The sequence below is a fragment of the Acinetobacter kookii genome (genome assembly GCF_900096895.1).
In the GTDB taxonomy this organism is placed as follows: Bacteria; Pseudomonadota; Gammaproteobacteria; order Pseudomonadales; family Moraxellaceae; genus Acinetobacter; species Acinetobacter kookii.
The window spans coordinates 1-115,343 of the sequence record NZ_FMYO01000004.1 but is presented as its reverse complement, the minus strand read 5'-3'; the positions used below and the strand labels follow the sequence as shown (position 1 = coordinate 115,343).

Sequence of the window (115,343 nt, the reverse complement as noted above, 5' to 3'; positions counted from 1 at the left end):
CTTCTGACTGCGACCATAGGCAGATTCAGACTTGCCCATTACAAACGGCGCACGGCTCATTGACTCAACACCACCGGCAATAATCAGTTCAGCTTCGCCCGCTTTAATGGTACGTGCTGCCATGGCAATCGCATCCAGTGATGAACCACAAAGACGGTTAATTGTCGTTGCCGGTACTTGGTACGGTAAACCCGCTAAAAGAGCCGACATGCGACCGACGTTACGGTTATCTTCACCGGCCTGGTTGGCACAGCCGTAAATCACGTCATCGACCTGTTCCCAGTTCACCGATGGATTGCGTTCCATCAAGGCCTTGATTGGAAGTGCACCCAGGTCATCAGTACGGACAGGAGCGAGGCCACCGGCATAACGGCCGAATGGGGTACGGATGGCATCAATGATATATGCGTTTTTCATGGAGTATTCTCTTCTTTATAAAGTTCCCTCTCCTTTGAAGGAGAGGGTTAGGGAGAGGATGTTTGGAAAATTCCCCTCATCCTAGCCTTCTCCCAGAGGGAGAAGGAACGTTCAATCTCTATTCAATGCGTCGTTTAAAAATAGCGATGTCTGTCTATTTATACTCATTGAGTTGCATCAATCAGTTTGGCACCGGTCATTGACTGCAATTCTTCAAATGACAGGCCTTCAACTTTCTCAATCACTTTCATGCCTTCAGGGGTGACATCAATCACGCAGAGGTCAGTGTAGATACGGTCGACACATTTCAGGCCAGTCGCAGGGTAAGACAGCTCAGCCACGATTTTTGGCTCGCCTTTTTTGGTCACGTGATCGGTGGTGATAAAGACTTTTTTGGCACCAACAGCCAAGTCCATTGCACCGCCTACTGCAGGAATCGCATCCGGTGCACCGGTATGCCAGTTGGCCAGGTCACCATTTTCAGCGACCTGGAAAGCACCGAGTACGGCGATGTCCAGGTGACCGCCACGCATCATGGCGAATGAATCACCGTGATGGAAGAAAGAACCACCGGTCAGCATCGTGACAAATTCTTTCCCGGCATTGATCAGTTCTGGATCACGGTCTTCTTCAGCAGGAGGAGGGCCGAAAGCCAGCAGGCCATTTTCAGAATGTAGAAACACGTCTTTATCGGCAGGCAGGTAGCTGGAAATTTTGGTCGGTAAGCCAATGCCCAGGTTGACATAGGCACCATCAGGAATGTCTTGTGCCACACGTTCAGCGATCTGGTCACGGGTCAGTTTGCTATAGCTCATCTTTTTATCCTCGCGTGATTAAGCAGATTGCTCAAGTTGTTTAGTGCCCACAGCAACAACATGCTGTACAAAAATTCCCGGGGTAATGATGTGTTCAGGATCAAGCGCACCCAGTTCAACCACTTCAGACACCTGGGCAATGGTCACGTCAGCAGCCATCGCCATGATCGGACCGAAGTTACGCGCAGATTTACGGTACACCAGGTTGCCCCAACGGTCGCCTTGATGTGCTTTAATCAAAGCAAAATCCGCCTTGATCGGGTTTTCCAGCACATAGTCTTTGCCTTCATAGTTCAGGGTCGGTTTACCTTCAGCCAGCAATGTTCCGAAACCTGTAGGCGTGTAGATTGGACCCAAGCCCATACCCGCAGCCTGAATACGGCACGCCAGGTTGCCTTGAGGGACCAGTTCCAGTTCGATTTTTCCGGCACGGTAAAGTTCGTCAAACACCCAGGAATCCGACTGACGCGGGAAAGAGCAGATGATTTTACGGACTGCACCAGCTTTAAGCAGTTTGGCTAGACCATAGTCGCCATTCCCAGCGTTATTGTTGACAATCACCAGATCCTTGATGCCCAGCTCAATCAGGCCATCAATCAGCTCTGCCGGCTGACCCGCTGTACCAAAACCGCCAATCATGATGGTCGAGCCATCTTTAATTTGAGAGAGGACTTCCATTAATGAAGCCACGCTTTTATCGATCATAATCGTTCCTAACGCTAAAATTATTTAGTTTCAGTTTGGGAGAGGGAAACAGTGTTTGACACTGTCGGACCTGTTTGGGGTTTGCTTAATAAAAGATGGGCGACGAGACCGATACAAATGCCCCAAAACACCGAACTCAATCCAAGGAAATGCATACCAGATGCCGTGGCTAAAAAAGTGATTAAGGCTGCATCACGTTCGCTTTCATCTTTCATGGACACTGAAACATTAGTAGCAATGGCACCCAACAGGGCAAGGCCTGCAAGCGCTGCAACCAGTTCTTTCGGAAGCAGGCTGAACAGCATCACGATGCTGCCGGCAAATAATCCGCCTAAAATGTAAAACACACCATTGGCAATGCCTGCAATATAGCGCTTATCTTTCAGTTCATGTGCATCCTTACCCATGCATAAGGCAGCGGTAATGGATGCCAAAACAATGGTGATGCCACCTACGCAAGCCACAGCAAGCGATGCAATACTGGTGGTGGTGATAATCGGTTTTGCAGGTGTGTCATAACCGCTGAGTTTCATAATGGCCATGCCGGGCAAAAACTGCCCGGTAAGACTGACCAGGATTAGTGGAATCGCCAGATTCAGCATGCCATTAATTGACCATTCAGGGCTAATCCACTGTGGAATGGCAAGGCTGAAATCAACAGTGACAGGGTTCATTTTGCCGAGGACTAAGCTGAGTAAAACCCCTGCAAGCAGTACCCAAACCATGCTGTAGCGTGGATTTATGCGCTTGGATACTAAAAAAACCAGCACCATGCCAAACACGATCAGGGGCATGCTGTTTGTAGCGGTAAACAGTCCCAGGCCAAATTGAAATAGAATCCCGGCCATCATGCCCGCCGCAATGGATTGGGGAATCCATTTCAAAAGCTTGTCGAAATAGCCTGTCAAACCAATAACAAGAATTACCAAAGCGGCCGTAATATAGGCAGCGACCGCTTCATTTAAAGAAATATTGGGAAATAACGTGACCAACAGTGCCGTGCCGGGCGCTGACCAGGCAGTGATAACCGGGACTTTGTACTTGATTGATAAAAAAATCCCTGCAACTGCTGCACCAATGGAGATTCCCCAGATCCATGAAATCATCATGCTGGGGTCAACATTGGCTTTTTGTGCCGCTTGGAAAAAGATGATCAACGGCCCGGAATAGGAAATCAGCACGGCTAAAAATCCTGCAACCGTTGCTGACACAGACCAGTCATCTTTTAAGCTTTTAAACAGGGTCGTCATTGCTACTGCCTCCATGCTGATAAATCAATGATCCTGTACCACGTTTATGATCGGGGGGTTAGCCCTGATCACCACCACCAACAGGAACCACTGTCCCTGTCATATAAGACGAGTCGTCAGATGCCAGGAAAGTGATGGCATTCACTTGCTCCTGAATCGTGCCATAGCGTCCCAGGAAAGTACGGTCAATGGTTTGATCGACTACCTGCTGCATCCACTCTTTTTCAGATTCAGAAAGTGGATTGGCATTGCGTGGCACTTTACGTGGTGGAGCTTCTGTTCCACCGGTTGCCACTGCATTGACACGAATCCCGTCTTTGGCATGTTCAAAGGCGAGGGAAGCGGTTAAACCGTTCACGCCACCTTTTGAAGCCGAATAAGGCACACGGTTAATGCCGCGTGTTGCAATTGAAGATACGTTAACAATGGTACCTTTCTGATTCTTGATCATTTCAGGCAACACGGCACGGCAGCACCACATGGTCGGGAACAATGAACGGTTCACTTCCTTGATGATTTCCTCTTCAGAAAATTCCTGGAAAGGTTTCATCCAGATCGCGCCACCGACGTTGTTGATCAGCACATCGACACGGCCATAGGTTTCAATCGCTTTGGCAACCACAGATTCTGCACCTGCAAAAGTTTCCAGATTGGCTTTCACCGTAATCGCATCACCGCCTGTGGCTTCAATTTCAGCCAGAACTTCTTCCACATAAGGAGAAAGGTCAGCCATCACCACTTGAGCACCTTCACTGGCGACTTGCAGCGCGACACCGCGACCGATGCCTTGAGCGGCACCAGTTACGATCACAACTTTATTTTCAAATCTTTGACGATTAGACATTGAAAAATCTCCTTGAATTAATTTGCAGAGAATTTTTCAAACAGGAAGCTTGCAGGTTTAACACCCTCTGCTTCTAACCAGCCGCGCACCGCTTCCACCATAAGTACTGGACCACATAAGTAGATGTCGACATCACCACTATTCAGCCATTCATTTTCGATGTGACCTGTCACATAACCTTTACGCTCATGTGCAGATTCCGGGTTAGCCACAACAGTGCGATACTCGAACCACGGGAATTTTTCTTGCAATTCGTTCAGCTTTTCAATAGCCACCAGGTCAAAGTCATTGGTCACACCAAATACCAGACGTACAGGCTGCTCTGAACCTTTTTCTTCCAGTACTTGCAGCATAGACATAAACGGTGCGATACCAGTACCGCCTGCCAGCATCAAGACAGGGCGAGCCACAGGACGCAGGTAGAAGCTGCCAAATGGACCGGTAAAGGTCATTTTGTCGCCAGCTTTGGCATTGGCACTCAAGAACTCACTCATTTTACCGTTTGGCACGTTACGTACCACAAAGCTGGTTAAACGATTACCCGGTTTAGAGCTGAATGAATAAGAACGGGTTTCTGTTGTACCTGGAATGCCGACATTGACATATTGACCTGCCAGGAAGTGAATGTCCGGTTGACCTTCATCGAGCTGAATGTCAAAAGTAATGGTCGAGTCAGACAGGTTTTCGACGCGAGCCAAAGTACCCTGGAATTCATGAATTTCAGTTTTACATACTTCAGAAGAAGCTTGAATCTGGAATACGGCGTCAGAAGTCGGTTTACATTGACATGCAAGAATGTAGCCTTCAGCTGCTTCTTCAGGAGTCAGTGCATCTTCAATATAAGTTTCTTCAGGCATGTCATACGAACCTGATTCACAAAACGCACGGCACGTTCCACATGCACCGTCACGGCAGTCCAAAGGAATATTGATCTTTTGACGGTAAGCTGCATCTGACAGGGTTTCACCTTGTGCAACAGAAATAAAACGTGTAACGCCATCTTCAAATTGAAGTGCAACATTGTGGTTTGACATGGCTGAATATCCTATATAAATCTTTAAAACTAGACCTTTCAGCCAAATTTCCATATGGCTGAAAGGTTTTACCTTGCTGTAGAACAGTCTTAGAGGTGATAAATATCAATGACTTGGTTGATATAATCGTTTTTCAGCACCACGTACTTGCTTAAAATTTGTGGTTTGTCGCCAGAAAAATCGATCACATAACGTGACATACCGAAGTAGCTGTAGTTGGTTTTGTAACGGAAACTCAAGGTGTTCCAGTTAAAACGAACCGTTACTTTGTCACCATCACGTTCAACAATTTCAATGTTGTTGATGTTGTGGCTGGTACGGGTATCTGGCATGGTTGCAGACGAGCGTTCAGTCTTGATACGGAACACGCGGTCCTCCAAACCTTGACGGTCCGGGTAATAAATCAAAGAGATTTCAGACTGCGGATCTGTGGTCAGTTTGTCATCATCATCCCAAGCCGGCATCCAGAAAGAAGCGGTAGGGGCATAGCACTGTAACCAGTCATCCCATTGCTCATCATCTAGAAAGCGGGCTTCCTGATAAAGGAATTGAGCAATATTTTCTAAAGTGATGTCGCTCATGCGTTTTCTCCTTCAGTAGATGCCGCAATTTCTTTCTCAGTCGCAATGCCTTTCTTGATCAGTTCTAACCAGTACTGGTGCTGAGCCAGGTACAAACCTTCATCTTCCGTTTTAACACCAGAAAGTTTTGGTTTTAAACCGATTTCGTTGGCAGCATCATCCGGACCTTGGATCCAGTGTTTAGAACCACGGCACATGTCGTTCCATTCAAGCGCGATACCTGCGTAACCCGCCTGACAGGCACGGAATTCTTCCAGGTCGTCTGGAGTAGCCATACCTGAAGCATTAAAGAAGTCTTCGTACTGGCGGATACGGCGTGCGCGAGCTTCTGGCTCTTCACCTTTAGGCGCGATACAGTAAATGGTCACTTCAGTCTTATCGACAGAAAGTGGACGTAATACGCGAATTTGTGAACCGAACTGGTCCATGAAATATACGTTTGGATAGAGGCACAGGTTACGTGAACGTTCGATCATCCATTTCGCCATAGCATCACCGTATTGCTCGGTGTATTCATCTTTTTTGGCAAAGTTAGGACGGTCTTCCGGGTTGGCCCATTGTGTCCATAGCAGCATGTGACCGTGTTCAAAGCCGTAAGAACCACCGCCTTGTTTGCCCCATGAACCTGCACTCATGGCACGGATGTTGTCACCGGCTTCTTTCTCTTTACGTTGCTGAGTTGTTGCAGCGTAGTTCCAGTGTACGGCAGACACGTGGTAACCATCGGCACCGTTTTCGGCAGTCAACTTCCAGTTACCTTCATAGGTATAAGTCGAAGAACCACGTAAAACTTCCAGGCCTTGCTCTGACTGGCCTACAATCATGTCAATGATTTTGGTCGCTTCGCCCAGGTATTCTTCCAGTGAAGGAACGTCCGGATTCAAGCTACCGAACAGGAAGCCTTTATAGCTTTCAAAACGTGCAACTTTTTTCAGGTCGTGTGAACCGTCTTTGTTGAAGCAGTCTGAATAACCTGCTTCGCTTGGGTCTTTCACTTTTAACAACTTGCCAGAGTTGTTGAATGTCCAGCCGTGGAATGGGCAGGTATAAGTCGCTTTGTTGCCTTTCTTGTTACGGCACAATTGTGCGCCACGGTGAGAACAGGCATTAATCATGGCATTCAGTTCGCCATTACGGTTACGCGCAATGATGATTGGCTGACGGCCAATATAAGTGGTATAGAAATCGTTGTTGTTTGGAATCTGGCTTTCATGGGCCAGATAAACCCAGTTGCCTTCAAAGATGTATTTCATCTCCAGGTCAAACAGGGCTTGATCTGTAAATACAGAACGGTGAAGCTTAAATTCGCCACTTTCAAAATCGTCAACTAAAAGTTCATCAATACGATCAAGATGGCTGGTGTTAATTACTGGGATACGAGGCATGTCCGTTCTCCGACTGTCCAACTTTGGGCAAGTCACCGAGATGTCATGAAACTGACATCTCGATTTCCTATCATAAGGTCATTAAGCGCTTGCGCGACGACGTTCAACTTCAGTAGAAGGAGCACCAGCTTTGTCTTTCTGAAGTACTACATCGAACTGGATGTGTTTGAAAGGACCTTTCAGGCCACGACGTGCGATTTCAGCTTCATCAGTTACGTCCACAGCAGTTGCAACCAGACCTTCACGTGTACCGAATGCGAAGTCATCCCAAAGGTACTTGTCGCCTTCGATGTTGAACTGGGTGGTTAGCTTACGGTAGCCCGGTGCAGAGATGAAATAGTGCACGTGAGCAGGGCGCTGACCATGACGGGAGATCATGTTAAGAACACCTTGAAGCGGACCTTCAGGGTTCAGGCCATAACCTACCGGCATGGTAGTAAGGGCAGTGTATTGGCCTTTTTCATCTGCAAAGATTGAGCGACGCAGGTTAAAGTGGCTTTGTGATTTGTCAAAGAATGAATAGTTACCGTGACTGTTGGCATGCCAAACTTCAACTTTAGCACCAGGAATGATGTTGCCTTCTGTATCAGTTACAGTACCGTCGATGATTAATGTCGGGATTTTGCCTTCTTCAGAACCATCATCCATACGGGCAAAACCTGTAGACTCAGGTGCACCAGCAACATACAAAGGACCTTCAATTGTACGTGGCGTACCACCCGTTAAGCCTGCTTTCGCATCAGCTTCATCAGCACGCAGGTCAAGGAAGTGTTCCAGACCGACTGCAGATCCCATCAATGCAAACTCATCAGCTTTTGCGATATCAATAATGGTTTCAATACCTTTCCAAACTTCAGACTGGCTGAGATCCAGGTCTTCAATCGCTTGGAACAAATCTGTAACCAAACGCACCAGTACCTGTTGTACACGTGCATTTACTGGACCTTCAGAAGTGTCTACGTTACAAGCTTTAACTACATTTTCAATGGTTTGACGATCCATTTTGTTACTCCTTGGAAGTATGTTTTTGGGTGGCTCATTTCTCAATATTTGTTGTGAGAGTACTGGCTGCCCCATTCCTTGTTTGAATTACGTTTTGCTTTACAGAAAAGGAATAAATTTACCTTCCTTTTCCAGTTTATTGATCAGCTGTCATCGTCACGAACTGAAGAAGGGTGACGATTTAAAGCCATCACTTCGATATTCATGTATGGATAAAGTGGAAGACCCTGCAAAATGTTGTGCAGTTCTTCATTACTCTCCACATCAAAAATACTGATGTTGGAATACTGACCAGTGATGCGCCAGATATGTCGCCATTTACCCTGGCGCTGTAAATCTTGTGAATAAGCCTTTTCAACTGCTTTAATTTCATTGGCTTTTTCCGCTGGCATATCCAGTGGAATGTTCACGTCCATACGTACCTGAAAAAGCATGTGAAACTCCTTTCTCTTCAATTAGTGACGACGTAAGTTATCAATCTTGTCTTCATCCAGCTCGATACCCAAACCAGCACCTTTAGGAAGGGCAAGCTGAAAATTCTGATATTGAAGCGGGGTCTTTAAAATTTGTTCAGTAAGTAGCAGAGGGCCAAACAGCTCTGTGCCATACGCCAGGTTTTCAAAAGTCGAGAACACGTGTGCAGATGCAATCGTGCCCACAGGACCTTCCAGCATGGTGCCGCCATACAGGTCAATTCCAGCCAATTGGGCAATTTTGCCCACCACGCAGCCTTCCATCAGTCCACCAGACTGCGCAACTTTGACGGCAAATACCGATGCCGCGTTGCACTTGGCAAGCTGGTATGCACTTTGTGGTCCCATCAGCGATTCATCGGCCATAATGGCAATGTCAAATTTACGGGTCAGACGCTGCATGGCATCAATGTTGTCAATTGCACAAGGTTGCTCAATCAGGTCAACACCGCCATCCTGCAACAGCTGAATGCCTTTAACGGCTTGTAGCTCTGACCAGGCACGGTTCACGTCTACGCGAATAGAAATGTCTTTGCCTAGCGCCTTCTTAATGGCCAGTACATGCTCAACATCGGCTTCGACTGCACGTGAACCGATTTTTAACTTGAAAATGTTATGGCGTTTGGCCTCAATCATTTTCTTCGCTTCAGCAATATCTTTATCGGTATCGCCAGAAGCCAATACCCAAAGTACCGGCACGCTGTCACGTAAACGACCGCCAAGCAGTTCACTTACAGGAATATTGAGACGCTGTGCCTGAATATCCAGTAAAGCTGTTTGAATGGCACATTTGGCAAAACGGTTGCCATTGATATGCTTTTTTAAAGTCTGTACAGTTTGCGCAACATTTAGCCCTGTTAAACTTTTTAATAGAGGCGCAAAATAAGTATCGATATTGGTTTTGATGCTCTCCGGGCTTTCGTCACCGTAGCCTAGTCCACCAATGGTTGTTGCTTCGCCCCAACCCACAAAACCATCTTCTGTGCTGATTTTGACCAGTACCAGTGTTTGGGTCTGCATCGTCGCCACCGCCATCTTGTGTGGGCGAATGGTAGGAATTTCGACAAGCAACGTTTCTATGGATTTATACATCTTTGAGCTTCTCAATCTTGCTTTGTGTATCTCTTGTGATATACCTTAAAAGAATAGATACTCACTGTCTAAGATCAATTTTGCATTTTAGTATGCTTTAAAGGTATGAAATATCATGGAACTGAGACATTTACGCTACTTTGTAGCCGTCGTAGAAGAACAGAGCTTCACCAAGGCGGCGGAAAAACTGTTTATTGCTCAACCACCTTTAAGCCGGCAGATACAAAACCTTGAAGCAGAGCTGGGAATCCAGCTTTTTGAGCGGGGTAGCCGACCATTATTAACCACTGAAGCCGGGCAATTCTTTTATCAGCATGCGGTTAAACTTTTGTCTAATGCAGAAGAAATTAAAGCCATGACCCAGCGGGTGGGCATGGCAGAAAAAACCATTACCATGGGTTTTGTCGGTTCTTTGCTCTATGGCTTATTACCCAAAATTGTCTATCTATTCCGCCAGCAGCAGCCGCATTTAAAAATCGAACTGATTGAAATGAGCACCAAAGACCAGATTCAGGCCTTGAAAGAAGGGCGGATTGATGTCGGTTTTGGTCGTCTCAGAATTTCCGATCCGGCGGTTCGGCGCATCCTGTTGCGTGAAGAGCCGCTGATGGTCGCCATGCATTCCAGCCATCCACTTGTACAACATAAAAAGGGAATTTTCCTGACAGATATTGTTGACGAAAACCTGTTTCTGTATCCGAGCCATCCCAAACCGAATTTTTCTACTCAGGTCAGATCGCTGTTTTCAGAATATAGCCTGGACCCGAAAAACTTGAAGGAAGTGCGTGAAATCCAGCTGGCTCTGGGGCTGGTGGCTGCCGGGGAAGGGATTTGTATTGTCCCGGAAAGCGCCAAAACCATTCAGTTACCGCATTTGCATTATATTCCCTTACTAGATGATGCCGCGGTCAGTCCCATCTTTCTGGCGATTCGCAGCATGGATGAAAGCGAACATATCCGTTCGCTGTTTGACTGTATTTATCAGGTTTATGACCTGGAAGCGATTGCTTATGACCGCAGTGTAATCTGAACCTCGGCTGTCATTCATCGTAAATTCGGGCTGGATTAACTCAAAATTTTCAGCGGTATCCAATTATGCAGACGCATCCTCAAGGGGGTGAGGGTTCTGTATTTTTTTAAAAAAAAGAATGACTAAAGCAGCACTCAGGCTGAATTAGACCTTGTGAAGATATCTTTAAAGTATTGCACCCACTCCAAACAATGGGCATTCAACTTTTAAGGTATGAATATATATGCAATCGGTTTTGGACATTTTTTCGCATCTTCTGCATTGTGATGGCACAAACAGGACTTCACAGAAAGGAGGTGAAGCATGTCCAATAAAATAAATATCAATACACTCATTGATGAAGCGAAATTTACACCATTTCATTGGGGCGTCTTATTCTGGTGCCTCATGATCATTATCTTTGACGGTTATGACCTGGTGATTTATGGCGTGGCGCTACCCTTGCTCATGCAGGAATGGGCGCTCAATACCGTACAGGCGGGTTTACTGGCCAGTACCGCATTATTTGGCATGATGTTCGGTGCCATGAGTTTCGGAACCCTGTCCGATAAAATTGGCCGTAAAAAAACCATTATGATCTGTGTAACACTGTTCAGTGGCTTTACCTTTTTAGGTGCTTTTGCCAGCAACCCGACTGAGTTTGGTATTCTGCGCTTCCTGGCCGGTTTGGGAATTGGTGGCGTGATGCCAAACGTGGTCGCCCTGATGACCGAATATGCACCAAAACGTATCCGCAGCACGCTGGTTGCCTTGATGTTTAGTGGTTATGCGATTGGTGGAATGTCCTCTGCATTATTGGGTGCATGGCTGGTACCGCAGTTTGGCTGGAAAATCATGTTCCTTCTTGCCGGTGCGCCATTATTACTTTTGCCGGTGATCTGGATGTTCCTGCCTGAATCGTTGATGTATTTAACTGCGAAAAATGAGACCGAGAAATCGCGTGGCATTATCCAGAAAATCGCACCTCAACTCAGCATTCAACAGGGTACGCAATTTGTTCTGAATGACGTGTTAAAAGGCGACGAAGCTCCACTTAAAGCGTTATTCCAACAAGGCCGTAGTTTCAGTACCTTCATGTTCTGGATTGCATTCTTCATGTGCCTGTTGATGGTCTATGCCCTAGGCAGCTGGTTACCAAAACTCATGATTCAGGCTGGTTATTCACTTGGTGCCAGTATGATCTTCCTGTTTGCCCTCAATATTGGCGGCATGATTGGCGCGATTGGTGGCGGTGCCTTGGCAGATCGCTTCCACATTAAAAAAGTACTGACCATTATGTTTTTATGTGGTGCAGCAGCGTTAATTTTACTCGGATTTAACAGCCCGCAGTTTGTACTCTACAGCTTGATTGCTGTGGCAGGTGCAGCGACCATTGGTTCCCAGATTTTACTGTATACCTTTGTAGCACAGTATTATCCAACCACAGTACGTTCAACCGGTATGGGATGGGCTTCAGGAATTGGCCGTATTGGCGCCATTGTCGGACCCGTGTTAACAGGTGCATTGCTAACCATGAATTTACCGCATCAAATGAACTTCTTTGCTATTGCGATTCCCGGTGTAATTGCGGCGTTAGCAATCTTCATGGTGAACCTGAAAGCTTCTGTAGATGCGAAAGCGCTTACAGCGTCTAATGCGAACAACAATTCAGTTGCACAAAAATCAATTCAATAATTTATTTACCTTTTCATTAACTTACTGTCATCAATGATATAGATTGCCATCGTAAGCGATGGTGATCTGTTGCTAGAATTTGATTGCAAAATAACAAGCGAGTTTAGGATGAACGCGAAAACTTTAACCCCAACAACTGATTCACAAACAACAACGGTTCGACCAAATATGCAGCGTACGCTCATGATGAGCATGATTGCATTAAGCATGGGCGGGATGAGCGTTGCAGCGCAAGCACAAACCCAGCAGCAAAATGAAATTGAACAACTTAGACAGGAAGTTCAGGCTTTGCGCAGTTTGGTTGAGCAGCAAAAAGTACAAAATGCACAAACAGCGACTGCAATTGCTAACGTACAACGTACTGCAGCAACTGTGCCAGCAAACCCTGTATTGAAAACTGCCAAAGGCGCCGAGTTTAATTTATACGGTAATGTGCGTTTAGATGCCTCTTATCAGGTAGAAGGCGGTGCTAGAGATATGCCTTATAACCAGATTAACAGCGTACCGCTTGAAGGCAATGCAGAACAAAGTGATCGTTTAAGATCAACGCTTTCTGCAACACGTTTAGGTTTAGATTTCAAAAGCCCTGTGGGTGACCAAGACGTAAAAGGTAAAATCGAAGTGGATTTCCTGGGTGGAGCTAACCTCGATAATTTACGTATTCGTCATGCCTACTTAAATTATGGCAACTGGTTAATGGGTCAAACCTGGTCAAACTTTGCCATTCCAGATTATATGCCAGAAACGATTGATGCTTTAGCGTTTGTCGGTGGTGCTGTAAAACGTACACCGCAAGTTCGTTATACCGCCAAATTTAATCCAAAAACCAATTTAGTCGTTGCCGCTGAAGACCCTAAAGACAGCACAGTGAGCCAGCGTTTACCTGCACTCACTGCACGTTTAAATCACCAGTTTGCAGATAACTTTAATGTCAGTGTACGTGCCATGGGCCATGAAAAGCGGATCAATTCTGAAGAAGAAATGGCATGGGGCGTAGGTGCGGGTGCCAAGTATGATGTGGTGCCGGGAACAACCCTAAAAGCCGATTACTATCATGTGAAAGGGGACAGCAGCTTTGTATCATTTACCAATACTGGTGTAATTGCTCGGACAGATGGTAGTCTCGTTCAAAATGAATTTGACTCCATTATGCTTGGTGTGACTCAAAAATTTGGTGACAAACTCCACGGTACACTAGGCTATGGCTATATGAGTTTTGATGAAGACCAAAACTATATTAATGCGCTTGCAGATAAAACCAAAGCCAACAAAGAGCTTTGGCAAGCATGGGCAAATATTTTCTATAGCCCAACCAAGCCTTTAAGTTTTGGTCTTGAATATGTTTATGGCGAACGTGAGGCGTTTGGGGCTGCACCAAATGGCAGTAAAACAGGTGAAGATAATCGTTTAAATGCAGTTGCAATCTATAATTTCTAACAGTCGGTAAATCAAAAGGCCTTACTATATAATAACTTATAGTAAGGCCTTTATTTTTGTATTTAATTTTCCCTGAATAAGCATCTATGCCATAACTGGTATGATAAGAAAATCCCATCAATGGTAATAACGGTTTATTTTGAATAGTTCTCCCGGTTCGGGTTGATGCAGCTAGGCCAAGCCTTAATAAAATGGCCAACACCCGCAATCTTTAAAACCCAGCCCATCCTCTTCATCTTAAATTGCCGACCGTATTCAAGATAAGCAGATGCTTGACCCTGACTGGCTCGCAAGGCAGCTTGAAAGCAATAATTTCACTATAGGACATCCTACGGTTTTTTTTAGATGTTTTCTCTTTGCAAAATAAAAGTATGGACGAAATTTGTCCAGTCTGGAATTTTGATGGTTATTCGGCTTATGATAAATTATTTTATCAATTTAAAAAAAGAAGCCAAGAATGCGAATGTAGGTATAAACGGAGCAATTTTTTCATTTATTTTATACGACTCATTCGGATAATCATTCGAATTAGACAATTTACCATGAACAGACCACGACCAAAGTTTAATAGTTTAAATTCATCAGGCTTTTCAAAAAAAACTTATTGTTAATAACAGGTTGAAGCATACAATTCTACAGAGCAACAGTATTTACTGTTAGATGTACCAAGCTCTTAAGCTGAACTGGAGAGATTCATTGCGCGTTGTTCGCTATAAATTTGTGATTATCATCCTGCTGCTCATACTTGCAGTAGCTTATGCTCTGTTTCGCTGGTGGCAGGGACCGCTATTGCCAGCCTATACCTTGACATACAAGCCTCTGGTGCAGAATGTGGTCGCGACCGGCCGAGTAGCGACTGTATCACGTGCCCAGGTGGGTAGTGAAATTACCGGTATTGTTCTCGAGCGGCTTGTGCAGGAAGGGGATCAGGTTGTTCCGGGGGATTTACTATTGGTTCTCAAGTCGGATGAACTGCTTGCACAGGTACGACAAGCCGAAGTGGCACTGACCGAACTCGCAACCAGTCGGCGCCCACAGGCAATGGCAGAACTGGCTACAGCCAAAGCCCAGCTCGAACAGGCCAGTCGGGAAGCAGCACGCAGGCGTAATCTAGAAGCAGGCATACTCTCAGCAGAAGAAATAGAACAGGCCGTGGAAGCGGAAAGGGTCGCCCGCAATAATTTTGAAACAGTCCGACTAAAAACAGCAGCATTGGCACCGGGTCAAGTCGAGGAAGCCAAGCTTCGTGAGCAACTTGCTGTAGCCCAAGCCCAACTGGCCAAAACTAAAATTCGCTCTACAGTCACAGGTACGGTACTCACACTGGATGTGGAACCGGGTGACCTGATCCAGCCGGGTCAGACCTTATTTACTATTGCATTGAAGGGCAATACAGAAATCCGGGTGCCTCTGGATGAGCGAAATTTGCCACAACTTGCTTTACAGCAAAAGGCAACAGTAATTTCTGATGCCTTTCCGGATCAACCTTTTCCGGCCCGGATCAATTTCATTGCACCCAGCATAGACCCGCAGCGTGGTACGGTAGAGGTTCGCTTAGCCGTCGATCCGGTGCCTGATTTTCTGCGTCAGGATATGACGGTGTCGGTGAATGTCGAGACCAACAGACGGGAACGGGCATTGGCTATACCAAACGATGCTTTAAGCGGTATTAAAGGCAATAAGGCCATTGTGCTCTTGGTACGTGATGGAAAGATACAGCGTCGTCAAGTCACCTTAGGCTTACGTGGCCTGGCGATGTCGGAAGTGGTTTCGGGTTTGCAGGATGGAGATCAGGTGCTGGCCGATGCTGAATCCTCCTTAACAGAGGGTGCGCGGGTACGCTTAAAACAGCAAAACACGCCTTTGAATCATCAGGCTGATGATACAGATAGCAAAAATGAATTACCGGTGAAATTCGATTGAAAAACTTTTTCGGGCGGCTCTGGACAGAGTGGACAATCGCAATCAGTTTTTTGCGTGAAGGTCGTGCACAGTCCATCATGATTACTGTGGGTGTCGCAGTGGGTGTGGCTGTCATCATTTTTATCAGTGCTTTAATTCAAGGATTGCAGTCGAATATTGTCGAACGTACTTTGGGTACTCAGGCCCATATCCGTTTGCTGTCACCGGATGAGGTCAACCAGATTGTGCAGCCTGCTGCAGGAACGGTGCAATTATTGCAGGAAGACAAGCGGGCACAGCGGCTGCGCTCGATCAACAACTGGCAGCAGATTACCGAAACCCTGGATCAGTTGCCGGTACTGACCGCCGTATCTCCGGTGGTATCCGGGCCAGCCTTTGTGCAACGCGGCGATGCCATTCAATCGGTTGCCTTGGTAGGCATTAATCTGGAGCGTTATCAACAGATCATCCCGCTGAAAGAATATCTAGTGAGTGGCCAGCTGCGCATCGGTGCAGACGATGTAATGATTGGCAGCCAGCTCGCCAAAGATCTGGGGGTGCAGGTGGGAAGCAAGTTACGGCTGGATACGGGGCGGGAGAACAATGCACTGGTCAATGTGGCCGGGATCTTTGAACTTGGGGTACGTGAGCTGGATGCGCGCTATGTGTACCTGGACTTGAAACAGGCGCAGTCCTTACTCAGTTTACCTGGCGGCGTTACCGTGATTGACCTGACCATCGCAGATATTTTTGAGGCAGACAATATTGCCGCACAGATAGGACGCCTGACCTCACTTAAAGCCGAAAGCTGGATTAAAACCAATGCCCAGCTGATGAATGCGATTACCGCTCAGAGCCTGTCGACCAATATGATTATTATCTTTGTGGCAATTTCGGTGGCATTTGGGATTGCCAGCGTCATGTCGGTCAGCGTGGTGCAGCGTACCCGGGAAATCGGTATTTTGCGTGCGACGGGCGCGACCCAGTTGCAAATTTTACGAATTTTCCTGTTTCAAGGCGCAATATTTGGCCTGCTGGGTTCGGTTTTAGGCAGTGCGGTCAGTTATGGACTGGTGTGGATATTCAATACCTTTGGTCCCGGTCTTTTTTATATTCCGCTTTCAATCAATCTGGTGATACTGGCCTTGTTGCTGGCGACGCTGACTGGCGTGCTGGCTGCTGCGATACCCTCGCGCCGGGCAGCAGCATTGGACCCTGTGGAGGCAATTCGTCATGTCTGATCAGTCTCAGGAAGTACTGCGCCTGGAAGCGCTGCGTAAATCCTATAATATTGGGCAGCCCAATGAAGTTGAAGTATTGCATGGAATTGATTTGCGCATTGAACGCAATGATTTTGCTGCGCTGATTGGTCCATCCGGTTCCGGCAAAAGTACCTTATTGAATATTTTAGGTTTGCTGGATAAACCCAGCAGCGGTGAGCTGTATTTGCTGGGTCAGCCGACCAGTGGCATGGATGATGCGGGACGCACGGCGCTACGCGGCAACAGTATCGGTTTCGTATTTCAGTTTCACCATCTTATACAGGCCTTTACGGCCTTAAACAATGTACTCATGCCATTGATGCTGACACATGGCAAGCCGGACAAACAGGCACTGGAGCGGGCGCGTGAACTGCTTGCTGCGGTCGGTTTGGAACAGTTTGCTGACCGTAAACCCAATGAGCTTTCGGGCGGTCAGCAACAGCGGGTGGCGATTGCCCGGGCACTGATTACGGAACCGGCACTATTATTGGCCGATGAACCGACAGGGAATCTGGATACCCAGACGGCTGCAGACATGTTTCAATTATTCCGTAAAGTACATCGTGAACGGGATTGTGCGGTACTGCTGGTGACGCATGATCCACGTCTGTCTGCCACCTGTGATCGCACCATCAATCTGGTCGATGGCCGTATTCAAAGTGATTCTAAAGCGCAGGTGATAGAGACAGTATCTGACAAATAGCTATCTACAAGAAGAGGAAGCTTTCATTTGTTCTTCAGATGAATCAACTCATTTAAAACTATAGATTCTGATCTTCTTCATCCTGATGCTCCTGACGGATTTGGTCTCGTTTTATCTGTGGGTCTTTGTCTACGCCTAACTGACCACGCTGAATTTCACGATCCTGCTTTTCTTGCGGGTCTAATTCCTCTTCTGGAAATTCTTCATTTACTTCTTCATCTGTTTCTTTATCTGGATTAATCATAAGCATTTACCTTTTTAAATGTTGATAGCCCATGTTTTGAGTTGAGCCTCTGCCTCAATATTCTTGTTATTGTATTGCAGGACTGTGATTACACTGTTGTATTTATAACCTGCTTGATTCTATAAATTGTGGCTTGTGTTAAATGCATGTGCTGGATCTTCTTCATAACCTTTTGATATAGCCATTTTTGATAACCATGTTTATTCGACATATAGGGTTTGGGTTTCCTTATATCCAGCTGTTTGGATGCAATTATACAGGCTGAATATGTTGATACTTTCTCATCTTAAAATGAGTTAAATTCAATATGGTTGCTTTTATGGACGTGATGCAATAAGTGTTGTCACTTATTTAAATAACACCATATAAATGCCTTATAGAGAAATTTTTCTGTCCTCCTACAGAATTCAATTGATGGGCTTTCAAGTCAAATTTTTAAACGCACCTGCACGATTTTTTGATAGATATATTTTATTAAGATATTGTAATTTATAATTTTTTAATTATTTAAACAGACGAATTTTAAATCCTTATTTTCCAGCATTTTATGTAGATTGAATTGACTTAAGCTATCCGAGATGGAGCAGTCATTTTGCTTCGATTGTTTCTCTTGCCAATACCATAAGATTTTTAAAGTGAATTTTACTCACTTTGTGATTAGATTAAATCATTTTTATTCATGTTTTAATTCCAGTATAAATGACTGCATACAGAAATTTTAATTTTATTGAAAAGATTAGGGCAGTGAATCTCCATGAGTAATAAATTTGCATGTTCAATTAAGCGCATCCGTTTTGATGAGAACTATCAGCCGGCAGACAATACACGTTTAACAACAAACTTTGCCAATTTGGCACGTGGCGGAAGCCGTCAAGAGAATCTTCGCAGAACTTTAGCGATGATCAATAACCGTTTCAATAGTCTGGCCAGCTGTGATAATCCGAAAGGTGACCGATATTCACTTGAAATTGATATCATCTCTGCTGAACTAGACGTTGAAGGCAAGGGTCAAACTTTTCCATTCATTGAAATGCTGAAAAGCACCATTACCGACCATAAAACCAATGAACGTATTGAAGGCATGATTGGGAACAGCTTCTCATCTTATGTACGTGATTATGATTTCAGTGTGGTATTACCGTCACTCGGCTGTAAAACAGATGAAAAACCTGAAAATTTTGGTGATTTGCACGGTAAATTGTATCAGCATCTCATCCATTCAGCAGCCTTTAAAGCCGAGTTTAAAAAGCAGCCTGTGATTTGTCTCAGTGTTTCGACCACCAAAACCTATTACCGCACAGCCCATGTGCATCCAGTGTTAGGCGTGGAATACAAAAATGACGAATATTCACGTACCGATGACTATTTTAAAAAAATGGGCTTAACCGTTCGTTACTTCAAACCTGAACATGGCAATGCACCTTTGGCATTTTATTTTGCAGGTGACTTGCTCCGTGACTACACCGATTTTGAGCTCATCAGTGCCATCAGCACCATGGAAAGTTTTCAAAAAATCTATCGTCCTGAAATCTACAACACCAATTCACCGGCAGGTTTGGTGTATCAGCCAAGCTTAAACTATCAGGATTTTTCATTGACGCAAATTGTCTACGACCGTGTTGAGCGTGGTCAATTGGCCGTCAAACAGGGTAAATGGACGGAAGAAAACTTCATCAAGCCTTATAAAGACATTCTGGATGCGTGGGCGGCGAACTTTAAGGTTGCAAACGCAGATCAAGCGCAGGCTGCCTGATTCACAGCATCAATTTACGAATTTAGAGAAAGAAGATTACACATGGCGCTTTTACAACCAAAAACTCTACTCCCGACCTCAACCGCTGGCAGCTTACCGAAACCTTCCTGGCTGGCTGAACCTGAGAAACTTTGGTCACCCTGGAAACTAGAAGGTGAGGAGTTGCTACAAGCAAAACGGGATGCCTTAAGTCTGTCATTGCATGAGCAACTGCAAGCCGGTATTGATATTGTCAGCGATGGTGAACAAACCCGTCAGCACTTCGTCACGACCTTTATTGAACACCTTGAAGGTGTGGACTTTGAAAAGCGGGAAACAGTTCAAATACGTAAGCGTTACGATGCCAGCGTGCCATCTGTGGTAGGTGCGGTATCTCGCAAACAACCTGTGTTTGTAGAAGATGCAAAATTTTTACGCAGTCAAACCAATCAACCCATTAAATGGGCGCTACCCGGTCCAATGACAATGATTGATACCCTATACGATGGTCACTATAAGAGCCGTGAAAAACTGGCTTGGGAATTTGCCAAAATTTTGAACCAGGAAGCCCTTGAGCTTGAAGCAGCAGGGGTGGACATCATCCAGTTTGATGAACCTGCTTTTAATGTGTTCTTTGATGAAGTGAATGATTGGGGCATTGCAACTTTGGAGCGTGCACTTGAAGGTCTGAAATGTGAAACTGCGGTACACATTTGCTACGGTTACGGCATTAAAGCCAATACCGACTGGAAAAAGACTTTAGGTTCAGAATGGCGTCAGTACGAAGAAATTTTTCCTAAATTACAACAATCTAAAATTGATATCGTATCGCTTGAATGTCAAAACTCACGTGTACCGATGGATTTGATTGAACTGATTCGTGGCAAGAAAGTGATGGTGGGTGCAATTGATGTGGCGACCAATCAGATCGAAACGCCTAAAGAAGTGGCAGATACCTTACGTAAAGCGCTGCAGTTTGTCGATACCGACAAACTTTACCCCTCAACCAACTGCGGTATGGCACCACTCTCTCGTCGAGTTGCACAAGGCAAGCTGAATGCATTAAGTGCAGGCGCTGCTATTGTGCGTCAAGAACTGACAGCTTAATTCCGGGCTGTCTCAAAATAAGGAAAGGGCGCGTTATTTTTCAGTTAAATCATTCAGATCAATCGAATAATCAAGCGCCTTGCCTCCGGCTAGAGATAAGCAAAATTCAAATTTGAGATTTACGAGATGATTGAAGCAATCGATTTTCGAAATGCAATGTCTTTGCTAACCACTGCAGTGAATGTAATCACGACAGAGGGCGCAGCAGGCATGCATGGATTTACTGCATCGGCGGTATGCAGTGTAACCGATACCCCACCGACCTTGCTGGTCTGCATGAATCAATCATCTCGCTCACATGCACATTTTATTCAGAATAAAATTCTGTCTGTGAATGTTTTAGGCGCACAGCATGAAATCCTTTCCAATGCATTTGCCTCGAGCAAATTCAGCTCTGAAGAACGATTTAAACTGGGGGCTTGGACAACGCTGGAAACGGGTTCTCCTGTACTGAAAGATGCATTAGCGAGTTTTGATTGCGAAATTGAGCAGATTCAACAGATGGGAACGCATAGTATTTTTATCTGCAAAGTGGTGGCGATTCAACAAAGCCAGCAAGAAGAAAGTTTGGTGTACTTTAATCGCGCTTATCACCATGTAGGGCAAGTGGAAATTGTTTAAATTTAAATTTTTATTGAATATCAAAATCTTAACTAAGTAATTATATCGTGGAATTAATCATTTTTTTAGTCATCGGCGCCGTGGCTGGATTTGCTGCCGGGCTCTTTGGTGTGGGTGGCGGTACTATCATTGTGCCATTGCTGTATATTGTCTTTAGCCAAATGGACTATAGCCCTGATGTGATTATGCACTTGGCCTTAGGCACTTCATTGGCCACTATTATCGTGACCTCTATCAGCTCTTTAATGGCACATCATAAAAATGATGCCGTGATTTGGCCTGTCTTTAAAAATCTGGCACTGCCAATGGCAATCGGCTGTTTTGCAGGCGCAGGCATTGCAGGCTGGCTCTCAGGTCTACATTTGCAGATTATTGTTGGCATATTTTTACTTTGGGTTGCTTACAGCATGTTTAAGGGTGCAAAGAAAGCAGTTGATCCCAGTAAAACATTACCATCTACAGGCAAGCAAATCGCTGCGGGTTCAGGCATCGGTGTGGCATCAGCCATCTTTGGGATTGGCGGCGGAAGCATTACCGTGCCGTATTTAACGGCAAATGGCGTAGTGATGCAAAAAGCTGTCGGAACATCTGCGGCATGCGGTTTACCAATTGCGATTGCCGGTGCATTAGGCTTTATGTTCTTTGGCATGCAGCAGCATGTTGAGATTCCAAACACCATTGGCTTTATTCATGTTTATGCTTTTCTGGGTATTAGCATAATGAGTTTCTTTACCGCAAGTTTAGGTGCCAAAGCTGCACATGCATTATCACCCAGCATGCTCAAAAAATGTTTTGCAGGATTGTTATTGATTGTAGGATGTTTTTTTGTCGTTAAGGGATTATTTTGAGATCTGGTGGATGTCTGAGGATCAGACATCCTTTAAGTCTGCGACACGCCACTGTGCGTATTCTCGCCTGTTGTTTTGGCAGAAATTTGCCATGTGAAGCGAATACTTTTTAGTAAGAATGAAAGGCTGGTCATCTCTGTTTAGCTTGATCTTGGAATTAATGGGAACACGAGAAGACAGGAAGCGCCTTTCTGGAGAGGGTAAGGCATTTTCTAAGCATTTTATTTACATATTCAGGGAGAAATTTTACTAAACAGCAACAAGAATTATGGGGGGTGTCATTTAAAAGGATGTCATATTTTTTTTCATCCTTCACCTTGGCGTTTACCCATCAAAGATGTCGTCACCTTCTACGTAATTTAGAGTAATTTAAGCTCCGATTGTTGGTTTACAGATGCCTGATTTTTTACTTAATAAATCAGGAAGAACAAAACGTTAAGTGATAAAAATAGGATCATTGAGATTTAAATTACCCGTTTAAAAATAAAAGATAAGCGCTGATTTCGCGAGGCATAATCCACTTTAATTTCACCCTTATTCATTTTCTTTAGCTCAACTTATTAAGCCTGAAATTGCTTAAAAATACGCCTTCGATAGTGTTAAGTGTTTTTTAAGTTTACAGGCCTAATGTGATCACCAAGCTGTTTATGTGTGGTGAAAAGAGAATGAGGAAATTCAATTTGGATGATCGTTCATTTAGTAAAACCTACTATCTGGATCGCAATATCCATCAATTAAAATTTAAAAAAAACATCAATAATCAAAAACTTTTAGAACAAAAAAATCATCCAGCTTTTCCTGTTGTGGTCTTAAAAAATTCATCACTTCGCCTCATGGTGAAAACCGTGCAACGAAGCGAAATCCCTGAACGGAACATATTGGAAAACTTTATTCGTGAGAAATACCGCCAAGTCCATCAGGCCTCGGTCTGTGAGTTTTCTTCGACCCTGTTTGCTGGTTATGTCGGGGTAGAGATGCAGGTCGTGATCGGCATGGAGCATTTAAGCGCGGTCGATGCTTTTCTTGAACGGTATCTGGATGCGCCGATTGAGCAGATACTCACGCAATTAAGTAATGTACCGGTGCAAAGATCACAGATTGTTGAAATTGGCAATTTGGCAGCTTTGGATATGGAAAAAGCCAAACTGATGGTGGCTTTTCTGGTGTTTCATCTATCGAAAAAAAATATTGATTGGGCTGTGTGTACCGGAACTGCAGCAGTTCGTTATGTATTGCAAAAAATGGGGTTGCAGTTTCATGTCATTGAAAAAGCTGACCCGGAAGTGTTGGGCAAAGCGAAACTTCAATGGGGCAGTTATTACCAGCAGAAACCTTATGTGCTTGCCATTGATGTAGCTGCAGCATTGCAGGTTACTCAGCAGTTTTACATTTTTTCTGAATCAATTGATCAGTAGTTCGTCTTTGTAGATATACGGAATTTTAAAATGATGAGTCATTTGTTTAAGGCTATTTCAGCCTATGCCAAGCAGGATCCGGGACGTGAAGCGATTGTTACTGATAGGGATAGGCTTAACTATGTCGAGCTGAAAAATCAGCTTGAACAGCTTCATGCCGAGTTAATGCAGCTAAAGATTCAACGCCTGGCACTCTGGGGTGTGAATAGTGTGGATTGGATTATCATTGATCTCGCTGCCCAGTTAGCTGGTGTAACTGTAATTCCTATTCCCTTGTTTTTTACTCCAGAACAGGTTCGTCATCTGCTACAAGACAGTCAGGCAGATCTGCTTTGCTTGGCAAGTGAAAAGACAGGGGATACGCCGCAGTGGCTAATGGAGTTAGTTGATGCAATAGGCAAGCATGAGGTTTCTGTATCTGTCGATATGCATGCTCAGTTTTTTCGTTTAGCTCAGTCTCAAACACCGCACCATAGCTTACTTCCTTGCCAATCCCGGCAGCTGGCAAAAATTACCTATACCTCGGGCAGTACTGGAACGCCGAAAGGGGTATGTCTGGCAGAAGACACTATTGAGTCGATTACTCATTCACTGAGTCAGGCACTGGTCAGCAGCCAGCTTGGACGGCATCTGTGCCTGATTCCATTTGCCACTTTACTGGAAAATATTGCCGGCATTTATGTTGCACTAAGCATGGGACGCGCCGTAGTGGTAGGTGAGGTGAGCCAGTTTGGTCTGGTCTCTAATCATATTTTTGATGTACAGCATTTTGTGAATGCTGTACAGACTTATCAAATTGAAAGTGTGATTTTACTGCCGCAAATGTTGAAAGCTGTTGCGGAATATAGCGCTAAATACGGCAGTACAGGTTTCAGTACGCTGAAATTTATTGCAGTCGGTGGCGGGAAAGTATCTGCTAATTTGCTTCAACAGTGCCAGCAGCTAAAACTCCCGGTCTATGAGGGGTATGGCCTGTCCGAGTGTGCCTCGGTGGTTAGTCTGAATCTGCCGGGTGCACGGCGGATTGGTAGTGTGGGTCGTGTTCTGCCGCATGTCGAGGTTGAGATTGCGGCTAACAGCGAAGTGGTGGTCAAAGGCAATGCCATGCTGGGTTATGTCAATGATTTGGTAGCCACTCCCTATATTCATACCGGCGATGCCGGCTATTTTGATGAAGATGGCTATTTATACATTACCGGGCGCATCAAGCAGATCATTGTCAGCAGTTTTGGACGCAATATTTCCCCGGAATGGGTGGAGTCCAACAGTCTCACCGAACCGGAAATCCAGCAGATTGCCATTTTCGGGGAGGCACAGCCATATCTGTCGGCCGTGATTTATGCCGCCGATTCTACACCCGACCAGCAGCTGGCAGCAGCAATTCAGCGGGCCAACACCCGCATGCCGGATTATGCCCAGATCAAACACTGGTGTCGTGCTCCCGAGCCATTTTCCCTGAGTAACCAAATGCTGACCGATAACGGCAAGCTGCGCAGGCAGCAGATCCAGCTGCATTTTCAGGCTGAATTGATAACGCATTAACCCAGATATTTTCTGTACATGCCAACCATAACTACAGAAGCATATACAGCATCAGAGAGTAAACCCATGAATATTGCACAACAGGTTTTAAATACAAGCCATGCACAGATCAAACAGCGTCTGATAGAACAGGGTTGGGTCTTGTTGAGACATGAACACTATGACGTGACATCTTTTAGTGAACTCATGAATAGTCTATGCCAGCGGCTGACCTATGATCCAGCTCGGGAAAACATCACTCGCCAGTCCCAGAAAGTCGATGCCGGTACCCAGGCCATGGGGCTGCATATTGAAAATGGCAGCACCCCGCTACCACCTGACATCATCGCCTTTTTCAGTGAAAAAAGTGCTTCACGCGGTTCGCAGACCACCTTATGTGATGGGCATGAAGTCTGGAAAAATCTGCCAGACTTCCTCAAGCAGAAATTTTCCGAGTCGATGACCATCAGCCGTTATTTACCCAAGCCGATCTGGCAGAAGTACGTGGCTACAGTCTTGAATATTGAAAATGCAGAGCAGGTCGGACAGCAGGAACTGGAAAGCTTTATCCAGATGGTTCCCGGACAGCGCATTAGCCCCGCACATGATGAAGGCGTGCAATACCATTTAAGCATGAATATGGTTCGTCATGACAATCTCAAGGGGATTACGGCCTTTGCCAACACATTGCTGGGACCTTCTTATAATTACGAAAAACCCCGTTTTTATTTTGCTGATGGTTCAGAAATCAGTCAGGACTTGCTGGCTGAACTGGCCGAACGCTGTGAGGCCCAGACCTCGGAAATTGACTGGCAGGATGGTGATCTGGTGATTATCGACAACAAACGTTTTATGCACGGCCGACGTGAAATAACGGTGCCACTTGAGGAGCGTAAACTGTATATCTGTATGGGGCTGGGTCTCAATCCTGCTTTTTAAAACCAATATGAACTCACATTAAAAACTTAATAGAAAGAGAAATGATCTATGGCTAATTTAACAGCAGTTATTCTAGGCGCAACTGGTGGCATCGGTCAGGCCATTGCCAATATTCTTGGACAAAACGGGCTGAATCTGGTTCTGGTCGGACGCAATGAGCAGGCTTTGCACAAGTTGCGCGATAATCTGGCACAGTGCTATCCGCAGTTACAACTGCAGTTAATACGCTGTGACCTGACCGAGCAGTACAGCCGCGACGAGCTGATTCATGCGCTGGCCGCGCTGAATACCCCGATTCACTACTATATCAACAATGCCGGCATTAACGATTTCAGCCTGTTCTCTCAGCAGTCACAAGACACCATGGAACAGATGATGCTGATCAATGTGGTCTATCCGTTACAATTGCTCCAAGGCATCATTCCGTTGATGTCAAAAACTCAGCCGAGCCAGATCATTCATATCGGCTCTACTTTAGGTAGCATTGGCTATCCGGGCTATGTCAGCTATTGTGCCAGTAAGTTTGCCCTGCGCGGTGCGACTGAAGCACTGGCACGGGAATACAGCAAGACCCCGATCAAATTCCGCTATTTCTCGCCGCGGGCCACCAATACCGAAATGAACAATCCTGATGTAGTTGAAATGAATATCCGGCTGGGTACGAATATTGATACGCCAGAATTTGTAGCCCAGGAATTTTATCAATTCCTGCAGAAAGACTGTCAGTTCTATCAGGTCGGCTATCCTGAAAAAATCTTCGTCAAGGTCAATCAGGTCTTGCCAAATATCGTGGCCAATTCTCTTCAGAAAGATCTGGATACTATTTACCAATATGCAGACAAACAAAAAAGGGGATGAGGTTTTAATGCCGTTGGATATGAAGTCTTTATTTGGGCTCTCTTGGTGTACGGTCACAGGCTTGATTTAAAGCCTGCTTAAATTTTGGTTTGGGATTAGACGACTTAATATTCAACTTTGACAAGCTGTGCTGACTGAGTGAGGGCAAAGCAGGGACCAAAAGTATGATGCAGTAGGTGTTGGAATATATCAGCTAGACTGACTGCAAAACGCTCTGGACAAAAGTAGACAGGTTATGCTCATTGACAGCAGATACGCTGACAGGGGGCAAGCATTCAATCCGTGGTTTTTGTGTGCTGGTCTAGAGCGGTTTAAAAATGCGAACAGGATGTTCTCGGGATTCACATAAAATTCACTTTAAAATCACTATGATCAAATCTGGAATATAATATTTCGAAGATACGAAAATACTGAACCCGTCTTAATTTAATAGATATGACCAATCTTTTATTTTTTGATGAACAGTGTTTTTACTGGCTCTTAAAATTTAATTGGATGAATCAGTGGTGATACAATTTGTTTCTAAATCTAAATTACCAACTGCTTTTGGTAATTTTGAGATTATAGCATTTCAAGATCCGACCACGGGTGAAGAACATATTGCTCTTGCTCAAGGATTAGAAACGGCTCCTGTAAAACCCGTATTAGTCAGAATGCATTCAGAGTGTCTCACAGGGGACGCTTTTGGTTCATTAAAATGTGATTGTGGACCACAATTACATGCAACCATGAAAATGATTAACGACGCAGGGCAAGGGGTGATCTTGTACCTACGTCAGGAAGGTCGTGGAATAGGATTGACCAATAAAATCCGGGCATATGCACTGCAAGATCAAGGTCATGATACGCTGGATGCCAATCTGTTGTTAAACTTACCAGCAGATGCACGGCAGTATGACATGTGTAGTATTATGCTGGATTACCTACAAATTAAAGATGTCCGGTTGATTACAAATAATCCACTTAAAATCAGGGCATTGACCGATTTAGGCATTAATGTGGTTAACCGCGTTCCCTTGACGGTAGGCTTAAATCATTTTAATCAGGCGTATTTAGAAACAAAACAGAAGCGTATGGCGCATCTGTATGAAAACAGTGATTTTTAGCCTAACTTAAGCCTCTCAATTCTTCTTGTCGTCTTGTGCAAATTCGATGAGGATTACATAAATTCTGATTTTGACTGTATTCGAGGAAGCTTTGCCTAGACAAAGCTTTCAGCAACCACAGCTTAGCACTTATATGAATGATTCATCCGTTTATCCCCTTTTGGGTACAAGGTATAGATATAAACAGGGATATCTAGATCTGCTAAGTGTGTATAGATGAGTGGGCGTCCATCTTCCCCATCTAAACTGCCAGCTTCTGTGGCAAGGCGAGGTAATGCCAGACTTTCAATTTTCTCTTGTTCAATTAAATCTTTTAAGTTTTTTAGGCTACGGTTTACATATTCGATAGACGCCTTGCCTGGTTTTAAACCGTTGTCATAAGCTGCTTCTTGTGTCATCAAGTTTACGATACGTTGACCTTCAGCATTCACCCATGTCCATTGCTCTCCAATCTTAGGATGATAAATATGGCAGTAATTACGGAAGTCTTTATACAAGGCTGGCCAGTGCTCACGCAGACTTAAAGCGAGACCTGTAGCGAAGTTATCATTGGGGGCAACACCGTGAGCAATCGCTTGGGCATCACTGAGTAAAATATCTCCAGATACTTCATAAATCATAGATGTGACTCCTGTTTTAATGGACTGGACTGCTCCTAGTATCCTAGACAAAGCAGAATCTAATCCTCCAGGCGTGATTTGGGTAGTCTAGCATTTAGCTAGAACATGCTTATGCAATTGCTCAACCATTAAATAAAACGTTGACCATGAGATGCTCGTAATCGCTTAAGCTGTGTTTCAGAAAGCTGTTTTGAGTCGATGTATTTCATCTAAAAATTATGCATGAATGTTAAAAATTCTACGGTACAAATAATCAACAACAAGTAGCTTAATTTTTGATTTATGAAAGAGATCTTTTATATATCACCTCTTCTAAAATTTTATTTTATGGAAATAAGGCGGTTACGAAACCTTGCTGATTGGTTTAAATTCTGAAATCTATATTTATAAGGTATTATCTTTAACCCGAATCTCGGATAAGAAATTGACTTGAAAAAAAGATGACTAGAGCCATCAGTTGAGTTACCACACCAAACTCACAACTCTAGTCACCATGTTTGATTTTATTACTTTATTCTGAGCAATTGATGATTTCTTTCAAAAATTTGAATCAACTTATTGGAATTTTCTAAAACAAGGAAAAAAAACGCTTAAGAGTGCGCTCATCCGTATTGAGCCTTTCTGAAATCGTCTTTATTGCCATTTGGTATAAATGTTCACATTTCAACAACTTTAAAGCATTCTTTGCATCTTTAAGACAAGATAATAGTCATTTATTTAAAAGCCTACCTTGTTACCAACGCATGATTCATCTGATTCAATCACATCAATTAGCATTACATGCTTTGCATTTTGCTTTGATGAAAGATCAGCAAAACGCTTATTTATGGGTTGATTCAACCACACTTCCAGTATGTAAAAATCAACGCATTCAGCGACATAAATCTTTAGCTAAAATTGCATCTAGAGGCAAGAGCTCTATGGGCTGGTTCTATGGCTGTAAGCTGCATTTAATCATGAATCAACCAGGAGAGATTGTCCGTACAGCTTTATCCAATGGGCATACAGCAGATATTAAAATGGTTGAACAGTTGGTAGACGGATTAAAAGCAAAACTCTATGCGGATCGTGGATACATCAGTCACGAATTGAAATCCAAGTTGAAGAACAAAGGTATTGATTTAATTACATATCATCGTAAAAACATGCAAGCTGTTGGTTTATCCAAAGCAGATGAATACAATTTAAAGCAGCGGAATAAAATAGAAACTTTATTTAGTTTACTGAAAGGTCAATATCATTTAGTGACGACTAAAGCGAGAAGCCTTGAAGGCTATTTGGCAGGTATTTATGCAACTTTGTGTGCTTATCAGCTCTGCCATAAAAATAAGCCAATGATCAAAGTTAGTGAAGCATTGGCTTAAACAGGATTCGGGTTATCTTTAGTTTAAAAGTTTAAAAGTTTAAAATTAAAAAGATAGCCTCTTCATCTGAACGCTAGCTTAAAATCTCATACATTGACAAGACAATGGATAATATAAAAATAATGGATCATGGATTTTTAATTTAGTAAATAAAATTAATGTATAAGATGTGAAATGCTAAAAGCTTGCTATAGTGTGCTGAATTTAGCTTTTTATATAGACTAATGTTAAATAATACTTATATTTTGTTTGGGGCAGTTTTAGGTTTAACGATTGCAAATGCAGCAGGAGCTGCAACTATAAGCATGAAGAATGATCGGTTGGGCTATTTAATACAACAGGTAGATTATCAGCATATAAATGACTCTCTTGAAAAATCTGAAAATCGGTTATTGGGACGTGCAAGCTGGGATATTCAATGCTGGGTAAAGAGTAGTGAAAATACTAAAATTTGCACAATGCGTAAAAACCATATTACGGTAATGCGTATGAACGATTCTTACAGCTTAAGTGTTGGCATAAACCATGCAAAAAATTCTATTACACTACTTAAAGTAGACAATAATAGTGTTTTGCAGGCGCGTGAGGGTTTATACCGTGACGCTCAAGCCATTATAGATCAGTTCAAGCGTGGCTTTGAGGTAAAAACCGAGTTTAATGTATCTCATAATGCTAAACCGGTTGTGAATGAAGTTTCATTAATTGGTTTTTCTGACGCATTTAATGATATGCAGCAGCAGTATAGTAAGCTGAATCATTTAGATTTACAGCGCAGGCTTTAATAAAACGCATAGCCTGTTGTCTTTGAATAAAAGGCACAGGCTAAGCAATACCGTCCTTGTGATTTAATGCCAGGTCCAATCAAAACACAATCAATAGAAAAAAAGGCCAAAATCAAACTTGGCCCGAGGCGATTCAGTGTTCTCAAATCAGGTCTTAGGTATATGCAGGTATGGCGGTATTCAATCAGCTAAAATGAGGTAGACCTTTCACCCAAGTCGCGGTTTAAATTTGAATACTGGCCCGATAAACCCAACCCAGAAATCCTGATATAAAAAGCCGTATCGGAACCATAATAAAAAAATCTCGGATATGTGGTAGAAATGCTTGTTCAATCTGAGAAAATTGTGAATACTCATGCCCGAAAAATGCATGCTGTAAGATTATCTTTTGGGGTTGGACAACTACTGTGAAAACGTATTCATTTTCTCATTTACATAAAGCATTACTCACTGCGGGTTCATTTTCATGTCTAGGCTTAAGCCCGGTGTGGGTGCATGCTGCAAATGGGAATGAGATCCCGCAACTGGCAACGCTCACAGTGACGGCTGAAACGGCCTATGACCAACCCCAGGTGAATTTATACAGTTTTAGCCAGCAAAACCTGGCTGAAATTCCTGCATCAATCAGCACAATCACAGCCGAACGTATCGCGGATCAGCATGCAAAAACCCTGACAGATGTGGTTAAAAATGACGCTGCAGTCGGGGATGGTTATGCCCCGATTGGCTATTATCCGAACTTTATCATGCGCGGTTTTGCCTTAAATCTGGGTTCAAGCTATTTAGTCAATGGTCACTTGCTGCGCGGTGAGCAAAATGTGGCGCTTGAAAACAAAGAACAGGTCGAAATTTTAAAAGGCATTAGTGCACTTCAAAGTGGCATGGCAACGCCGGGCGGTGTGGTGAACTATGTGACCAAACGCCCCCAAGACATTCACTCACTTACTGTTGAAGCCGACAGTCATGGCGGCAACCGCGTGGCAACGGACTTGGGCGGTTTCCTTGGAATAGATCAACAGTTTGGTTATCGAGTCAATTTGGCGCATGAAGAGATTCATCCTTATGTTGAACATGCCGATGGCAAGCGTGTGTTTGGTGCTTTGGCTTTAGACTGGAAAATCTCGGATCGTTCAAAACTGGAATTTGATATTGAATCCCAGCGCCAACGTCAACGCTCCGTACCCGGCTATCAGTTGCTGGATGGTAAAACGGTACCCACGGGTGTTGAATGGGACCGTTTGCTGGGCTATCAAAGCTGGAGCCAACCGGTGACCAATCAAAGCTTGAATACCGGGTTAAAATATATTCACCAGATCAATGACAACTGGACAGCTAATCTGGCTGCTTCGCAAAGCCGTGTGGTGGTGGATGATTATTCAGCATTCCCGTGGGGTTGCTCTTATAGTAGCATTTGCCAATACTCAGGTTTAGGCAATAGCTTTGACCAAAATGGCACCTATGATATTTATGATTTCCGCAGTCCGAATGACAGCTATCTGACCAATCAGTTTAAAGCAGGATTAAATGGTCAGTTCAACACTGGTACATGGCAACATACTCTCAGCCTGGAACTGTCACAGACCTATAAACGGCATGCACAATATGATGCCATCAACTTGCCTGTAACAGATGATTTTGAATCGACAGGAAATATTTATACTGACCCGATTACCTACACACCAAGTGATAAAACTTTAGGCAATCATTACAAATCATTGGACAGCCAGCATAAGGCCTTGAACTTACTCGACCAGATTGATTTCAATGAGGCGTGGACCGTTTTGGTCGGTGGCAAACTCTTGCATGTCAATGAAAGTGCTTATAATGCCAATGGCAACAACATCCGGGATACCGATTTGAACCGCTTCCTGCCGCAGCTGGCCTTAATGTATCAGCCGGGGGAACATACCCATCTGTATGCGTCATATGCCAAAGGTTTGAGTGACGGTGGGCAGGCTCCGTGGTATGCCAACAATGCTTTTGCAACTTTAGCCCCCCTACATTCCACCCAGTATGAATTGGGGATTAAGCAGCAGTGGCAGAAGCTACTCTTTACCGCGGCAGTGTTTGATTTAACCCAAGACAACCAATATACCAATACTGCAAGTGACTATGTCTCGGATGGTGAACAGCATAACCTGGGTCTGGAACTGGGTTTACAAGGGCGCGTTGATCAGCATCTAGATGTGATGTCCAGTTTGGCGCTCACACGTTCACGTCTCACAGGAATACAAACAGCTGAGTATCAGGGTCATCAAACTCAAAATGTACCCACTGTCCGTTTCGCCAGTCATCTGTCTTATCAGGTGCCACAAGTGGAAGGATGGCGTTTATTGGCCGGCATGCAGTACAGCAGCAGCAAATATGCCAACAAAACAGGCACCGTGAAAGTACCTGGTTATACCGTATTTGATGCAGGTACAAGTTATAACTTCCGGGCTTATGGCTATGACAATATGCTGCGCTTTAACATTGATAACCTGTTCAATAAGAAATACTGGCGAGATGCGGGCAGTTTCTTCGGCGATGACTATTTGTTCCTGGGGGCACCACGTACAGCACAGCTGTCATGGACTGTAAATTTCTAATTTGACTTTAGATTTTGCTATAGAAAACTGTCTAAGCGTTTCGCTCAGGCAGTTTTTTATTTTGGCTATCTTTTTACTACTCGTCAGAAGTTCGTTAACTGTATGTATCTGGTAAAACCTGTTTGAGTCAAACCTGCTGCCACTTATGAGGTACAGCTGACTATGACCTGATCCACTATTTAGCCATGAGATGGCTACACTGGGAAGTGGTATCAAATGATTGTGGGCTTAGGTTATCAGGTGAAAGCTACAAACTCATATATTTCATATTGCGAATATCCGTATATTCATATATAAAGCTAGGATTCATTTATAGGGGAAAGTTCATGAATCAAATGCCTAAAGTCCAGATTTATCATAACCCGGCCTGTGGCACGTCAAGGAATACACTGGCGTTAATTCGCAATGCGGGCATTGAGCCAGAAGTGATTGAATATCTGGTGAACCCACCTTCGAAAGAGCAGCTGGTCAACATGATTCAGGACGCCGGTTTAACGGTTCGTGAAGTCTTGCGTAAAAATGTCGATCCTTATACCGAGCTGAACCTGGATGATGCCAGCTGGAGCGATGAGAAACTGCTTGATGCCATGTTAGAGCATCCGATTCTGATCAACCGCCCGTTGGTGGTGACGGAGCTTGGAACCCGCTTATGCCGTCCCTCAGAAGTGGTGCTGGATATTCTGCCTTTACCGCAATTAAAAGCCTTTGCCAAAGAAGATGGTGAAGTGATTATTGATGAGCAGGGCAACCGGCTGAAATAATGCCCCATCAATACCAAAAAGCTCCAACCAGGTTGGAGCCTTTTTATGTGAAAAACACATTGACGATGATCAATATAATTTACATACTGAATGCAATAGGTCCTTGATGCATAAGATAATTAGATCATCAGCAGGCAGTTTCCCCGTATCCGGTTTTAACGGATATCAGCTGTCTTCATCTCTTGCAGATGCGACAGTGTGGGGAATGTTGTGCGGGGTGAAAAATCTGTGCATGAGTCCATCGACCTGACTTCATCCCAGGCGCTATTTTCCCGCCCAAACCAGGAGCTTTAAATGGAAAGCATAATTGCAATTTTTGCCTGGCTCAATGATGCGCTGCTTAAAATGACCTGGCTCTCGGATGGGGTACGCTGGCTGGTCGAAAATATCTTCGGTTTATCGGTCGCGACCCGGCTCGGCGGCAGTATTCACTTCTTTATCTATGATGTCATCAAGATCTTTATTCTGCTTTCGGTTCTGATCTATTCATTGTCTTATATTCAGAGTTATTTCCCGCCTGAACGTACCCGGCAGATTTTAGGCCGGATGACCGGAATCAAAGCCAATATCATGGGGGCCTTACTCGGCACCATTACGCCATTTTGCTCCTGTTCTTCCATTCCGCTGTTTATCGGTTTTACCCGTGCCGGACTGCCTGTGGGGGTGACCTTTTCATTTCTGATTTCATCTCCATTAGTCGATCTGGCTTCGATTATTTTATTGGCCAGTATTTTTAACTGGAAAATCGCCATGATCTATGTACTGCTTGGTTTGGTGCTGGCAGTATTGGGTGGCTCCTTGATTAGCTACCTGAAAATGGAAAAGTATGTGGCGGAGTTTGTAACCCATCATCAGGCGACTCAGGGAGAAGATGAAGATTTCAGTATGACCGTGAAAGAACGGCGTGCATTTGCCTGGGAACAGGTAGTGGAAATTTTTAGCAAGGTCTGGATGTATGTATTGATTGGCGTAGGGATTGGCGCGGCGATTCATAACTGGATTCCTGAACAGTGGATTAGTACCTTGCTTGGTCAGGAACACTGGTATTCTGTATTGATTGCTACCATCGTAGGCATACCGATGTACGCAGATATCTTTGGAACCCTGCCGATAGCGGAAGCTTTGGTGGCGAAAGGCGTGGGGCTGGGTACGGTATTGGCGTTTATGATGGCCGTCACCGCACTTTCCCTGCCATCCCTGATTTTGTTAAAGCAAGTGGTCAAAACCCGCTTATTGAGCCTGTTTGTTGCGATCATTTTTGTGGGTATCTTGATTATTGGCTATAGCCTGAACACTTTGGGTAACTGGTTTTTATAAAACGTGTGGAGAATAAAATATGCAAATTAAAGTTTTAGGTACAGGTTGCCGTAAATGTAAAGCACTGTTGGCTGCAACTGAAGAAGCGGTGAAAAGCAGCGGTGTGCAAGCAGACATTGAGTATGTTACGGATATGATGCAGATTGCTGAGACAGGACTATTAAGCACTCCGGGGCTAATAATTGACAATAAAATCGTTTCGAGTGGTAAGGTTCTGGAAGCGCAAGCCATAGCAGAACTGATCGAGAAAAATAAATAGTTTCAAAATTGCAGCTGTAGGAAGAAAACCGGTGGTTTAAGTCACAGGTTTTCTTCTAGCCTGGAAAAAGTGGGCATTTTTTTAAATTTAATGTTTTCTGGTCGCTCGATGCCGATTTGGCGACAATTTTTGACAGGTCGTCTTTACTATATATATGGATATGTGTATATTCGAATAATAGAATGGGAGCAACTATGGACCACGTTCAGTTTTTTAAATGTTTATCGGATGAAACGCGTCTCAGTATTGTCCTGCTGATTGCAGAAAACAAAGAGCAGTGCGTCTGCGAACTGACCGATAAACTCCAGTTAAGCCAACCGAAAATTTCACGGCACCTGGCCTTGTTACGGTCTTGCGGTTTGCTCAACGATCGCCGGCAAAGCCAGTGGGTGTATTACAGCATCAATCCGCAATTACCGGCCTGGTGTTTTGAAATTCTGGACGTGCTGAAACGTAGTGAAGTTCCGGTTTTATTTAATTCTACCACGCTAACGATTCAGAGCCATTGCGAGTAAATTTTCATGAAATTTTTGTTTTTATGCACGGGGAACAGTTGCCGCAGCATTCTGTCTGAAGTTTTGTTCAATAGTCGTGCACCTGAAGGCTGGGTTGCTTACAGTGCCGGCAGCAAACCTTCCGGCCAGGTACATCCGTTGACGCTGGAAACCTTACACAACCTGGGCTTATCGACTGATGGCCTGTCCAGCAAAACCATTGATGCCTGTGAACAGTACCAGCCAGACGTCGTGATTACCGTGTGTGATGCAGCGGCACAGGAAGCGTGTCCATTGTATCTGGGTGGAGCGATCAAGGCACACTGGGGCTTGTCTGATCCTTCACATCTGGATTTACCCAAAGAAGAAAAATTACAGGCCTTCCTGACCACGGTGGATCACATCAATAAACGCCTGGATGCCTTATTTGCCTTGGATACCGAAAAAATGAGTCGTCCGGAGCTCATTGCCAGCATCAATCAAATTTCCCATCTTTAATCGAGCCGATCATGTCTAAATCCGGATTGTCCTTTTTAGATCGTAACCTGACTCTGTGGATCTTTGTAGCCATGGCTTTGGGGGTTGCGATTGGGGTGGTGTTTCCACAAGCATCAACGGCGCTGGATGCCATGAGCGTCAATTCGGTCAATTTGCCGATTGCAATTGGCCTGATCCTGATGATGTATCCGCCGTTGGCGAAAGTGGACTACGCAACATTGCCGCAAGTGTTTCAGGATAAAAAAACCCTGGCCTTGTCCTTGATCCAGAACTGGCTGATTGCCCCGGTCCTGATGTTTGTGCTGGCAATTGTATTCCTGAGCGATTATCCGGAATATATGACCGGCCTGATCCTGATCGGTTTGGCGCGCTGTATTGCCATGGTGCTGATCTGGAACGGTCTGGCATGTGGTGATAACCAGTATGCTGCGGCACTGGTGGCGTTTAACAGTATTTTCCAGATTCTGTTCTTTAGTAGTTATGCATGGTTCTTCCTGACTTATTTGCCGCCATTTTTTGGGGTAGAAGGTCATGTGATTAATGTAGATTTCTGGACCATTGCCAATGCCGTCCTCATCTATCTGGGCATTCCTTTCCTGATGGGCTTCCTGACCCGTCTGTCTTTGGTCAAAGCCAAAGGGCTGGACTGGTATCAAACCCGGTTTTTACCGAAAATTGGCCCGCTCAGCTTACTGGCCTTACTGTTCACCATTGTAGCCATGTTTAGCTTGAAAGGCGGCGATGTGCTGAGTTTGCCGATGGATGTGTTGCGCATCGCGATTCCATTGACGGTCTATTTTGTGCTGATGTTCTTTGTCAGCTTCTTTATGAGCAAATGGATGGGCAATGATTATCCGAAAACCACCGCAATTTCTTTTACCGCGGCGGGCAATAACTTTGAGTTGGCGCTGGCGGTTGCGATTGCCACCTTTGGTCTGGCTTCACCCATCGCTTTTACCACCATTATTGGGCCTTTGGTGGAAGTGCCGGTGCTGATTGCGCTGGTCAGCGTATCCTTGTGGCTGAAGAAAAAATATTACCCTAATTCTTAAGAGGCAGAGATGACCCTCCCAAATCTTGAATCTGATCTTTTACCGACGCCGACCTTTGCCGAGGTACAGGCCAAAGAACTCGACCATCCACCACGGATGTTATTGCTGTATGGCTCGAACCGCGAGCGCTCGTACAGCCGTCTGGCGGTGATGGAAGCCGGCCGTATTCTGGAACGCTTTGGCTGTGAGGTCAAAATCTTTCATCCCAAAGGTTTACCTTTGCCTGAAGATGGCGATTTTCAACATCCTAAAGTCAAGGAACTGCATGAACTGCTGGCCTGGTCCGAAGGCATGGTGTGGTGTTCACCGGAGCGGCACGGTTCGATGAGTTCGATCTTCAAGGCTCAGATTGACTGGATTCCACTGGCGGCGGGAGCCATTCGTGCCACGCAGGGCAAAACCCTGGCACTGATGCAGGTCAGCGGCGGCTCGCAATCTTTTAATAGCGTGAACCAGATGCGGATTCTGGGGCGCTGGATGCGTATGATCACGATTCCGAACCAGTCTTCCATTCCCAAGGCCTTTTTGGAATTTGATGAAGAGGGGCGCATGAAACCGTCATCTTTATATGACCGGATTGTCGATGTCATGGAAGAGCTGTATAAGTTTACCTTGCTGACCCGTGGGCAAAGTGCTTATCTGACCAACCGTTATTCGGAACGCAAGGAATCGGCTGAAGAGCTCTCCAAACGGGTCAATCAGCGCAGTTTGTAAAACAGGGTTTATTTTTGACTCATGCTGTCCTATCAATAAGATAAATAGGCTGGAACCTGCTGCAAAAGCGGGATTCGGCCTGAAGAACACCAGAAAAATGCAAGGGGAAAAGGTTTTGGACGCAACACAGACTGTAACGGAAGTGATCATCATTGGTGCTGGACAGGCAGGTTTGTCCATGGCCTATTTTTTAAAGCGCAAGAACATTCCGTTTATCCTGCTGGATGATCAGTCTCAGCCTGGAGGTGCCTGGCGGCATGCCTGGGAGTCCTTGCGTCTTTTCTCCCCGAACAGCTGGAGTTCGCTGTCAGGCTGGATGATGCCGGCGACCGAACAGACCTATCCGACCCGTAACGAAGTAATCGACTATTTGACGGCTTATGAACAGCGCTATCACTTTCCCGTGGTCCGTCCCGTGCATGTGGATCGTGTAGAAAACAAGGGCCAGTATTTAGAGGTCTATGCCGGAGAACGATGCTGGAAAGCCAAAGCAGTGGTGAGCGCCACGGGAACATGGAGTCAACCCTTTATTCCCGAATATGCCGGTCGTGAACATTTTCAGGGTATGCAACTGCATTCGGCAGATTATCTGAATGCCGAACCCTTCAAGGGCAAAAAAGTCATGGTGGTGGGCGGCGGAAATTCTGGTGCACAAATTCTGGCAGAAGTATCTCTGTTTGCCGAAACGCTGTGGATTACCCAGACACCACCGCAGTTTCTGGCGGATGATGTCGACGGCCGTGTCCTGTTCTTAAGGGCAACCGAGCGCCTGAAAGCCCAGCAGGAAGGGAGAAGCATCGAGCAGCCGATTGGTGGGCTGGGCGATATTGTCATGATTGATTCAGTCAAAGCGGCACGTGAGCGGGGCGTTTTACAGAGCAAGCGTCCATTTTCGGCGTTTACAGAACATGGCGTGATCTGGGAGGATGGATCTGCTCAACAGGTGGATGCGGTGATCTGGTGTACCGGATTTAAGGCGGCACTGAATCATCTGAACAGCCTTGGAATTATCCAGCCGGACCAGACCATTGCGGTTCATAACTGCCGTTCGGTTCAGGTGCCGAATTTATGGCTGCTGGGCTATGGGGAGTGGACCGGTGCTGCTTCGGCAACGCTGGTCGGAGTTTCCCGTACAGCGAGGGCCGTAGCGGAAGATATTGCTGTATTTCTAGCCTAAGATATTTAATCCTGTCCCAAAGTAGAGCAGATTGGGTACATATAAAATCTGCCTACTATCAGCCCTAAACAATTAATCAGCCTGGTATAAGGATCTGTCCCAAAAAAACCAGCTTGCCGTAAATTTTTCAGCACCAAAATCACCGCTTAAACAAGCTCGTTGATTTACCTTCCTTTAGAGAGTCTAGCAGTCTTGCCTTTAGGCCTTTTGGGATAATCCCCAACTCTTTGCAGAGAGCAGAAATTCATAGTTTAAAGCCATGAGAATGCTCTGCATATTAAAGCTGTTGCGGTCTTCAGGTAACTGTATCAAAAGCGGTAAACGCGTTACGCCATTTTCACCATTGGCAAAGGCATAATGTCGTACTTTAGAGTCAATCACCGGAATTAAATTCTTCGCTTCCAGATAAACACTCTCTTGAGCGGCCAGTTTTTGAATAGCAATAATCTTAAGATAGCAATGATCTCGAACTTCAATCAGATTCTGTTTTAATTGATTGATCTTCAATTCATGATGTTCAGATTTTTTAAACAGCCGTTTAAGAAAACTGCTGTTTTCGGCATTTTGCATTTCGCGCTCTAACTGGCGTATGTGCTGCTGGATCTGGCGGGTTTGTTCCATCGCGCTATTGAGCAGTTCCCTGATTTCCTGAGTGGGGGCGGAAACTGCTTGTAGCTGTTGCTGATAGAGAAATTCATCGTGAAAGATCACAAAGATTTGGGCACGACGTTGTTCCAGTAATTTTAAATAGGCAATTAAGCGATATTTAAACAAACGCGCATGCTGATTAAACTGCAGCATCGGTTGCTGCGACAAAATTTCCAGTTGATGCAGAAACTCATTGATTAACCTTAAAATATTTAAATAGCAATATTCCAGTTCGTCGGTATGTTGCACACTGTTTTTTAAACCTTTTAGGAAAGGTTCGAGAATATTCAAGGATAAATCTTTTTCCAAGATTTCCAGATGCTCTTTCACCAGGTGGTCGACGGAAAAACTTTGAATATTTAAAACTTCTTTTAAACTTGGAATGAGATTTTGCTGATTATATTCATGTAGGGATTCAACCAGTTCTACAATATGCGGATTCATTTTGCGCTGAATACCAATGATCCGGTTCATCAGCTGTTTAAAATTTGCAAAATAATCTGCTTGATCCAGCTGTTGCGGGTCAAGAACCAGACCACTGATATAGAATCGATTTTCTTTACCAAAGTTTTCTTCGGTTAAAAAACGGCGAATTGAATAGGCAGAAACAGAACTGTCGTAAGTGCTGCTCAGGACAAAATAATATTGAAAGGTTTGGATAATTTCAAAGTCGCGAACATGTTGTTGCTGAATAAAATAATCCTGAAAAATGGCCAGTTCCTGCTCGGCATATTCACTCGGCAAAATATGAGCAAACCAGCTTCCTAGAATTTCACTTTTCATGAAGATTTCAAAGATAAAAGTTCGAACCTGCTCAATATCCAAATGCCGGTGATTTTCAGAAACAGTAAAATCCAAGTCACGAATAATCAGGGCGGCGTCATACAGAAAAGCTTTTTTGATCAGTTGCTGTGCCTGAATATCTGCTGGATGTTCCAGATCAATCTGGTTAATTTCACGCACAATACTTTCCAGGTAATCTGCAATCTGAAAGTCGGTCTGATAGCCTTGCAGATAGCTGAATGTGCTCTTTATTCTGTGCGCAAGTTGCAGCAATTCGGAGTTTTGCGTTTCAAGCTGAAGATTTTTCAGGCCAGAATGACCTTTAAACTCAAAGGCCTGGGTCAGGTAATTCCACGCGATATTCTTGGCTTTCAGGTATTGGTCTTCTATTTTCTGATGCAATGCCTGCGGTGTCGTCGAGAGGATGGACTGTAGTTGTTGTTGCCAATGCTTATCCAGAACTGGATCAATTTGTTTTAATTTTACCCGCAGCTGATAAGGAATATATGTTTGCATGGAAATCCAAAAACCTTGTAATAAGTTCAAACTTTTAGGGAAAATAAGTCGTGTGATTTATATCACAAAACTAAGGGTTAATTGGCAATATGACATAAAAAAATTCGATATCAGCGCTGTTCATTGCTGATTAAATGATCTAAGCCTGTGCTGAGATTAAAAATGCAGGAACCCCGAGATTTCCCTTAATCTGGTACACGGTATGTTCAGGCACATTTTCCCGGAATCATCAGCTCAGGCAGAAACAGCAATGAATACTCAGAACATACTTCGGCACGCATTGACATTCCTTCAGGACCATATTCAAGGCGCATTGGTTCAACGCTCGGTAAAACAAATAGGGTCGGGAAAATTGACGGCCATTTCAGGGTGATTTGATTCATATAGATGTTGTTGAAATAAACCGTGTTTTTTCATTATTTTGTGATATAAGTATCATAAATAATAACTTGGAATTACCCTATTGAGACAGGTTTTACTGGCGCCTCGTTTAAATCTGCGCAGCTTAATCTTACTTTTAACGGTTTTAAGCGTAACCTGTCTGTTTGTCTTTGCCTTATTTTTTGTTAACTATACCGTGAAAGAGCGACTGATCGACAACTCTCTGGCCTTGAATGCCGAATATTCTTCCAGGATTGCTAAGCATACCAACTATCAGTTTGAAGAAATTTTAAAAAATTTAAGATTTAGCGCCAATGTATTGGGAAAAAACTTTTTTAATGAAAACTTGAGGAGCAATGAAGTATTAAGACTAAAAAGCCAGTCAGGAAATTTTAACAGTGTTTTTCTGGCTGATGGGGAAGGGCATATCATTTCATTTTTCCCGACCACCTTAAAGATTGATTCTAAACAGATTTATAAAACTTATGGCATCACCGAGTCAATCAAACGCAAGCAAACTTATATTTCTTCTCCATACTGGTCTTCAACCAAAAGACTGATAGTCATTGTTTCTGAACCGATCTTTAATGCCCAAGGGCAATACTTGGGCTTTATCGCCGGTACGATTTATCTACAGAGCAAGAATCTGGTCAGTGAAATGCTGGCATCCAAATATGGTTACAAGAAAAATTATACCTATGTGATGGATGACCAGAAACGCATCATTTTCCATGCCGATGCTCGAAAAATTGGCCAGAAAGTCCAGGTCAGCGATGGCTTAACCTCGATGCTTCAGCAACAGGATGGGGCTTTCCGTCTGATGAACAGCCAAGGCATAGATAGTCTGGTCGGTTTCTCACATATTCCCAGTGTGAACTGGATTGTGGTATCGCAGCAGCCGATAGACGAGCTGTTTGCTCAAGCCAACATTATTATTATCAACGTCTCCATCGGAATTACCCTGTTCTATTTTTTCATTTTCTTTGTGGTCTGGCGTTTATCGGGTTTGATTGCACTGCCTCTAAACCATTTGGCGAAAATGGCCAGTATGCTCAGTCGGCCGGAGGTTCAGGAAAAAATTAACAAAATTGCCCCCGTATATTTTGAGGTTGATCAGTTCAAAAATTCCCTGATGCTCAGCTCTCAAAATTTTAATGAAAAAATTGATGAGCTGAATCAGTCGGTGAATACCGATCCGCTGACCGGTTTATACAATCGCCGTGGGATGAAGCTGTTTCTTGAAGAATTTGTGCATATGCGTACCGAATTTGCGGTGCTGGCAGTGGATATCGATTTTTTTAAAAAGGTAAATGACAGCTATGGCCATGACAAAGGCGATATTGTTTTACAAAGACTGGCCAGACTGATGAAATATCATTTTCGTGATAATGACATCTGCTGCCGTTCAGGGGGAGAGGAATTTATTATTTTAGTGGCTGCTTCAGACCCGGTCACCGTTTTTCAGGCGGCAGAACGGTTACGAAAGGCGGTTGAAATCACCGAAATGGATAACATGGGAAGGGTGACCATTTCAATTGGTATCGCTTACTGGCCGCATAGTTCTGAGGATGTGGAGGAGGTACTGAAACTGGCAGATCAGAAACTGTACCAGGCCAAGCGTGAGGGACGAAACCGTATTTGCTAGATTGCAATAACCTGCTGAGGAAAACCTCAGCGTGAAACTTGCATGCAGTTGATTTATCTGCTTGTTAATTAACCCATTCCATGCCTGGATTTACCGATATTTGACATGGACTTAATGCTATTATGATCGTGAAATTTTTCAGTCAATACAAAACTTTAAAGTACTTTATTTGATAAGACTACTTATGAATTTCAGCGGGGAATTTTATGCCTAAATCATCTCGTGACTTATTTTCACCAGATGTATTCGACCTCAAGTCGTTTATTTCTCCTTATATGATGATCATTCCTCCGACAATTTTTGCCTTGCTGATCTGGTGGACCAATCAAAGTTTTGGTTTTGTCTTTACCCATACTGTGGCAGAACTGATTTCCATCATTATTGCGCTTACAGCGCTGATAGTGACTGTGGTATCGCGACATTTTACTAAAAATTATTTTGTGGTTTTCATTGCGATTGCCATTGGTTGGTGTGGATTTATTGATCTGTTCCATACCTTGCTTTACAAAGGCATGCAGATTCTCCCGGTGGACAGTGCCAACCAGGCCACACAATTATGGATTGGCGCCCGCCTGTTACAGGCCTTTGCCATGCTCGCCGCACCGTTCATGTTGACACGGGCCATCAAGCCAGTCCCGCTCAACCTGTTTTTTGGTCTGCTCAGTGCCGGGATTGTAACTGCGGTCATGCTGGGTTTCTTCCCCACGGCCTTTGTTGATGGGCAGGGCCTGACCCCTTTTAAAATATACAGTGAATATCTGATTATTGTGGTGCTGGCACTGGCACTGATACTGGTCTGGCACCGCCGCGAATATTTATCGGCCCAACTGACGTTTGGGGTCAGCCTTTCGATGCTGACCATGATGGCCTCTGAATTTACCCTTACCCAATATGTGTCCGTATATGCCGATGCCAATCTGCTGGGGCATATCCTGAAAGTCTATTCCTACTGGTTCATTTATATGGCACTGGTCGAGTCGACCATCAAAGAGCCTTTTAGCATGCTGTCCAAGGCGGCCAGTACTTATGACACCATTCCGGATCCGACCTATATTGTCAGTTCCAGCCAGACCATTCAGCAGGTCAATCTGGCGGCAGCCCGGCTGCACGGTACTGCTGCGGCACAATTGACCGGACGCTCGGTGCACGAACTGGTGCATGATCCTCGCGTAAAGGCCGAGGATTGTCCGGTCTGTTCCAGACTGCAGCAGGCACCGCAAGAGTTTTTAACCCAGCTGAGCTTGCCGGACCGCAAAACGGTCGAGTGTCATGTCGCACCTTTTGCGGAACGCCTGGGCCAAAAACCGGTCTGGGTTATGGTAGTGCACGATATTACCGACCGCCAGCTTTTGCTGCAGGATGTACAAAAACGGGTTAAAGAAGTACGTTGTCTGAACCAGATTAACCAGCTCTGCAATAACACGCATACAGGCATGACCGAGCTGTTGCAGAAAGCCATGGAAATCATTCCTTCCGGATTTTCCTCTTCGGAAAGGATTCATCTGAGAATTGACAGTGACTGGGGCATTTTTGGCACCGAGCTTTCGGCCCAGACGCCCTGTCTGCAGTCGGTATTTGGCAATGATGCACAGAAATTTGGAAATTTAACAATCTGGTATGCTGAGGCACCGCATATGCCCGCTTTTCTGGATGAAGAGCAGAGTTTAATCGATCATATTACCAGTCAGATTACCGATGCTTATATCCGCTTACAGTCACAGGCACGGATCGTCCGTTTAACCTATCTGTACCAGCTGCTCAGTGAAACCAACCGGGTGATTGCGCATAGCCAGAACCAGAAGCAGTTGCTCACCGAGTTGCAGCAGGTACTGCTGAAGCTGGGTGGTTTTGCCAAAATTCTGATTGCGCTGAAAGCTGATGATCAGGCGGACAGTCCACTGGTGCTCCAGTTCCATCATAATATTAGCGCCAATATCTTGCCAGCCTTGCAGATCGTTTTACAGCAGGATCAGAATCCTCCGTTGAAGCATGTGAAAAATACCTGTCCGGATGTGAATGTCTATAGTTATACGCTGGAGAATTATGACGATGAGCATGTTTCTCCAGAATATCGGAGCTGGAGACAGTATTTAAAACAGGAACAGGTTCGTCAAATAGCATTGACTCCGTTGCTGTTTCAAGGCCATTTCTGGGGGCTGGTCGGACTCTACACTACAGGCCAAGTGGAATTTGACCAGGAGCAAATTCAGCTGCTGCAAAATCTCTCCAGAGATATTTCATCTGCGCTGGAGCGTTTTTCGGCTGAGCAGCAACGTCAAACAGCCGAAACCTATTCGCAGCAGATGGAACAACGTTTCCAGCAGGTGTTTTTACAGTCGCCGGCACCGATGCATATTATTTCTATACAGGATGAGCGCATTCTTGCAGTCAATCTGGCCTATGAAAAATGGCTGGGATACAGTCTGGATGATTTTCAGAATCGGGAAGCCTGGCTGAAAAAAGTGGCACCGGATGCAGAGCAAAGACAGTTGATGCAACAAAACTGGCAAGCGGCCTTGCAGCTGGCGAAACAGGGCAAACAGGTGCAGTTTCCTGAAATTACCCTGCTGGCAAAAGATGGTAGTCAGCGGATTGCGCAGCGCACGCTGGCGATTGTCGGCAATGATGCGATTCTGGCCTGGACGGATCTGACCGCTATCCGGCAAACCGAGCAGGCATTAAGAGACAGCGAGCAGCGTTTCCGTGGCATGGTGGAACACACCGTGGTTGGGATGTATGTGATCAGAGGTCATCACTACTTATATGTCAATCCAAGTTATTCTAAAATGCTGGGCTGGTCTGCCGAAGAGTTAATTGGCCATAGCCTGCAGGAGTTTCATGACATCAGCGCAGAAGAAATTCAACTGGAAGAAGGAAAATTACTGGGAACAGACCATCCGACGCTTTCCTATACGGTTCCTGCGCGGCACAAAAATGGCCAGATACGAGAATTTGCTTTGCATGCCCGTAGCATTATTTGGGATGATGGCTTGCCTGCAGCGATTGTCATGGCACAGGATATCACCGAGCAAAAGCAGGCACAGGAACAGATTGCCAAACATGTTAAACAGCTGGAAGCCACCATGTACGGGACCTTGCAGGCGGTCGCCACTATGGTGGAAATGCGTGATCCGTATACAGGCGGACATGAACGCCGTGTCGGCTTGATTGCCAGTGCCATTGCCAAAGAAATGGGTTGGGATGAAAAGCGCTGCATACAAATGGAAGAAATTGGACTGGTACATGACATTGGAAAAATCTCTATTCCTTCCGAGATTCTGACCAAACCTACTCGTCTGACCTATCTAGAAATGGAAATGATGAAAGGCCATGCACAGGCCGGTTATGAAATTCTCAAAGATGTTCCCTTCAGCATTCCGATTGCTGAAATCATTGGTCAGCATCATGAACGGATGGATGGCACGGGCTATCCTAAAGGATTAAAAGGGGATGAGATCCATCCTGAGGCACGGATTCTGACCGTGGCAGACGTGATTGAGTCAATGGCTTCGCATCGTCCTTATCGTGCGGCTTTGGGGGTTGAGGTGGCGCTGGCAGAAATCTTACGTGGACGCGGGACGATTTATGATGCGGAAGTTTGTGATGCAGCAGTACGTTTAATTAATGAAAAGGGATATGTCCTGCCCAGTTAAACAGGCTGGATAATCATTAGGTGAATAGCAGCTAAAACGCTATTCACTCTTTGAGCTTAATGGAAATTGGGAAGACTGATATTTTCAAATGCTTTAAATTGAAGTGCTAGTAAGCGTATGTTATTTATAACTCAATAGAAGATTAATATTTGGAGTTTCACCGATGTCATACCAGAATATTTTAGTACCCGTCGATGGTTCAAAAATTTCTTTCTCAGCGGTAAAACATGCGGTCGAAATTGCTCAGGTCTTCAATAGCAGGTTGACCTTAATTAGTCTAGTTTCAGAAGATCCATTTACAGATGCAGATTTCTATTACTATTATGTATCTGCTCCAATGAAAGAACACTTTATCCAAGCCTATGCAAATGCAGAAGCGGTATTAAAACAGGCAAGTGAAATTGCATATGCGGCGGGCGTTCAGGTAGAAACAAAAGTCCTAAAAAGCGTAATGCCGGAAGAAAGTATTGTTGAAACGACCAAACAGCTTAAAACTGATCTCATTGTGATGGGATCGCATGGTCGTAAAGGTTTTAAAAAATGGCTACTCGGAAGTGTCGCCACAGCTGTACTTTGCTCCACGGAATTGCCAGTAATGATCATAAAATCTTAATGTCTATATAACATATATAATTAAAATGTAAGGAGTCTCAAAAATGGCGAGTTCTAAAAAAGAATCTAAAGCGGTGAAAATTGATATTGGTATCTCTCATAGTGATCGTGCCAAAATCGTTGAAGGCTTATCCAAACTGCTAGCGGATAGCTACACCTTGTATTTGATGACCCATAACTTTCATTGGAACGTGACTGGGCCACAATTCAATAGCTTACATAACATGTTTATGACTCAATACACGGAGCAATGGAACGCCCTGGATATTATTGCCGAGCGAATTCGGGCATTGGGATTTCCCGCTCCAGGAACCTATAAACAATTTGTAAAATTAACTGCAATTAAAGAAGTAGAAGGTGTTCCTAAAGCCGAGGAAATGGTCAGCTTGTTGGTGAATGCACATGAAACTGTTGCGCGAACAGCTCGAAGCCTTTTTCCCATTGTGGATGAAGTTAATGACCAGCCTACAGCGGATCTGATCACACAAAGACTTGAAGTTCATGAAAAAACAGCCTGGATGTTAAGAAGCCTGTTAGAAGAGTAACAATCTAGAATTAGTCTGCCAATTTTTATACAAATTGGCAGATAGACCATTGTTCATTTAAGAAAGTAATTTTGCTTTGCTGATTAAATTTATTTCAATAAAGATTAACAAAGCGTATCCATTTGGGCTTGAGCCTGATGCAGAACAGGCGGTGGTTTTAAATAAGCTCGTTGACTCTACACGTCTGTTTGGAATCAGATTTTAGCGATGTCATTTGAGATGTTTACGAAGAACAAGTTTCTTAAAGCAACCAGCTTAGTGAATCAATTTACTGATCTAAAAAGAATCCTGAATACACTGCTGTCCCATAGTCGAATTCCAGGTGTTAGATTAGTGAGTGTGGCAAGGATGCCACACATTCCCCATCACGATAGGATGTCGTGTATGGGGAATAAAGACTTTTGCCTACTTTTGGTCTGTCAAAAGTAGGGTTTAGCCTGCACAAAGTTATTTAAACTTTTAAAGAAAAGACAAGGCTGTGGAAAAAATAAATATAAATAAATATCAAATATTTAAATATAAAATATCATCATATTAATTTGGTGCTGAAATAAAATTCAAATTAAGGGACAGCAATGTACTGAATATGTTTTTTAGCCACCAGTTCAAATACTGTGTCGCTACAACAACAGGTTTGTCATCTTGCTGAATGATCTAAACATTTTAATGGCGGGACACGCCAAATGGTCTGTGGAAGGAGCTGCTTTAAAGGTCGCCCTGTGAAACAGAAAGCAAGTGAAATCCATGAGCAAATCAGCTAAAGGCTTTTGCCTTTAGAATCCCTGAGACACATGTTCCGCCAGAAGTGAGCTGAAAGTGGGGAAGTCATGTCAATCACAATCCTGGCTGCAGTACACTTCATATAGGGTCTGCATGATTTTTAGCACCCGTGTATCGCTGAATTGATAAAAAATCTGTTTGCCTTCCCGTCGTGTCGATACGATCTGGCTGTTTCTTAATACGGTCAGCTGTTGTGACAAGGTAGGTTGATGGATACCCGTACGTTGTTCTATGTGCTGTACATTCAGCTCGCCATCGACCAAGACACAGAGAATTTTAAGACGGTCAGGGTTGGATAAAACTTTCAGACAATCACTGACCAAATCGACTTGTGAAAAGTCCATTTGTGCTTTTAACGGTGCAGCGTTCATGTAGGTGTCCTGATAAGCAATGATCGGATACAAAAAAAATCAGCATTTCCGCTTGAATATTTTTATTTATTATATAATATAAAATTATATATTGTAAATGAGCAGATTTACTATGCATGATTTTCTCATCGCATTTATCGGTGGACTATTACTGGGCGTAGCGGTAGTCGGTTATCTCTATGTGCATGGCCGTATTGCAGGGATCAGCGGATTGATTGGACAGGTACTGAATCCACAGACTGTGTTTAAAACCCCTGCAATCTGGTTTATGTCAGGGTTGATTGTCACGCCCTTTATTTATGGATTATTTGTCCAGCCTGAGATCGAATTGAATGCCAGTCCGCTGATGATGATCATCGCGGGTCTGCTGGTTGGCTTTGGTACGCGTCTGGGTTCAGGGTGTACCAGTGGTCATGGAATTTGCGGGATGAGCCGTTTATCGAAGCGTTCTATCCTGGCCACCATGAGCTTTATGTTTGCCGGTTTTGTCACGGTTTATATCATTCGCCATATCACAGGAGCTTTCTAAATGAAGAATTTTCTGGCTTTCATTTTCGGCGGTTTGTTCTCTGTGGGGCTGATGGTCTCCGGGATGTCGAATCCGGAAAAAGTGCTCGACTTTCTGGATCTGTTTGGGGACTGGGATGCCAGTCTGGCTTTTGTGATGATGGGTGCAATTGCTGTGGCATTTATTCCCTTTCAAAAAGCGCTACGCAGCCAGGCACCGAAAACGATCTTTAATGAACCGATCGATTTGCCAAAGAATAACAAGATTGATCCTAAACTGATTTCGGGCAGCCTGCTCTTTGGTATCGGTTGGGGGATTGCCGGAATCTGTCCTGCACCAAGTTTTACATTGATTGGTCTCGGGCACTATCAGGTCCTGTATTTTATTGTCGCGATGCTTGCAGGCGTGTTGATTCACCGTAAGTGGGCAGGAGCTTAATCATGTCAAATTCCCCAGTTGTAAAAGACTTTTTCCATGAAGATACCAATACTTTCAGTTATGTGGTGAGTGATCCTTCAACGAAAGCCTGTGCAATTATTGACAGTGTGCTGGATTATGATGCTGCATCTGCCAGCACCTCGACCACACATGCTGATCAGATCATTGCCTATGTCAAAGCGCAGGGCTTAACAGTTGAGTGGATTCTGGAAACCCATGTCCATGCCGATCACTTGACTGCAGCGCAGTATCTCAAAGCTACGCTCGGGGGCAAGATTGCCATGAGCCAGAAAATTGCGATGGTTCAGGAGACCTTTGCTGCGATCTATCATCTGGATATCAAGCAATGGAATGTCCAGCAGCTGTTTGATTACCTGTTTGAGGATGATGAGAAATTCCAGATTGGTTCCATCGAGGCATATAACATTCCCACCCCTGGACATACGCCGGCCTGCCTGAGTTATGTCATCGGTGATGCCGTGTTTGTGGGCGATACCTTGTTTATGCCGGATTATGGCACGGCACGCTGTGACTTTCCGCGCGGCAGTGCAGCCATGCTGTTTGATTCGGTACAGCGCCTGTTCGAATTGCCGCAGACTACCCGGGTGTTTCTATGCCATGACTATTTGCCAGAAACACGTAATAGTTATGTGTGTGAGACGGATATCCAGACGCAAAAAAACCGCAATATTCATATTCATCACGGCACGACCAAAGCTGAATTTGTCGAGATGCGTAACAAGCGCGATGCAGGTTTGAGTATGCCCAAACTGATTCTGCCTTCGATTCAGATCAACATGAAAGCAGGACAGTTTCCTGAACCGGAAGAGAATGGGGTTTCTTATTTAAAGCTTCCGCTGAATTACTTCAAATAGGCAAGTTTCAGGATTAAACCGGCAGGTTCTTTTGTTGAACCACTGGAGTCAAGAGAGGTATAGGGGTGATGTGGTTGATACTGGAAGGGCTGGCCATCGGTGGCTTGCTGGGTTTAACCGGTGCAGGTGGCGGTATTCTGGCCGTACCGGCACTGATGGCAAGTCAGGGCTGGACGGTAGCACAGGCTGCACCTGTAGGCTTGCTGGCAGTAACCCTATCAGCACTGGTTGGAACATTTGAAGGTTTGTCCAAGCGCATCGTGCGTTATCGTGCCGCACTTTGGATTGCGCTGATCAGTATTCCTTCAGCGCGTTATGGCGTGCATCTGGCCGGAATTATCTCTCCCGTATGGCTCACGCTGGCTTTCAGTCTGGTGATGCTGATCATCGCTTACCGGATCTTCTTTAATAAAGTCCATGATCATGCAAATGCGCTGTGCAAGGTGAATCAAACGACTGGTCGCCTGATCTGGAATATGAAAACTGCATTGTCTCTCGGCGCTATTGGTGTCGTGGCAGGTCTGCTGACCGGTTTGCTTGGAGTGGGCGGGGGGTTCGTGATTGTCCCGGCACTGCGTAAAGTAACTGACTTGGATATGCGCAGCATCGTTGCAACTTCGCTGATGATTATTTTCCTGATTGGCGGTGTCAGTATTTCTGTACATGTGCTGGATGGCTTTCAATACCCTGTTTCGGTCACGCTGACTTTCGTTCTGGCCTGTATTGTGGGCATGTTAATAGGACGTCGTGCGATGCACCGGATAGACAGTCATCAGGTGCAGAAAATTTTTGCCACGACCGTGATTGGGGTAGCGATGTATTTAATCTATTCAGCGCTCATGGGCTAAAACAGCGGGTTGGGAATTTAAACTAAACCGCTTTTAATCTACCTGATCATAGTTTATAAAATATGAATATGATTTTAATGGCTGAGGAAGAATGAAAATGATGAAAACTGCAGAACAATTGATCCAGAATGTAAAAAGCCGGATTCAGGAAGTGAGCGTAGATGAACTGTTTGAGGCGATGAAAAACCATAAAACCATTCTGATTGATGTTCGGGAACCGGATGAATTTCAGGTGGCAGCGATAGACCGCGCGGTGAATTATCCTCGTGGTGTTCTAGAAATGAGAATTCACCAGCATCCTGTGGGGAGCCATCATTGCGATACTCTGCAGGCACTGGAACATCTTAAAGATCAGCCGATCTATCTGATCTGTGGCACGGGGGGACGCTCAGCATTGGCAACCGATACCTTACAGAATATGGGTTTTACCCAGGTCAAGTCTGTGCAGGGTGGTTATCAGGCCTGGCTGCAACAGGGCTATCCGGTAGAAAAATAAGCCGTTAAATAGATGGAAAACCTTATAGTTGATTGTTGAATGGGAGAGGCAGTGATGAAATACAAAGAATTAACCCAGAACATTTCAGGCAGTTTAAGAACCCTAACTCAGGATTCACCTGATTTAATGAAAAGTTTTAATCAGTTGTCCCAGACGGCTATGCGCGACGGCGTGATTGATCCCAAAACCAAGGAAATGATTGCTCTGGGGATTGGTGTTGCATCGCGTTGTGATGGCTGTATCGGTTTTCATGTCAGAACCCTGGTCAAAATGGGGATGACCCTGCAGGAGCTGGAAGAGCTTTTAGGGGTTGCTGTATATATGGGCGGCGGACCGTCATTGATGTATGCCGCAAATGCACTGGATGCCTTTAAAGAGTTTTCCAGCTGATTGGATACGGGTCCAATGGAAGGCTGGCGATCCTGCCGAGCATAGAATGAAGCTCATGCAATAACAGCTGGACAAATCACAAAAAGCTGATGACTGGGGCTTCCTGGTATTGATCTGGATACGATTTCCTCATGCTAAAAGTGCGCTTCATCAAGCGCACTGTTTTTTGGCGGTATCTTAAGATTCAACTCAGCTTGAGTTGCTATGCTGTACTTAAAATAAAATCAGCACAGGTTTTTTATGCTTCAGCGTACAACCACTTCTTCAACGGATTTACTGATCCGCTTTCTGCATATTGTCATCATGTTGAGTTTTACTGGGGCTTATCTGACCGGGGATGCAGAAGAATGGCATCAAATCCATATGGCCTTTGGCTATACCCTCGGAATCAGTCTGATATTAAGAATTTTATGGCAGTTTTGCGCTCCTCGACTGGCCCATACTCAGCCTTCAGGGCCAAGCCGACGATTGCAGGTGATCAAGCCCTTTGTGCAGCGCTATTGGGCACAGCCGCAGCAATGGCTTTCGCCAACATTTTTAAAAGCAGCCAGTTCCAGCCTGTTTCAGCTTAGCATACTGGGTATTTTTCTCCTGCTGCCTTTAACGGTGCTGGCCGGCTTTTTGACCGACTATACCTATAGCCACACTTTAAAAGAGGTTCATGAACTCTTTGCTAACCTGTTTTTAGCCAGTGTGTTGCTGCATTTGGCAGCGCTGACACTGAATAGTGTTCTGCTTAAAAAATGGCTGGCAAAACGGATGTTCTGGGGAACCGAATCACATTCATGGTTCACCCTGTTTGCTGCAATCTTTTCACTGGGCGTGTTGATAGCTTTCTGGTTTTTCTATTTGAGCTAAGCTGATATGAACGCAGAACAGAGAAGAAGATGATATTTAAACATTTCCTTTGACACATTGAGATGGTTCATAACATCAAATGACAAAGTATTGATGAACTGCATCATTTCAATCGGATGAATTTTGGTGGGGTGCTGGAGTAATGAAAGTAATTAAGTTTTTAGCTTATTGGATAATCACCATTATTCAGTTTTTTGGAGTTTATACCTATTTCAATCAGGTACTTGATTGGCATGGTATAGTGGGAATAATTGTGGCGATTATTACAGCAGGGATTCCTGTTGTTGGCACGATTGTGGGTGTGCTTGGGGTACATTATGGATGGGACTGGACTTGGCCTGCGGCTTTGGCATTGTACTTATGTCCGTACATTTTGATGGGCCTGATTATTCTGTTATATACCCTGTTTGACCAGTGATCGCTCGTAACTCGTAGTATGACGGGTCTGAAGGCCGAGTCCATCTGCGCTGTCTGCTGCTATGGATTGGTGAAGCCACAGCAGCAATACCGCATGTACGCTGCTGTGACAGAATCAACCTGTGATTCTCTGCCTTCGACCTGCTCATAGATCGACCACATAGCATTGATTGATCTTTTGTGGCGAGAGATATTCAGTCTTTTGAATACATTAAACCAGCTAGTTCCCTAACAAATGCGTATTCTGATGAATCTGAACAGATCCTCTGCATCTCCCATCAAAACGACATATTGATTAGAGCTTTTTTCTACACCTGACTTGCCTCTATTGGAGTAATTTTAGCAGTGCTTCTGCTGTCGCAGCAGAAGAAGCCGGGTTTTGTCCGGTAATCAGCAAGCCGTCTTGCTGTACATGCACCTGCCAATCCTCAGCTTTAGAATAATGCCCGCCATTTTCCCGGAGCATGTCTTCGACCAGAAAGGGAACAATTTCGGTCAGGCCAACCGCTGCTTCTTCAGTATTGCTAAAACCTGTCACTGATTTGCCTTTTACAATAGGCTGGTCATCAGTGCTTTTTACATGACGGAGTACACCGGGTGCATGACACACCAAGGCCACCGGTTTATTCGCTTGCAGGGTTTGCTCAATCAGGGAAATCGAGGTCTGGTCTTCGGCCAGATCCCATAGTGGACCATGACCACCCGGATAAAATACCGCATCAAAATCGGCAATAGAGATTTCACTTAGTTTCCGGGTATTCGCCAAGGCTTGCATGGCCGATGAATCTGCTTCAAAACGCCGGGTAGTTTCGGTTTGGGCATCTTTTTCATTACTTTTCGGATCTAACGGGGGCTGGCCGCCTTTTGGAGAGGCCAAGGTGACTTCTGCACCGGCATCCACAAAGGTGTAGTAAGGCGCAGCGAGTTCTTCCAGCCAGAAGCCGGTTTTCTTACCGGTCGTGCCCAACGTGTCATGTGAAGTCAAAACCATCAGAATGTTCATATTATTTTCCTGTCTTTTTTAACGTTTATATGCATCATCGCAAGTTAATTTAACAATTCGCGGGCATGTAGATTGTTGTGATCCGTTCATTTGCTGTATCGGGATGTTGTTATTGAAATTGATGCAAGCTGTGATTTATCTGCCCATTAACAGTCCTTGCTGAACATCGGCCTGTTTACGCAAAAAATCCCATACCAACTTAATTCTCGGCTCATGTTGTAAATCAACCAGGGTGAGCATCCAGAAAGTATGGGTAAAGCTCAGCTGATCGCCCAGAACTTCTTCCAGTTCGCTTTTATCATGCACCAGAAATCGCGGCAAAATGGCCAGTCCGGCACCGGCCCGAACTGCAATTTCCTGCGCCAGAATACTGTTACTGCGAAAACAGGCGCTGACTTGCAGGGGCAGACGTTCCAGCGAATACAGCGCCGCGCTATAAACCAGATCATCAATATAATCGACAAAACGGTGCTGTTTCAGATCCTCCAGTTTTTGAATGGGCGGATTTTGTTGTAAATAATGTTTACTGCCATACAGCTTTAGACAGTAATTGGACAGCCGGGTAATGATATACGGTCCGGATTTGGGCCGGTCGATGGAAATGACGATATCCGCTTCACGATGCGAGAGCTTGATGGTTTTCGGCACCGGAATCAGGTCAATGGTCAGCAACGGATAATGCTGGGAAAATTCTGCCAGCAGACCTGCCAGAAATGCCGTGCCGAAGCCTTCCGGCGCGCCGATACGCACCCGACCTTGCAAGGGGTCATGGCGCTTGTCAATCTGGATAAAAGACTGTTCCATCTGTTCCACACGCGGTACCAGTGCCAGACCTTCCGAAGTCAGCTCATAACCTGTTGCTTCACGCTTAAACAGCTGCGTACCAAGGGTGTTTTCCAGTGCCTGAATGCGCCGTGCCACGGTGCTGTGTTCGACCCCGATCAGGCGGGCTGCGTTGGTGAGCGTTTTAGCACGCGCCAAAACCAAAAAAAAGCGTAAATGATCCCAATCTACTTTCATCTTCTATTTAACATCCTGTTAAATCCTGTGCATATTTGCACAACCATCGTGCATCAATTTCTATTGGTGGTCAAAGTGTTCTTTGTTAGTCTGCTGAAACAGCGTAAAAAAATACGTTAAAAAAAGCCAGTAAAGGCAGAGACAACGACAATAACAAACCAGCACGGAGCGACCATGAACGCTATTCATCATCCACAGCAAAGTACCGGATTCACCACGGCCAAATTATTGATTAATGGTGAATTTGTCGAATCCAAAACCAGCCATTGGCAAGATATTGTCAATCCTGCGACTCAGGAAGTTTTGGGTCAGGTCCCATTCGCAACCCCTGAAGAAGTCAATGCTGCGATTGCGGCTGCGCAAAATGCCTTGGCCAGCTGGCGCCAGACCCCAATTCAGGCTCGTATGCGCATTATGCTGAAACTGCAGGACCTGATCCGCAGTAATTTAAAAAGCATTGCCCAGGTATTAACAGCGGAACAGGGCAAAACCCTGGCCGATGCCGAAGGTGATATCCAGCGTGGTCTGGAAGTGGTGGAACATGCCTGTTCTATCGGTACGCTGCAAATGGGCGAGTATATTGAAGGCGTGGCACGTGGGGTCGATACCTATACCTTGCAGCAGCCGCTGGGGGTCTGTGCGGGGATTACCCCGTTTAACTTCCCGGCGATGATTCCCCTGTGGATGTTCCCGATGGCCATTGTCTGCGGCAATACCTTTGTCTTAAAGCCTTCGGAACAAGACCCGCTGTCGACCATGATGCTGGTGGAGCTGGCGATTCAGGCCGGTGTGCCGGCGGGTGTACTCAATGTGGTCCATGGCGGTAAAGAGGTGGTCGATCTGCTGTGTACCCATCGTGACATCAAGGCGATTTCTTTTGTCGGTTCGACTGCAGTTGGTACGCATGTGTATAACCTGGCAGGCCAGCATGGCAAACGTGTGCAGTCGATGATGGGTGCCAAAAACCATGTGGTGGTGATGCCGGATGCCAATAAAGAACAGACCTTGAATGCCTTGGTCGGTGCAGCCTTTGGTGCAGCGGGACAGCGTTGCATGGCACTTTCCGTGGCGGTGATGGTCGGTAAAACCAAGCACTGGGTCGATGAACTGGTCAACAAAACCAGAACTTTGAAAGTCAATGCCGGACATGAACCCAATACCGATGTTGGACCGGTGATTTCAACCCGTGCCAAGGCACGCGTACTGGACCTGATTAACAGCGGGGTTGAACAAGGCGCCGAACTGCTGCTGGATGGCCGGGAGGTACAGGTTCCAGGATATGAACAAGGTAATTTTGTCGGTCCCACGATTTTTAACCAGGTCACGACTGAGATGCGCATTTACAAGGAAGAAGTGTTTGGTCCGGTACTGGCGATCATGCATGTCGATACTTTGGAACAGGCGATTGCACTGATTAATGCCAATCCATTCGGTAATGGCGTGGGACTGTTTACCCAAAATGGCAATACGGCGCGCACCTTCCAGAACCAGATTGATATCGGTCAGGTCGGTATTAATATCCCAATTCCAGTACCGGTGCCATTCTTCAGTTTTACCGGTTCACGCGGTTCCAAACTCGGCGATTTGGGCCCGTATGGCAAACAGGCAGTGCAGTTCTATACCCAGACCAAAACCATTACCAGCCGCTGGTTTGAAGATGACCAGGAAACCACTGGTGTGAATACCACCATCAGTCTGCGTTAAGGAGCATCAGCATGAAAATTGCATTTATTGGTCTAGGTAATATGGGCGGCTCTATGGCACAAAACCTGCTCAAGTCGGGACATCAGGTTTTGGGTTATGACCTGAGTGAAACAGCGCTACAGCAGTTTGCAGCAGCCGGTGGCATTGTCTGTGACAGTCCGCAAGCTGCCGCTAAGCAAGCCGATGTGGTCGTGAGCATGTTGCCCGCAGCCAAGCATGTCCGTGAGGTCTATTTAGGTGAACATGGCATTCTGGAAGTACTTCAAGCCGGTAGCCTATGTATTGACAGCAGTACCATTGACCCGCAAACCATTCAGGACATTGCCGCAGCAGCGCAGGTCAAACAGGTTCGCGTCTGTGATGCACCGGTATCCGGCGGCACATTAGGGGCCAAAGATGGCACTTTGACCTTTATGGTCGGTGCCGATGATGACACTTTTGAAGCCGTTAAACCGGTCCTGAGCTGTATGGGTAAAAATCTGGTGCATTGTGGTGCCGTAGGAACAGGACAGGTCGCCAAAATCTGTAATAACCTGATTCTGGGCATTTCCATGACTGCTGTTGCAGAAGGGATGGCGCTCGGGGCCAAGCTGGGCATTAATCCGCAGGCGCTGGCTGGCGTGATCAACAGCTCTACCGGACGTTGCTGGAGTTCTGAAATCTATAATCCCTGGCCGGATATCTGTGCCAATGCACCATCATCACGGGGGTATACCGACGGTTTTGCCGCACAACTGATGCTGAAAGATCTGGGTCTGGCGGTCGATGCCGCAGAGCAGGCCGAGCAGCCGGTGGTTTTGGGCAGCATGGTACAAAAACTCTATCAACAGCTGTGTCAGGACGGTCATGCCCATCTGGATTTCTCCAGCATCATGCATCAATACACCACACCAGCTTAAAAACTTAATCATCCAATGGAGCAAGGATTCGCTTCATCAACAATACCTTGTCAGTAATAACGATAAATTCAGGCTGAGGTTGAACATGTTAAATTATCAAAAAACGGTTGAAAATTTTGATTTAGATGCGGTGGCAAAGCAGTATTTGTCCGGTTCAATGCAGGCGGTGAATGCCTGTTATGAATGCTGTGACCGGCATGCCGATTCCGATGCGATTGCCTTGTACTGGTATGGCAAAGATGGCCGCAAAGAACAATACAGTTTTCGCGAGCTGAAGAAATATTCCAGTCAGTTTGCCAACTTTTTAAAGTCACAGGGCATTGGCAAAGGCGACCGCGTTTCCGGCTTGTTGCCGCGCACCCCGGAGCTGATCATCACCATTCTGGCGACCTGGCGCATTGGCGCAGTCTATCAACCTTTATTTACCGCCTTTGGTCCCAAAGCCATTGAACATCGCATCCAGCTGGCGCAAAGCAAGCTGGTGGTCACAGACCTGGCCAATCGTGAAAAATTATCCGAGATCAGCCACTGCCCCCCGATTGTGACGGTACAGGCTGAACTACAGGCCGAAGCCTATCCGCAGGATCTCAGCTTCTGGAGGGTGCTGAACCGGCAAGCGGAACACTGTGAACTGGAAATGCTGGGTATGGATGAGCCATTTTTACTGATGTTTACCTCCGGCACCACCGGCCCGGCCAAACCATTAAAAGTTCCGCTGAAAGCGCTGATTGCTTTTGCCGGCTATATGCACAATGCCATCGGCTTAACAGAGGATGATACCTTCTGGAATATTGCCGATCCGGGCTGGGCTTACGGTTTGTACTACGCGATTACCGGGCCTTTACTGCTCGGACACTCGACCCTGTTTTATGAAGGCGGTTTTAATGCCGAAAGTGTCTGCGACATCGTCAAGGAATATGGCATTACCAATCTGGCCGGTGCACCGACTGCTTACCGCATGATGATGGCAGCGGACCCTGCCCAGATGGCACAGCTGCGCGGCAAGTTGCGCGTGGTCAGTAGTGCCGGAGAACCGTTAAATCCGGAAGTGATCCGCTGGTTTAAAGAGGTGCTGGATGTGCCGATTTATGACCATTATGGCCAGACTGAAGTCGGCATGGTGGTGTGTAACCATCATGCGCTGGAACATCCGGTGCGTTTAGGTTCGGCAGGCTTTGCCAGCCCGGGTTATAAAATTGCAGTGGTTGATGATCAAGGTCAGAAATTGGCTTTTGACACGCCGGGCATTCTGGCGGTGGATATCAGCCAGTCACCAATGATGTGGTTCTCGGGCTATGAAGAAAGCCGTAAATCGCCTTTTGTCGGACACTACTATTTAACTGGTGATACTGCGGAAATTCATGCCGATGGCAGTATGAGCTTTGTCGGGCGTAGTGATGATGTCATTACAACGTCAGGCTATCGGGTCGGACCCTTTGATGTCGAAAGTGCCTTGCTGGAGCATGATGCCGTGATTGAAGCGGCGGTAATTGGCGTACCCGATCCAGAGCGGACCGAAATCATTAAAGCTTTTGTGGTTCTGGCCAGCCATTCTCCTGCAACTGCCGAGCTGCAACAGGAACTGGGACAGTTTGTGAAAAAGCGTCTGTCTGCGCATGCCTATCCACGCCTGATCGAGTTCGTCACTGAATTGCCAAAAACTCCGAGTGGCAAGATCCAGCGCTTTTTACTGCGCAATCAGGAAATCAACAAGCAGCAGGCCAAAACTGCATAAATCAGTCAAAGCCAGCAGATTGAATAAAAGACCGAATTAAAGAGATTGAAGGAAGAATCGATGCAATTTACGGAAGAACAACAACTGATTCAGGATATGGCAAAAAGCTTTGCCCAGGAACAGATTAAACCGCATGCCGGTGAATGGGATCAAAAAGGCATTTTTCCTAAAGATGCCTTGGCCCAGATGGGCGAGTTAGGTTTCCTAGGCATGCTGATTCCAGAAGAATGGGGCGGTTCAGGTACAGGTACACTGGCCTATGTACTGGCCTTGGAAGAAATTGCCGCAGCTGATGGTGCAACCTCTGCCATTATGAGCGTGCACAACTCGGTCGGTTGCGTGCCGATTCTCAAGTTCGGGACAGAGCAGCAAAAGCAGCAATTTTTAAAACCTTTGGCCCAAGGGGAAATGATTGGTGCCTTTGCCCTGACCGAACCGCATACCGGCTCGGATGCTGCTGCTATTAAAACCCGTGCGGTCAAGGACGGCGATCACTACATCATCAATGGTGCCAAACAGTTTATTACCTCCGGGAATAACGCGGGGATGATTATTGTCTTTGCCGTGACCGATCCGACTGCGGGCAAAAAAGGCATGAGCGCCTTTTTGGTTCCGCGTGATACCCCAGGTTATGAAGTGATTCGGGTGGAAGAGAAACTGGGCCTACACGCTTCTGATACCTGTCAGATTGCCTTAACCGATGTGCGTATTCATGAAAGCCTAAGACTCGGTGCAGAAGGTGAAGGCTTAAAAATCGCTCTGGCCAATCTAGAAGGTGGCCGGATCGGTATTGCGGCACAGGCGGTGGGACTGGCTCGCGCTGCTTTAGAAGAAGCCAGCAAATATGCACATGATCGTGTGGCCTTTGGCAAGCCAATCTTTGAACAACAGGCGATTTCTTTCCGGCTGGCCAGCATGGCCACCGAAATTGAAGCTGCGCGACAACTGGTCCATTTTGCGGCCCGTAAAAAAGAAGCCGGTGAAAACTGTTTGACTGAAGCCTCCATGGCCAAGCTCTTTGCTTCGGAAATGGCAGAACGTGTCTGCTCCAAAGCCTTACAGATTTTTGGTGGCTATGGCTATCTGAAAGATTTTCCAATCGAACGCATCTATCGCGATGCACGGATTTGTCAGATCTATGAAGGCACCAGCGATATTCAGCGTCTGGTGATTGCACGCAGTTTATAAGGAATTACAAAGGATTTTTATCATGCAATGGCAAACCATTTTACTCGAACAACGTAACGGTGTAGGACTGATTACCTTAAACCGTCCTCAGGCGTTGAATGCACTGAATAACCAGCTGATTGTCGAGGTCAATCAGGCCCTGGATCAGCTGGAAAAAGACCCGGCCATCGGCTGTATCGTGATTACCGGTTCGGAAAAAGCTTTTGCTGCTGGTGCCGATATTAAGGAAATGGCAGATTTAACTTTTCCGCAAATTTATCTGGATGATTTTTTCAGTCTGGCCGACCGGATTGCCCAGCGCCGTAAGCCTTTGATTGCCGCGGTGAGTGGCTATGCCTTGGGCGGTGGTTGCGAGTTGGCCTTAATGTGCGACTTTATTTATTGCGCCGACAATGCAAAATTTGGTCTGCCTGAAGTTACCTTGGGTGTTTTGCCCGGCATTGGCGGGACCCAGCGGTTAACCCTGGCCATCGGTAAGGCCAAAGCCATGGAAATGTGCCTGACTGCACGGCAAATGGGTGCACAGGAAGCCGAGCAAAGCGGTCTGGTGGCACGGGTATTTGCCAAGGAAGAACTGCTAGAGCAAACCCTGCAAGCCGCGGAAAAGATTGCCGAGAAATCCTTGCCGGCAGTGATGATGATTAAAGAGTCGATTAACCGCGCCTTTGAAGTCAGCCTGGCCGAAGGTCTGCGCTTTGAACGTCGGGTTTTCCATTCCATTTTTGCCGGTGCTGACCAGAAAGAAGGCATGCAGGCCTTTGTGGAAAAACGTCCAGCCCAATTTACCCACCAATAAAAATCATAATAGGAAAAAATAATGAGCGATGAAAATAACTTAGCGATTCGGGTCACAGGAGGTCTGGGCATTATTAGCCTGGACCGCACCAGCCATTTAAATGCCTTAACCCTGCCGATGATTCAGGGCATTCAGGCCCAACTCGATCAATGGCGACATGACCCGCAGGTGCAAGCCGTGCTGATCAATTCCAACAGTCCGAAAGCGTTCTGTGCCGGAGGCGATATCCGTTATCTGTATGACAGCTATCAGGCCGGAAATACCCGCTACCAGGATTTTTTCGCCACCGAATATGCCATGCTGAGCACATTACGTCAGTTCCCCAAACCCGTGATTGTGATGATGGATGGCTATGTACTGGGTGGCGGCTTTGGACTGGCGCAAGCCTGTCATATTAATGTCAGCAGTGAAAAATCCCGTTTTGCCATGCCAGAAACCGCGATTGGCTTTTTCCCTGATGTCGGTGCGACCCATTTCCTATCCCGACTGGATGAAGTAGGGGTTTATATGGCACTGACCGGTGAACAGATCAGCAGCAGTGATGCACTTTATCTGGATCTGGTCGACTATCATGTCCCGGGTGAACGTTTTGCTGAGTTAGAAGCGGCATTGAGCGCTGCGCCTATTTTAAACCCGGTGGAAATCCGCAAAATCATCAGTACGTTTATCACCCATCCGCAAGAAAGCGAATTACAAAAACGTATCGACCTGATTAACCAGCATTTTTCCTATCCGCATCTGGATGAAATTGAACACAGTCTGGCCCATGCCAGCGATGCCCTCAATCAGGACTGGGCCAAGAAAATGCTGGCCATCTTGCAGCAACGTCCGCTGATGGCAAAACAGGTCAGTCTGAAATTGCAGCAGACCGGTCAGAACCTGTCGCTGGAAAAATGCATGCAGTTAGAACGGGATTTGCAGGATATCTGGTTAGATCAGGGCGATTTTATCGAGGGTGTACGGGCACTGATCATTGATAAAGACAAAAATCCGCAGTGGCAAACAAACAATGCAGAATTTGAAAAAACGCTGGAAAAATGCTGGCCCGCCTGGACCAGGCAACATATAGATTCGCTTTGTTATAAATAATCGGAGTTTATTTTAAATAACAAAGCGGTTCACGGATGACACAGCTCAAAAATCTTAAAACTTTGCTAAATGTATAAAAAGCATGTAACTAATTTACAATCCCCTCCCTAGGGTTAATTTGTTGGTTACTGACATAGATTAAAATCTAATTAATTCTTTTAAATATCAAAAAAACTAAAATTTTATATGATGCGTATCATACGCATCATATAAAAAACGTTTAAATTTGCTGTAATTAAAATCAGCAGTATCATTTGAGGTTTGGTTTAAATTTATGCGTCTTACGGAAGCTAAGGTTAAGGTACGCCAGTCTAAACCCAAGGAGAAAGTTTATTTTCTGGCAGATGATGATAGTTTAAATTTGAAGGTGGAACCGAATGGACATAAATCTTGGAGTTATCGTTATTATTCAATAGAAGGTAGGAATAAGCGTCCGCGGGTGAAGCTGGGCGAATATCTTTTAATGTCATTAAAAGAGAAGCAAGAGCAGCTCGGGATGAATATAAGTTTAGCAATAATCACAATGAACGACTAAATAGGCTTTTTCCATAAACTATTTTACTTAACTGCAGGTTATAGATTGCGGCAGTTAACTTAAATTTCAAAGCTGGTTTTTTATTCGGTTACGATAATATTCAGCAAGTATTTTAAATTACCAAATAGATGATCAATTCTTATTCTTTTATTTATTCCTTGATTATAGATTTTCAGTTTAGGGTCTAATTTTAGGACGTAAAAGTCACATTAATGTTTGAAATATCAAATAAATTCACAGTTTATTCACACTCCAAAGTCTAAGCTCACTTCCCAACATATGACGAATTTTTAAATTTCGGCTTATGGCAACTTTAAATCATTATTGCTTGGTTCCAGCGACAGTCCAAACGAATGATTTAAATATGCAGCTCAATTCTGGCTGCTTTAAGTAAAAAACCGCCAAACAGACTTTATATAAATCTATTAAACCTTGATAAAACGAGTATCTATATGATTTTACAGCAATACAAGATTGTTTTTGGCGGGAGTATGGGCGCTGGAAAATCGGCCGCCATTAAAGCGCTCTCTGACATTCCGGTCATAGAAACCGAAGCCATGAATACTGACATAAATAGGCATAGCAAATATTCCACCACGGTAGGAATCGACTATGGTGAAATCGTGCTTGAGGATGACACCAAAATCGGACTGTATGGCACTCCCGGTCAGGATCGCTTTGATTTTATGTGGTCTATTGTCTGTAAAGGCGCCATTGGTATCGGTATTTTAATTGATCATTCACGTGCAGAGCGCTTGCAAGATTTGCAAACCTATCTCAACGCTTTTCAAGGCTATAGTGAAAATATCGTGATTGGTATTACTCATCTTGATCAACAACAAGATCAGATTCTCAAGATTTATCGGGATTGGATGAGTTTACACCACTACAGTTATCCAATATTTGCGGTCGATGCCAGACAAAAAGATGATGTGCTGCTGATGGTGGAAGTCTTAATTGCTGCTATTGAAACTCGCAGCATGGTTATGCTTTAAAGGATGAAATCAAGGTGAATATCAATCCTCTTTCGCGCCAGATTCCTCAATCATTGATTGAAACTGGTCGTATGCAAATTCATGAACTGTTAAATAACGTGAGCAGCCTTGATTTTGTCATGCTGTGTTCTTCTGACGGTTTTCAATTGGCTTTGGCCAGTAAAAAAAAGCTGGAAAATACTGGAAAAATTGCGGCTGTTAGTAGCTCAATTTTAGCGATGGTGTCAGCCTTCATTTCAGAAATCAACTTGATAGGCTGTAAGACGCTTTCACTCGATGCAGAAAATGGTCATGTCGTGTTAACGGGGGTAGAACATGCCCACTATCCAATGCTGATTGTAGCAGTAGGCTCATCTGATGTTCTGATAGGGCAAATGCGATATGAAGTCAAGAAAACCTCAGAATTTTTAGCCAAAATAAATGCATAGATTATTAGCTCCATGAAAATACGTGATTGATTAATTTTCATGTAATGTACTGTATTTAAATGAATTTAAATTATCTATTGTAGTAACATCTGGCTTAATACGGTTAGAAAATGAAAACATTTTTAAATATTGCTGTGTTCGGGGTGAGTCTGAATGTGCTTGACCAGCTTAAAAGCCAAATATTGTTATCTGTTCCTCGTGAAGTACAGGTACGCTGGGTCAATATCGCTGAAAAAAATATTGACCTGCTGATGGTGAATGATGCCTTTTTTGCATCATCCAGCATTCAAAAAATTCTCTCACAGATTCATGTACAGTACCTGCGTCTGATCAAAATGCCTGAACAACAGGGCATGATTGTCAATGACACCTTATCTTATCCTGTAACCCAATTAGATCATTTACGTGAATGGTTACAAGAAAAATTCTTTGATTACGAACCGGATGATCATCTTCATCTGCCCTATACAGCTGTAGAACAATCTGTTGATATCTCAACCGTATTTGATCAATGCCTATTGGCCCGAAACGGTTTTATCCAGTTATTCGATCATCAGGGGTTCTTGGCTCTAGCCGATACCATGACCGAGCGCGTCTGGGTCAATTCTGATCATCCAATGACTGGTTTTGACAAAAGTCTGAATCAAACCTATGCCACGAATCAGTTTGTGCAAGAGATGCTGAAGAATACACAAGCTCAGGATTTACGTAGTTGGTTGTGGCAGATGGCCTATTGTTCTACCAACATCGAACTTCCAGAGGTTCATGCCAATCAATATTTTAAATTGCAGATCTGGCCAAAATTTGAGCCCGGGTATGAATGTCGGAATCTATTAAAAATTGCGACATGTTTTGCTCAGGGCGCTCAGATTCAAACTGCAATCAATCAATTAAACATTCCCAAACAACAAATCATTCGTTTTGTTGCAATCACCGATATGCTCAAAATGGGTTCATGGATTGACGCTCATGAAGCGAAATTCATGAGAAGCGATGAATCAACTGATCAAGGTCAGATGATTAAAGTGCGCAGTTTTTTTATGAAACTGCGTAAAAAATTAGGTCTTTAAATCAATATTTTTTCCGGGGAAACCCTTAATTTAAGGTAGAAATGAATATGGCTCGTATCGTTTTAGACAGTTTAACTGCGATGGATGGCTTTATTGCAGCAGCATTAGTAGATAGTGAAAGTGGTTTAGCTTTAGCCGTTCAAGGAACCGGCATAGATTTAGAACTTGCTGCAGCAGGCAATACCGAAGTCATACGCGCGAAACGTAAAATAGCCAGAGCACTTCAATTAAATGATGATATTGAAGATATTTTAATTACTTTGGGCAAGCAATATCACCTGATTCGCCCGCTGGAAAGTAATGAAAACTTATTTCTTTATCTTGTTTTAGATCGTTCTAAATCAAATTTAGCCATGGCTCGTTTTGAACTTAAAGCATTTGAAAAAGAACTGGACTTTTCTTAATACTAGATTCGAATCAAATTTATCTAAGCATCTCTACTTGAGATGCTTATTATCATATGACAGCTTTCATTTAATTTAAAAAAAGACTTTGCTTAGAACGCATGAGATAAAAATAACCGTGTTCAACTTTTGCTGTGCCGATTATCATTCCTAGTTTTTATAGGTAATGAAGTTCTAATTAAAACTACTTTTTTTACAGACTTTTATTCAACTGATTTGTTATGCTGTCAAAGGATTGATGGGCATCGTAAAAAACCTGAAAAACATGGATAGCAATCATAAAAAACCTAAACATTCAATTGTATGGCGGGATCAGCTAGAAGCGCAGGATTATCCTGCCGCGAGTTCTGATTTATGTTTATTGTTGCATTCTCCTTCACCGATTGAAAAACTGCTGAACCGGTTACAAGCCGAAACCATCCTTCCGTTTAAAGCCAAAGATATTTTTCATGTGGCACGTGATTTAGGACGGCATCAATTAATTATCGCCGATGGTGATCACCACTTTATGCGTTGTATCTGCAGGATGAAGATGCCCTCATTCCTTGCCAGATGCTTTCACTGACTGTACAAGATTTGGCTAGTGTATGACGGCTGCTAAAAAACTCCCGATTTTTGATGTGATTGCAGGTTTATCTATTGCAGGATTACTGCTGCCTGAAGCGGTCGCCTATTCCAATATGGTCGGGTTGCCACCGCAAAGTGGTCTGGTGGCACTGGTGTTGGGTTTAGTGCTGTATGGTCTGATCGGGAATAGCCGTTTTGCGATTGTTTCTGCGACCTCGTCATCTGCCGCAGTCATGAGTTCAGGTCTGGCAACCATGGTCATGTTTTCTTCACCGGAACGGACAGGTCTGGCCTATGCACTGGTATTTCTGTCGGGCATTTTACTGGTCATCGCGGGGTTGTTTAAGCTTGGAGATGTGACGCATTTTATTGCCAAGCCTGTGCTGAAGGGTTTTTCCTTTGGCCTGGCACTCAGCATTGTGGTGAAACAGCTTCCTTCAGTATTACAGGTACATCCCGTACACAGTGATTTTTTCCGCCAGTTGTGGGAAATGTTGCAAGCCTATTCAAGCTGGAACTGGCATGCCTTAAGCATGGGACTCGGTGTCTTTTTCACCTTACACTTCACCCAGCGCTATAAAACCATTCCAGTGGCTTTATTGCTGATTATTTTAGGTATCAGTTTCAATGTGATGGGATATACCCAGGCATGGGGAGTCCGTTCTGTTGGACATTTTGAGCTGGTTTTACCGAGTATTCACTTGCCGCAGTTGAGTATGAATAGCTGGTTGCAACTGGTAGAACTTTCAATGGCCGTTGCACTGATTATTTATGCCGAATCTTATGCTTCCATTCGTACCTCGGCACTAAAACACCATGATGCAATCCAGCCAAACCGTGACCTGATTGCATTGGGCGTGAGCAATATCTGCTCAGGACTGTTTAAGGGAATGGCGGTTGGCGCAGGCTATTCCGCAACTTCAGCCAATGAGTCTGCAGGGGCAAAGAGCAAAAAATCAGCCTGGGTCGCAGCGCTGGCCGTGGTGATTTTTTTGCTGTTTTTTCGCCAGTATATCGCCAATATTCCGGAACCTGTTTTGGCGGGTATTGTGATATATGCAGTCAGTGGACATATTCGTTTTGCCCCATTTAAACAATATTTTATCTGGCATAAAGATCGCTTGCTGTCGATTGTTGCAATTTGGGCCGTGATTATTTTTGGTGTGCTTAATGGGTTGCTGATTGCGGTGCTGGTGAGCGTTTTAATGTTATTGAAAAGCTACGCTGTCCCTCGCATTGCCTGGCTTGGACGTCTCAATGGCGGGCATGATTTTGTTGACATCAACCGTTTTCCTGAAGCTATAGCACCGGAGGCTATTTTAATTGCACGACCTGATCATCCCCTGTTTTTTGCCAATGCAGAAAAAATCTGTCATGCGATTCTAAAGAAGGTTTCTGAGCAAAATTATCAGTATGTGATTTTAAATCTTGAAGAATGTCCAAGCCTGGATAGTACCAGTATTGAAGCCTTGTTATTGCTGGCTGAACATTTGCAAGAGGAGGGGATTGAGCTGAAATTGGCGCGCGTACGCCGTTCAGTCGCAGAAACTTTATTGTATGTGAATAGTCCTTTATTTCCCCGTTCTAGTTATGATGCACAAAGTGTCGATGATGCCGTCAGCCAGTTAGAAAATCGTACTTCAGCTTCAACTTGAGCGCAGGGAGTACATCAGGCTTACGGTACGACTCTGGATAAAATCGACCGAGAGCATACCTAGACCTGCTTTTCCAGCTAAAATCAGCAAAATGCAAATCTTGCCGGATGGAAAACAATACGCTGATGGTTATGAGCTGATTGAGTGGGAAGAACATTTTATCGTTAGCACACCTGCGGTATTTAAAGCATGTGCTCGCTCAAAGCTGATCCTGACAGTGTGCTATTTTTATTATATCTGTCAGGTTATATCGGGCAATTGATCAAGAGCAATTACACAACATTATTTACAGCCTCATTAAATATTTTGCACTTCTTACTTTACTTTAAAATGATGTTTCTCAGGAATAAGTTTGATTTTTATTTTTTTATAAAGTCGTTCTTCGGCATTTTCTGCTGATTTGGTGACTTTATCTGCAAATTTCTGATCAGACATAAGCATGGCATACGTTTTATAGCCTATTTCAAGCGCTTGTGTTTTATTGCCTGCCTGTTCAAACTGTTCAATTAATTTGTTGATTTTTTTAACACTGATATCGTTCATGTAACTGACTCATTCCCTCTTGATTTTTACTTTAGGATTTGATTGTTACAATTTGGTTAAAATGAATTTAAATCATTGCATGTGATTGTCTTTTATACAATAACTCGCAAATTTCCATTAAAAAATCTGATTCATTAATTGTTGCTGGGCAATGTAGACTGCCTGTCCATTACTCGGCTGGCATTGTATCCAGGTTCCATCGGCTTGTAATTCCCATGCACGCCGATTATCTTTGAGATAATTATTCAATCCATCTTCAAGAATTTGTTTGCGAATTTTTTTATTCTCGATCGGAAAACAGGTTTCGATGCGAGAAAATAAATTACGTCCCATCCAATCCGCACTGGCGCAATACAGTTTGCTGTCACCATCATTATAAAAATAATACACTCTGGTATGTTCTAGATAACGTCCAACGATTGAACGTACACGAATATTGTCGGAAAGCCCTGCAACTTGTGGTCGTAAGCAACAAATTGAACGAACAATTAAATCGATCTGTACACCCGCTTGTGAGGCTTTATAAAGTTCATGAATCAGTTGCGGTTCAGTTAATGCATTGACCTTAATAATGATCTGCGCTTTTTTTCCTGCCTTACTGTTTTTAATTTCCTGCTGTATGAGTTCAAGCAATTGTGAATGCAGGGTAAATGGCGCGTGAAACAGTTTTTCCAGTTTTATGGTTTTTCCCATACCAGTTAATTCTTGAAAGATTTTATGCACATCTTCACAAATATCAGCATCACTGGTGAGTAAGCCATAATCGGTATAGATTTTGGCATTGGTCGCATGATAGTTCCCTGTGCCTAAATGAACATAACGTTTAATTTTGTCTATTTCACGACGCACAATCAGAATCATTTTGGCATGAGTTTTATAGCCGACAATCCCATATACAACAACCGCCCCAGCTTCTTGTAACAGATTGGCAACTTCGATATTTGACTCTTCATCAAAGCGAGCACGTAATTCAATCACGGCAGTGACTTCCTTGCCATTTCGTGCCGCTTCAGCAAGGACTTGCACAATTTCAGAATCTACACCGCTTCGATAAAGGGTTTGTTTTATGGCCAACACATGTGGATCACGGGCTGCCTCTTTCAGTAATTTAATGACCGGAGCGAAAGAGTGAAAAGGGTGGTGTAATAAAATATCTCCGGTTTTTAATACCTCAAATATGGATTTGTTGCCATACAACGCTTTTGGCAATTTTTGTACATAGGGAGGGAAACGTAACTCTGGCAAATTAAAGTTCGATATAAAGCGGGCCAGGTTAACAGGGCCATTCACCAGATAGAGCTGGTCTTGATCAAGATCAAATTGTTCAAGTAAATAATCGGTAATCATTTCTGGACAATCTTTATTCACTTCAAGTCTGACAGCACGACCAAAACGCCGGGATGAGAGTTCTCCTTTTAAAGCTATTGCTAAATCTTCTACATCCTCTGATACGGTGAGGTCAGCATTTCGCGTCACCCGGAATTGATAACACCCCGTGGTGGTCACCCCGGGAAATAATTCATGAATATGTTGCTGAATGATCGCGGAAAGTAAAATGTAGTGCTCAGCCTCACCAGAAACATGGGTAGGCAATTTAACTAATCTTGGCAATGACCGGGGTGCAGGAACAATCGCTAAATCAATTTTTCGTCCAAAGGCATCGTTGCCTTCCAAAGTGACAATAAAGTTTAGGCTTTTATTGGCTAAACGGGGAAAAGGATGTGCGGGGTCCAGACTGATGGGAGTGACAACAGGTTGAACTTCATGATGAAAATAATCTTTAATCCATGCTTTATGTTTTTGAAGGATATCGCCATGCTGAATAAAATTAACCCCATTTGCTTGAAGTTGTGGCAGGATATTATAGTTCAGTATTTTATACTGTTGCTCGACTGCCTCATGGGCAAGCTTAGAAATTGTCGCCAGTATTTCTGAGATGAATAAATTATCCGGACGGGTCTTGTTATTGCTGGACAGTTCAAATTGCTGTATCAAACTCGCGACACGTATTTCAAAAAATTCATCGAGATTTCGTGAAAAAATAATTAAAAAATTGAGCCGTTCAAGTAAAGGGTATTCCGTATCTTTCGCCTGTGCCAATACTCGCTTATGAAATTCAAGTAAGGAAAGATCCCGATTAATATAAGTTTTTAATGTATGTAGGGGAGAAGTTGAAGGCACATTCAAAGCAGTCATTTATGGCTCTTATATCATTAGATAACAAGGTTCAAATCAATTGAATAAACATTGCTAAAACCCTTAGATGAGACAAATTGATTTTCAGTAGGTTTAAAGAAAATTATTGTATTAATAAAAGGTTAGAATGGAATTCTATGCAATTTAGTATTTTGCGGATATTAAATTACAGATTTGTGAAATTGCCTGTTATTTATTATTTAAGTGTATGTTATTTATACTTTTAGGGATTCTATTGCACTATTTACCTAGTTTTTTTTTAGAGTTACTTAAACCTAGAGCCATTTACATTTGTTCATAAAAAAAATCGGTCGCCTGTAATCGAGCCTTAACATAGAAAGGGTTAATTTAAGTCCAGATTCCAAAGAATCTTTGTGAATTCACTCAACCATTTTTTCGATTTGCTAAAGGTAAAGATATGTCCGAAAGAAAAGTCGCATTTGTGACAGGGGCACTCGGTGGTATTGGTAGTGAGATTTGTCGTCAGCTGGTGAAGGCAAATTATAAAGTGATTGCAACGGTTGTGCCTCGAGAGGAAGACCGTGAAAAGCAGTGGTTAAAAAGTGAGGGATTCCAACAGGAAGATGTCCGTTTTGTCTTAACCGATCTGACCCATCATGCTGATGCGACGAGCGCAATCGAGGATGCGATACAGGCTGAAGGTCGCGTAGATGTGTTGGTGAATAATGCCGGCATCACACGCGATGCAACATTTAAGAAAATGTCCTTCGAACAGTGGTCACAGGTAATCGATACCAATTTAAAGACACTATTTACCGTGACCCATCCAGTCTTTAATCAAATGCTGGAGCAAAAGCAGGGACGCATTGTCAATATTAGTTCGGTCAATGGTCTGAAAGGACAGTTTGGTCAAGCGAATTATTCAGCCGCAAAAGCGGGCATGATCGGTTTTACCAAGGCTCTGGCTCAGGAAGGTGCACGTTCCAATGTTTGCGTGAATGTTGTAGCCCCGGGTTATACGGCAACACCGATGGTGACTGCCATGCGGGAAGAGGTCGTAAAAAGTATTGAAGACCAGATTCCTTTGCAGCGTCTTGCCCAGCCTGAAGAAATTGCAGCGGCAGTCATGTATCTGGTCGGTGAGTATGGCACCTATATTACGGGTGAAACCTTATCGATCAATGGCGGTTTATACATGCAATAAGTCCTGTGCTCACTGAGCCAGTTTTTTCATTTATTTTTTAACAATAACTAAATTTTAAGTACTATAAATCAATGGAGTAATACACATGCTATATGGCGATATCTTTTCAAACATGAATGCTCAGTACAAAAATATGTTTGAACCTTATGCAAAATTTAACAGTCTGGTGGCAAAAAATTTTGCGGATCTGACCAATTTACAACTCAATGCTGCACGTCATTATGCCGATATTACCTTGTCGCAAGTCTTTGCCAACAGTGAAGTCAAAGACATGCAAAGTATGATCAATTGTGGTATGAAGCAAGTGGAAACCATGAGCAAACTCAGCCAGCAAATGATTGATGATGGCCAAAAACTGGCAAGCTTGGCCACTGAATTTAAAGCCGAGTTTGACAAGTTAGTTAGCGAATCGATGCCGAACAATAAATAACGGTTAACAGTCCTAATGAAGATTGAAGACTAGCGAGCGGGGAAGTGGAGATCACTTCCCCGTTTTTCGATTCCATTCCTGATAGGAAAGTGAGGAATGACCCAGTATGCGGAGTGGTGCAAATGCAGCAGAATCTTTTTCAGTTTAATCAGAACGTCCAGCGTTTTTTCGATGTCCATGAAGAAATCTGGAAGAAAGTGCAAGAATTTTACTATGGTGATAATCCGCTCAATGATGCATTGAGCAAAGTCAACAGTGAAGATATGAACCTGTTCTTTCAGGCATTAACCAAAAATCCGGCACGCTTGATCGAGATGCAGAGCAAATGGTGGATCGGTCAGATGCAGATTTACCAAAATATCATGCTGCGCAGTGTGAACAAGGATATTCAGCCTCTCGTGAAACCTGAGCCGGGTGATCGCCGTTTCAAGGATACACTTTGGCAAGAACCCAATTACGATCTCTTGACCCAGTCTTATCTGCATTTCAGTCAATTGGTACAAGAAATGCTGGATGAGGTCGAAGGCATCCCAGATAAAGTCCGCCAGCGTATCCACTTTTTCACCCGCCAAATGGTGAATGCCTTTTCTCCCGGCAATTTCTTGTGGACCAATCCGGAAGTGATTCATCAGACGGTACAGGAACACGGGCAAAATCTGGTGCGTGGCATGGAAATTTTCCATGACGATATCATGAACAGCAGTAAATATCTGTCCGTACGCATGGTCAATAATGACTCGTTCCGTTTAGGAAAAGATCTGGCCTATACGCCGGGTGCGGTGGTCTTTGAAAATCCGGTTTTTCAATTGTTACAGTATGAAGCGACCACTGAAACTGTATATCAGACGCCTATTTTGCTCATCCCGCCTTTTATTAATAAATACTATATTCTGGATTTGCGTGAGCAGAATTCTTTTGTGAACTGGTTACGTCAGCAAGGGCACACGGTATTTTTAATGTCCTGGCGTAATCCGGGAGCTGAACAAAAGGACATGCGCTTTGAGGACCTGATTACCTCCGGTACGGTTGAGGCGATGCGTGTCATTGAGGAAATGACCGGAGAAAAAGAGGTCAATGCCATTGGTTACTGTATCGGCGGAGCAGTGCTTGCTGCGACGCAGGCGTACTATGTAGCGAAACGCTTGAAGAATCCCGTCAAGAGTGCAACCTACCTGGCAACAATGTTGGACTTTAACAACCCAGGCAGTTTGGGTGCCTTTATTAATGAGCCGGTCATTCAAGGTATTGAAACTTTGAATCAACAGGTGGGCTATTTTGATGGCCGTATGTTGGCGGTGACATTTAGTCTGTTACGTGAAAATACCCTGTACTGGAACTATTACATTGAAAACTACCTGAAGGGCAATCATCCATCTGACTTTGATATTTTGTACTGGAATAGTGATGGCACCAACATTGCCGCACATGTGCACAATTTCTTAGTGCGCAATCTGTACTTGAATAATGAACTGATTCAGCCGAATAAGGTCAAGGTCAATGGTGTGGGTTTAAACTTGTCGAAAGTAAAAACACCAAACTTTTTTATTTCGACCCAGGAAGATCATATTGCACTGTGGGATATGTGCTTTAAAAGTTCTACCTATCTGGGTGGGGAAAGCACACTGGTACTCGGCGAATCTGGACATGTAGCAGGCATTGTCAATCCGCCAAACAGCAACAAATATGGGTGTTATACTAATAGTGTACCCTATGAAAACCCGAAACAGTGGCTGGCAGATGCCCAGTTCCATCCAGAATCCTGGTGGTTACGCTGGCAGGAATGGATAGCACCTTATACTGGAGATCAGGTTCCAGCACGTACATTAGGTAGTGCAACTTATCCTGTCAAGGAAGCAGCACCAGGCAGCTATGTTCAGGTCAGTCTATTTTAGCATTTAGGGATTCTCACTGCCGGTCTATAGTATCGAGGCGGGAGTATCAAGCAAGATGTAAGTTAAAAAATAGGAAATAAAAATGAAAGAAGTAGTGATTGTTGCCGCAAAACGTACTGCGATTGGAAGTTTTTTGGGTAGTCTCGCCAGTGTTAGTGCACCGCAGTTAGGAAAGGTGGTGATTGGTGCGGTATTAGATGCTGCCGGAGTAAAGCCAGAACAGGTAGATCAGGTCATTATGGGGGATGTGTTGACAGCAGGTGTGGGACAAAATCCGGCACGTCAGGCAGCAATTGCTGCGGGTATTCCTGTTTCAGTACCAGCTTCAACCTTGAATGTGGTGTGTGGGTCGGGACTGCGCGCTGTTCATTTGGCAGCACAGGCCATTGCGACTGGTGAAGCCGATATTATCGTGGCAGGTGGTCAGGAGTCGATGTCACAAAGTGCACATATTATCCAGATGCGTAACGGGCAGAAGATGGGCAATGCGCAATTGGTGGACAGCATGGTCTATGACGGTCTGACCGATGTGTATAACCAGTATCACATGGGAATGACCGCCGAAAATATTGTGGAAAAACTGTCAATTAGCCGTGAAGATCAGGATGCTTTGGCACTATCATCTCAGCAGCGTGCAGTCAAAGCACAAGCGGAAGGTAAATTTGACGCGGAAATTGTGCCGGTTCAAGTATCACAACGTAAAGGTGATCCGTTAGTTTTTGACCGTGATGAATATATCAAAGCCGAGACTACTGAACAGAGCCTAGCCATGCTGCGCCCAGCCTTTAAAAAGGATGGGACGGTGACTGCAGGTAATGCATCGGGGATTAATGATGGTGCAGCAGCCGTATTGATGATGAGTGCCGATAAAGCAGCAGAGCTCGGTTTACAGCCACTCGCAAAAATTAAAGCTTATAGCATGTCGGGTATTGAACCGGAATTGATGGGACTTGGTCCAGTAAATGCTGTGAGAAAGACCCTGGAAAAAGCAAGCTGGTCTTTGGAAGAGATTGATCTGATAGAAGCCAATGAAGCCTTTGCCGCACAAGCTTTAGGGGTTGCGAAAGAACTGGGCCTGAATATGGACAAGGTCAATGTCAACGGCGGTGCCATTGCCTTAGGCCATCCGATTGGAGCCTCAGGCTGCCGAATTCTAGTCACGCTGTTACATGAAATGCAACGCAGTGAAAAGAAAAAAGGACTGGCGACCTTATGTATTGGTGGTGGAATGGGCGTTGCATTAGCAGTTGAGCGGCCTTAAACATTATTTCTGATTGCGAGAAACTTTGTTGCATAAAGATTTTCAAACCTACATATAAAAGCAGAGGGCGGCTTTCGATGTTAACGTTCGGCCAGCACCTTGGATAATCTTTTGGTATGGGCGATTAATCGGTCGAGCCAGCGTTTTGCAGCCAGTAGTTTTAAACTTCTGGCTGCACTCAACCGGTTCAATGTGGCATATTGCATCACTTCCTCACGTAAGGCAGCACGATGCTCATCGCTCCACTGTTTAAGATTGGCGACTTCCTGCTTGAAATTTTCAATCTTTTCAGCATTTTCTAAAAAATCCGGACGGATAACATAATGCTCGAGAAGATTTAAAAAATCTAAAGCCACTTGATAAATCTGGGGTTGGGTGCGAATAGCCAGTGCATAGGGAACACCTTCCAGATCACTACGCAGAACCCGAATATAAACCATCATGCGTAATAAAGAGGTCAAGCGCTGTTTATCTTGTTGATACTCTGGCACCACAATTTTCTCTAAATAAAATTCAAGATGCTCGATTTCATCATCTAATTGCGGTAATTCTTTTGGGCTCAAATTGACCCCATCCTGAAAAGCACGACGTAATATCTCAAACATCTGCATCAGGATTTGATAGGCAACTTTTTCTGCAGCAATGATGGCCACGCTTGGCATCTCCAGATTGGATTCATCCAGAATTTCGAGCACACCGGACTTTTTCTGAGGCAAAAACTTGCATATGAGCTGATTAAAGGGATGGATCAAGGGCATAAAAATACATGCGCCCAGCAGGCTAAACAGGGTATGGAATGCCGCCACAATCACGACCTCATCCCATGCCGCAATATATTGAACATGACGGTAGGCCCAGTTCAATAAGGGAATCAGCAAAAAGAAAGCAAATACGGCACTGATGAGGTTAAAAATCACATGCACCGCTGCAGTCCGTTTGGCATTCACTGAGCCGCCAATCACGGCCAGTACTGCAGTGGCAACTGTCCCGATATTTTGCCCGATCACCAGGAACAAGGCCTGCTGCAGGTCAATTGCAGTACTGGCTAAAGCAGCCAAAGTCGCGGTAATGGCAGCACTGGAAGACTGCAGCAACACCGTCATGATCAGTCCGATCCAGACCAGAAACAGCTTCTGCCCAAATGAATCATAGTGAAAAATGGACAAATCAACTTGTTGGGCCAGACCTGACATCGCAAACTGTAATTGCTCAATTCCAAAGAAAATCAGGCCAAAACCTGCAAGCACAAAACCGGATAATGCCAAACGGCCATGCGTTAACAATTTGAGCAACGCACCTACAGCAATCATGGGTAAGGCAAAAGTGGCGATAGAAAACTTCACCCCCAGCAAAGCCACCATCCAACCGGTACTGGTTGTTCCGATATTGGCGCCAATAATCACCCCAATCGCCTGGGTAAAACTCAATACTCCAGCTCCGACAAAACCGATCGTCGCAAGTGTGGTGGCTGTAGAGGACTGGACAATCAAGGTCAGACCAATACCGGAACACAGTGATTTCAACGGCGTTCCGGTAAATTTGGTCAACCACACCCTTAAAGTTTCACCGGCCATCTCTTTTAGGCTGTCGGTCATTAAAATCATGCCAATCAAGAATAAACCAATCCCGCCACAGAGCTGAGCAATAATTTCGAGCACAATTTCCCCAAGGTGTTTTTAGCATCAGCATACCGTCTGCTACAGGGGATGTCATTAACATCGACCTGGGGTATAGGCTTTGGTAGTAGGTGCTTGGAGCACATCTTGACCTCACCAGCCGTATAGGACTGAAAATAAATAGAATCGCCTGAAAAATCACAAAATATTCATCTTCAGTTTTTTAAGATCAATTTGGTCAATTTCATCTGACCAAAATACACAGAGAGATCAATTTAAATCTTGTCTCTCAAATTTTATTTAAAGAATGAAAACAGTCAGGGGTATGTGGTGCGTCGAGTAATTGAATATATGGGAGCAGACCTGTCACGGATTATTGAAATGGCCTGGGAGGATCGAACCCCATTTGAAGCTATTCAACGTGAGTTTGGTTTGAATGAAGCGGCGGTGATCCGCTTGATGCGGCAAAATATGAAAGCATCAAGTTTTAAAATGTGGCGTGAACGCGTCACCGGCCGAAAAACCAAGCATCTGCAGCTGCGTTCACCCGATGTGATACGGGCCTATTGTTCACGGCAATACAAACGGTTTTAAGCATTTGATTTTGAAATCCATTTGGACTCACGTTTACATCGTTCAGAACAGTATCGTACTTCCTCCCAGCAGCGTTGCCATTTTTTGCGCCAAGTAAAAGGACGCAAGCAGTGGATACAAATTTTTTCAGGGAGATGCTGTTTTTTCATCGTTTATAACTCATTGATCCGGCTAAGAAGCTGCTGGGCATGGCTGATGATCTGCTGCCGATATTTCAGTTTGTCCAGCTGCCGATAGATCATGCCCATACGTGGATGAGTACGGAATTTCATCTCGTGCCGGATCATGAAATACCAGTACAGGCTATTGAACGGACAGCTGTCCAGCTCGGTACGGGTTTTGACCTTGTAGCTACAGTGTTTGCAGTAATCCGACATCTTATGGATGTAATTACCCGAAGCCGCATAGGGTTTGCTGGCCATCAAGCCGCCATCGGCATGCATTACCATGCCCAGCGTATTCGGCAGTTCTACCCATGCATAGGCATCGGCATAGACCGCCAGATACCACTCGCTGATCTGCTGCGGGTCTATACCAGTCAATAAGGCAAAATTGCCAGTCACCATCAAACGCTGGATATGATGTGCATAGGCATGCTGAAAGGTATTGCGGAAACACTCCGCCATACAGTTCATCCGGGTACGGCCAGTCCAGTAAAATTGTGGCAGCGGTGCTGAGTGCTGCAGCGCATTGCGGTTGGCATATTCCGGCATGTACAGCCAGTAAATTCCGCGGACATATTCGCGCCAGCCGAGAACCTGCCGGATAAAACCTTCCACGGCATTCAGTGGTGCATGACCGGCATGGTAGGCTGCTTCTGCCGCATCACAGACTTCTCTGGGCAGCAGCAGGCCACAGTTCAGATAGGGCGAGAGCAGGCTGTGAAACAGCATGTCTGCACCCTGAACCATGGCATCCTGATAATCGCCAAAATGCGGCAAACTGTGGGCAATGAAATGCTCCAATGCAAGCAGGGCATTGCTGCGTGTGGTGGCCCAGCGGAAATCGCTAAGGCTTCCGGGGTGACGGGAAAACTCGCGTTCAACCAGTTCCAGTACATCCAGATCAATCTGATCGCGTTCAAAATGGAGTGCTGGAGGCAATCGCGGACTGCCTGACCAGGTCTTGCGATTGGCACTGTCATAGTTCCACTGTTGTCCAAGCGGCTGTTGTCCCTGCATCAAGTAGCCGGTCTGCTTGCGCATTTCCCGATAAAAATATTCCATGCGCAGCGTCTGGTAACGGCTGGCCCAGTGCCGGAACTGCTCCGGACTGCAGAAAAAACGCTCATCATTCAGGCACTGTACCGGCAGTTGAAGATGCTGGCTCCAGTACTGTTCAATCTGCTGCTGCAGGCGGTATTCTCCGCATTGGGTCATGACCAGTTCTGTGACGGGGAACAGCTGTTGCTGTACCTGCACAAAATCCAGCAGGCTACGAATCGGACTGCCGGATTGAAAAGCATGGTAACGTACACGCCAGCCCTCGGCCTTGAGCTCTTTGGCAAAATGACGCATGGCGCTAAAAATCAGGGCAATTTTCTGCGGATGATGGGCGACATAGGTGGCTTCCTCAACCACTTCGGCCATCAGGATCACATCCCGGGTACGGTCCAGCGCTTTGAGCGTAGCAAGCTGATGATGAAGCTGGTCACCCAGAATTAAACCGAAACGCATAGCCATTCCAGACCCGATGAAAGAGCGCCCAGTGTAAAGCCAGACAGTTCAATTTTTTGTGAAAATAAAGATCAATCCGCATGTTGAATCAATTCAACTCCGCCAGATGACCCGCTGGCATTGCACGGAAATCATGAGTACTGCAATAACAGACTGTTCATCCCTATAACGCCAAAGCCCGTTGATGAAACTCACATCGCATGATTCCTTAATGCATAGGTGGTGTGAAAATTATGTGATTTTAATCAAAAAGATACAAATTATTATGGTTGTAATTCAGGCAGCTTACGCCTAGTATCTGGCTAGAAGTTACTCCATGTAAACTTCCTTAGTTTTGTCCCATACACCCCTCTGTATGGGATTTTTTTTAATCAGGGAATTGTCATGAGCATGCATTCAAAAGCGTATATTTTTAGACAGCAGCAATTACTGGTGGATGAGCATTTTCAGTTGCCGCAGGTAGCCAGACTGCAGCACGACCTGAACCTGACGGAAAATGGCGAGGTCATTGCCCGTGACCTGAAAGAAGACGAACCGGTGCCGCAAGGTTATCAGCTGGTTCCGATCCGGCAACTGGTGCAAGTCTGGAGCAGAACGCAGTTTGAACAGGCCAGCCGTGCGGTACAGTTACTGGAATGGCGCCGTAATCACCGCTTTTGCAGTAAATGCGGTCACGCCACCCAGCAGCACGCCAGCCAGTATGCCATGGTCTGTCCATCCTGTGGCTATAACCAGTATCCGCGGGTGAACCCCTGTGTGATTACCATCATTACCCGGGGCGCAGATGAAATTCTGCTGGCAAAAAATGCCCGCAACAAAACCCAGATGTACAGCCTGATTGCCGGCTTTGTTGAAGTCGGGGAAACCCTGGAAGAGGCAGTCCGCCGTGAAACGCTGGAAGAAGTGGGGCTGCAAATCAAAAATATTCAATATCTGGCCAGTCAGCCATGGCCGTTTCCCAGCAACCTGATGATGGCTTTCAAGGCGGAATATCATGCAGGGGACATCCAGATTCAGGAAAATGAACTCAGCGATGCGCAGTTTTTCAAATTTGATCAGTTACCCGAAATTCCGTTCAAGGGCAGTATCGCCTATGCCATGATTCAGCATGTGATGCATGGAACGCCTGTTGCAGATGACAGCAAAGAGTGGCTTTGAAACAGCAATCCTGTTTGGGGCTCTCAAATAAACTGCGCTAACGCCCTAGGTCCTGAATATTCAGATGGCATTTCCTGACCAATAGACCCTGAATCGCAGCATTTGATCTTCACACTTTGTTCACATCCAGCTGGGTTATCTTAAGGCTGTAATCAAACAAGGCTAAAAAATGAACATGCGATTTAAGTCTGTTTTTGCAGTGACGGCACTGGCCATCATCAGCTTAAGTACCACGATCCGAGCAGAAACTGCTGCGCCTCAGGCAGTCGATCAGGTGGATATCCAGCAGTATGCAGGCAAGTGGTATGAAATTGCGCATTTGCCGATGTATTTTCAACGTAAATGCGTCTCAAATATCACAGCGCAATATAGCCTCAATGCCGATCAGACCATGCGTGTCTTGAATAGTTGCCGGATTGCCAATGGCGAATTGATCAGCTCTGAAGGGGTTGCCTATTCGCAAAATGCGGGCAACAGCAAACTGAAGGTCAGTTTTTTGCCGCAAGGTTTAAGATGGATTCCGTTTACCAAAGGTCATTACTGGGTATTACGAGTGGATCCGGAATATAAAGTGGCACTGGTGGGTGGACCAAGCAATAAATATCTGTGGATTTTATCGCGTGAACCGCAACTGGATGAAGCCACCTATCAGTCCTATCTGGAAACCGCAAAACATTATGGTTATGACGTGACAAAACTGATCAAATTGCCGCATTAATCTGTTACCCTTTTGCCGAACTGCCTAGTCTCTCTACAGTTCGGCTTTTTTTATTTACTTCACATAAAATTCATATCTGACTGATTACACTCATCAAATAGAATAAAGACAATCGCTTGAAAATAGGATGAGTCCATGTTGAACAGTCTGATGCGATGGATAGACAGCTGGTCTACACCCACAGCGCCCGAAACACTGACGGCTGAAAACAGCAAGATTCAGTGGCTGCGGATTTTACCCTTTATTCTGTTGCATCTGGCCTGTTTCGCCGTGTTCTGGGTGGGAGTGTCGTGGTTTGCGCTGGGCTTTATGCTGCTGTTCTACCTGATCCGCATGTTTTCCATTACGGCTTTTTTCCATCGTTATCTATCGCATAAAACTTTTCAGACTTCGCGTCCGGTACAGTTCCTGTTTGTATTACTGGGCACCATGAGCGCGCAGCGTGGTCCGCTCTGGTGGGCGGCGCATCACCGCTATCACCATCGCTATACCGATACCTTGCAAGACCCGCATTCCTCGACGCATGGTTTTTGGTACAGCCACATCGGCTGGTTCTTAAATGAATACAACTTTGCTACGCGTAAAGAAGTCATTAAAGACTGGCTGAAATATCCGGAACTGATCTGGCTGGACCGTTTCAGCTTAATTGTGGTGCTGCTGACCGCGGGCGGGATTTATGCGCTAGGGGAATGGCTGGCCATCACCTGGCCGCAACTCGGCACTTCCGGCCTGCAATTGCTGGTCTGGGGCTTTGTGGTCTCCACCGTGTTACTCATCCATGCCACCTTATGTATCAATTCATTGGCGCATCATTACGGCAGCCGGGATTTTGACACTGAAGATCACAGCCGCAACAATTTATTTCTGTCCATTATTACCTTGGGTGAAGGCTGGCATAACAATCATCACTATTATGCAGGCAGCACCCGGCAAGGCTTTTACTGGTGGCAGATTGATGTCACCTATTATCTGCTGAAACTCATGTCTTGGCTCGGGCTGGTCTGGGGACTCAAGCCGATTCCGGCACGGGTCTATGAAGCCAGTAAAATTGCCCAGGCTCGGAAACAGAAAAAAGCCGCTACGGCAGGCACTCACACGATTCAATCGAAGGAATCACCATGAAAATTGCGATTATTGGTTCAGGTATTTCCGGTCTGTATGCCGCCTGGAAACTCAGCAAAGTGCATGAAGTCACGGTCTTTGAAAAGAATAATTACTTTGGAGGCCATACCGATACCCATCAGCTGAATATAGACGGCGAACAGGTCGCAGTAGACAGTGGCTTTATTGTATTTAATGAGCATAACTATCCACTGTTCTGTGCCATGCTGAAAGAACTCGGGATTCAATCACAAAGCAGTGACATGGGCTTTTCGGTGAATAATCAGGTCACGGGCTTGCAGTACAATCCATCGAAAAAATTCTCGCTGCTGTTTAGACCGCAAAACTTTTTAAAGGCTGATTTTCGCGCGATGTTGTCGGATCTGTTCCGCTTCTATGCGGCGAATAAAGATCTGGATGTGGAGCAGCTTGATGCACAGCTCAGTATTGATGAGTATCTGAATCAGCATGGCTATTCCGAAGCCTTTCGTCAGGAACATCTCTATCCGATGTGCGGGGCACTGTGGTCCTGTCCGGTGGAGCAAGCCGGACAGATTCCCTATAAATTTGTAGTAAGCTTTTTCCAGCATCATCGCATGTTGCAGCTAAAAAACCGTCCTTTGTGGCTGACGGTCAAGGGTGGATCGGCTCGCTACGTTCGTGCCATTCAGGCCCAGGCCAATATTAGCTTCCGCAAGATGAGCGTTTTGCATGTCTCGCGGAGTGCCAATGATGTGCTGATTGAAACGCAACAAGGCAGTGAACGTTTTGACTGGGTGATTTTTGCCAGCCATGCCGATGACAGCCTAAAACTGTTGAAAGACCCGTCAGCGCAGGAACTGGATGTACTGGGCAAGTTCCGCTATCAGGATAACCGTATGGTGGTACATTCCGATACACGCATCATGCCCAAATCCAGACGCCAGTGGGCCAGCTGGCATGTGCATGTGACCCCGAGTCAGGCCACTGAACAGACCCCGTTCCAGCACAGCGGCATTCATTATGGTTTCAGTTACTGGATGAACCAGCTGCAGAACCTGAAATGCAAAACCCAGGTCTTTGCCACCCTGAATCCTAATTTTGCCCTAGAGCCGAAAAAAGTCTGGGTAGAGCGGTATTACCGTCATCCGGTGTTTGATGCCCCGGCGATTGAAGCACAACAACGCTGGGCCGAGGTCAATGCCCAGAACCGCACCTCATACTGTGGCGCCTACTGGGGCTGGGGCTTTCACGAAGATGGGGCGCGCAGCGCAGCCTGGGTGGTCGATCAGCTATTGCAGCAGACTGAGCAGGTAGCCTAGGAGCACATGATGCAGATCTATCCACTGGCGATCGCCGCTGCCGAAATTCGGCATCGCCGTTATTTGCCCAAAGCCCATGCTTTTGAGACCCAGCTGACCTATTTATGGTTTGATCCGGATCAACTCTCGACCTTTACCCGAAAATCCTGGCTGTGGTCCTCTAGCCGCTGGAATTTCCTGACCCTGGATGAGCGTGACTTTCTGACCATGGAATGTGGTTCGATTCGGCAGAAGGTCGCACGCCTGCTGATCAAGCGAGAAAACTATCTGTTATCGCATGCCGCTTCCATCCGGGTGCTGGCTTTGCCGCGCACACTCGGCTTTCGCTTTAATTCCGTGGTGTTTTATCTGGTCTTTGGTGCCACCGATCAACTGCTCTTTGTGCTGAGCGAAATTACCAATACGCCGTGGAATGAACGTCAGGTCTATATCCACGACTGCCGGAACAATGCAGCTGAACATGTGCCGTACCAGAGTCACCAGTTTGATTTTAAAAAGGCTTTTCATGTATCGCCGTTCATGCCGATGGCACTGGATTACCGCTGGCGCTTCAGCTTCTCCGATCAGCAGAACGTGATTCATATGCAACTGTTTGAGCAGGACGTGCTGCAATTTGACGCCACCCTGAAATTTTCCCTGCAGGCCATCACGGTTCCTTCACAGCAGCATCGCTATGCTGTGCTGAAAGTTCTTGAACCCTTCAGGATGGTCAGCGGAATTTATCTGCATGCCTTTCGTTTATGGAAAAAGAAAATTCCGTTTTACCGGCATCCTAAAAAAGAAAAAGGAAACACATTGCGATGAAAACACTATTCATGGGAGAACAAAGCACACTGCCGGTGGTATTACGGCATTTGCTGAAATTACGGCATGGTCAGCTGATTTTTAAAGGCGTCTGGAACGGGCCGGTCGGGGAAAACAGCGATCTGCAGGCCGTGATTCAGGTGCATGATGCCCGTCTGATGGAACTGTTGTTCCGTAATGGTGTGCTTGGTGCAGCAGAGGGTTTTATCCGCGGTTACTGGAGCAGTGAAGATCTGGTGGATGTGATCCGCATTCTGGCACGCAACCGCGATGTACTGGACCGGATGAACCAGAATGCCGTGGCCAAGGCCAGCCAGTTGCTGTTAAAGCTCTGGTACCAATCGCGCAAGAACTCGATTGATGGCAGCCGCAAAAATATTGCCGAACATTATGACCTGAGCAATGACTTTTTCAAGCTGTTCCTGGATAGCAGCATGATGTATTCCAGTGCGGTGTTTAAAGAGCCGGGCATGAGCCTGGAACAGGCTTCGGATTATAAAAAAGAGCTGATCTGCCAGAAACTCAAGCTGAAACCGATGGATCATTTGGTCGAAATTGGCAGTGGCTGGGGCGGTTTTGCCATTTATGCCGCACAGCAGTATGGCTGTAAAGTCACCACCATCACCATTTCCAAGGCACAGTACGATGAAGCCGTAGCTCGGGTCGCTGCTGCCGGACTGTCACATCGCGTCACTGTCCAGCTGAAAGATTACCGTCTACTGGAAGGCAAATACGACAAGCTGGTGTCGATTGAAATGATCGAGGCCGTGGGTGAGCAGTATTTGCCGACCTATTTCCGCAAATGCCGTGAACTGCTGAAACCGAATGGTTTAGCGCTGATTCAGGCCATCACCATTGAAGATGCCCGCTATGCCAAGGCCCTGAATACCGTGGACTATATCAAGCGCTATATCTTCCCGGGCAGTTTTATTCCCTGCATCAGTGTCATGACCCAATCCGCTTCCGAGCAAAAACTGCGTCTCAAGCATCTGGAAGATATCGGTCTGAGCTATGCCCAGACCCTGAACTGCTGGCGTCAGCGTTTTCTGGAGCAGCGTGATCAGGTACGGGCGCTTGGCTTTGATGAGCGCTTTATCCGTATGTGGGATTTTTATCTGTGTTATTGCGAAGGTGGCTTCCGCGAAGGCGTGATCAGTGATGTGCATCTGCTGTTCGAAGCCAGTGCTTGCTAAGCCGTGATAAAACAGGAGGACTGAGATGCTGCTGAATTTACTGGTGCTGAATGTCTTTATCATGTTCTGCAGCTGGCTGCTGGTGACCTATAACCAGCGTGCCGGACTGGTCGATGTGGCGTGGAGTTTTAGTATTGCACTCAACGTCATTATCGCAGCCTGGGTGATGGAAACTGCACCGCTGCTGGTTCGGGTATTTCTGGGCGTGTTTAGCGGCATCTGGTTTTTACGCCTGACCTGGCATCTGCTGCGCCGTTATGCCAATGAAACCAAGGAAGACACCCGTTATGCCAATATGCGCCGGGCCATGGGCAGTTATCAGCATCTCGGTTTTCTGGCCTTTTTTATGTTTCAGGCCGGGCTGGTGGTGCTGTTTTCCTATCCGATGCTGGAGCTGCTCAGCATTCCGGTCCAGCAATGGAATGACTGGACTCCCTATGCCGTACTGATAGCAGGCCTGATTATGCTGCTGGCACTGATCGGGGAAAGCACGGCCGACCAGCAGCTCTACCGTTTCAAGCTCGATCCGCAAAACCGGGGCAGAACCCTGGATCGGGGACTGTGGAAATATTCACGCCATCCAAACTATTTTTTTGAATGGCTGCACTGGTTTGCCTATCCGGTTCTCGGTCTGGCGGCAGGTGTGTATGGATTATGGCTGTATCCGCTGCTGATGTGGCTGTTTCTGTACTACATCACCGGTATTCCCTTTAGTGAACAACAGGCGCTGGCTCATCGCGGCGACAACTATAAAGACTATCAACGACGAACTTCAATGTTCATTCCGTGGCCACCCAAAGAGTAGGTAAATACATGGACTTTATGATTCAACAATCTTTAAAACTGGTCGAAAGTGGCAAACTGCCCGATCCGGTGATTCGGGCCGGCATTCGCAGCTTAAGCAAAAAACGTCTGGCACAGGAAGGACGCTTCGACCCTGCACTGGCTGCCGAGCGTTATATGGATGTGCTGCATATGCTGAAAAACAGCGAGATTGCCATCGAGACCGACAAAGCTAATGAACAGCATTATGAACTGCCCACCGCATTTTTCCAGGCGGTGCTGGGCAAGCGTCTGAAATACAGCGCCAGCCTGTTTGAACACGCGCATACCACGCTGGATCAGGCGGAAGAAGCCGCGCTGGCCAGCTATTGCCAGCGTGCACAGCTGCAGGATGGACAGGATATTCTGGAAATAGGCTGTGGCTGGGGTTCTTTCAGTCTGTACATGGCCGAGCACTATCCCAAGGCCCGCATTACCGTGGTGTCGAACTCCTCGACCCAGCGCCAGTATATTCAGGAACAGGCGCGTCTGAAAAAACTGGATAACCTGACGGTGATTACTTGCGACGTCAATGTACTGCAACTGGAAGCTGCTGCTTTCGACCGTGTGGTTTCGGTGGAAATGTTTGAACATGTACGTAATTACCAGAAACTGTTTGAAAATATCAGCAGCTGGCTGAAAGCGGATGGCTTGCTGTGGTGCCATATTTTCTGTCACCGTTTCCTGCATTATCCGTTTGAAGTGAAAAACGAATTTGACTGGATGTCAAAATATTTCTTTAGTGGCGGTCTGATGCCTGCAGCATCCACTTTTCTGCATTTTCAAGAACATTTGCAGCTGGAACAGCACTGGCAATGGGCTGGTACCCAATATGAACGCACTGCAAATGCCTGGCTGGAGAATATGGACCAGAAGCAGGCCGAACTGCAGCCCTTGTTTGAACAGACCTATGGCGCAGATGCGGCAATCTGGTGGCAGCGCTGGCGGATTTTCTTTATGGCCTGTGCCGAGCTGTTCGGTTATGACCATGGACGAGAGTGGGTGATTGGTCACTTTCTGTTTAAGAAAAAAGCCATATAATTGCACGATGAATCGGATGGGCCAGCGGGGAATATAGCAATGTTAAGGCTGTTTAGGGACAAACGCGATCATCCACTGGGTGAGGTGTTTAACCGCTACTACTGGCTGCAAATCGGATTCATTGCCCTGTCTGTGGTGATCGGGATTGGCTGTAGTGCCTGGGTAATCAAGGGTTCCTTGCTCAGAACTGCGCTGGAACAGGAAATGTCACACTACTGGCAGCGGCTGGAACGCAATCCCGCTGCTGAACTGCCCGACACCAAAAACCTGTATGGTTATCGCTGGAACGATGTACCGCCAGTCCAATTTCGCCACATGCAGCTTGAGCAAGGGGTGAACCGGCATTTTGTCGATGGCAAGGAGCGCATGACCGTTTATGGTGAAAAAGACGGACAGCATGTGCTGCTGGTGTTTGGCGAAAGCAACGTCAACAAGCTGGTCTGGCTGTTTGGTCTAGCACCGCTGATGGTCAGCCTGTTTGTGCTGTATAGTGTGCTGTGGTGGTGGAACCGCCGTGCGCGGCGCTATTTTTCCCCCATTACCCGCCTGGCCAATGCACTGGAGCATATTGACTGGGAACACCAAAAAAATCAGGCTTCGCCGTTTCAGGACATCCGTACCGACTCCAATCTGGAAGCGGAATATCTGAAACAGGCGCTGGAAAAATACCATCAGGTGCTTAGTGAGTTTATTCATCGTGAACGCGAATTTACCGGTGATGTCAGCCATGAACTGCGCACGCCACTGACCATTTTAAAGGGCAATGTGCAGCTGTGTCAGGCACGCTATGGCGACAACAAGTCCTTTACCCGCCTGCATAATACCATTGAGGACATGCAGCTATTGGTCGATACTTTGCTGGCGATTGCCCGCAATACTACTAATACCTTAACCGCTGAACCGACCATGCTTTCAGAATGTCTGGACAATCTGGTGCAGGATCTGGACAGTGTCAGTCATAACAAAGGCATACAGATTGAGCTGCAAAAAGATCTCGATGAACAGCCGCGTAAACTTTATCCGTCGATGACCAAAATGGTGTTTGGCAATATTCTGCGCAATGCGCTGAACTATTCACAAGGCACAGAAATTGATGTGATTCTGCAAAAAAATAAAGTGCTGATTGCTGACAATGGGGTCGGCATTCCTTTACCAAATAACGCCAAAGTCCAGGAGCTTTCCGGGCAGCAGCTGCAACTGGAAATCAAGGGACATGGCATTGGCCTGCAACTGGTACAGAAGCTGTGCAAGCAGTTGGGCTGGCGGGTGGAGCTGTTTGACCGGCAGTATTATCTCGGCACCCATCAGGATGTCGATCTGGCGATGACCACCGGACTGATTGTGGTGGTGTATTTAAACGAGGTTTCCGCCTGAACAGTTTAAGGCTCTAAAGCAATCTTTAAACCGACACCGGATATGGTATGAATCAGCTTCTGCTCAAAAGGCTTGTCGACCATCTTACGCAGATTATAGATATGACTGCGTAAAGCATCACTTTCCGGCTCTTCATCGCCCCAAAGCTCCATCATGATTTCCTGTTTGGTCAGCACTTTAGGTGAATGGCGCATCAGCAATTTTAGCAGTTTAAACTGAATTGGAGGCAGTTCAATGGTCTGACCAGCACGAGTCAACTGCTGTCTGGCCGGGTCCAGAACCAGATCGTGAATCTGCAGACGGCTACTGGATACTTCACCCAGCGAACGCTTGATCAGGGCTTTGACCCGCACTACCAGCTCGTTAAAGTCAAAGGGCTTGACCAGGTAATCATCCGTGCCGGAATTGAAGCCTTTGAGCTTGTCATCCAGGGTATCCCGAGCGGTCAGCATCAACACCGGCAGGTCTAGACCTTCTTCATGACGCAGCCATTCACACAGTTCATAACCGGAACCGTCCGGCAGGTTAATATCCAGCAGCAAGATGTGATAACGCTGCTGTTTCAGTAACTGGCGCGCAGCATTCAGATTCCGTGCATGATCCACCACAAAATCATGTTCTTCCAGAAACTCGCATAAGGTAGAGGCTAGTTCATAATGGTCTTCAACCATCAGGATAAAATGTTTGGACATAGTCGCGGATACTAATTTAATAATTGCTGTTTTAATTTAGCACTAAATGGCTGGGGACCAAGCCATATATTAAAATATTGCTGGGCCAGCGGATGCTGCAGCTGTCCTAAATTTTTCCGGTTCAGGGATAAACTCAAGGTTTGCGTGGCATGTGTATATTTCAAGCGGTACAGGTCACCCGATCTGACCGGACGATACAAATCGCTGATCGGCTTGAAAATGGCTTGGATGTTAGGATCCTTGACGTTACGCTTGAGCAGATGCGTGGCGGCACGCTTGAATGCCCATTCCGGAATATTCTGGGTATAGGCAAAGTCCATCTGGATGGTCTGCTCTTGCCAGGACTGGCTACAGTTTTGGGCAAAATAACTGGCCATACCGACCTGTTTTTGACCCACCATCAGCGGGCCATTGCCACATTGATTCAAGCTTTGGGCCTGCGCCCATGGACTGAAGCTACATCCCATCAGTAACGCCGTGCTAACCGCTAATTTTTGAAAGGCAGTAGCCATGAATAGACCCCTCCGACATAAGGTAGGGAACGGTACAGGCCATTGGCAGGGTCCCAGAAATCCTGCTGGAAAATAATCTTGTTGTCCGCGTTGACCTTAATTTCACTGATGCCAAAAGAATCCATGCTGCGGGTTGTGCCGAACATTTTAAAATCATAGGCCATATGCCAGTGCACATAGGCAGAATCCTGATGATAAGAGGTGTTTAACAGCTTGACACTGACATTGCTGACCCGTTTGTTCATACCCTGAAAATGCTGGACCAGATTTTGCTTGGATGAAAACTGCGACAGGGTATCGTTAATGAACAGCGGATCGGCATACAGCGAGCCGGCTCGTTCCACAAAGGCCGGTGTGCCCAAAGTATTAAATGCTGAGGTAAACCGGGTGCCAATATCCAGCGCTTTTTCCTCATCCAGGGCTACCCCCTGAACAGCGCTTCTGGATTTTGCATAATCGGCTGAATAACTGGGAATACTTTGACATCCGGCCAAAGATAGTAGCGGTAAGGACAAGGCTGCTGCCATTATTTTCTTAACATGTTTCATCATCACTGTCCGTCTTAAATTCATGTATTCACTCTAGATAAAGAGTCGTGAACAGAATGTGAAGAGGAAAGTTGTTTAGAATAGGGAGGTTTCAGTTCCTGCGTTTAACAAAGATGGGCTTAAAAATAATGCATCATTGCGCATGATGAAAGAGAACCCAAAATGGCGCTGTACGTTCTGCTATCGGTGGATTGAGTCCATTTATTCATGTTCGGATTTGCACTTTTTCACATCGATCTTATCTTAAATTAAGCTTAATAAAAGACCACAAATCAAGTAAAATAAAAGTTAGATCAATACTTTATGGGATACTTGCCGACAAGAAATTTTAAATGCTGTAAATGACCTGTTGTTCAACCTATTCCATACACATATTTGAGATACGCTTTTCTATGGATCAATTACATCCCACTAAAAATTCTCAAAATGCAGCACTGATCGAAATAGACGAGGGCATTCGGCTACATATCGCCTGGGCGCAAAAAGTATTTCAATATCTCGTTTTAAAAACACCTGCCGAGCCACAATTTTCCGCGAAAGAAAGCCATTTATTGTGTCATTTTGGCAAATGGTTTCAATCCAATCGCGCCAAGTTTGAAAAAATCAATCCTGATAAAACCCAGGAACTGGAGCAGGCGCATTATTTTGTGCATCATCATTTGCATCATATATTTTCCAGGCTCAGTGACAATCAATCCGTAGAGGCAGTCTTAGTCAGTCAATATCAGAAAAGCCAGAGTGATCTACTGGAACTGCTGATTTATTTTAGAACCCAGTTTATTACCCAGTCATTGCAGTATGATCCTTTAACCGGTTTAGCTTTAAGATATGGAATGGAGAATCAATTCAGTGCCTTGCGTCAGAGTGCTGAAAAAAACTAGAAAATATTGGCAGTCGGTTTACTGGATTTAGATCATTTTAAAGTGGTCAATGATCAATATGGACATCAGGCAGGTGATGAGGTTCTTGCCCATACGGCGCAGATCCTGCGTGATTCCCTTCGAGATACGGACAACATTTTTCGCTTTGGCGGCGAGGAATTTTTAATCTTTCTGGAAGTGGACAATGCCGATTCCCTGCATGAGATTATCGACAGAATTTTTCAGTCACTGCATAGCAATCCGACCCGACTAAAAAGTGGTGAAATGATCTATATTACCGCCACGGTCGGTATTATCCACGTCGAGGCTGATGAAAGCATGGAAAAAGCCATTGCAAGAGCAGACCAGGCGATGTATTCAGGAAAACAGCAGGGACGAGACCGGGCGGTCTTTGCCTGACCAGATATTTTGCAGGTTGCTTGTTGCTGAGTGTCGCATCCATAGATATAGCGAAGTTACGCTAAGCAGGCTTGCCGGTGATAAAATTTTTCCCATTTATAACAAAAGGGTTACGATTAATTAGAATTAAATCAAAATAGGGTGGTAAACCTGATTGATCCATTACGTTTTTGGGGAATTATGACGGGCTTTTGTAATCATGTTTTCTATTTTTTATTTAGCTGATTACTTAGGAATAATAAAGTTGGTTGATTACTTGAGAGATAAATGATTGATAAGAAGCAAAGAGCTGTTTTTATTTGGCAAGGAATGCTTGTTGGTTTCTTATTGGGTTCGGGTTTAGTTATGGCAGTATTAAATAAATTTACGGAATTAGTCCGACCTCATACCTAAATTGTCACTTAAACCTGAGTAGACTCGGGTAGCTATAATCTTTAAATCTTTGTGCAACAAAGCCTTGATAAATTATAAAATATTACGCAGTTCTCGAGCTGTTTCTTGGAGTAGAGGTAGAATATTTTGAACCAAATATTCCTTGGTTGTTCGCATGGTGGGGGAGACAATATTTAAGGCTGCGATCACTTTAGACCTATGGTCATAAATAGGAACAGCAAGCGCATGCACACCTAGCTCATGTTCTTCACATGAATAACACCAGTCAAATTCCTTGATCTCATGTAAAAGTTCTAGAAACTCCTCATTTTCAGTATGCGTATATTTGGTTAATCGTTGTAAAGGATACTTCTCTAGCCATTCAAGCTGTTCATTTAATTCTAAATGTGCCAATAGAATTTTTCCTGCAGAAGTTGCATGTGCGGGCAAACGATTACCAAGATGCAGGCCGTAAGGATTAACTCGGTCGGTTTGTTGATGGGCTGCACTGCGAGCAATTGTAATAGCCTCATATCCATCCAGTACCATAACCGAAAAAATTAAAGAGGTTTGGTTGGTCAGTAGATTAAGTAAGGGTTGAGAAATTTTAGGAAGCTGAGCGCCCCCAAGATAAGAACCTGAAAATTTTAAAATTTTAGGGGTTAGGTAGAAATAATGACCATCAGATTCTAAATAACCTAAATATTCAAGGGTAAGCAAGTGACGCCGTGCAGCAGCTCGTGTCATGCCTGTTCGTTCTGCTGCCATAGAAATATTTAAACGATGTCGGTCAGTACCAAAGCTGTCCAGAATCGCCATACCTTTACTGATACCGGCCACAAAATCTTCATGTCGAATGGTTTTTTTATTGTCTTTATTTAGAAGTAGCTTTTCAGTTTTTCTCAATTTCTCATTCATACTTAATATCCTGCATATTTTTTGTTTCTCTCTTAGTTTTTACTATAGCGTGAAATCAGACTAAAAAAATCAGGTTTTGTACGATAAGCAATAAAGTTGTTCGATAATCGAACGAAAACTAAACTTACCAACTAGCCTAAAACATAGAAATTATAAAAAATGAACATATAAGGAAATCGAACTAAAAAACTAGGGAATGTCGTTTTAGCTGAATCGTCCTCCAGTACAAGTTAGTTTTCCGCGCCTTTTCAAATTTGCATGATGCACAATGGAGTTATCTAATGATAGATAAAAGTGCGGCATCCCTCGAGGAAGTGCTCTCCCAAATCACCGACGGCTCAACCATCATGATTGGTGGTTTTGGTACAGCAGGACAACCTGCTGAACTAATTGATGGCTTAATTCAACTCGGTATTAAAGACCTCACCATCGTTAGCAACAATGCAGGCAATGGTGACTATGGTCTGGCAAAGCTGCTGAAAGCTGGTGCAGTAAAAAAAGTCATCTGTTCGTTCCCGCGTCAGTCCGATTCTTGGGTTTTCGACGAACTCTATCGTGCAGGAAAAATCGAATTGGAATTGGTGCCACAAGGCAATCTGGCCTGTCGTATTCAAGCAGCTGGTATGGGACTTGGTGCAGTTTTCACCCCAACAGGCTACGGCACCTTATTGGCCGAAGGCAAAGAAACCCGTCATATCGACGGTAAAGATTATGTGTTGGAATATCCAATCAAAGCCGACTTTGCTCTGATTAAAGCACAGCAAGGCGACCGTTGGGGCAATCTGGTTTACCGCAAATCGGCACGTAACTTCGGCCCGATTATGGCGATGGCCGCAGGCGTGACCATTGCACAAGTCTCTGAAGTGGTGGACTTAGGAGCTTTAGACCCTGAGCACATCATCACCGCAGGTATTTTTGTTCAACACGTGGTGCAGGTTCAACCTGAACCTGTTGCTGTGTAATCGGGAGAACATCATGAGCTATCAAAAACTCAGCCGTAACCAAATTGCAGAACGTGTGGCACAAGATATCCCCGATGGTGCGTATGTCAATCTCGGTATTGGCTTACCGACCAAGATTGCCAGCTACCTGCCTTCAGACAAAGACGTGTTCCTGCATTCTGAAAATGGTTTATTGGCTTTTGGTCCACCACCAGAAAAAGGCCAAGAAGACCCTGAACTGATCAACGCAGGCAAAGAATATGTAACCATGCTGCAAGGCGGCAGCTTTTTCCATCATGGTGATTCTTTTGCCATGATGCGTGGTGGGCATTTGGATATTGCAGTACTCGGTGCCTTTCAAGTGGCGGCGAATGGTGATTTGGCGAATTGGCATACCGGTGCACCAGATGCGATTCCTGCGGTGGGCGGTGCGATGGATTTAGCTGTAGGTGCCAAAAAAGTATTCATCACCACCGATCATGTCACCAAACAAGGTGAGCCAAAGATTGTGGCAGAGCTGACTTATCCAGCAACAGGGCTGAAATGTGTCGACCGTATTTACACAGATCTGTGTGTGATTGATGTTACGCCCGAAGGTTTAAAAGTGATTGAGAAAGTCGACGGTCTAAGCTTTGCAGAATTGCAGGCCATGACGGGTGCTCCACTGATGGATGCGACACAGGGATAATTAATCCCTCCCGACCTCCCTTTTTAAAGGGAGGAGTTTCCCCCTTTATTAAAGGGGGATTTAGGGGGGATTCAAAGGGAAAATGAAATATGAAAGACGCTTATATCATCGATGCTATCCGTACCCCATTCGGCCGTTATGCAGGTGGTTTAGCTCCAGTCCGTGCTGATGACTTGGGTGCAGTGCCGATTCAAGCACTGATGCAACGTAATCCCAGCGTGGATTGGAAACAAGTCGATGATGTGATCTACGGCTGTGCCAACCAGGCGGGTGAAGACAACCGCAATGTGGGGCGTATGTCAGCATTACTGGCGGGTTTACCGGTTGAAGTCCCAGCAACTACCATCAACCGTTTATGTGGTTCATCGTTGGATGCGATTGCCATGGCAGCGCGTGCGATTAAAGCCGGTGAAGCCAATATGATTATTGCAGGTGGTGTGGAAAGCATGTCACGTGCTCCCTTTGTGATGGGTAAATCAGAAACCGCCTATGGACGTAGCCAGAAGATTGAAGACACCACCATGGGCTGGCGTTTTATCAATCCGAAGCTGAAGGCGATGTATGGTGTAGAGACCATGCCGCAGACCGCAGAGAATGTGGCGCAACAATTTAATATTAACCGTGCTGATCAAGACCAGTTTGCCTTGACAAGTCAACAGCGTACAGCATCCGCGCAAGCTCAAGGCTTTTTTAAACATGAGATCATCCCAGTGAGCATTCCTCAGCGTAAGGGTGATCCGATTGTGGTGGATACCGATGAACATCCTCGTGCATCGACCACCTTGGAAGGTTTGGCGAAACTGAAGCCAGTCGTCACAGCAGAAGGCACCGTCACAGCGGGAAACGCGTCAGGCATCAATGACGGTGCGGCTGCTGTACTGATTGCTTCGGAACAAGCCGTCGAGCAGTACCAACTTAAACCACGTGCCAAGATTATTGCATCTACAGCAGTGGGGGTTGAACCTCGCATTATGGGCTTTGCTCCAGCACCAGCAATTAAGAAATTGCTGAAACAAGCTAATCTCACAATCGAGCAGATGGATGTGATTGAGTTGAATGAAGCCTTTGCGGCACAGGCACTGGCGGTTACCCGTGATTTAGGTCTGGCCGATGACACGACACAAGTGAATCCCAATGGTGGTGCGATTGCGATTGGTCATCCACTGGGTGCTTCAGGTGCACGCTTAGTGACGACTGCACTGAATCAATTGGAACAAACGGGTGGGACTTATGCCTTATGTTCAATGTGTATTGGTGTGGGGCAAGGCATTGCGCTGATTATTCAGCGCGTTTAATTGGATGAGCAAAGCGGATTAGGGAAAGACAAACATGAGCCAGTTATATGCCAGCTTATTTTACCAAAATGAAGTGACTGAAATTTTCAGTGATCGCGCTTTGGTCTCTTACATGATTCAAGCTGAAGTCGCGTTAGCGCAAGCTCAGGCTCAAGTGGGTGTCATTCCAGAATCTGCTGCAACCGCAATTTCAAACATTGCAGCAACTGCACTCGATCAGATTGATTTTGATGCTTTGGCTATGGCAACAGGCTTGGCGGGCAATATCGCGATTCCTTTTGTGAAGCAATTAACTGCAATTGTGAAACAAAACGATGAAGATGCTGCACGTTATGTACATTGGGGTGCAACCAGTCAAGACATTTTAGATACAGCCTGCATTTTGCAGTGCCGTGCGGCAATGACGCATGTTGAAACCTTAATTCAACAATGTTATCGCACAGCTTTGGCTCAAGCAGAACAGTATCGCTCACAAGTGATGATTGGGCGCACGTGGTTGCAGCAAGGTTTGCCCATTACCTTAGGTCATAAATTAGCACGTTGGGCTTCGGCCTTTCATCGTGATTTGGCCCGTATTGAAGCCATGAAAACGCGTGTGTTTACTGCTCAATTGGGTGGTGCAGTCGGTTCATTGGCTTCTTTGCAGAATCAAGGCACAGCAGTTGTACAAGCATTTGCAGCACAGTTACAACTTTCAGTTCCAAGCTGTACTTGGCATGGCGAGCGTGACCGTATTGTTGAAATCGCGAGCGTCTTAGCAATGGTGACAGGTAGCTTGGGCAAGATGGCACGTGACTGGTCTTTGATGATGCAAACTGAAATTGCTGAAGTGTTTGAGCCAACCGCAAAAGGTCGTGGTGGCTCATCCACTATGCCACATAAGCGCAATCCTGTCGCGGCGGCATCTGTATTGGCCGCAGCCAATCGTGTCCCTGTGTTGATGTCAAGTTTGTATCAAAGCATGGTGCAAGAACATGAGCGCAGTCTAGGGGGGTGGCATGCGGAATGGCTAGCATTGCCTGAAATTTTCCAACTCTGTGCTGGTGCTTTAGAGCGAACTTTGGATGTTTTACAAGGGATGCAAGTTAATGCAGAGAACATGCAGCGCAATTTGGAATGTACTCAAGGCTTGATTATGGCAGAAGCGGTGATGATGGCATTGGCGCCACACATCGGACGTTTACAGGCTCATCATTTGGTAGAGGACGCGTGTAAAACAGCTGTTGCAAAAGGCGTGCACTTAAGAGATGTGATTGCTGAATTGGATCAAGTTAAAGACTTATTTAGCGTAGCTCAGATTAACGACATTTTTAAACCCGAATCTTATCTTGGCAATATTCAAGACCAGATTGATGCGGTGTTGCAAGAAGCAAAAGGAGAGGCAAAGTGAATATCACGATGATCAATCGTCAAGGCAAGACTTTATCCGTTGCGATCAGTGGGCAAGAGAATGCGCCTGTGATTGTATTTTCAAACTCATTGGGTACAGATAAAGGTATGTGGCAGCCACAAGTTGCTGCTTTCGAACAACAGTTCAAAGTGGTGACTTATGACACGCGTGGTCATGGGCAAAGTGATGTGATTGAGCAGACCACTGTACAAAACCTTGCAGAAGATGTGATTGATATTCTGAACGGTTTAAACATTGAAAAAGCGCATTTTTGCGGGATTTCAATGGGCGGTATGACGGCTTTGTGGCTCGGTATTCACCATGCAGATCGTTTTCATAGCATTACCGTGGCAAACTCAGCAGCCAAAATTTGGACTGAAGAAGGTTGGAATGCACGTGCAGATGCTGTGACAGCCAATGGCTTAGCAGATTTGGTCGCGACTACGCATACGCGTTGGTTTAGTGAGCAGTTTGATTATCAACACGATGCTTTGGCGCAGCGCACCATTCAATCTTTAGCGACTACGCCAGCATGGGGCTATGCAGAATCTTGCCGAGCGCTCGCGCAAGCAGATTTATCTACTCAAATTGAACAGATTCAGATTCCAACTTTAGTAATTGCAGGGGCTTTGGATCCCGTAACGACAGTTGATGATGGCATTTTCATGCAACAACAGATTCAAAAGAGTGAACTCGCGGTGATTGACGCATCGCATCTTTCCAATATTGAACAACCTGAGCTGTTTAACCAAACCCTGACTCAGTTTATTGGAACGATTCAATAGTTTAAGGATTTTTAAAAGGACTTTCAGCCCAAGGAGGCAGGTATGGCGTCTCAGGAATACGCTACTCAAAAAACGAGTATAGATGCACAAGCACTGATTAATGATGCACCGATTAGCAAATATCAGTGGTTGATCGCAATTGTATGTTTTCTCATTGTTTTTGTTGACGGTATTGATACTGCGGCAATGGGTTTTATTGCTCCCGCTTTAGCACAAGACTGGGGGATAGACCGTTCGCAACTGGGTCCAGTCATGAGCGCAGCTTTAGGCGGTATGATTATTGGTGCGTTGGTGTCTGGTCCAACAGCTGACCGCTTTGGGCGCAAGATTGTTTTAAGTGTTTCGATGCTGATTTTTGGTGGTTTTACTCTGGCATCGGCATATGCAACTGACTTAAACACTTTAGTAGTACTGCGCTTTTTAACGGGTATTGGTTTGGGTGCTGCAATGCCGAATGCGACCACGCTATTTTCTGAATATTGCCCGCAGCGTTCACGTTCGTTACTCGTGACCTGCATGTTCTGTGGTTACAACTTGGGTATGGCGACGGGTGGTTTCATCAGCAGTTGGTTAATCCCAACCTTTGGTTGGCACAGTTTGTTTTTACTCGGCGGTTGGTCGCCACTGATTTTGATGATCTTGGTGATTTTCTTCCTGCCAGAATCCTATCGTTTCTTGATTGTGAAAGGTCGTGATAATGCCAAAGTTCATCAAATTTTGACGCGTATTGCACCGACGCAAGTACAGGGTGTCACTGAGTTTCATGTGCCAGAGGAAAAAACCGAAGGTACCGAGAAGAAAGGCGTATTTGGCATGCTGTTCTCTCAAAAATATGTCAAAGGGACGGTTTTGCTGTGGCTGACCTATTTCATGGGATTGGTGATGATTTACCTACTCACCAGTTGGTTGCCAACCTTAATGCGTGAAACAGGCACCACTATGGAACGCGCTGCATTTATCGGTGGTTTATTCCAGTTTGGCGGTGTACTCAGTGCTTTATTTATTGGCTGGGCAATGGATCGCTTCAATCCGAACCGTATTATTGCAGGTTTCTATTTTGTCGCTGGAATCTTCGCCTTCGCTGTGGGGCAGAGCTTAGCAAACCCGACATTACTTGCCATTTTAGTACTTTGCGCAGGTGTTGCGATTAATGGTGCGCAGTCGGCAATGCCAGCACTCAGCGCTCGGTTTTACCCGACGCAATGTCGTGCAACAGGTGTAGCTTGGATGTCTGGGATTGGGCGTTTCGGTGCGGTATTTGGCGCTTGGATTGGCGCAGTTTTACTGGGCAATGACTGGTCGTTTACTGCCATTTTAAGCCTGCTGTTAATTCCAGCAACAGCAGCGGCTGTCGCAATTTTTGTTAAATCACTGGTCGCACATACGGATGCAACTTAATTGAGGACTCTCCCATGAATGATGAACAACGCTATGAACAAGGGATCAAAGTCCGAACTGAAGTGCTGGGTGAAAAGCATGTGAATCGTTCGATCGAGAACCTGAATGATTTCAATGCTGATTTTCAAAACTTTATTAGCCGTTTTGCATGGGGTGAAGTGTGGTCTAGACCAGGTTTGCCGCGCCACACCCGAAGTCTAGTGACGATTGCAATTTTATTGTCTCTAGGTCGAGAAGACGAATTACGTATGCATTTACGTGCTTGTTTTAACAATGGTGTGACTAAGAATGACTTAAAAGAATTGATTCTGCACTGCTCACTGTATGCAGGTCTACCGGCAGCCAATGCAGCCATGCATATGGCAGAAGAGGTATTTGCAGATTTAGGCATTGCGCCACAAAAACTCAGTGAACTGCAATCTAATTCAGAACAAACCAACCAAGAGTAATGGAACAAAGTTAAGAGGGACGTCACATGTCGCAACTTATTTTAGGTGCTTATGCACAACGTAATACCGATGATCATCCGCCAGCATATGCACCCGGCTATAAAACCAGTGTGTTACGCTCGCCAAAAAATGCATTGATCTCAATTGCAGAAACCTTAACTGAAGTGACTGCACCGCATTTTAGTGCGGATCAGTTTGGTTCTAAAGATAACGATTTGATTTTGAACTATGCCAAAGACGGTTTACCAATTGGTGAGCGTATTGTAGTTCATGGTTTTGTCCGCGATCAGTTTGGTCGTCCAGTCAAAAATGCTTTGCTAGAAGTGTGGCAAGCCAATGCTTCAGGTCGTTATCGCCATCCAAATGACCAGTTTATTGGTGCAATGGACCCGAACTTTGGTGGTTGTGGCCGCATGATGACGGATGCCAACGGCTATTTTGTATTCCGTACCATTAAACCAGGTCCGTACCCTTGGCGTAACCGTATCAATGAATGGCGTCCAGCGCATATCCATTTCTCTTTAATTGCCGATGGTTGGGCGCAACGCCTTATTTCTCAGTTCTATTTTGAAGGTGATCCATTAATTGACAGCTGTCCGATTATTAAAACCATTCCTTCGGAAGAACAACGTCGTGCGCTGATTGCCCTTGAAGATAAGAGCAACTTTATTGAAGCAGACAGTCGTTGTTATCGTTTTGACATCACTTTACGTGGTCGTCGTGCGACATATTTCGAAAATGATTTGACTTAATTCAGGGAGAACAACATGAACAATTGGAACTTTCAAGAATTGCATGAAACTCCATCTCAAACAGGTGGACCATATGTACACATTGGTTTGTTGCCACAACAAGCCAACATCGAAGTGTTTGAAAATAACTTCAACAATCAGTTAGTCCAAGAAAAGACTTTAGGTGAACGTATTCGCTTGGAAGGTCAGGTGTTTGATGGCTTAGGTTTACCATTACGTGATGTATTGATTGAAATTTGGCAAGCTGATGCCAATGGCGTGTATCCAAGTGCGGCTGACATTCAAGGCAAAGCAGTCGACCCTAATTTCCTTGGTTGGGGACGTACAGGCGCAGACTTCGAAACAGGTTTCTGGAGTTTTAATACCATTAAGCCGGGTGCTGTTCCAGGCCGTAAAGGCACAACTCAAGCTCCGCATATTGCACTGATCATTTTTGCACGTGGCATCAATATTGGCTTAAACACGCGTGTTTACTTTGATGATGAAGCGGAAGCAAATGCACAAGATCCTGTGCTCAAAGGCATTGAATGGGCACCACGTCGTCAGACTTTAATTGCTAAGCGCGAAGAGCGTGATGGTGAAGTGGTTTATCGCTTTGACATTCGCATTCAAGGCGAAGATGAAACGGTGTTTTTAGATATCTAAGTTGATTCAGTTCAATGCAGAACACTTTGCACAGGCTCGATAGATAAAAGTTTATACGTGGTGATGGTATGCCCCATTTCATTCATCTCACGTATGTTTACCATTGATGACAGAAGTCAGGCAATAGTTTGAAAATACAAGGAAATGTAATGATGACAATCAAAAAATTAGCAATGCAACTCTACTTAAGCAGTGCTGTTATCGCAGCAATGCCAGCATTTGGAGCTGAAGTGGCTCAATCAAACGCACAGCACTATATGGTGAAAAACGTCAATATTGGCGACTTACCTGTTAAAACCATCGTACCCATTACCGCAAAAACGGCTGAACAAGCGATTGCACAAGCCAAAGTGATTGCCAGCAATCCAGATGTGGACCTGGCTGAGTTCCGTATCGATTTACTCGAATTTTCTGCCGACACTAAAAAAGTCATCGCATTGGGTCAGCAGCTGAATCAAATTTTAAAAGACAAACCGTTGATCGCGACCATTCGTACCCATAATGAAGGCGGAAAAATGACAGTGTCTGACCAAGACTATGAAAAAATTTATCGTGAATACCTGAAAAAGCCATTTATGCAATTGCTGGATATTGAAATGTTCCGTGATGCAGGTAGTGTGGCGAAATTAATCAAATTGGCGCATGACAAGAAGGTGTTGGTGATCATGTCGAATCATGATTTTGCAAAAACACCTGAGCAAGAAGACATTGAAAACCGTCTGCTAAAACAAGATCAGATGGGTGCCGACATTTTGAAAATTGCGGTAATGCCAAAGTCAAAACAAGATGTCTTTACCCTCATGAATGCCACCTTTGCCGTCAGCCAAAAAAGTCAAAAACCACTACTGACCATGTCGATGGGGCAGTTGGGCACCATTTCACGTGTGGCGACTGCCAACATGGGCGGTAGCCTAAGTTTTGGCATGATTGGTGAAGCCTCTGCACCGGGTCAAATTGATGTGACTCAACTCAAACAGTTGCTGAAAACTGTACAACCAACCCCTTAACGCACTGCGTTATTCATGTTCAAGGATAGAAAAGGATTTAAAATATGAAACCATCAACTTTACGTTTGACCACATTGGTTTTGAGTTTAGCGGCATCAGGTTTGGCCAGTGCAGAAACTTATATTGTGGATCGTTATCAGGACGATAGTGCAAAAGGTTCACTGCGTTGGGCGATTGAACAATCGAATGCCAATGCGACGCAAGAAAATGAAATTCACATCCAAGCTGTGGGGCAAGCCCCCTATGCAATTAAACTAAATCAGCCTTTGCCGCCAATTAAGTCTTCAGTGAAGATCATCGGGATGCAATGGGACAAAACAGGCGAGTTTATTGCGATTGATGGTTCAAATTATATTAAAGGTGAGGGTGCGAAAGCGTGTCCGGGGGCAAACCCTGAACAGTTTGGCACCAACGTCCGTACCATGAGTTTGCCGGGTCTGGTGCTGCAAGATGTCAATGGCGTGACTTTAAAAGGTCTCGATATCCACCGTTTCTGTATCGGTGTCCTGATTAACCGTTCGAGCAACAACTTAATTCAGCATAACCGTATCAGTAATAACTACGGTGGTTCAGGCGTGATGTTGACGGGTGATGATGGTAAGGGCAATCCAACCTCAACCACCACCAATAACAACAAAGTTTTGAACAACTTGTTTGTAGATAATGGCGATGGTTTAGAACTCACCCGTGGCGCGGCATTTAACCTTGTGGCCAACAACTTATTTACTTCAACCAAAGCCAACCCAGAGCCATCTCAAGGCATTGAAATCCTGTGGGGTAATGACAATGCGGTGGTCGGCAACAAATTTGAAAACTACTCCGATGGTTTGCAAATTAACTGGGGCAAGCGCAATTACATTGCCTATAACGAACTGACCAATAACTCAATTGGTTTTAACCTTACGGGTGATGGCAACATTTTTGACAGCAATAAAGTCCATGCTAACCGTCTTGGCATTGCAATACGTTCAGAAAAAGATGCCAATGCCCGCACAACCTTGACCAAAAACTTAATTTGGGACAATGGTAAAGATATTAAGCGTTGTGAAGCAGGTGGTTCTTGTGTACTCAATCAGCGCTTAGGGGCAATTGTGTTTGCTGTACCTGCGCTAGAACATGCAGGCTTTGTCGGTTCTCGTGGTGGCGGTGTAGTGATTGAAGCAGCGAAACTGCAAAAAACCTGTACCCAGCCAAACGAGCAAGGCTGTAATGCCATGCCAAACCAAAACATTCAAGCGCCACGTTTAAGCTATAGCAAAGGTCAAGTCACTGCTACAGTTCAAGCACAGCCAAATCAACGCTACCACGTTGAATTCTTTGCCAACCGTCAAGCGAATGCTCAAGAAGCTGAACAGTATTTAGGAATGCAAGTTTTAACAACCAATGCACAAGGTCAGGGTCAAGCAACATGGAAAGTGGCAAGTGGTATGGCGAATGTCACCGCGAATGTCACAGACCACTTGGGCGCAACTTCTGAACTAAGTCCAGCCGTTCGCATTAAATAATAAAAACCGCATGGAAAGCTCACCTGAGTTGAGCTTTCCTCACAGAAAAGGATGTTTGGTATGCAACAACTATTAAAACTAGGCACATTATCTTTGGCACTTTTAACTTGCCAATTGGCTTCAGCCAATGAGTTTTATTCGGCAGACCGCCAATGGTTATTGGGTGATTGGAACGGTGAACGGAAGCAACTGGAAGATCAAGGTTATAAATTTACCGCTGCAATTATGAGTCAGGCGGCAACCAATTTGGCAGGTGGTTATAACGATGACAATACTCTGGAAAATGCGGGACAACTGACTTTAGGCGCTAATTTCGATTTGAGTAAAATTGCAGGTTGGGAAAATACTACAGCAGGCTTAATGATTACCAAACGTGATGGTAACTCATTAACTTTAGAACGGATTAAAGACCCGCGTGCCAGCACATTGGGAAATACCCAAGAAATTTACGGGCGTGGCAAGATCTGGCGCTTAACTCAGGCTTGGATCAAAACAGGATTTGATGATAACCGTGTTCAATTCAAGATTGGACGTATGGGCATGTCGGATGACTTTAACAGCTCACAATGTGAATTCCAGAACTTACTGCTTTGTGGCGGTCAGTTAGGTAAATCAATTGGTTCAATCTGGTACAACTGGCCTGTAGGACTCTGGGGTACCAATATTAAATACCAATTTGCACCTGCATGGTCACTTGGTTTGGGCGTATATGAAGTCAATCCAGACAATGTGAAAACACAATCGAATAGTGATGGTTTTAACCTTGATATGGACAATGTTGAGGGTGCCACCATTCCTGTAGAGTTGGCTTGGAAACCAAAGTTAGCCGCGTTTAATAGCTTGCCTGGTGAATATAAAGTAGGTGCACTGTATTCCACTGCCGAAGCAAAAGATATACGCAGTGGCGAAATGCAAGATGGTAAATACAGTTTTTGGTTGAATGCGCAACAGCAACTCACACAGCATGGGGCAGATCCGAAGCGTGGTTTATACATTAGCTTTAATGGCGTCGTGAATGATAAGGCCACAACATTTGTAGAAAGTACACAACAACTCGCGCTTTGGTACAAAGGACCTTTCGATAGTCGCCCGAATGATTCCATCGGTTTTGGCTTAGCCAATTATGTCGTGAATGATCGTGCGACGGACAAGCAAATCGCCACCAATGAAGGTCGTGGTTATTACAGTTACGATGCCATTGCCAGCGACTACGTCCCGATACAACGTGACGAGCTGAATGTCGAACTGAACTATACCTACCAATGGTCCCCAGCGGTCATGCTCAGACCAAACTTGCAATACATCTACCAACCAACAGGGGTTAAAGAAGTAGAGGACGCGTGGGTCGCAGGTTTAAGTATGAAAGTTAATTTTTAACAGCACTTAGATTGTGAAAATGATTAAAATATAAACAGTAGTGCTGTTTTGTTTAAACACTTAAGTCATGGCTTTCGTAACCCAGTTGCGAAAGCACAAGAATTTATTCGTGAAGATAAATGATACTCAAAGGAGAGAGGGAGTGGTCATTTAAACGCACGGCACTTGGAGTAAGATGTATGTCTGAAGCTCAATCTAAGCTAGGAGCCATATTTAAAATATGGTGCTTTATCCTAGGCTTGGCCTTATTGTTAACAGGCCTATTTTATTTAATTGGTGGCGGAAAGCTCATCAGTTTAGGTGGCTCTTGGTACTTTTTTATTGCAGGCTTAGTGACGATCGTTTCAGCGATTTTCATTTTTCGAAAAAAAGCCCTTGGGGTCGGATTATTCTGTTTAGTCTTTATTGGTACTGTCATTTGGGCATTGATTGATACTGGCTTTGAATTCTGGCCACTACATTCACGCTTAATGTTCCCCGCAGGCTTATTTGCTGCTGTGTTATTCACATTGCCATCCATTCGTAAATACCAGCAACAGACAGCAATGTCAGCACCAGCTTATGTGGTGGGGGGATTGACTGTTTTGGGTATGTTCGGTGGTTTATACGGTATGTTCATTCCACATCCAACCGTTCAAGCATCGGGTGAGGAATTGCCACTTGTACCCGTTGAACCAGGTAAACAGCAAGTGAATTGGGATCATTACGGTAGTGATGCAGGCGGTAGCCGTTTCGCTGCACTCGACCAAATTAACCGTAATAACGTATCTAAGTTAAAAGAAGCTTGGCGTTTCCAAACGGGGGATATGACCACAGGTTCGGGTAATGGTGCAGAAGATCAAATGACACCATTACAGGTCGGCAATAAAGTCTTTTTATGTACCCCGCATAACAACATGATTGCTTTGGATGCGGACACAGGTAAACAAATCTGGAAAGCCGAAGTCAACTCTAAAGCCGATGCTTGGGAGCGTTGCCGTGGCGTTGCTTATTTTGATTCGACGCAAGCATTGGTACAGCCAACCTTGGCAGGCGCAACCGCCGTAACCGCAGTCGCGACCAATACAGCTTGCCCTCGTCGTGTATATACCAATACACCTGATGGTCGTTTAATTGCAGTCAATGCCGATACAGGTGAGCGTTGTAAAGACTTTGGTATCGATGGTACGGTAAATTTACTTGAAGGCTTAGGTGATGGCACCAAAGCACCACGTTTTGAAGTGACTTCAGCACCGACTATTGCAGGTACGTCGATTGTCATTGGCAGCCGTATTGCCGATAACGTAGGTGCAGACATGCCGGGTGGTGTAATTCGTGCATACGATGTCATTACAGGTAAACTGCGTTGGGCGTTCGATCCGCGTAATCCAGATCCGAACTATGTGTTAAAACCAGGTGAAACTTATAAACGTAGTTCAGCCAACTCATGGGCGGCAATATCTTATGATCAACAAATGAATACGGTGTTCTTACCAATGGGAAGTTCATCAGTTGACCTTTGGGGTGCAAACCGTCAACCCTTAGATCATAAATACAATACTTCGGTATTGGCACTTGATGCGACCACAGGTAAAGAAAAGTGGGTCTATCAAACAGTTCATAATGATTTATGGGACTTTGACTTGCCAATGCAACCAAGTTTAGTCGATTTTCCACTGAAAGATGGTTCGACTAAACCTGCTGTAGTCATTGGTACCAAGTCTGGTCAGTTCTTTGTACTTGACCGTGTCACAGGTAAACCATTGACCAAAGTCATTGAACAACCTGTTAAAGCTGCAGATATTCCAAATGAACAATACAGTTTGACCCAACCGCGTTCTATTGAAATGCCACAAATTGGTAATCAAACGCTGACTGAATCAGATATGTGGGGTGCTACGCCATTTGATCAATTGATGTGTCGTATCAATTTTAAATCGATGCGTTATGAAGGTCTATTTACAGCACCGGGTACTGATGTTTCATTGAGCTTTCCAGGTTCACTGGGTGGCATGAACTGGGGTTCTATTGCTTTCGATCCAACGCATCGATATATGTTTGTGAATGACATGCGTTTAGGGCTTTGGATTCAGTTGATCAAACAAACTCCTGAAGACTTGGCGATTCAAGCCAATGGCGGTGAGAAAGTAAATACTGGTATGGGTGCAGTACCAATGAAAGGCACACCATATAAAGTCAACAAAAACCGTTTCTGGTCAGCTTTAAGTATTCCTTGTCAAAAACCACCATTTGGTACCATGACTGCAATTGATATGAAAACTCGTCAAATTGCATGGCAGGTTCCGTTGGGTACTGTAGAAGATACAGGTCCTATGGGCATCAAAATGGGCTTAAAAGCACCGATTGGCATGCCAACCATTGGTGGTCCAATGGCAACACAGGGTGGTTTGGTGTTCTTTGCAGCAACACAGGATTACTACTTACGCGCCTTCAATTCATCTAATGGTGAAGAATTGTGGAAAGCCCGTTTACCTGTGGGTAGTCAGGGTACGCCAATCAGCTACATTTCACCAAAAACAGGGAAGCAATATGTGGTTGTTTCCGCGGGTGGAGCACGTCAGTCACCTGATCATGGCGATTATGTGATTGCGTATAGCTTAGGCGAATAATCAACAAGAAGACACGGAAAGCCCTTCGGTACTAGAGGGGCTTTTTACACTCTACCAGATGATAAGAAAAGGATATCTTGTGAGATTACTGAATATGACTCCATTTCCCTTTCAATATGCATTATTGACTGCTGTGATATTGCAGTCGATGGCACTACATGCGCAAGACACTACCGAATACCAGCAACTTCCTGTAATTAAAGTGCAAGCGGTGCGTACTGATAGTGAATTGTTACAGACGCCAGCCACTATACAGAAAATTCAAGCGCCGCAGATGCAAGAAAATACCAATGTAAATCTTTCTGAACTACTGCAAGGTGTCGCGGGCTTACAAATCAATAATCGTGAAAATTACGCGCAAGATTTGCAAATTTCCATGCGTGGCTTTGGGGCTCGTTCTACTTTTGGTGTGCGGGGCATACGCCTGTATGTCGATGGCATTCCTGCCACCATGCCCGACGGTCAGGGGCAAAGTTCCAATATTGACTTAGACAGCTTGGACAATATTGAAGTTTTGACAGGTCCATTTTCTGCCATTTATGGTAACTCATCGGGTGGGACCATTCTAACTGAAACCAGAGAAGGACAAGAGAAAGACTCGATTCAAGTGGGTCTAAATGCAGGCAGCCACCATAAACAACAAGCCAATATCCAAGTGCAAGGTGGTTCAGACCAAGCCCGTCAGCCCGCCTATGTGATCAGTTCTTCCTATTTTGATACGGATGGTTTCCGTGATCATAGCGCTGCGAAAAAAGTGTTGAATAATGCCAAGCTCACTTGGAATCTGGAGGATGGTAGTAAGATTAATTGGCTCATAAACCGTACAAAAATTGAGGCAGATGATCCTCAAGGCTTAAACCGTGCGCAATGGCAAGCCAATCCGAAGCAAGTGAATGATGCTAAAAATATTTATGATGTACGTAAAGAAATTGAACAAACCCAAACAGGGTTGACATGGAACAAACCCCTGAATGATCAGCAAGAGTTGTATAGCATGGTCTATTTTGGCAATAGACAGGTTGTGCAATATCAGTCGATCCCGAGCAGTGCCCAAAAAAATCCACGTCATGCTGGTGGCGTGATCGATTTTAATCGGGACTATTATGGTGCAGACTTCCGTTGGATGGGGAAAGAGCTCTTGTCGAATACTACATTTATTGCAGGTTTGGCATTTGACCAAATGCGGGAAGATCGTCAAGGGTATGAAAACTTTGATGCGACAGGGCGTTATGGTTTGAAAGGTGAGTTACGTCGTGATGAAATCAATACCTTGTGGAATCTCGATCCTTACATCCAAGCCTCATGGCAGTTTTTACCACAACGGCATTTAGATGCAGGTTTACGCTATAGCAATGTCAATTATGAGTCTGAAGATCATTACATCACCACAGGCAATGGTGATGACAGTGGTTCAATAGATTATCAAAAGTTACTTCCAACTGTCGCTTTAGGTTGGGAAATTTTACCCGAGCTTTATGCCTATACCAGTTATGGCAAAGGCTTCGAAACACCAACCTTTACCGAGATGGCTTATCCTACAGTAGGGACTTCAGGCATTAACTTTAATTTAAAACCTGCGACCAGTGATACCACAGAACTTGGATTAAAATCGCAGAATACATTAGGGCTGTTTGCTTTTGCTTTATTTCATACTGAAACTAAAAATGACATTGTGCCTGACGATGCCAATGGCGGACGTAGCACATTCCGTAATGCAGAAAAAACCTTACGTAAAGGTTTAGAGTTATCGTGGCAAAAACAGCTCTGGCAAGCACTCAATGTTCGAACCAGTTATAGTTATTTAGATGCGACTTTTGATGCTGATATTCCAGCGACCACAACCAAACCGCTGATACAAAAAGGAACATACATTCCTGGTATTGCCAAGAATCAAGCTTTTGTAGGCTTGGCATGGCAACCTGGGCAGGGCTTTCATGCAGGCTTGGAAGCACGTTATATGGACAAAATTTATGTCGATGATATCAATTCCGATACTGCACCAAGTTATACCGTTGTTGCAGCAAATGTTGGCTATTTGTGGGTCAATAAAGACTGGAAAGTAAATACTTATGCACGAGTCGATAATTTGTTTGACCGTAACTATATTGGCTCAGTAATTGTAAATGATAGCAATAGCCGTTTCTTTGAGCCCGCAGATCGAAGGAATTTTAATGTGGGGCTATCGATAAAGAAAGTATTCTAACATAGCAGTAAATGGATTAATGCACCTGTAAGCCAGTGGACAATAAGATACATCACTGGAGAGATTAATATTGTTGTGAATCTCTCCAGTGAAGTTGCGCCAACGGCTGAGTTATGTAGGGCGCAATCTTGGATATCCTAATTAACTTATGTTCACCTAGAATCTAGTTCACAATTAAATTTATGTTTAATAAACAATAAATTTAATTACTTAAAGCACTAAAGTGATAAATTATAAAATATTTGGTTCATGAACCTAGCTATGAATACATATTCTCCTACTAAAAAGATCTTAATAATAGACTCAGTTTTTCTGGGTGGACTGCTCCCAGTATCCTAGACACGAGACAGCCTCATTTTGAAGCTGCCTCAAAGGCTTCTGGACTCATCCCATCGAGATGCGAATGACGCCTGATTCGATTGTAAAACATCTCGATGTAATCAAACACATCTGCACGAGCCATTTCTCGTGTTTTGTAGATCCTCTTTTTAATTCTTTCCTTCTTTAAGCTGCTAAAAAAGGATTCAGCAACGGCATTATCCCAACAGTTTCCTCTACGGCTCATGCTGGGTATTAAGTTATGTTTCTGACAGAATTTCTGCCAGTCTCTACTGCTGTATTGGGAGCCTTGGTCAGAGTGTATGATCACAGGTTCATTTGGCCTACGTCGCCATACCGCCATAAGAAGTGCATCCAAAACGATATCCTTGGCAAGCGTAGGTTTCATTGACCAACCGATGACTTTTCTCGAATATAAATCAAGAACCACAGCCAGATATAACCAGCCTTGCCATGTGCGAATGTAAGTTATATCAGTCACCCAAGAAGTATCAGGTGTGTTTACAATAAACTCTCGATTTAAATGGTTAGGTAGCACAATCTGAGGACGACCACGACCATAGCTTTTATGTTTCTTATATCCTCGAACAGCGGCAATACCATTGTTCTTCATGATCTTCAGCACACGATTGGGCCCGCAGCTTTCACCCAATTCTTTTAGATCTAGCGTAATGCGACGATAACCATAGATGCCATAGCTGGCATCATAAGAAGAACGGATGAGCTGTAATAACCGCTTATCTTCAATAGTCCTGCCTGATTCGGGTTCATGCAACCAGGCATAGTAACCAGCACGAGCGATCTTAAGGACCCGACACATCGTTTTAATCTTAAATTGATGGCTGTATTCCAGGATAAACTGATACTTTACTCGGGCAGGCTTGCAAAGTACCTTGCGGCCTTTTTTAGAATATCCCGTTCCTCTTCAGTCTGTTTAAGCTGACTTTTAAGACGTAGGATTTCTTTCTTTGCTTCGAGTAGTTCATGTTCATCAGAGTTGTTACGTAAAGGCTGTAGCGCCTTTAGCCATTTATAAATGCTGTGTTGTGATACGCCTAAACGTTCTGCTACATCAGTGACAGAATATCCACGTTCGGTAATCAATTTAACAGCTTCATCTTTAAATTCTGGGGTATATCTTTGTCCACTCATAAGGTTCTCTCCTATGCAAAAAGAATAGACGAAATTTGTCTAGGAGAGTGGTGGCAGTCCATCTGCTACCACAGAGAGTCTATAAATAATAGTGCGTAAGTCCTAATTTATATAAAAGGCTAAGTTCTCCCAGCAAAGAAATAGATGCCGTTTAGATAAAATTTTCAATCAAATAATCTTATTGTTGATATTTCTAGTCACATAGTCTATTTTCATTATATGAATTATTCTTCTTTACCCAAAAGACCACGTGGTCGACCAACCAAACACGGTTGTAACTATGCAGACACCAAAGAAGTGTTAATCCGCCGAGGTATCGAGTTACTGACCGAACGTGGAATGAATGCTATGAGCTTGGACGATCTCATGAAATCAGTTCAAGTTCCTAAAGGGTCTTTCTACCATTATTTTGCAAATAAAGAGGCTTTTATTTTAGAAGTCTTAGATGCTTATGAACTTTATTTTGTGAAGCGATTGAATAAGTTTTTAAATCAAACTGATCTTTCCTCACTAGAAAAGCTGCAAAATTTTGTAAAAGATGCGGGTGAAAAAATGCAAAAATATGATTTTAAACGAGGTTGTATTTTAGGTAACTTAGGACAAGAAGTGTCGTATTTGCCTCAAGAAATCATTGCCCGAATCGAAAGTATCTTTAAGGTATGGGAGAAATTAGTTTCTGATTGCCTACATCAGTCAAATTCACAATATAGCCTAGCTGATTGCGATGAAGCTGCTTATCAGTTTTGGATTGGGTGGGAAGGTGCAGTTCTAAGAGCACGTTTGGTCAAATCAACAAGTCCCTTACATGCATTTTATCGCTTGTTTACTTTAGCTGTAAAACAACAAAATCACGTAAAAAGTTAATTAAAAAAATAAATGCAGACGTCTGTATTTATTTTTTTAATTAATTCTAGACAAGCAGTCTAATTAAATAGAGAGGAAGTTCTATGTACAAAGGTATTGTAATTACTAAAGATGAAGCAGGTTACACATCACAAATTACTGAGATTGCATCAAAGCCTTTACAAGAAGGAGAGGTTAGAGTCGAAGTCAAATATTCAACACTCAATTATAAAGATGCTTTAGCCATTACTGGGCGTTCACCAGTGGTGCGTAGTTTTCCTTTGACCCCAGGCATCGATTTTTCGGGTGTTGTGATTGAATCAAAACATCCAGCATGGAAAGAAAGAGATGAAGTTCTACTGAATGGTTGGGGAGTGGGTGAAAAGTATTTTGGAGGGCTAGCCGAGCAAGTCACTGTTTCTGGTGATTGGCTCATACAAAAACCTTCTGCTTTTTCTTTTAAAGATACGATGGTTATTGGTACAGCAGGTTATACCGCAATGTTGTGTGTCATGGCTTTACAAAAGCATGGTATTAAACCAAGTGATGGAAAAATTTTAGTGACAGGTGCAAATGGTGGAGTAGGTAGTATTGCCATTATTATTTTGAATCATCTTGGTTATGAGATTACAGCTTCAACTGGTCGACCTCAAGAGTCAGAATATTTAACCTATCTAGGAGCGAGTGAAATTATTGATCGTATTGAATTATCTTCCCCAGGAAAGCCATTAAACAAAGAAGTTTGGGCTGGCGTAATTGATACTGTTGGAAGCCATACTTTAGCCAATGCATGTGCTAGTACAAAATATCGTGGTGCAGTTGCTGCGTGTGGTTTGGCAGGCGGAATGGATTTTCCAGCAACAGTTGCTCCATTTATTCTAAGAGGGATTACCTTATATGGAATTGATAGCGTGATGGCACCAATCGAATTAAGAAAAGAAGCATGGGAACGTTTGGCTACAGAATTAGATCAAACAAAATTAGAAACAGTAACTACTGAAATTCAGTTAACAGATGCTTTAAATATTTCAAATGAAATTTTAGATGGAAAAATTCGAGGTAGAGTTGTTGTACAGATATAGTTCAACAAAATGAGTTGTGGGACTGTTCTAAATTTTGTGTAAGTACTTAATTTTCATTTATCCTACTGAGGATAATAAAAAGAGGTACTTCACATGGATAAAGCTAGGCAGAGTAAAACTTGAAGTGCGACATAAACCACCTAATTAATTTAAAGGGTTTATGGAGTATATAAAATTGTCATACCATCATCTTAACTTTGA

The 115,343-nt window shown here is 44.8% G+C and carries 110 protein-coding genes and 1 pseudogene (1 of these 111 running past the window's edge); 83 read left to right on the top strand and 28 right to left on the bottom strand.

All coding sequences use genetic code 11. The features are described 5' to 3' along the window. The 11 genes from pcaF (BLP85_RS08090) to BLP85_RS08040 all read right to left on the bottom strand — a co-directional run. On the bottom strand, positions 1 to 417 hold the start of the coding sequence (gene pcaF / locus BLP85_RS08090; RefSeq protein ID WP_092819607.1) for a 3-oxoadipyl-CoA thiolase. 786 nt of this gene lie to the left of the window's left edge; the window shows 417 of its 1,203 coding nt (coding positions 1-417); the start codon lies at positions 415 to 417; its stop codon lies beyond the left edge, outside the window. Between the two features lie 164 nt (positions 418 to 581). Then, entirely contained in the window at positions 582 to 1,232 is a 651-nt protein-coding gene (locus BLP85_RS08085) for a 3-oxoacid CoA-transferase subunit B (RefSeq protein WP_092819606.1), read from the bottom strand. An 18-nt stretch (positions 1,233 to 1,250) separates the two neighbouring features. Continuing rightward, a complete protein-coding gene (locus BLP85_RS08080; protein WP_092819605.1) occupies positions 1,251 to 1,937 on the bottom strand; it encodes a 3-oxoacid CoA-transferase subunit A in 687 nt (228 codons plus the stop codon). A 20-nt stretch (positions 1,938 to 1,957) separates the two neighbouring features. After that, positions 1,958 to 3,187 (bottom strand): benzoate/H(+) symporter BenE, encoded by a 1,230-nt coding sequence (gene benE, locus BLP85_RS08075; protein WP_092819604.1) that lies wholly within the window; start codon positions 3,185 to 3,187, stop codon positions 1,958 to 1,960. Positions 3,188 to 3,245: 58 nt separating this feature from the next. Further along, positions 3,246 to 4,031, bottom strand: a complete 786-nt coding sequence (gene benD, locus BLP85_RS08070) for a benzoate diol dehydrogenase BenD (RefSeq protein ID WP_092819603.1) — start codon at positions 4,029 to 4,031, stop codon at positions 3,246 to 3,248. 17 nt (positions 4,032 to 4,048) lie between these two features. Beyond that, the gene (benC, locus tag BLP85_RS08065; RefSeq protein WP_092819602.1) at positions 4,049 to 5,065 is read right to left on the bottom strand and encodes a benzoate 1,2-dioxygenase electron transfer component BenC; all 1,017 of its coding nucleotides are present in this window, start codon (positions 5,063 to 5,065) and stop codon (positions 4,049 to 4,051) included. An 89-nt stretch (positions 5,066 to 5,154) separates the two neighbouring features. After that, positions 5,155 to 5,646 (bottom strand): benzoate 1,2-dioxygenase small subunit, encoded by a 492-nt coding sequence (benB, locus tag BLP85_RS08060; RefSeq protein WP_092819601.1) that lies wholly within the window; start codon positions 5,644 to 5,646, stop codon positions 5,155 to 5,157. Next, positions 5,643 to 7,031 carry a benzoate 1,2-dioxygenase large subunit gene (benA, locus tag BLP85_RS08055; protein WP_092819600.1) on the bottom strand — a complete coding sequence of 463 codons (1,389 nt, stop codon included), beginning with the start codon at positions 7,029 to 7,031 and terminating at the stop codon, positions 5,643 to 5,645. The genes benB and benA overlap by 4 nt, the downstream gene beginning before the upstream one ends. 81 nt (positions 7,032 to 7,112) lie before the next feature. Then, positions 7,113 to 8,033, bottom strand: coding sequence for a catechol 1,2-dioxygenase (catA, locus tag BLP85_RS08050; protein ID WP_092819599.1), 921 nt, complete (start codon positions 8,031 to 8,033; stop codon positions 7,113 to 7,115). Positions 8,034 to 8,176: 143 nt separating this feature from the next. Continuing rightward, positions 8,177 to 8,467, bottom strand: a complete 291-nt coding sequence (gene catC, locus BLP85_RS08045; protein WP_086175661.1) for a muconolactone Delta-isomerase — start codon at positions 8,465 to 8,467, stop codon at positions 8,177 to 8,179. 21 nt (positions 8,468 to 8,488) lie between these two features. Further along, entirely contained in the window at positions 8,489 to 9,598 is a 1,110-nt protein-coding gene (locus BLP85_RS08040; RefSeq protein WP_092819598.1) for a muconate/chloromuconate family cycloisomerase, read from the bottom strand. A 115-nt stretch (positions 9,599 to 9,713) separates the two neighbouring features. On the opposite strand from BLP85_RS08040, the gene BLP85_RS08035 reads away from it, so the two are divergent. The 6 genes from BLP85_RS08035 (at position 9,714) to BLP85_RS08010 (ending at position 17,606) form a co-directional block, all read left to right on the top strand. Then, on the top strand, positions 9,714 to 10,628 hold the full coding sequence (locus tag BLP85_RS08035) for a LysR family transcriptional regulator (protein WP_092819597.1): 915 nt from the start codon (positions 9,714 to 9,716) through the stop codon (positions 10,626 to 10,628). Positions 10,629 to 10,931: 303 nt separating this feature from the next. After that, positions 10,932 to 12,302 (top strand): aromatic acid/H+ symport family MFS transporter, encoded by a 1,371-nt coding sequence (locus BLP85_RS08030; RefSeq protein ID WP_092819596.1) that lies wholly within the window; start codon positions 10,932 to 10,934, stop codon positions 12,300 to 12,302. 168 nt (positions 12,303 to 12,470) lie between these two features. Further along, on the top strand, positions 12,471 to 13,739 hold the full coding sequence (locus BLP85_RS08025) for a DcaP family trimeric outer membrane transporter (protein ID WP_092819709.1): 1,269 nt from the start codon (positions 12,471 to 12,473) through the stop codon (positions 13,737 to 13,739). Between the two features lie 696 nt (positions 13,740 to 14,435). After that, a complete protein-coding gene (locus tag BLP85_RS08020; protein WP_092819595.1) occupies positions 14,436 to 15,662 on the top strand; it encodes an efflux RND transporter periplasmic adaptor subunit in 1,227 nt (408 codons plus the stop codon). Next, positions 15,659 to 16,882: an ABC transporter permease gene (locus BLP85_RS08015; RefSeq protein ID WP_092819594.1), complete on the top strand. Its 1,224-nt coding sequence runs from the start codon at positions 15,659 to 15,661 to the stop codon at positions 16,880 to 16,882. The genes BLP85_RS08020 and BLP85_RS08015 overlap by 4 nt, the downstream gene beginning before the upstream one ends. Beyond that, positions 16,875 to 17,606, top strand: coding sequence for an ABC transporter ATP-binding protein (locus BLP85_RS08010; protein WP_092819593.1), 732 nt, complete (start codon positions 16,875 to 16,877; stop codon positions 17,604 to 17,606). Before BLP85_RS08015 ends, BLP85_RS08010 begins: the two co-directional genes overlap by 8 nt. Positions 17,607 to 17,664: 58 nt before the next feature. Here the strand turns inward: BLP85_RS08010 and BLP85_RS08005 are convergent, their stop codons facing one another. Then, positions 17,665 to 17,850: a hypothetical protein gene (locus tag BLP85_RS08005; protein WP_092819592.1), complete on the bottom strand. Its 186-nt coding sequence runs from the start codon at positions 17,848 to 17,850 to the stop codon at positions 17,665 to 17,667. A gap of 754 nt (positions 17,851 to 18,604) precedes the next feature. On the opposite strand from BLP85_RS08005, the gene BLP85_RS08000 reads away from it, so the two are divergent. The 9 genes from BLP85_RS08000 (at position 18,605) to ribA (ending at position 27,997) form a co-directional block, all read left to right on the top strand. Continuing rightward, positions 18,605 to 19,603: a putative oxygenase MesX gene (locus BLP85_RS08000; RefSeq protein WP_092819591.1), complete on the top strand. Its 999-nt coding sequence runs from the start codon at positions 18,605 to 18,607 to the stop codon at positions 19,601 to 19,603. Between the two features lie 42 nt (positions 19,604 to 19,645). Next, the gene (locus BLP85_RS07995) at positions 19,646 to 20,689 is read left to right on the top strand and encodes a methionine synthase (protein WP_092819590.1); all 1,044 of its coding nucleotides are present in this window, start codon (positions 19,646 to 19,648) and stop codon (positions 20,687 to 20,689) included. A 126-nt stretch (positions 20,690 to 20,815) separates the two neighbouring features. Further along, positions 20,816 to 21,310, top strand: a complete 495-nt coding sequence (locus BLP85_RS07990; protein WP_092819589.1) for a flavin reductase — start codon at positions 20,816 to 20,818, stop codon at positions 21,308 to 21,310. A 47-nt stretch (positions 21,311 to 21,357) separates the two neighbouring features. Continuing rightward, complete coding sequence (locus BLP85_RS07985) at positions 21,358 to 22,158, top strand: sulfite exporter TauE/SafE family protein (protein ID WP_092819588.1); 801 nt, start codon at positions 21,358 to 21,360, stop codon at positions 22,156 to 22,158. 680 nt (positions 22,159 to 22,838) lie between these two features. After that, entirely contained in the window at positions 22,839 to 23,573 is a 735-nt protein-coding gene (locus BLP85_RS07980; protein WP_228143269.1) for a thermostable hemolysin, read from the top strand. Positions 23,574 to 23,603: 30 nt separating this feature from the next. Next, positions 23,604 to 25,115, top strand: coding sequence for an AMP-binding protein (locus BLP85_RS07975; protein ID WP_092819586.1), 1,512 nt, complete (start codon positions 23,604 to 23,606; stop codon positions 25,113 to 25,115). A 66-nt stretch (positions 25,116 to 25,181) separates the two neighbouring features. Further along, complete coding sequence (locus tag BLP85_RS07970; RefSeq protein WP_092819585.1) at positions 25,182 to 26,033, top strand: TauD/TfdA family dioxygenase; 852 nt, start codon at positions 25,182 to 25,184, stop codon at positions 26,031 to 26,033. 48 nt (positions 26,034 to 26,081) lie between these two features. Next, on the top strand, positions 26,082 to 26,891 hold the full coding sequence (locus tag BLP85_RS07965) for an SDR family oxidoreductase (protein ID WP_092819584.1): 810 nt from the start codon (positions 26,082 to 26,084) through the stop codon (positions 26,889 to 26,891). Between the two features lie 503 nt (positions 26,892 to 27,394). Continuing rightward, a complete protein-coding gene (gene ribA / locus BLP85_RS07960; protein ID WP_092819583.1) occupies positions 27,395 to 27,997 on the top strand; it encodes a GTP cyclohydrolase II in 603 nt (200 codons plus the stop codon). 122 nt (positions 27,998 to 28,119) lie between these two features. Here the strand turns inward: ribA and BLP85_RS07955 are convergent, their stop codons facing one another. Further along, positions 28,120 to 28,617 (bottom strand): macro domain-containing protein, encoded by a 498-nt coding sequence (locus tag BLP85_RS07955; protein ID WP_092819582.1) that lies wholly within the window; start codon positions 28,615 to 28,617, stop codon positions 28,120 to 28,122. Between the two features lie 523 nt (positions 28,618 to 29,140). Between BLP85_RS07955 and BLP85_RS07950 the strand changes: the two are divergent. The 11 genes and pseudogenes from BLP85_RS07950 (at position 29,141) to BLP85_RS07900 (ending at position 39,623) form a co-directional block, all read left to right on the top strand. After that, positions 29,141 to 29,981 (top strand): annotated as a pseudogene (locus tag BLP85_RS07950) (IS982 family transposase). 224 nt (positions 29,982 to 30,205) lie between these two features. After that, complete coding sequence (locus BLP85_RS07945) at positions 30,206 to 30,763, top strand: hypothetical protein (protein WP_092819581.1); 558 nt, start codon at positions 30,206 to 30,208, stop codon at positions 30,761 to 30,763. Between the two features lie 407 nt (positions 30,764 to 31,170). Then, entirely contained in the window at positions 31,171 to 33,351 is a 2,181-nt protein-coding gene (locus tag BLP85_RS07940; RefSeq protein ID WP_092819580.1) for a TonB-dependent siderophore receptor, read from the top strand. Positions 33,352 to 33,677: 326 nt separating this feature from the next. Beyond that, positions 33,678 to 34,112, top strand: a complete 435-nt coding sequence (arsC, locus tag BLP85_RS07935) for an arsenate reductase (glutaredoxin) (protein ID WP_092819579.1) — start codon at positions 33,678 to 33,680, stop codon at positions 34,110 to 34,112. 294 nt (positions 34,113 to 34,406) lie between these two features. Beyond that, on the top strand, positions 34,407 to 35,429 hold the full coding sequence (locus BLP85_RS07930) for a permease (protein ID WP_092819578.1): 1,023 nt from the start codon (positions 34,407 to 34,409) through the stop codon (positions 35,427 to 35,429). Between the two features lie 19 nt (positions 35,430 to 35,448). Further along, positions 35,449 to 35,688: a thioredoxin family protein gene (locus tag BLP85_RS07925; RefSeq protein ID WP_092819577.1), complete on the top strand. Its 240-nt coding sequence runs from the start codon at positions 35,449 to 35,451 to the stop codon at positions 35,686 to 35,688. A gap of 194 nt (positions 35,689 to 35,882) precedes the next feature. Next, positions 35,883 to 36,203, top strand: a complete 321-nt coding sequence (locus tag BLP85_RS07920; RefSeq protein ID WP_092819576.1) for a metalloregulator ArsR/SmtB family transcription factor — start codon at positions 35,883 to 35,885, stop codon at positions 36,201 to 36,203. Positions 36,204 to 36,209: 6 nt separating this feature from the next. Continuing rightward, positions 36,210 to 36,680: an arsenate reductase ArsC gene (locus tag BLP85_RS07915; protein ID WP_092819575.1), complete on the top strand. Its 471-nt coding sequence runs from the start codon at positions 36,210 to 36,212 to the stop codon at positions 36,678 to 36,680. A gap of 11 nt (positions 36,681 to 36,691) precedes the next feature. Beyond that, positions 36,692 to 37,732, top strand: coding sequence for an ACR3 family arsenite efflux transporter (gene arsB, locus BLP85_RS07910; protein WP_092819574.1), 1,041 nt, complete (start codon positions 36,692 to 36,694; stop codon positions 37,730 to 37,732). Between the two features lie 9 nt (positions 37,733 to 37,741). Further along, positions 37,742 to 38,446 (top strand): arsenical resistance protein ArsH, encoded by a 705-nt coding sequence (gene arsH / locus BLP85_RS07905; protein WP_092819573.1) that lies wholly within the window; start codon positions 37,742 to 37,744, stop codon positions 38,444 to 38,446. Positions 38,447 to 38,543: 97 nt separating this feature from the next. After that, positions 38,544 to 39,623, top strand: coding sequence for an ArsO family NAD(P)H-dependent flavin-containing monooxygenase (locus BLP85_RS07900; protein WP_092819572.1), 1,080 nt, complete (start codon positions 38,544 to 38,546; stop codon positions 39,621 to 39,623). 198 nt (positions 39,624 to 39,821) lie between these two features. Here the strand turns inward: BLP85_RS07900 and BLP85_RS07895 are convergent, their stop codons facing one another. After that, positions 39,822 to 41,570 (bottom strand): hypothetical protein, encoded by a 1,749-nt coding sequence (locus BLP85_RS07895; RefSeq protein ID WP_092819571.1) that lies wholly within the window; start codon positions 41,568 to 41,570, stop codon positions 39,822 to 39,824. Positions 41,571 to 41,776: 206 nt separating this feature from the next. Beyond that, complete coding sequence (locus tag BLP85_RS14945) at positions 41,777 to 41,953, bottom strand: hypothetical protein (RefSeq protein WP_165493303.1); 177 nt, start codon at positions 41,951 to 41,953, stop codon at positions 41,777 to 41,779. A gap of 80 nt (positions 41,954 to 42,033) precedes the next feature. Here BLP85_RS14945 and BLP85_RS07890 point away from each other — a divergent pair, with 80 nt between their 5' ends. The 4 genes from BLP85_RS07890 to BLP85_RS07875 all read left to right on the top strand — a co-directional run bounded on the left by BLP85_RS07890 (position 42,034) and on the right by BLP85_RS07875 (position 48,406). Beyond that, positions 42,034 to 43,596 carry a sensor domain-containing diguanylate cyclase gene (locus tag BLP85_RS07890; RefSeq protein ID WP_092819570.1) on the top strand — a complete coding sequence of 521 codons (1,563 nt, stop codon included), beginning with the start codon at positions 42,034 to 42,036 and terminating at the stop codon, positions 43,594 to 43,596. Between the two features lie 206 nt (positions 43,597 to 43,802). Further along, the gene (locus tag BLP85_RS07885; RefSeq protein ID WP_092819569.1) at positions 43,803 to 47,249 is read left to right on the top strand and encodes an MASE3 domain-containing protein; all 3,447 of its coding nucleotides are present in this window, start codon (positions 43,803 to 43,805) and stop codon (positions 47,247 to 47,249) included. Positions 47,250 to 47,412: 163 nt separating this feature from the next. Next, on the top strand, positions 47,413 to 47,862 hold the full coding sequence (locus tag BLP85_RS07880) for a universal stress protein (RefSeq protein WP_092819568.1): 450 nt from the start codon (positions 47,413 to 47,415) through the stop codon (positions 47,860 to 47,862). A gap of 43 nt (positions 47,863 to 47,905) precedes the next feature. Continuing rightward, positions 47,906 to 48,406, top strand: a complete 501-nt coding sequence (locus tag BLP85_RS07875) for a Dps family protein (RefSeq protein WP_086194901.1) — start codon at positions 47,906 to 47,908, stop codon at positions 48,404 to 48,406. A gap of 830 nt (positions 48,407 to 49,236) precedes the next feature. Here the strand turns inward: BLP85_RS07875 and BLP85_RS07870 are convergent. Beyond that, entirely contained in the window at positions 49,237 to 49,557 is a 321-nt protein-coding gene (locus BLP85_RS07870) for an ArsR/SmtB family transcription factor (protein WP_092819567.1), read from the bottom strand. A gap of 112 nt (positions 49,558 to 49,669) precedes the next feature. Here BLP85_RS07870 and BLP85_RS07865 point away from each other — a divergent pair, with 112 nt between their 5' ends. The 8 genes from BLP85_RS07865 (at position 49,670) to BLP85_RS07830 (ending at position 54,388) form a co-directional block, all read left to right on the top strand. Next, the gene (locus BLP85_RS07865; RefSeq protein WP_092819566.1) at positions 49,670 to 50,086 is read left to right on the top strand and encodes a YeeE/YedE family protein; all 417 of its coding nucleotides are present in this window, start codon (positions 49,670 to 49,672) and stop codon (positions 50,084 to 50,086) included. Further along, entirely contained in the window at positions 50,087 to 50,503 is a 417-nt protein-coding gene (locus tag BLP85_RS07860) for a DUF6691 family protein (protein WP_086176663.1), read from the top strand. Positions 50,504 to 50,505: 2 nt separating this feature from the next. Continuing rightward, complete coding sequence (locus BLP85_RS07855; RefSeq protein WP_092819565.1) at positions 50,506 to 51,378, top strand: MBL fold metallo-hydrolase; 873 nt, start codon at positions 50,506 to 50,508, stop codon at positions 51,376 to 51,378. Positions 51,379 to 51,446: 68 nt separating this feature from the next. Continuing rightward, positions 51,447 to 52,226 (top strand): sulfite exporter TauE/SafE family protein, encoded by a 780-nt coding sequence (locus BLP85_RS07850; RefSeq protein ID WP_092819564.1) that lies wholly within the window; start codon positions 51,447 to 51,449, stop codon positions 52,224 to 52,226. 100 nt (positions 52,227 to 52,326) lie between these two features. Then, complete coding sequence (locus BLP85_RS07845; RefSeq protein ID WP_092819708.1) at positions 52,327 to 52,722, top strand: rhodanese-like domain-containing protein; 396 nt, start codon at positions 52,327 to 52,329, stop codon at positions 52,720 to 52,722. Positions 52,723 to 52,776: 54 nt separating this feature from the next. Beyond that, a complete protein-coding gene (locus tag BLP85_RS07840; RefSeq protein ID WP_092819707.1) occupies positions 52,777 to 53,112 on the top strand; it encodes a carboxymuconolactone decarboxylase family protein in 336 nt (111 codons plus the stop codon). A 240-nt stretch (positions 53,113 to 53,352) separates the two neighbouring features. Further along, positions 53,353 to 53,970: a cytochrome b/b6 domain-containing protein gene (locus tag BLP85_RS07835; RefSeq protein WP_092819563.1), complete on the top strand. Its 618-nt coding sequence runs from the start codon at positions 53,353 to 53,355 to the stop codon at positions 53,968 to 53,970. A gap of 142 nt (positions 53,971 to 54,112) precedes the next feature. Continuing rightward, positions 54,113 to 54,388, top strand: a complete 276-nt coding sequence (locus BLP85_RS07830) for a hypothetical protein (RefSeq protein WP_092819562.1) — start codon at positions 54,113 to 54,115, stop codon at positions 54,386 to 54,388. A 324-nt stretch (positions 54,389 to 54,712) separates the two neighbouring features. Here BLP85_RS07830 and BLP85_RS07825 read toward each other — a convergent pair whose 3' ends face one another. After that, on the bottom strand, positions 54,713 to 55,390 hold the full coding sequence (locus tag BLP85_RS07825; RefSeq protein ID WP_092819561.1) for a type 1 glutamine amidotransferase domain-containing protein: 678 nt from the start codon (positions 55,388 to 55,390) through the stop codon (positions 54,713 to 54,715). Positions 55,391 to 55,525: 135 nt separating this feature from the next. Further along, positions 55,526 to 56,410 (bottom strand): LysR family transcriptional regulator, encoded by an 885-nt coding sequence (locus BLP85_RS07820; protein WP_092819560.1) that lies wholly within the window; start codon positions 56,408 to 56,410, stop codon positions 55,526 to 55,528. Positions 56,411 to 56,584: 174 nt separating this feature from the next. Here BLP85_RS07820 and BLP85_RS07815 point away from each other — a divergent pair, with 174 nt between their 5' ends. The 13 genes from BLP85_RS07815 (at position 56,585) to BLP85_RS07755 (ending at position 69,475) form a co-directional block, all read left to right on the top strand. After that, positions 56,585 to 58,114, top strand: coding sequence for a CoA-acylating methylmalonate-semialdehyde dehydrogenase (locus BLP85_RS07815; RefSeq protein WP_092819559.1), 1,530 nt, complete (start codon positions 56,585 to 56,587; stop codon positions 58,112 to 58,114). Positions 58,115 to 58,125: 11 nt separating this feature from the next. Then, a complete protein-coding gene (gene mmsB, locus BLP85_RS07810; RefSeq protein ID WP_092819558.1) occupies positions 58,126 to 59,013 on the top strand; it encodes a 3-hydroxyisobutyrate dehydrogenase in 888 nt (295 codons plus the stop codon). Between the two features lie 85 nt (positions 59,014 to 59,098). Continuing rightward, positions 59,099 to 60,748, top strand: coding sequence for an AMP-binding protein (locus BLP85_RS07805; protein WP_092819557.1), 1,650 nt, complete (start codon positions 59,099 to 59,101; stop codon positions 60,746 to 60,748). Positions 60,749 to 60,808: 60 nt separating this feature from the next. Next, positions 60,809 to 61,936: an acyl-CoA dehydrogenase family protein gene (locus BLP85_RS07800; protein WP_092819556.1), complete on the top strand. Its 1,128-nt coding sequence runs from the start codon at positions 60,809 to 60,811 to the stop codon at positions 61,934 to 61,936. 22 nt (positions 61,937 to 61,958) lie between these two features. Continuing rightward, complete coding sequence (locus tag BLP85_RS07795; protein WP_092819555.1) at positions 61,959 to 62,732, top strand: enoyl-CoA hydratase; 774 nt, start codon at positions 61,959 to 61,961, stop codon at positions 62,730 to 62,732. A gap of 21 nt (positions 62,733 to 62,753) precedes the next feature. Beyond that, positions 62,754 to 63,821, top strand: a complete 1,068-nt coding sequence (locus BLP85_RS07790) for an enoyl-CoA hydratase/isomerase family protein (RefSeq protein WP_092819554.1) — start codon at positions 62,754 to 62,756, stop codon at positions 63,819 to 63,821. 274 nt (positions 63,822 to 64,095) lie between these two features. Further along, on the top strand, positions 64,096 to 64,356 hold the full coding sequence (locus tag BLP85_RS07785) for an Arm DNA-binding domain-containing protein (protein ID WP_228143268.1): 261 nt from the start codon (positions 64,096 to 64,098) through the stop codon (positions 64,354 to 64,356). Between the two features lie 452 nt (positions 64,357 to 64,808). Then, the gene (locus tag BLP85_RS07780; protein WP_086176118.1) at positions 64,809 to 65,351 is read left to right on the top strand and encodes a GTP-binding protein; all 543 of its coding nucleotides are present in this window, start codon (positions 64,809 to 64,811) and stop codon (positions 65,349 to 65,351) included. A gap of 71 nt (positions 65,352 to 65,422) precedes the next feature. Then, the gene (locus BLP85_RS07775; RefSeq protein ID WP_092819706.1) at positions 65,423 to 65,779 is read left to right on the top strand and encodes a roadblock/LC7 domain-containing protein; all 357 of its coding nucleotides are present in this window, start codon (positions 65,423 to 65,425) and stop codon (positions 65,777 to 65,779) included. 110 nt (positions 65,780 to 65,889) lie between these two features. Beyond that, entirely contained in the window at positions 65,890 to 66,849 is a 960-nt protein-coding gene (locus BLP85_RS07770; RefSeq protein ID WP_092819553.1) for a hypothetical protein, read from the top strand. A gap of 47 nt (positions 66,850 to 66,896) precedes the next feature. After that, positions 66,897 to 67,253, top strand: coding sequence for a hypothetical protein (locus tag BLP85_RS07765; RefSeq protein ID WP_092819552.1), 357 nt, complete (start codon positions 66,897 to 66,899; stop codon positions 67,251 to 67,253). Positions 67,254 to 67,518: 265 nt separating this feature from the next. Next, complete coding sequence (locus BLP85_RS07760; protein ID WP_228143267.1) at positions 67,519 to 67,818, top strand: hypothetical protein; 300 nt, start codon at positions 67,519 to 67,521, stop codon at positions 67,816 to 67,818. 22 nt (positions 67,819 to 67,840) lie between these two features. Next, positions 67,841 to 69,475, top strand: a complete 1,635-nt coding sequence (locus BLP85_RS07755) for a SulP family inorganic anion transporter (protein WP_092819551.1) — start codon at positions 67,841 to 67,843, stop codon at positions 69,473 to 69,475. Positions 69,476 to 69,790: 315 nt separating this feature from the next. Here BLP85_RS07755 and BLP85_RS07750 read toward each other — a convergent pair whose 3' ends face one another. Together BLP85_RS07750 and ppk1 are read right to left on the bottom strand one after the other, a co-directional pair. Beyond that, on the bottom strand, positions 69,791 to 70,018 hold the full coding sequence (locus BLP85_RS07750; protein ID WP_092819550.1) for a hypothetical protein: 228 nt from the start codon (positions 70,016 to 70,018) through the stop codon (positions 69,791 to 69,793). 117 nt (positions 70,019 to 70,135) lie between these two features. Continuing rightward, a complete protein-coding gene (gene ppk1 / locus BLP85_RS07745; RefSeq protein WP_092819549.1) occupies positions 70,136 to 72,214 on the bottom strand; it encodes a polyphosphate kinase 1 in 2,079 nt (692 codons plus the stop codon). Positions 72,215 to 72,632: 418 nt separating this feature from the next. On the opposite strand from ppk1, the gene phbB reads away from it, so the two are divergent. From phbB to BLP85_RS07725, 4 genes are all read left to right on the top strand, one after another. Beyond that, positions 72,633 to 73,379, top strand: coding sequence for a beta-ketoacyl-ACP reductase (gene phbB / locus BLP85_RS07740; RefSeq protein WP_092819548.1), 747 nt, complete (start codon positions 72,633 to 72,635; stop codon positions 73,377 to 73,379). 85 nt (positions 73,380 to 73,464) lie between these two features. Continuing rightward, complete coding sequence (locus BLP85_RS07735) at positions 73,465 to 73,809, top strand: phasin family protein (RefSeq protein WP_086197569.1); 345 nt, start codon at positions 73,465 to 73,467, stop codon at positions 73,807 to 73,809. 122 nt (positions 73,810 to 73,931) lie between these two features. After that, a complete protein-coding gene (gene phaC / locus BLP85_RS07730) occupies positions 73,932 to 75,701 on the top strand; it encodes a class I poly(R)-hydroxyalkanoic acid synthase (protein WP_092819547.1) in 1,770 nt (589 codons plus the stop codon). A gap of 82 nt (positions 75,702 to 75,783) precedes the next feature. Then, entirely contained in the window at positions 75,784 to 76,962 is a 1,179-nt protein-coding gene (locus tag BLP85_RS07725; RefSeq protein ID WP_092819546.1) for an acetyl-CoA C-acetyltransferase, read from the top strand. A gap of 80 nt (positions 76,963 to 77,042) precedes the next feature. Here the strand turns inward: BLP85_RS07725 and BLP85_RS07720 are convergent, their stop codons facing one another. Then, the gene (locus BLP85_RS07720; RefSeq protein ID WP_092819545.1) at positions 77,043 to 78,620 is read right to left on the bottom strand and encodes a Na/Pi cotransporter family protein; all 1,578 of its coding nucleotides are present in this window, start codon (positions 78,618 to 78,620) and stop codon (positions 77,043 to 77,045) included. 309 nt (positions 78,621 to 78,929) lie between these two features. Here BLP85_RS07720 and BLP85_RS07715 point away from each other — a divergent pair, with 309 nt between their 5' ends. Continuing rightward, a complete protein-coding gene (locus BLP85_RS07715; RefSeq protein ID WP_092819544.1) occupies positions 78,930 to 79,172 on the top strand; it encodes a TIGR03643 family protein in 243 nt (80 codons plus the stop codon). Here BLP85_RS07715 and BLP85_RS07710 read toward each other — a convergent pair. Together BLP85_RS07710 and BLP85_RS07705 are read right to left on the bottom strand one after the other, a co-directional pair. Next, entirely contained in the window at positions 79,169 to 79,321 is a 153-nt protein-coding gene (locus BLP85_RS07710) for a DUF2256 domain-containing protein (protein ID WP_092819543.1), read from the bottom strand. The genes BLP85_RS07715 and BLP85_RS07710 overlap by 4 nt on opposite strands. 3 nt (positions 79,322 to 79,324) lie before the next feature. Further along, the gene (locus BLP85_RS07705; protein ID WP_092819542.1) at positions 79,325 to 80,848 is read right to left on the bottom strand and encodes a cryptochrome/photolyase family protein; all 1,524 of its coding nucleotides are present in this window, start codon (positions 80,846 to 80,848) and stop codon (positions 79,325 to 79,327) included. Positions 80,849 to 81,232: 384 nt separating this feature from the next. Between BLP85_RS07705 and nudC the strand changes: the two genes are divergently transcribed. From nudC to BLP85_RS07660, 9 genes are all read left to right on the top strand, one after another. Then, complete coding sequence (nudC, locus tag BLP85_RS07700) at positions 81,233 to 82,006, top strand: NAD(+) diphosphatase (protein ID WP_092819541.1); 774 nt, start codon at positions 81,233 to 81,235, stop codon at positions 82,004 to 82,006. 169 nt (positions 82,007 to 82,175) lie between these two features. Further along, positions 82,176 to 82,724 (top strand): lipocalin family protein, encoded by a 549-nt coding sequence (locus tag BLP85_RS07695; RefSeq protein ID WP_092819540.1) that lies wholly within the window; start codon positions 82,176 to 82,178, stop codon positions 82,722 to 82,724. A 135-nt stretch (positions 82,725 to 82,859) separates the two neighbouring features. Beyond that, the gene (locus BLP85_RS07690) at positions 82,860 to 83,846 is read left to right on the top strand and encodes an acyl-CoA desaturase (RefSeq protein ID WP_092819539.1); all 987 of its coding nucleotides are present in this window, start codon (positions 82,860 to 82,862) and stop codon (positions 83,844 to 83,846) included. Then, positions 83,843 to 85,126, top strand: coding sequence for an NAD(P)/FAD-dependent oxidoreductase (locus tag BLP85_RS07685; RefSeq protein WP_092819538.1), 1,284 nt, complete (start codon positions 83,843 to 83,845; stop codon positions 85,124 to 85,126). Before BLP85_RS07690 ends, BLP85_RS07685 begins: the two co-directional genes overlap by 4 nt. Before the next feature lie 9 nt (positions 85,127 to 85,135). Then, positions 85,136 to 85,930, top strand: coding sequence for a DUF1365 domain-containing protein (locus BLP85_RS07680; RefSeq protein ID WP_092819537.1), 795 nt, complete (start codon positions 85,136 to 85,138; stop codon positions 85,928 to 85,930). After that, positions 85,927 to 87,123, top strand: a complete 1,197-nt coding sequence (locus tag BLP85_RS07675; RefSeq protein ID WP_092819536.1) for an SAM-dependent methyltransferase — start codon at positions 85,927 to 85,929, stop codon at positions 87,121 to 87,123. The genes BLP85_RS07680 and BLP85_RS07675 overlap by 4 nt, the downstream gene beginning before the upstream one ends. 25 nt (positions 87,124 to 87,148) lie before the next feature. Further along, positions 87,149 to 87,928: a DUF1295 domain-containing protein gene (locus BLP85_RS07670; RefSeq protein ID WP_092819535.1), complete on the top strand. Its 780-nt coding sequence runs from the start codon at positions 87,149 to 87,151 to the stop codon at positions 87,926 to 87,928. A gap of 8 nt (positions 87,929 to 87,936) precedes the next feature. Continuing rightward, complete coding sequence (locus BLP85_RS07665; RefSeq protein WP_092819534.1) at positions 87,937 to 88,986, top strand: SAM-dependent methyltransferase; 1,050 nt, start codon at positions 87,937 to 87,939, stop codon at positions 88,984 to 88,986. 39 nt (positions 88,987 to 89,025) lie between these two features. After that, on the top strand, positions 89,026 to 90,360 hold the full coding sequence (locus BLP85_RS07660; RefSeq protein WP_092819533.1) for a sensor histidine kinase: 1,335 nt from the start codon (positions 89,026 to 89,028) through the stop codon (positions 90,358 to 90,360). Between the two features lie 5 nt (positions 90,361 to 90,365). Here the strand turns inward: BLP85_RS07660 and BLP85_RS07655 are convergent, their stop codons facing one another. The 3 genes from BLP85_RS07655 to BLP85_RS07645 are packed head-to-tail and all read right to left on the bottom strand — an operon-like array spanning position 90,366 to position 92,112. Continuing rightward, on the bottom strand, positions 90,366 to 91,052 hold the full coding sequence (locus BLP85_RS07655; RefSeq protein ID WP_092819532.1) for a response regulator transcription factor: 687 nt from the start codon (positions 91,050 to 91,052) through the stop codon (positions 90,366 to 90,368). An 11-nt stretch (positions 91,053 to 91,063) separates the two neighbouring features. Then, a complete protein-coding gene (locus BLP85_RS07650; RefSeq protein WP_092819531.1) occupies positions 91,064 to 91,564 on the bottom strand; it encodes a chalcone isomerase family protein in 501 nt (166 codons plus the stop codon). Further along, positions 91,540 to 92,112, bottom strand: coding sequence for a nuclear transport factor 2-like protein (locus BLP85_RS07645; RefSeq protein WP_171259685.1), 573 nt, complete (start codon positions 92,110 to 92,112; stop codon positions 91,540 to 91,542). Before BLP85_RS07645 ends, BLP85_RS07650 begins: the two co-directional genes overlap by 25 nt. 392 nt (positions 92,113 to 92,504) lie before the next feature. On the opposite strand from BLP85_RS07645, the gene BLP85_RS07640 reads away from it, so the two are divergent. Together BLP85_RS07640 and BLP85_RS07635 are read left to right on the top strand one after the other, a co-directional pair. Continuing rightward, positions 92,505 to 92,993 carry a hypothetical protein gene (locus BLP85_RS07640; protein WP_092819529.1) on the top strand — a complete coding sequence of 163 codons (489 nt, stop codon included), beginning with the start codon at positions 92,505 to 92,507 and terminating at the stop codon, positions 92,991 to 92,993. A gap of 6 nt (positions 92,994 to 92,999) precedes the next feature. Further along, the gene (locus BLP85_RS07635) at positions 93,000 to 93,392 is read left to right on the top strand and encodes a GGDEF domain-containing protein (RefSeq protein ID WP_171259683.1); all 393 of its coding nucleotides are present in this window, start codon (positions 93,000 to 93,002) and stop codon (positions 93,390 to 93,392) included. A gap of 465 nt (positions 93,393 to 93,857) precedes the next feature. Here the strand turns inward: BLP85_RS07635 and pcaU are convergent, their stop codons facing one another. Continuing rightward, positions 93,858 to 94,682: an IclR family transcriptional regulator PcaU gene (pcaU, locus tag BLP85_RS07630; RefSeq protein WP_143002180.1), complete on the bottom strand. Its 825-nt coding sequence runs from the start codon at positions 94,680 to 94,682 to the stop codon at positions 93,858 to 93,860. A 281-nt stretch (positions 94,683 to 94,963) separates the two neighbouring features. Between pcaU and BLP85_RS07625 the strand changes: the two genes are divergently transcribed. The 14 genes from BLP85_RS07625 (at position 94,964) to BLP85_RS07560 (ending at position 111,726) form a co-directional block, all read left to right on the top strand. Further along, positions 94,964 to 95,644, top strand: coding sequence for a 3-oxoacid CoA-transferase subunit A (locus BLP85_RS07625; protein ID WP_092819527.1), 681 nt, complete (start codon positions 94,964 to 94,966; stop codon positions 95,642 to 95,644). A 13-nt stretch (positions 95,645 to 95,657) separates the two neighbouring features. Next, entirely contained in the window at positions 95,658 to 96,311 is a 654-nt protein-coding gene (locus BLP85_RS07620) for a 3-oxoacid CoA-transferase subunit B (protein ID WP_092819526.1), read from the top strand. Between the two features lie 89 nt (positions 96,312 to 96,400). Then, positions 96,401 to 97,606: a 3-oxoadipyl-CoA thiolase gene (gene pcaF / locus BLP85_RS07615; RefSeq protein WP_092819525.1), complete on the top strand. Its 1,206-nt coding sequence runs from the start codon at positions 96,401 to 96,403 to the stop codon at positions 97,604 to 97,606. 34 nt (positions 97,607 to 97,640) lie between these two features. Continuing rightward, positions 97,641 to 98,996 carry a 3-carboxy-cis,cis-muconate cycloisomerase gene (locus tag BLP85_RS07610; RefSeq protein WP_092819524.1) on the top strand — a complete coding sequence of 452 codons (1,356 nt, stop codon included), beginning with the start codon at positions 97,641 to 97,643 and terminating at the stop codon, positions 98,994 to 98,996. An 8-nt stretch (positions 98,997 to 99,004) separates the two neighbouring features. Then, complete coding sequence (pcaD, locus tag BLP85_RS07605) at positions 99,005 to 99,781, top strand: 3-oxoadipate enol-lactonase (RefSeq protein WP_228143273.1); 777 nt, start codon at positions 99,005 to 99,007, stop codon at positions 99,779 to 99,781. 42 nt (positions 99,782 to 99,823) lie between these two features. Next, positions 99,824 to 101,179: an MFS transporter gene (locus tag BLP85_RS07600; protein WP_092819522.1), complete on the top strand. Its 1,356-nt coding sequence runs from the start codon at positions 99,824 to 99,826 to the stop codon at positions 101,177 to 101,179. A 14-nt stretch (positions 101,180 to 101,193) separates the two neighbouring features. Then, complete coding sequence (pcaC, locus tag BLP85_RS07595) at positions 101,194 to 101,628, top strand: 4-carboxymuconolactone decarboxylase (RefSeq protein ID WP_092819521.1); 435 nt, start codon at positions 101,194 to 101,196, stop codon at positions 101,626 to 101,628. A 26-nt stretch (positions 101,629 to 101,654) separates the two neighbouring features. Next, positions 101,655 to 102,380, top strand: a complete 726-nt coding sequence (gene pcaH / locus BLP85_RS07590; RefSeq protein WP_092819520.1) for a protocatechuate 3,4-dioxygenase subunit beta — start codon at positions 101,655 to 101,657, stop codon at positions 102,378 to 102,380. 15 nt (positions 102,381 to 102,395) lie between these two features. Continuing rightward, entirely contained in the window at positions 102,396 to 103,025 is a 630-nt protein-coding gene (gene pcaG / locus BLP85_RS07585) for a protocatechuate 3,4-dioxygenase subunit alpha (protein ID WP_092819519.1), read from the top strand. Positions 103,026 to 103,174: 149 nt separating this feature from the next. Then, positions 103,175 to 104,032 (top strand): type I 3-dehydroquinate dehydratase, encoded by an 858-nt coding sequence (gene aroD / locus BLP85_RS07580; protein ID WP_092819518.1) that lies wholly within the window; start codon positions 103,175 to 103,177, stop codon positions 104,030 to 104,032. Positions 104,033 to 104,076: 44 nt separating this feature from the next. Then, on the top strand, positions 104,077 to 105,537 hold the full coding sequence (locus BLP85_RS07575) for a NosD domain-containing protein (protein ID WP_092819517.1): 1,461 nt from the start codon (positions 104,077 to 104,079) through the stop codon (positions 105,535 to 105,537). A gap of 60 nt (positions 105,538 to 105,597) precedes the next feature. Then, the gene (locus BLP85_RS07570; RefSeq protein WP_092819516.1) at positions 105,598 to 106,914 is read left to right on the top strand and encodes a carbohydrate porin; all 1,317 of its coding nucleotides are present in this window, start codon (positions 105,598 to 105,600) and stop codon (positions 106,912 to 106,914) included. 179 nt (positions 106,915 to 107,093) lie between these two features. After that, positions 107,094 to 109,523, top strand: coding sequence for a glucose/quinate/shikimate family membrane-bound PQQ-dependent dehydrogenase (locus BLP85_RS07565; protein WP_092819515.1), 2,430 nt, complete (start codon positions 107,094 to 107,096; stop codon positions 109,521 to 109,523). Between the two features lie 94 nt (positions 109,524 to 109,617). Continuing rightward, positions 109,618 to 111,726: a TonB-dependent receptor gene (locus tag BLP85_RS07560; RefSeq protein WP_092819514.1), complete on the top strand. Its 2,109-nt coding sequence runs from the start codon at positions 109,618 to 109,620 to the stop codon at positions 111,724 to 111,726. Between the two features lie 352 nt (positions 111,727 to 112,078). On the opposite strand, the gene BLP85_RS07555 is transcribed toward BLP85_RS07560, so the two are convergent. Beyond that, positions 112,079 to 113,217, bottom strand: a protein-coding gene (locus BLP85_RS07555) for an IS3 family transposase (protein WP_092819513.1) whose coding sequence is annotated in 2 segments (ribosomal slippage) — positions 112,079 to 112,959 and positions 112,959 to 113,217 — 1,140 coding nt in all. Because the reading frame shifts where the segments join, the coding sequence is not laid out codon by codon here. Positions 113,218 to 113,436: 219 nt separating this feature from the next. Between BLP85_RS07555 and acuR the strand changes: the two genes are divergently transcribed. Further along, positions 113,437 to 114,081 carry an acrylate utilization transcriptional regulator AcuR gene (gene acuR / locus BLP85_RS07550; protein ID WP_034616986.1) on the top strand — a complete coding sequence of 215 codons (645 nt, stop codon included), beginning with the start codon at positions 113,437 to 113,439 and terminating at the stop codon, positions 114,079 to 114,081. Positions 114,082 to 114,164: 83 nt separating this feature from the next. Next, the gene (gene acuI / locus BLP85_RS07545) at positions 114,165 to 115,142 is read left to right on the top strand and encodes an acrylyl-CoA reductase (NADPH) (protein ID WP_004647831.1); all 978 of its coding nucleotides are present in this window, start codon (positions 114,165 to 114,167) and stop codon (positions 115,140 to 115,142) included. Positions 115,143 to 115,343 lie beyond the last annotated feature (201 nt).

Bases quoted from the DNA above. Each gene is read 5' to 3' on its own strand.
- BLP85_RS07805 (WP_092819557.1), top strand. From the start codon at position 59,099: ATGTTAAATTATCAAAAAACGGTTGAAAATTTTGATTTAGATGCGGTG.
- pcaU (WP_143002180.1), bottom strand. From the start codon at position 94,682: ATGAATGAGAAATTGAGAAAAACTGAAAAGCTACTTCTAAATAAAGAC.
- BLP85_RS07645 (WP_171259685.1), bottom strand. From the start codon at position 92,112: ATGAAACATGTTAAGAAAATAATGGCAGCAGCCTTGTCCTTACCGCTA.
- BLP85_RS07845 (WP_092819708.1), top strand. From the start codon at position 52,327: ATGAAAACTGCAGAACAATTGATCCAGAATGTAAAAAGCCGGATTCAG.
- BLP85_RS07840 (WP_092819707.1), top strand. From the start codon at position 52,777: ATGAAATACAAAGAATTAACCCAGAACATTTCAGGCAGTTTAAGAACC.
- BLP85_RS08035 (WP_092819597.1), top strand. From the start codon at position 9,714: ATGGAACTGAGACATTTACGCTACTTTGTAGCCGTCGTAGAAGAACAG.
- BLP85_RS07870 (WP_092819567.1), bottom strand. From the start codon at position 49,557: ATGAACGCTGCACCGTTAAAAGCACAAATGGACTTTTCACAAGTCGAT.
- BLP85_RS07900 (WP_092819572.1), top strand. From the start codon at position 38,544: ATGCAAGGGGAAAAGGTTTTGGACGCAACACAGACTGTAACGGAAGTG.
- BLP85_RS07710 (WP_092819543.1), bottom strand. From the start codon at position 79,321: ATGAAAAAACAGCATCTCCCTGAAAAAATTTGTATCCACTGCTTGCGT.
- BLP85_RS07660 (WP_092819533.1), top strand. From the start codon at position 89,026: ATGTTAAGGCTGTTTAGGGACAAACGCGATCATCCACTGGGTGAGGTG.
- BLP85_RS07670 (WP_092819535.1), top strand. From the start codon at position 87,149: ATGCTGCTGAATTTACTGGTGCTGAATGTCTTTATCATGTTCTGCAGC.
- BLP85_RS07835 (WP_092819563.1), top strand. From the start codon at position 53,353: ATGCTTCAGCGTACAACCACTTCTTCAACGGATTTACTGATCCGCTTT.
- BLP85_RS07725 (WP_092819546.1), top strand. From the start codon at position 75,784: ATGAAAGAAGTAGTGATTGTTGCCGCAAAACGTACTGCGATTGGAAGT.
- BLP85_RS07825 (WP_092819561.1), bottom strand. From the start codon at position 55,390: ATGAACATTCTGATGGTTTTGACTTCACATGACACGTTGGGCACGACC.
- BLP85_RS07675 (WP_092819536.1), top strand. From the start codon at position 85,927: ATGAAAACACTATTCATGGGAGAACAAAGCACACTGCCGGTGGTATTA.
- BLP85_RS07880 (WP_092819568.1), top strand. From the start codon at position 47,413: ATGTCATACCAGAATATTTTAGTACCCGTCGATGGTTCAAAAATTTCT.
- catC (WP_086175661.1), bottom strand. From the start codon at position 8,467: ATGCTTTTTCAGGTACGTATGGACGTGAACATTCCACTGGATATGCCA.
- ppk1 (WP_092819549.1), bottom strand. From the start codon at position 72,214: ATGACTGCTTTGAATGTGCCTTCAACTTCTCCCCTACATACATTAAAA.
- BLP85_RS07895 (WP_092819571.1), bottom strand. From the start codon at position 41,570: ATGCAAACATATATTCCTTATCAGCTGCGGGTAAAATTAAAACAAATT.
- BLP85_RS07970 (WP_092819585.1), top strand. From the start codon at position 25,182: ATGAATATTGCACAACAGGTTTTAAATACAAGCCATGCACAGATCAAA.
- BLP85_RS07775 (WP_092819706.1), top strand. From the start codon at position 65,423: ATGCAAATTCATGAACTGTTAAATAACGTGAGCAGCCTTGATTTTGTC.
- phbB (WP_092819548.1), top strand. From the start codon at position 72,633: ATGTCCGAAAGAAAAGTCGCATTTGTGACAGGGGCACTCGGTGGTATT.
- BLP85_RS07750 (WP_092819550.1), bottom strand. From the start codon at position 70,018: ATGAACGATATCAGTGTTAAAAAAATCAACAAATTAATTGAACAGTTT.
- BLP85_RS07920 (WP_092819576.1), top strand. From the start codon at position 35,883: ATGGACCACGTTCAGTTTTTTAAATGTTTATCGGATGAAACGCGTCTC.
- arsC (WP_092819579.1), top strand. From the start codon at position 33,678: ATGAATCAAATGCCTAAAGTCCAGATTTATCATAACCCGGCCTGTGGC.
- BLP85_RS07690 (WP_092819539.1), top strand. From the start codon at position 82,860: ATGTTGAACAGTCTGATGCGATGGATAGACAGCTGGTCTACACCCACA.
- BLP85_RS08030 (WP_092819596.1), top strand. From the start codon at position 10,932: ATGTCCAATAAAATAAATATCAATACACTCATTGATGAAGCGAAATTT.
- BLP85_RS08005 (WP_092819592.1), bottom strand. From the start codon at position 17,850: ATGATTAATCCAGATAAAGAAACAGATGAAGAAGTAAATGAAGAATTT.
- BLP85_RS07620 (WP_092819526.1), top strand. From the start codon at position 95,658: ATGAGCTATCAAAAACTCAGCCGTAACCAAATTGCAGAACGTGTGGCA.
- BLP85_RS08085 (WP_092819606.1), bottom strand. From the start codon at position 1,232: ATGAGCTATAGCAAACTGACCCGTGACCAGATCGCTGAACGTGTGGCA.
- BLP85_RS07925 (WP_092819577.1), top strand. From the start codon at position 35,449: ATGCAAATTAAAGTTTTAGGTACAGGTTGCCGTAAATGTAAAGCACTG.
- BLP85_RS07765 (WP_092819552.1), top strand. From the start codon at position 66,897: ATGGCTCGTATCGTTTTAGACAGTTTAACTGCGATGGATGGCTTTATT.
- BLP85_RS07965 (WP_092819584.1), top strand. From the start codon at position 26,082: ATGGCTAATTTAACAGCAGTTATTCTAGGCGCAACTGGTGGCATCGGT.
- acuI (WP_004647831.1), top strand. From the start codon at position 114,165: ATGTACAAAGGTATTGTAATTACTAAAGATGAAGCAGGTTACACATCA.
- aroD (WP_092819518.1), top strand. From the start codon at position 103,175: ATGATGACAATCAAAAAATTAGCAATGCAACTCTACTTAAGCAGTGCT.
- BLP85_RS07975 (WP_092819586.1), top strand. From the start codon at position 23,604: ATGATGAGTCATTTGTTTAAGGCTATTTCAGCCTATGCCAAGCAGGAT.
- mmsB (WP_092819558.1), top strand. From the start codon at position 58,126: ATGAAAATTGCATTTATTGGTCTAGGTAATATGGGCGGCTCTATGGCA.
- BLP85_RS07680 (WP_092819537.1), top strand. From the start codon at position 85,136: ATGCAGATCTATCCACTGGCGATCGCCGCTGCCGAAATTCGGCATCGC.
- acuR (WP_034616986.1), top strand. From the start codon at position 113,437: ATGAATTATTCTTCTTTACCCAAAAGACCACGTGGTCGACCAACCAAA.
- catA (WP_092819599.1), bottom strand. From the start codon at position 8,033: ATGGATCGTCAAACCATTGAAAATGTAGTTAAAGCTTGTAACGTAGAC.
- BLP85_RS07820 (WP_092819560.1), bottom strand. From the start codon at position 56,410: ATGAAAGTAGATTGGGATCATTTACGCTTTTTTTTGGTTTTGGCGCGT.
- BLP85_RS07800 (WP_092819556.1), top strand. From the start codon at position 60,809: ATGCAATTTACGGAAGAACAACAACTGATTCAGGATATGGCAAAAAGC.
- BLP85_RS07735 (WP_086197569.1), top strand. From the start codon at position 73,465: ATGCTATATGGCGATATCTTTTCAAACATGAATGCTCAGTACAAAAAT.
- BLP85_RS07945 (WP_092819581.1), top strand. From the start codon at position 30,206: ATGTTAAATAATACTTATATTTTGTTTGGGGCAGTTTTAGGTTTAACG.
- BLP85_RS14945 (WP_165493303.1), bottom strand. From the start codon at position 41,953: ATGAATCAAATCACCCTGAAATGGCCGTCAATTTTCCCGACCCTATTT.
- benA (WP_092819600.1), bottom strand. From the start codon at position 7,031: ATGCCTCGTATCCCAGTAATTAACACCAGCCATCTTGATCGTATTGAT.
- BLP85_RS07860 (WP_086176663.1), top strand. From the start codon at position 50,087: ATGAAGAATTTTCTGGCTTTCATTTTCGGCGGTTTGTTCTCTGTGGGG.
- benC (WP_092819602.1), bottom strand. From the start codon at position 5,065: ATGTCAAACCACAATGTTGCACTTCAATTTGAAGATGGCGTTACACGT.
- arsB (WP_092819574.1), top strand. From the start codon at position 36,692: ATGTCTAAATCCGGATTGTCCTTTTTAGATCGTAACCTGACTCTGTGG.
- BLP85_RS08000 (WP_092819591.1), top strand. From the start codon at position 18,605: ATGAGTAATAAATTTGCATGTTCAATTAAGCGCATCCGTTTTGATGAG.
- BLP85_RS07625 (WP_092819527.1), top strand. From the start codon at position 94,964: ATGATAGATAAAAGTGCGGCATCCCTCGAGGAAGTGCTCTCCCAAATC.
- BLP85_RS07715 (WP_092819544.1), top strand. From the start codon at position 78,930: ATGGGAGCAGACCTGTCACGGATTATTGAAATGGCCTGGGAGGATCGA.
- BLP85_RS07650 (WP_092819531.1), bottom strand. From the start codon at position 91,564: ATGGCTACTGCCTTTCAAAAATTAGCGGTTAGCACGGCGTTACTGATG.
- pcaD (WP_228143273.1), top strand. From the start codon at position 99,005: ATGATCAATCGTCAAGGCAAGACTTTATCCGTTGCGATCAGTGGGCAA.
- BLP85_RS07995 (WP_092819590.1), top strand. From the start codon at position 19,646: ATGGCGCTTTTACAACCAAAAACTCTACTCCCGACCTCAACCGCTGGC.
- BLP85_RS07685 (WP_092819538.1), top strand. From the start codon at position 83,843: ATGAAAATTGCGATTATTGGTTCAGGTATTTCCGGTCTGTATGCCGCC.
- BLP85_RS07875 (WP_086194901.1), top strand. From the start codon at position 47,906: ATGGCGAGTTCTAAAAAAGAATCTAAAGCGGTGAAAATTGATATTGGT.
- BLP85_RS07795 (WP_092819555.1), top strand. From the start codon at position 61,959: ATGCAATGGCAAACCATTTTACTCGAACAACGTAACGGTGTAGGACTG.
- BLP85_RS07755 (WP_092819551.1), top strand. From the start codon at position 67,841: ATGACGGCTGCTAAAAAACTCCCGATTTTTGATGTGATTGCAGGTTTA.
- BLP85_RS07770 (WP_092819553.1), top strand. From the start codon at position 65,890: ATGAAAACATTTTTAAATATTGCTGTGTTCGGGGTGAGTCTGAATGTG.
- BLP85_RS07600 (WP_092819522.1), top strand. From the start codon at position 99,824: ATGGCGTCTCAGGAATACGCTACTCAAAAAACGAGTATAGATGCACAA.
- BLP85_RS07855 (WP_092819565.1), top strand. From the start codon at position 50,506: ATGTCAAATTCCCCAGTTGTAAAAGACTTTTTCCATGAAGATACCAAT.
- pcaH (WP_092819520.1), top strand. From the start codon at position 101,655: ATGTCGCAACTTATTTTAGGTGCTTATGCACAACGTAATACCGATGAT.
- BLP85_RS07695 (WP_092819540.1), top strand. From the start codon at position 82,176: ATGAACATGCGATTTAAGTCTGTTTTTGCAGTGACGGCACTGGCCATC.
- BLP85_RS07815 (WP_092819559.1), top strand. From the start codon at position 56,585: ATGAACGCTATTCATCATCCACAGCAAAGTACCGGATTCACCACGGCC.
- BLP85_RS07780 (WP_086176118.1), top strand. From the start codon at position 64,809: ATGATTTTACAGCAATACAAGATTGTTTTTGGCGGGAGTATGGGCGCT.
- BLP85_RS08080 (WP_092819605.1), bottom strand. From the start codon at position 1,937: ATGATCGATAAAAGCGTGGCTTCATTAATGGAAGTCCTCTCTCAAATT.
- BLP85_RS07570 (WP_092819516.1), top strand. From the start codon at position 105,598: ATGCAACAACTATTAAAACTAGGCACATTATCTTTGGCACTTTTAACT.
- BLP85_RS07610 (WP_092819524.1), top strand. From the start codon at position 97,641: ATGAGCCAGTTATATGCCAGCTTATTTTACCAAAATGAAGTGACTGAA.
- BLP85_RS08010 (WP_092819593.1), top strand. From the start codon at position 16,875: ATGTCTGATCAGTCTCAGGAAGTACTGCGCCTGGAAGCGCTGCGTAAA.
- BLP85_RS07915 (WP_092819575.1), top strand. From the start codon at position 36,210: ATGAAATTTTTGTTTTTATGCACGGGGAACAGTTGCCGCAGCATTCTG.
- benE (WP_092819604.1), bottom strand. From the start codon at position 3,187: ATGACGACCCTGTTTAAAAGCTTAAAAGATGACTGGTCTGTGTCAGCA.
- BLP85_RS07785 (WP_228143268.1), top strand. From the start codon at position 64,096: ATGCGTCTTACGGAAGCTAAGGTTAAGGTACGCCAGTCTAAACCCAAG.
- BLP85_RS07955 (WP_092819582.1), bottom strand. From the start codon at position 28,617: ATGATTTATGAAGTATCTGGAGATATTTTACTCAGTGATGCCCAAGCG.
- BLP85_RS08025 (WP_092819709.1), top strand. From the start codon at position 12,471: ATGCAGCGTACGCTCATGATGAGCATGATTGCATTAAGCATGGGCGGG.
- BLP85_RS07560 (WP_092819514.1), top strand. From the start codon at position 109,618: ATGACTCCATTTCCCTTTCAATATGCATTATTGACTGCTGTGATATTG.
- arsH (WP_092819573.1), top strand. From the start codon at position 37,742: ATGACCCTCCCAAATCTTGAATCTGATCTTTTACCGACGCCGACCTTT.
- BLP85_RS07655 (WP_092819532.1), bottom strand. From the start codon at position 91,052: ATGTCCAAACATTTTATCCTGATGGTTGAAGACCATTATGAACTAGCC.
- BLP85_RS07565 (WP_092819515.1), top strand. From the start codon at position 107,094: ATGTCTGAAGCTCAATCTAAGCTAGGAGCCATATTTAAAATATGGTGC.
- BLP85_RS07850 (WP_092819564.1), top strand. From the start codon at position 51,447: ATGTGGTTGATACTGGAAGGGCTGGCCATCGGTGGCTTGCTGGGTTTA.
- BLP85_RS07760 (WP_228143267.1), top strand. From the start codon at position 67,519: ATGGATAGCAATCATAAAAAACCTAAACATTCAATTGTATGGCGGGAT.
- phaC (WP_092819547.1), top strand. From the start codon at position 73,932: ATGCAGCAGAATCTTTTTCAGTTTAATCAGAACGTCCAGCGTTTTTTC.
- pcaC (WP_092819521.1), top strand. From the start codon at position 101,194: ATGAATGATGAACAACGCTATGAACAAGGGATCAAAGTCCGAACTGAA.
- BLP85_RS07830 (WP_092819562.1), top strand. From the start codon at position 54,113: ATGAAAGTAATTAAGTTTTTAGCTTATTGGATAATCACCATTATTCAG.
- BLP85_RS07885 (WP_092819569.1), top strand. From the start codon at position 43,803: ATGCCTAAATCATCTCGTGACTTATTTTCACCAGATGTATTCGACCTC.
- benD (WP_092819603.1), bottom strand. From the start codon at position 4,031: ATGTCTAATCGTCAAAGATTTGAAAATAAAGTTGTGATCGTAACTGGT.
- BLP85_RS07790 (WP_092819554.1), top strand. From the start codon at position 62,754: ATGAGCGATGAAAATAACTTAGCGATTCGGGTCACAGGAGGTCTGGGC.
- benB (WP_092819601.1), bottom strand. From the start codon at position 5,646: ATGAGCGACATCACTTTAGAAAATATTGCTCAATTCCTTTATCAGGAA.
- BLP85_RS07990 (WP_092819589.1), top strand. From the start codon at position 20,816: ATGATTGAAGCAATCGATTTTCGAAATGCAATGTCTTTGCTAACCACT.
- pcaF (WP_092819525.1), top strand. From the start codon at position 96,401: ATGAAAGACGCTTATATCATCGATGCTATCCGTACCCCATTCGGCCGT.
- BLP85_RS07930 (WP_092819578.1), top strand. From the start codon at position 34,407: ATGGAAAGCATAATTGCAATTTTTGCCTGGCTCAATGATGCGCTGCTT.
- BLP85_RS07665 (WP_092819534.1), top strand. From the start codon at position 87,937: ATGGACTTTATGATTCAACAATCTTTAAAACTGGTCGAAAGTGGCAAA.
- nudC (WP_092819541.1), top strand. From the start codon at position 81,233: ATGAGCATGCATTCAAAAGCGTATATTTTTAGACAGCAGCAATTACTG.
- BLP85_RS07705 (WP_092819542.1), bottom strand. From the start codon at position 80,848: ATGCGTTTCGGTTTAATTCTGGGTGACCAGCTTCATCATCAGCTTGCT.
- BLP85_RS08040 (WP_092819598.1), bottom strand. From the start codon at position 9,598: ATGTATAAATCCATAGAAACGTTGCTTGTCGAAATTCCTACCATTCGC.
- BLP85_RS07575 (WP_092819517.1), top strand. From the start codon at position 104,077: ATGAAACCATCAACTTTACGTTTGACCACATTGGTTTTGAGTTTAGCG.
- BLP85_RS07640 (WP_092819529.1), top strand. From the start codon at position 92,505: ATGGATCAATTACATCCCACTAAAAATTCTCAAAATGCAGCACTGATC.
- BLP85_RS07865 (WP_092819566.1), top strand. From the start codon at position 49,670: ATGCATGATTTTCTCATCGCATTTATCGGTGGACTATTACTGGGCGTA.
- pcaG (WP_092819519.1), top strand. From the start codon at position 102,396: ATGAACAATTGGAACTTTCAAGAATTGCATGAAACTCCATCTCAAACA.